Origin of the sequence: Embleya hyalina (assembly GCF_003967355.1) — a bacterium.
Lineage (GTDB): Bacteria > Actinomycetota > Actinomycetes > Streptomycetales > Streptomycetaceae > Embleya > Embleya hyalina.
Genome location: NZ_BIFH01000019.1, coordinates 228,005 through 343,347 on the forward strand (window position 1 = coordinate 228,005; position 115,343 = coordinate 343,347).

General features: G+C 71.3%; 99 protein-coding genes and 5 pseudogenes (1 of these 104 cut by a window edge). 66 read left to right on the forward strand and 38 right to left on the reverse strand.

Annotated elements, in window-relative coordinates:
- From EMA17_RS18300 to EMA17_RS18310, 3 genes are all read left to right on the forward strand, one after another.
- On the forward strand, window positions 1-593 hold the end of the coding sequence (locus EMA17_RS18300) for an ABC transporter ATP-binding protein (RefSeq protein WP_126638124.1). The gene continues 1,228 nt to the left of window position 1, outside the view; only the last 593 of its 1,821 coding nucleotides appear in the window; its start codon lies off the left edge, out of view; it ends in the stop codon at window positions 591-593.
- An 86-nt stretch (window positions 594-679) separates the two neighbouring features.
- Entirely contained in the window at window positions 680-1,228 is a 549-nt protein-coding gene (locus tag EMA17_RS18305) for a S26 family signal peptidase (protein ID WP_246126761.1), read from the forward strand.
- Between the two features lie 550 nt (window positions 1,229-1,778).
- Window positions 1,779-2,309 (forward strand): VOC family protein, encoded by a 531-nt coding sequence (locus EMA17_RS18310; protein WP_126638125.1) that lies wholly within the window; start codon window positions 1,779-1,781, stop codon window positions 2,307-2,309.
- Between the two features lie 234 nt (window positions 2,310-2,543).
- On the opposite strand, the gene EMA17_RS18315 is transcribed toward EMA17_RS18310, so the two are convergent.
- On the reverse strand, window positions 2,544-3,347 hold the full coding sequence (locus tag EMA17_RS18315) for a hypothetical protein (RefSeq protein WP_126638126.1): 804 nt from the start codon (window positions 3,345-3,347) through the stop codon (window positions 2,544-2,546).
- 293 nt (window positions 3,348-3,640) lie between these two features.
- Here EMA17_RS18315 and EMA17_RS18320 point away from each other — a divergent pair, with 293 nt between their 5' ends.
- Window positions 3,641-5,062, forward strand: a complete 1,422-nt coding sequence (locus EMA17_RS18320) for an aminobutyraldehyde dehydrogenase (RefSeq protein WP_126638127.1) — start codon at window positions 3,641-3,643, stop codon at window positions 5,060-5,062.
- A gap of 337 nt (window positions 5,063-5,399) precedes the next feature.
- Here EMA17_RS18320 and EMA17_RS18325 read toward each other — a convergent pair whose 3' ends face one another.
- The gene (locus tag EMA17_RS18325) at window positions 5,400-6,659 is read right to left on the reverse strand and encodes a metal-dependent hydrolase family protein (protein WP_126638128.1); all 1,260 of its coding nucleotides are present in this window, start codon (window positions 6,657-6,659) and stop codon (window positions 5,400-5,402) included.
- 93 nt (window positions 6,660-6,752) lie between these two features.
- Window positions 6,753-7,244, reverse strand: coding sequence for a hypothetical protein (locus EMA17_RS18330; RefSeq protein ID WP_126638129.1), 492 nt, complete (start codon window positions 7,242-7,244; stop codon window positions 6,753-6,755).
- Window positions 7,245-7,441: 197 nt separating this feature from the next.
- Between EMA17_RS18330 and EMA17_RS18335 the strand changes: the two genes are divergently transcribed.
- From EMA17_RS18335 to EMA17_RS18360, 6 genes are all read left to right on the forward strand, one after another.
- The gene (locus EMA17_RS18335) at window positions 7,442-9,526 is read left to right on the forward strand and encodes a S9 family peptidase (RefSeq protein ID WP_126638130.1); all 2,085 of its coding nucleotides are present in this window, start codon (window positions 7,442-7,444) and stop codon (window positions 9,524-9,526) included.
- A 647-nt stretch (window positions 9,527-10,173) separates the two neighbouring features.
- Window positions 10,174-11,694 carry an ABC transporter substrate-binding protein gene (locus EMA17_RS18340; protein WP_160161450.1) on the forward strand — a complete coding sequence of 507 codons (1,521 nt, stop codon included), beginning with the start codon at window positions 10,174-10,176 and terminating at the stop codon, window positions 11,692-11,694.
- Between the two features lie 40 nt (window positions 11,695-11,734).
- On the forward strand, window positions 11,735-12,673 hold the full coding sequence (locus EMA17_RS18345) for an ABC transporter permease (RefSeq protein ID WP_126638132.1): 939 nt from the start codon (window positions 11,735-11,737) through the stop codon (window positions 12,671-12,673).
- A complete protein-coding gene (locus EMA17_RS18350; protein ID WP_126638133.1) occupies window positions 12,670-13,557 on the forward strand; it encodes an ABC transporter permease in 888 nt (295 codons plus the stop codon). Before EMA17_RS18345 ends, EMA17_RS18350 begins: the two co-directional genes overlap by 4 nt.
- Entirely contained in the window at window positions 13,554-14,543 is a 990-nt protein-coding gene (locus tag EMA17_RS18355; protein WP_126638134.1) for an ABC transporter ATP-binding protein, read from the forward strand. The genes EMA17_RS18350 and EMA17_RS18355 overlap by 4 nt, the downstream gene beginning before the upstream one ends.
- The gene (locus tag EMA17_RS18360; RefSeq protein ID WP_126638135.1) at window positions 14,540-15,496 is read left to right on the forward strand and encodes an oligopeptide/dipeptide ABC transporter ATP-binding protein; all 957 of its coding nucleotides are present in this window, start codon (window positions 14,540-14,542) and stop codon (window positions 15,494-15,496) included. Before EMA17_RS18355 ends, EMA17_RS18360 begins: the two co-directional genes overlap by 4 nt.
- Window positions 15,497-15,580: 84 nt before the next feature.
- Here the strand turns inward: EMA17_RS18360 and EMA17_RS18365 are convergent, their stop codons facing one another.
- Window positions 15,581-17,248: a PucR family transcriptional regulator gene (locus EMA17_RS18365; protein ID WP_126638136.1), complete on the reverse strand. Its 1,668-nt coding sequence runs from the start codon at window positions 17,246-17,248 to the stop codon at window positions 15,581-15,583.
- A 268-nt stretch (window positions 17,249-17,516) separates the two neighbouring features.
- On the opposite strand from EMA17_RS18365, the pseudogene EMA17_RS18370 reads away from it, so the two are divergent.
- From EMA17_RS18370 to EMA17_RS18400, 7 genes and pseudogenes are all read left to right on the forward strand, one after another.
- Window positions 17,517-17,636, forward strand: a pseudogene (locus EMA17_RS18370) (agmatinase); the annotation flags it as partial.
- Between the two features lie 68 nt (window positions 17,637-17,704).
- Window positions 17,705-19,366, forward strand: coding sequence for a thiamine pyrophosphate-binding protein (locus EMA17_RS18375; protein WP_126638137.1), 1,662 nt, complete (start codon window positions 17,705-17,707; stop codon window positions 19,364-19,366).
- A gap of 70 nt (window positions 19,367-19,436) precedes the next feature.
- Window positions 19,437-20,876 carry an APC family permease gene (locus EMA17_RS18380; protein WP_126638138.1) on the forward strand — a complete coding sequence of 480 codons (1,440 nt, stop codon included), beginning with the start codon at window positions 19,437-19,439 and terminating at the stop codon, window positions 20,874-20,876.
- The gene (locus tag EMA17_RS18385) at window positions 20,873-21,769 is read left to right on the forward strand and encodes an NAD-dependent epimerase/dehydratase family protein (protein WP_126638139.1); all 897 of its coding nucleotides are present in this window, start codon (window positions 20,873-20,875) and stop codon (window positions 21,767-21,769) included. The genes EMA17_RS18380 and EMA17_RS18385 overlap by 4 nt, the downstream gene beginning before the upstream one ends.
- Entirely contained in the window at window positions 21,766-22,542 is a 777-nt protein-coding gene (locus tag EMA17_RS18390) for a creatininase (RefSeq protein WP_126638140.1), read from the forward strand. Before EMA17_RS18385 ends, EMA17_RS18390 begins: the two co-directional genes overlap by 4 nt.
- Window positions 22,539-23,258, forward strand: coding sequence for an SDR family NAD(P)-dependent oxidoreductase (locus EMA17_RS18395; RefSeq protein WP_126638141.1), 720 nt, complete (start codon window positions 22,539-22,541; stop codon window positions 23,256-23,258). The genes EMA17_RS18390 and EMA17_RS18395 overlap by 4 nt, the downstream gene beginning before the upstream one ends.
- Window positions 23,258-23,839 (forward strand): SDR family oxidoreductase, encoded by a 582-nt coding sequence (locus tag EMA17_RS18400; protein WP_126638142.1) that lies wholly within the window; start codon window positions 23,258-23,260, stop codon window positions 23,837-23,839. The genes EMA17_RS18395 and EMA17_RS18400 overlap by 1 nt, the downstream gene beginning before the upstream one ends.
- A 198-nt stretch (window positions 23,840-24,037) precedes the next feature.
- Here EMA17_RS18400 and EMA17_RS18405 read toward each other — a convergent pair whose 3' ends face one another.
- From EMA17_RS18405 to EMA17_RS18430, 6 genes are all read right to left on the reverse strand, one after another.
- On the reverse strand, window positions 24,038-25,063 hold the full coding sequence (locus tag EMA17_RS18405; RefSeq protein ID WP_126638143.1) for an SIS domain-containing protein: 1,026 nt from the start codon (window positions 25,061-25,063) through the stop codon (window positions 24,038-24,040).
- The gene (locus EMA17_RS18410; RefSeq protein WP_246126747.1) at window positions 25,060-26,373 is read right to left on the reverse strand and encodes a Gfo/Idh/MocA family protein; all 1,314 of its coding nucleotides are present in this window, start codon (window positions 26,371-26,373) and stop codon (window positions 25,060-25,062) included. Before EMA17_RS18410 ends, EMA17_RS18405 begins: the two co-directional genes overlap by 4 nt.
- Before the next feature lie 79 nt (window positions 26,374-26,452).
- Window positions 26,453-27,280, reverse strand: a complete 828-nt coding sequence (locus EMA17_RS18415) for a carbohydrate ABC transporter permease (RefSeq protein ID WP_126638144.1) — start codon at window positions 27,278-27,280, stop codon at window positions 26,453-26,455.
- A gap of 6 nt (window positions 27,281-27,286) precedes the next feature.
- Window positions 27,287-28,174 (reverse strand): carbohydrate ABC transporter permease, encoded by an 888-nt coding sequence (locus EMA17_RS18420; protein ID WP_126638274.1) that lies wholly within the window; start codon window positions 28,172-28,174, stop codon window positions 27,287-27,289.
- A gap of 137 nt (window positions 28,175-28,311) precedes the next feature.
- Window positions 28,312-29,667, reverse strand: coding sequence for an extracellular solute-binding protein (locus EMA17_RS18425; protein WP_126638145.1), 1,356 nt, complete (start codon window positions 29,665-29,667; stop codon window positions 28,312-28,314).
- Window positions 29,668-29,920: 253 nt separating this feature from the next.
- Entirely contained in the window at window positions 29,921-31,135 is a 1,215-nt protein-coding gene (locus tag EMA17_RS18430; protein ID WP_126638146.1) for an ROK family transcriptional regulator, read from the reverse strand.
- 263 nt (window positions 31,136-31,398) lie between these two features.
- Here EMA17_RS18430 and EMA17_RS18435 point away from each other — a divergent pair, with 263 nt between their 5' ends.
- The 4 genes from EMA17_RS18435 to EMA17_RS18450 all read left to right on the forward strand — a co-directional run bounded on the left by EMA17_RS18435 (window position 31,399) and on the right by EMA17_RS18450 (window position 35,069).
- Window positions 31,399-32,517 (forward strand): Gfo/Idh/MocA family protein, encoded by a 1,119-nt coding sequence (locus tag EMA17_RS18435; protein WP_126638147.1) that lies wholly within the window; start codon window positions 31,399-31,401, stop codon window positions 32,515-32,517.
- A gap of 93 nt (window positions 32,518-32,610) precedes the next feature.
- The gene (locus EMA17_RS18440) at window positions 32,611-33,618 is read left to right on the forward strand and encodes a Gfo/Idh/MocA family protein (protein WP_126638148.1); all 1,008 of its coding nucleotides are present in this window, start codon (window positions 32,611-32,613) and stop codon (window positions 33,616-33,618) included.
- A 68-nt stretch (window positions 33,619-33,686) separates the two neighbouring features.
- Window positions 33,687-34,655 (forward strand): N-acetylglucosamine kinase, encoded by a 969-nt coding sequence (locus EMA17_RS18445; protein ID WP_126638149.1) that lies wholly within the window; start codon window positions 33,687-33,689, stop codon window positions 34,653-34,655.
- 126 nt (window positions 34,656-34,781) lie between these two features.
- Complete coding sequence (locus EMA17_RS18450; protein ID WP_126638150.1) at window positions 34,782-35,069, forward strand: hypothetical protein; 288 nt, start codon at window positions 34,782-34,784, stop codon at window positions 35,067-35,069.
- A 166-nt stretch (window positions 35,070-35,235) separates the two neighbouring features.
- On the opposite strand, the gene EMA17_RS18455 is transcribed toward EMA17_RS18450, so the two are convergent.
- Together EMA17_RS18455 and EMA17_RS18460 are read right to left on the reverse strand one after the other, a co-directional pair.
- Window positions 35,236-36,300, reverse strand: a complete 1,065-nt coding sequence (locus EMA17_RS18455; RefSeq protein WP_126638151.1) for a right-handed parallel beta-helix repeat-containing protein — start codon at window positions 36,298-36,300, stop codon at window positions 35,236-35,238.
- A gap of 404 nt (window positions 36,301-36,704) precedes the next feature.
- Entirely contained in the window at window positions 36,705-37,331 is a 627-nt protein-coding gene (locus EMA17_RS18460) for a TetR/AcrR family transcriptional regulator (protein ID WP_126638152.1), read from the reverse strand.
- A gap of 123 nt (window positions 37,332-37,454) precedes the next feature.
- Here EMA17_RS18460 and EMA17_RS18465 point away from each other — a divergent pair, with 123 nt between their 5' ends.
- Window positions 37,455-38,549 (forward strand): Gfo/Idh/MocA family protein, encoded by a 1,095-nt coding sequence (locus tag EMA17_RS18465; protein WP_126638153.1) that lies wholly within the window; start codon window positions 37,455-37,457, stop codon window positions 38,547-38,549.
- 217 nt (window positions 38,550-38,766) lie between these two features.
- On the opposite strand, the gene EMA17_RS18470 is transcribed toward EMA17_RS18465, so the two are convergent.
- Complete coding sequence (locus tag EMA17_RS18470; protein WP_126638154.1) at window positions 38,767-39,447, reverse strand: response regulator; 681 nt, start codon at window positions 39,445-39,447, stop codon at window positions 38,767-38,769.
- A 251-nt stretch (window positions 39,448-39,698) separates the two neighbouring features.
- Between EMA17_RS18470 and EMA17_RS18475 the strand changes: the two genes are divergently transcribed.
- From EMA17_RS18475 to EMA17_RS18490, 4 genes are all read left to right on the forward strand, one after another.
- Window positions 39,699-40,670: an ATP-binding cassette domain-containing protein gene (locus tag EMA17_RS18475; RefSeq protein ID WP_126638155.1), complete on the forward strand. Its 972-nt coding sequence runs from the start codon at window positions 39,699-39,701 to the stop codon at window positions 40,668-40,670.
- The gene (locus EMA17_RS18480; protein ID WP_126638156.1) at window positions 40,667-41,476 is read left to right on the forward strand and encodes an ABC transporter permease; all 810 of its coding nucleotides are present in this window, start codon (window positions 40,667-40,669) and stop codon (window positions 41,474-41,476) included. The genes EMA17_RS18475 and EMA17_RS18480 overlap by 4 nt, the downstream gene beginning before the upstream one ends.
- A gap of 122 nt (window positions 41,477-41,598) precedes the next feature.
- Window positions 41,599-43,272, forward strand: a complete 1,674-nt coding sequence (locus EMA17_RS18485; RefSeq protein WP_174861390.1) for a sensor histidine kinase — start codon at window positions 41,599-41,601, stop codon at window positions 43,270-43,272.
- A gap of 77 nt (window positions 43,273-43,349) precedes the next feature.
- Window positions 43,350-44,015 (forward strand): nitroreductase, encoded by a 666-nt coding sequence (locus EMA17_RS18490; RefSeq protein WP_126638157.1) that lies wholly within the window; start codon window positions 43,350-43,352, stop codon window positions 44,013-44,015.
- Between the two features lie 336 nt (window positions 44,016-44,351).
- On the opposite strand, the gene EMA17_RS18495 is transcribed toward EMA17_RS18490, so the two are convergent.
- The 4 genes from EMA17_RS18495 to EMA17_RS18510 are packed head-to-tail and all read right to left on the reverse strand — an operon-like array spanning window position 44,352 to window position 47,204.
- Window positions 44,352-45,182 (reverse strand): aldo/keto reductase, encoded by an 831-nt coding sequence (locus tag EMA17_RS18495; protein WP_126638158.1) that lies wholly within the window; start codon window positions 45,180-45,182, stop codon window positions 44,352-44,354.
- 11 nt (window positions 45,183-45,193) lie between these two features.
- A complete protein-coding gene (locus EMA17_RS18500; protein WP_126638159.1) occupies window positions 45,194-45,541 on the reverse strand; it encodes a nuclear transport factor 2 family protein in 348 nt (115 codons plus the stop codon).
- Window positions 45,538-45,957, reverse strand: coding sequence for a GlcG/HbpS family heme-binding protein (locus tag EMA17_RS18505; protein WP_126638160.1), 420 nt, complete (start codon window positions 45,955-45,957; stop codon window positions 45,538-45,540). The genes EMA17_RS18500 and EMA17_RS18505 overlap by 4 nt, the downstream gene beginning before the upstream one ends.
- A gap of 47 nt (window positions 45,958-46,004) precedes the next feature.
- Window positions 46,005-47,204, reverse strand: a complete 1,200-nt coding sequence (locus EMA17_RS18510; protein WP_126638161.1) for an MFS transporter — start codon at window positions 47,202-47,204, stop codon at window positions 46,005-46,007.
- A gap of 489 nt (window positions 47,205-47,693) precedes the next feature.
- Between EMA17_RS18510 and EMA17_RS18515 the strand changes: the two genes are divergently transcribed.
- The 5 genes from EMA17_RS18515 (at window position 47,694) to EMA17_RS53345 (ending at window position 53,867) form a co-directional block, all read left to right on the forward strand.
- Window positions 47,694-48,179: a MarR family winged helix-turn-helix transcriptional regulator gene (locus tag EMA17_RS18515; RefSeq protein WP_126638162.1), complete on the forward strand. Its 486-nt coding sequence runs from the start codon at window positions 47,694-47,696 to the stop codon at window positions 48,177-48,179.
- 632 nt (window positions 48,180-48,811) lie between these two features.
- Complete coding sequence (locus EMA17_RS18520) at window positions 48,812-49,801, forward strand: agmatine deiminase family protein (protein ID WP_126638163.1); 990 nt, start codon at window positions 48,812-48,814, stop codon at window positions 49,799-49,801.
- Window positions 49,802-50,020: 219 nt separating this feature from the next.
- Window positions 50,021-51,193, forward strand: a complete 1,173-nt coding sequence (locus EMA17_RS18525; RefSeq protein ID WP_246126748.1) for an agmatine deiminase family protein — start codon at window positions 50,021-50,023, stop codon at window positions 51,191-51,193.
- Window positions 51,190-52,062, forward strand: coding sequence for a DUF4436 family protein (locus EMA17_RS18530; protein WP_126638164.1), 873 nt, complete (start codon window positions 51,190-51,192; stop codon window positions 52,060-52,062). Before EMA17_RS18525 ends, EMA17_RS18530 begins: the two co-directional genes overlap by 4 nt.
- A gap of 71 nt (window positions 52,063-52,133) precedes the next feature.
- Window positions 52,134-53,867, forward strand: a complete 1,734-nt coding sequence (locus EMA17_RS53345) for a serine/threonine-protein kinase (protein WP_246126749.1) — start codon at window positions 52,134-52,136, stop codon at window positions 53,865-53,867.
- A 435-nt stretch (window positions 53,868-54,302) separates the two neighbouring features.
- Here the strand turns inward: EMA17_RS53345 and EMA17_RS18540 are convergent, their stop codons facing one another.
- Both EMA17_RS18540 and EMA17_RS18545 read right to left on the reverse strand, forming a co-directional pair.
- Complete coding sequence (locus tag EMA17_RS18540) at window positions 54,303-54,848, reverse strand: GNAT family N-acetyltransferase (protein WP_126638165.1); 546 nt, start codon at window positions 54,846-54,848, stop codon at window positions 54,303-54,305.
- Window positions 54,845-55,303: a helix-turn-helix domain-containing protein gene (locus EMA17_RS18545; protein WP_126638166.1), complete on the reverse strand. Its 459-nt coding sequence runs from the start codon at window positions 55,301-55,303 to the stop codon at window positions 54,845-54,847. Before EMA17_RS18545 ends, EMA17_RS18540 begins: the two co-directional genes overlap by 4 nt.
- 501 nt (window positions 55,304-55,804) lie before the next feature.
- Here EMA17_RS18545 and EMA17_RS18550 point away from each other — a divergent pair.
- On the forward strand, window positions 55,805-56,710 hold the full coding sequence (locus EMA17_RS18550; RefSeq protein WP_307721547.1) for a hypothetical protein: 906 nt from the start codon (window positions 55,805-55,807) through the stop codon (window positions 56,708-56,710).
- Window positions 56,692-57,686 (forward strand): annotated as a pseudogene (locus tag EMA17_RS18555) (IS5 family transposase). The gene EMA17_RS18550 and the pseudogene EMA17_RS18555 overlap by 19 nt, the downstream one beginning before the upstream one ends.
- Before the next feature lie 19 nt (window positions 57,687-57,705).
- On the opposite strand, the gene EMA17_RS18560 reads toward EMA17_RS18555, so the two are convergent.
- From EMA17_RS18560 to EMA17_RS54120, 7 genes and pseudogenes are all read right to left on the reverse strand, one after another.
- Window positions 57,706-58,554: an inositol monophosphatase family protein gene (locus EMA17_RS18560; protein ID WP_126638167.1), complete on the reverse strand. Its 849-nt coding sequence runs from the start codon at window positions 58,552-58,554 to the stop codon at window positions 57,706-57,708.
- Window positions 58,555-59,761: 1,207 nt separating this feature from the next.
- Window positions 59,762-60,361: a lytic polysaccharide monooxygenase auxiliary activity family 9 protein gene (locus EMA17_RS18565; protein ID WP_126638168.1), complete on the reverse strand. Its 600-nt coding sequence runs from the start codon at window positions 60,359-60,361 to the stop codon at window positions 59,762-59,764.
- A gap of 440 nt (window positions 60,362-60,801) precedes the next feature.
- A complete protein-coding gene (locus EMA17_RS18570) occupies window positions 60,802-61,428 on the reverse strand; it encodes a helix-turn-helix domain-containing protein (RefSeq protein WP_126638169.1) in 627 nt (208 codons plus the stop codon).
- A 70-nt stretch (window positions 61,429-61,498) separates the two neighbouring features.
- Window positions 61,499-61,621: pseudogene (locus tag EMA17_RS55960) on the reverse strand (IS21-like element helper ATPase IstB); the annotation flags it as partial.
- A 161-nt stretch (window positions 61,622-61,782) separates the two neighbouring features.
- Window positions 61,783-62,446: pseudogene (locus EMA17_RS51830) on the reverse strand (IS5 family transposase); the annotation flags it as partial.
- Window positions 62,447-62,567: 121 nt separating this feature from the next.
- Window positions 62,568-63,185: a hypothetical protein gene (locus EMA17_RS18585; protein ID WP_126638171.1), complete on the reverse strand. Its 618-nt coding sequence runs from the start codon at window positions 63,183-63,185 to the stop codon at window positions 62,568-62,570.
- A 158-nt stretch (window positions 63,186-63,343) separates the two neighbouring features.
- Window positions 63,344-63,607, reverse strand: a pseudogene (locus EMA17_RS54120) (ATP-binding protein); the annotation flags it as partial.
- 1,121 nt (window positions 63,608-64,728) lie between these two features.
- Here EMA17_RS54120 and EMA17_RS18595 point away from each other — a divergent pair.
- Window positions 64,729-65,271, forward strand: a complete 543-nt coding sequence (locus EMA17_RS18595) for a hypothetical protein (RefSeq protein ID WP_126638172.1) — start codon at window positions 64,729-64,731, stop codon at window positions 65,269-65,271.
- 353 nt (window positions 65,272-65,624) lie between these two features.
- Here the strand turns inward: EMA17_RS18595 and EMA17_RS18600 are convergent, their stop codons facing one another.
- Both EMA17_RS18600 and EMA17_RS18605 read right to left on the reverse strand, forming a co-directional pair.
- The gene (locus EMA17_RS18600) at window positions 65,625-66,074 is read right to left on the reverse strand and encodes a hypothetical protein (protein WP_246126750.1); all 450 of its coding nucleotides are present in this window, start codon (window positions 66,072-66,074) and stop codon (window positions 65,625-65,627) included.
- Window positions 66,075-66,285: 211 nt separating this feature from the next.
- Window positions 66,286-66,999 (reverse strand): class I SAM-dependent methyltransferase, encoded by a 714-nt coding sequence (locus EMA17_RS18605; RefSeq protein WP_126638173.1) that lies wholly within the window; start codon window positions 66,997-66,999, stop codon window positions 66,286-66,288.
- Between the two features lie 292 nt (window positions 67,000-67,291).
- Between EMA17_RS18605 and EMA17_RS18610 the strand changes: the two genes are divergently transcribed.
- Together EMA17_RS18610 and EMA17_RS18615 are read left to right on the forward strand one after the other, a co-directional pair.
- Window positions 67,292-67,660, forward strand: coding sequence for a M48 family metalloprotease (locus EMA17_RS18610; protein WP_126638174.1), 369 nt, complete (start codon window positions 67,292-67,294; stop codon window positions 67,658-67,660).
- A 38-nt stretch (window positions 67,661-67,698) separates the two neighbouring features.
- The gene (locus tag EMA17_RS18615) at window positions 67,699-69,087 is read left to right on the forward strand and encodes an alpha/beta fold hydrolase (RefSeq protein WP_126638175.1); all 1,389 of its coding nucleotides are present in this window, start codon (window positions 67,699-67,701) and stop codon (window positions 69,085-69,087) included.
- A gap of 691 nt (window positions 69,088-69,778) precedes the next feature.
- Here the strand turns inward: EMA17_RS18615 and EMA17_RS18620 are convergent.
- Window positions 69,779-71,140, reverse strand: coding sequence for a VWA domain-containing protein (locus EMA17_RS18620; RefSeq protein WP_126638176.1), 1,362 nt, complete (start codon window positions 71,138-71,140; stop codon window positions 69,779-69,781).
- A 221-nt stretch (window positions 71,141-71,361) separates the two neighbouring features.
- A complete protein-coding gene (locus EMA17_RS18625; protein ID WP_126638177.1) occupies window positions 71,362-73,035 on the reverse strand; it encodes a carboxylesterase/lipase family protein in 1,674 nt (557 codons plus the stop codon).
- Between the two features lie 126 nt (window positions 73,036-73,161).
- On the opposite strand from EMA17_RS18625, the gene EMA17_RS18630 reads away from it, so the two are divergent.
- Together EMA17_RS18630 and EMA17_RS18635 are read left to right on the forward strand one after the other, a co-directional pair.
- A complete protein-coding gene (locus tag EMA17_RS18630; protein WP_126638178.1) occupies window positions 73,162-73,941 on the forward strand; it encodes a TetR/AcrR family transcriptional regulator in 780 nt (259 codons plus the stop codon).
- Between the two features lie 27 nt (window positions 73,942-73,968).
- Window positions 73,969-74,511, forward strand: a complete 543-nt coding sequence (locus tag EMA17_RS18635; protein WP_126638179.1) for a GNAT family N-acetyltransferase — start codon at window positions 73,969-73,971, stop codon at window positions 74,509-74,511.
- Window positions 74,512-74,586: 75 nt separating this feature from the next.
- Here the strand turns inward: EMA17_RS18635 and EMA17_RS18640 are convergent, their stop codons facing one another.
- Complete coding sequence (locus EMA17_RS18640) at window positions 74,587-74,970, reverse strand: winged helix-turn-helix transcriptional regulator (RefSeq protein WP_126638180.1); 384 nt, start codon at window positions 74,968-74,970, stop codon at window positions 74,587-74,589.
- A 121-nt stretch (window positions 74,971-75,091) separates the two neighbouring features.
- On the opposite strand from EMA17_RS18640, the gene EMA17_RS18645 reads away from it, so the two are divergent.
- The 3 genes from EMA17_RS18645 to EMA17_RS18655 all read left to right on the forward strand — a co-directional run bounded on the left by EMA17_RS18645 (window position 75,092) and on the right by EMA17_RS18655 (window position 78,182).
- Entirely contained in the window at window positions 75,092-75,925 is an 834-nt protein-coding gene (locus tag EMA17_RS18645) for an enoyl-CoA hydratase/isomerase family protein (RefSeq protein ID WP_126638181.1), read from the forward strand.
- A 413-nt stretch (window positions 75,926-76,338) separates the two neighbouring features.
- Window positions 76,339-77,562 (forward strand): MFS transporter, encoded by a 1,224-nt coding sequence (locus EMA17_RS18650; protein WP_126638182.1) that lies wholly within the window; start codon window positions 76,339-76,341, stop codon window positions 77,560-77,562.
- A complete protein-coding gene (locus tag EMA17_RS18655; RefSeq protein WP_126638183.1) occupies window positions 77,559-78,182 on the forward strand; it encodes a TetR/AcrR family transcriptional regulator in 624 nt (207 codons plus the stop codon). Before EMA17_RS18650 ends, EMA17_RS18655 begins: the two co-directional genes overlap by 4 nt.
- A 73-nt stretch (window positions 78,183-78,255) precedes the next feature.
- Here the strand turns inward: EMA17_RS18655 and EMA17_RS18660 are convergent, their stop codons facing one another.
- From EMA17_RS18660 to EMA17_RS18670, 3 genes are read right to left on the reverse strand one after another with little or no spacing between them, the layout of a single operon-like run.
- Complete coding sequence (locus EMA17_RS18660) at window positions 78,256-78,951, reverse strand: cyclase family protein (protein WP_126638184.1); 696 nt, start codon at window positions 78,949-78,951, stop codon at window positions 78,256-78,258.
- On the reverse strand, window positions 78,948-79,733 hold the full coding sequence (locus EMA17_RS18665; protein WP_160161454.1) for an SDR family NAD(P)-dependent oxidoreductase: 786 nt from the start codon (window positions 79,731-79,733) through the stop codon (window positions 78,948-78,950). Before EMA17_RS18665 ends, EMA17_RS18660 begins: the two co-directional genes overlap by 4 nt.
- The gene (locus tag EMA17_RS18670; RefSeq protein ID WP_160161455.1) at window positions 79,730-81,067 is read right to left on the reverse strand and encodes an aspartate aminotransferase family protein; all 1,338 of its coding nucleotides are present in this window, start codon (window positions 81,065-81,067) and stop codon (window positions 79,730-79,732) included. Before EMA17_RS18670 ends, EMA17_RS18665 begins: the two co-directional genes overlap by 4 nt.
- A 313-nt stretch (window positions 81,068-81,380) precedes the next feature.
- On the opposite strand from EMA17_RS18670, the gene EMA17_RS18675 reads away from it, so the two are divergent.
- From EMA17_RS18675 to EMA17_RS18745, 15 genes are all read left to right on the forward strand, one after another.
- On the forward strand, window positions 81,381-82,346 hold the full coding sequence (locus EMA17_RS18675; protein WP_126638187.1) for a nucleoside hydrolase: 966 nt from the start codon (window positions 81,381-81,383) through the stop codon (window positions 82,344-82,346).
- Window positions 82,343-83,434, forward strand: a complete 1,092-nt coding sequence (add, locus tag EMA17_RS18680; protein ID WP_126638188.1) for an adenosine deaminase — start codon at window positions 82,343-82,345, stop codon at window positions 83,432-83,434. The genes EMA17_RS18675 and add overlap by 4 nt, the downstream gene beginning before the upstream one ends.
- Window positions 83,435-83,436: 2 nt before the next feature.
- The gene (locus tag EMA17_RS18685) at window positions 83,437-84,897 is read left to right on the forward strand and encodes an APC family permease (RefSeq protein ID WP_126638189.1); all 1,461 of its coding nucleotides are present in this window, start codon (window positions 83,437-83,439) and stop codon (window positions 84,895-84,897) included.
- Between the two features lie 90 nt (window positions 84,898-84,987).
- Window positions 84,988-85,890, forward strand: coding sequence for a sugar phosphate isomerase/epimerase family protein (locus tag EMA17_RS18690; RefSeq protein WP_126638190.1), 903 nt, complete (start codon window positions 84,988-84,990; stop codon window positions 85,888-85,890).
- Window positions 85,887-86,351: an RpiB/LacA/LacB family sugar-phosphate isomerase gene (locus EMA17_RS18695; protein WP_126638191.1), complete on the forward strand. Its 465-nt coding sequence runs from the start codon at window positions 85,887-85,889 to the stop codon at window positions 86,349-86,351. The genes EMA17_RS18690 and EMA17_RS18695 overlap by 4 nt, the downstream gene beginning before the upstream one ends.
- The gene (locus EMA17_RS18700) at window positions 86,329-87,342 is read left to right on the forward strand and encodes a dihydroxyacetone kinase subunit DhaK (RefSeq protein WP_126638192.1); all 1,014 of its coding nucleotides are present in this window, start codon (window positions 86,329-86,331) and stop codon (window positions 87,340-87,342) included. The genes EMA17_RS18695 and EMA17_RS18700 overlap by 23 nt, the downstream gene beginning before the upstream one ends.
- Window positions 87,339-88,028 carry a DAK2 domain-containing protein gene (locus EMA17_RS18705; RefSeq protein WP_126638193.1) on the forward strand — a complete coding sequence of 230 codons (690 nt, stop codon included), beginning with the start codon at window positions 87,339-87,341 and terminating at the stop codon, window positions 88,026-88,028. Before EMA17_RS18700 ends, EMA17_RS18705 begins: the two co-directional genes overlap by 4 nt.
- Window positions 88,029-88,171: 143 nt before the next feature.
- Entirely contained in the window at window positions 88,172-88,858 is a 687-nt protein-coding gene (locus tag EMA17_RS18710; RefSeq protein ID WP_126638194.1) for a FadR/GntR family transcriptional regulator, read from the forward strand.
- Window positions 88,859-89,576: 718 nt separating this feature from the next.
- On the forward strand, window positions 89,577-91,166 hold the full coding sequence (locus EMA17_RS18715) for an AbeC-like domain-containing protein (RefSeq protein ID WP_246126751.1): 1,590 nt from the start codon (window positions 89,577-89,579) through the stop codon (window positions 91,164-91,166).
- A 113-nt stretch (window positions 91,167-91,279) separates the two neighbouring features.
- The gene (locus tag EMA17_RS18720; protein ID WP_126638196.1) at window positions 91,280-91,747 is read left to right on the forward strand and encodes a hypothetical protein; all 468 of its coding nucleotides are present in this window, start codon (window positions 91,280-91,282) and stop codon (window positions 91,745-91,747) included.
- Between the two features lie 420 nt (window positions 91,748-92,167).
- On the forward strand, window positions 92,168-92,857 hold the full coding sequence (locus EMA17_RS18725; RefSeq protein WP_126638197.1) for an LppU/SCO3897 family protein: 690 nt from the start codon (window positions 92,168-92,170) through the stop codon (window positions 92,855-92,857).
- A 141-nt stretch (window positions 92,858-92,998) separates the two neighbouring features.
- Window positions 92,999-93,457: a DUF6314 family protein gene (locus EMA17_RS18730; RefSeq protein ID WP_126638198.1), complete on the forward strand. Its 459-nt coding sequence runs from the start codon at window positions 92,999-93,001 to the stop codon at window positions 93,455-93,457.
- Between the two features lie 108 nt (window positions 93,458-93,565).
- Window positions 93,566-93,862, forward strand: coding sequence for a hypothetical protein (locus tag EMA17_RS18735; protein ID WP_174861391.1), 297 nt, complete (start codon window positions 93,566-93,568; stop codon window positions 93,860-93,862).
- Window positions 93,859-94,242 carry a fic family toxin-antitoxin system, toxin component gene (locus EMA17_RS18740; RefSeq protein ID WP_126638199.1) on the forward strand — a complete coding sequence of 128 codons (384 nt, stop codon included), beginning with the start codon at window positions 93,859-93,861 and terminating at the stop codon, window positions 94,240-94,242. Before EMA17_RS18735 ends, EMA17_RS18740 begins: the two co-directional genes overlap by 4 nt.
- A 1,134-nt stretch (window positions 94,243-95,376) precedes the next feature.
- Window positions 95,377-97,005, forward strand: coding sequence for an MFS transporter (locus EMA17_RS18745; RefSeq protein ID WP_126638200.1), 1,629 nt, complete (start codon window positions 95,377-95,379; stop codon window positions 97,003-97,005).
- Window positions 97,006-97,250: 245 nt separating this feature from the next.
- On the opposite strand, the gene EMA17_RS18750 is transcribed toward EMA17_RS18745, so the two are convergent.
- Window positions 97,251-97,892, reverse strand: coding sequence for a DUF6461 domain-containing protein (locus EMA17_RS18750; protein WP_126638201.1), 642 nt, complete (start codon window positions 97,890-97,892; stop codon window positions 97,251-97,253).
- Window positions 97,893-98,584: 692 nt separating this feature from the next.
- Here EMA17_RS18750 and EMA17_RS18755 point away from each other — a divergent pair.
- Complete coding sequence (locus EMA17_RS18755; protein ID WP_126638202.1) at window positions 98,585-99,982, forward strand: erythromycin esterase family protein; 1,398 nt, start codon at window positions 98,585-98,587, stop codon at window positions 99,980-99,982.
- 659 nt (window positions 99,983-100,641) lie between these two features.
- Here EMA17_RS18755 and EMA17_RS18760 read toward each other — a convergent pair.
- Window positions 100,642-102,564 carry a serine/threonine-protein kinase gene (locus EMA17_RS18760; protein WP_126638203.1) on the reverse strand — a complete coding sequence of 641 codons (1,923 nt, stop codon included), beginning with the start codon at window positions 102,562-102,564 and terminating at the stop codon, window positions 100,642-100,644.
- A 454-nt stretch (window positions 102,565-103,018) separates the two neighbouring features.
- Here EMA17_RS18760 and EMA17_RS18765 point away from each other — a divergent pair, with 454 nt between their 5' ends.
- Together EMA17_RS18765 and EMA17_RS18770 are read left to right on the forward strand one after the other, a co-directional pair.
- Window positions 103,019-103,486: a hypothetical protein gene (locus EMA17_RS18765; RefSeq protein WP_126638204.1), complete on the forward strand. Its 468-nt coding sequence runs from the start codon at window positions 103,019-103,021 to the stop codon at window positions 103,484-103,486.
- 217 nt (window positions 103,487-103,703) lie between these two features.
- Window positions 103,704-103,994: a YxzC family protein gene (locus EMA17_RS18770; protein WP_126638205.1), complete on the forward strand. Its 291-nt coding sequence runs from the start codon at window positions 103,704-103,706 to the stop codon at window positions 103,992-103,994.
- A gap of 492 nt (window positions 103,995-104,486) precedes the next feature.
- Here EMA17_RS18770 and EMA17_RS18775 read toward each other — a convergent pair whose 3' ends face one another.
- The gene (locus EMA17_RS18775; RefSeq protein ID WP_126638206.1) at window positions 104,487-105,890 is read right to left on the reverse strand and encodes an SAVMC3_10250 family protein; all 1,404 of its coding nucleotides are present in this window, start codon (window positions 105,888-105,890) and stop codon (window positions 104,487-104,489) included.
- Window positions 105,891-106,312: 422 nt separating this feature from the next.
- Here EMA17_RS18775 and EMA17_RS55760 point away from each other — a divergent pair, with 422 nt between their 5' ends.
- From EMA17_RS55760 to EMA17_RS18800, 5 genes are all read left to right on the forward strand, one after another.
- Window positions 106,313-107,938: a serine/threonine-protein kinase gene (locus tag EMA17_RS55760; RefSeq protein ID WP_126638207.1), complete on the forward strand. Its 1,626-nt coding sequence runs from the start codon at window positions 106,313-106,315 to the stop codon at window positions 107,936-107,938.
- Between the two features lie 135 nt (window positions 107,939-108,073).
- Entirely contained in the window at window positions 108,074-109,030 is a 957-nt protein-coding gene (locus EMA17_RS18785) for an ankyrin repeat domain-containing protein (protein ID WP_246126763.1), read from the forward strand.
- Window positions 109,014-109,247, forward strand: a complete 234-nt coding sequence (locus tag EMA17_RS18790) for a hypothetical protein (protein WP_126638209.1) — start codon at window positions 109,014-109,016, stop codon at window positions 109,245-109,247. The genes EMA17_RS18785 and EMA17_RS18790 overlap by 17 nt, the downstream gene beginning before the upstream one ends.
- 405 nt (window positions 109,248-109,652) lie before the next feature.
- A complete protein-coding gene (locus EMA17_RS18795; protein WP_126638210.1) occupies window positions 109,653-110,231 on the forward strand; it encodes a hypothetical protein in 579 nt (192 codons plus the stop codon).
- 406 nt (window positions 110,232-110,637) lie between these two features.
- The gene (locus EMA17_RS18800) at window positions 110,638-111,048 is read left to right on the forward strand and encodes a hypothetical protein (protein WP_126638211.1); all 411 of its coding nucleotides are present in this window, start codon (window positions 110,638-110,640) and stop codon (window positions 111,046-111,048) included.
- A gap of 208 nt (window positions 111,049-111,256) precedes the next feature.
- Here EMA17_RS18800 and EMA17_RS18805 read toward each other — a convergent pair whose 3' ends face one another.
- On the reverse strand, window positions 111,257-112,135 hold the full coding sequence (locus EMA17_RS18805) for an LLM class flavin-dependent oxidoreductase (RefSeq protein WP_160161457.1): 879 nt from the start codon (window positions 112,133-112,135) through the stop codon (window positions 111,257-111,259).
- A 392-nt stretch (window positions 112,136-112,527) separates the two neighbouring features.
- Between EMA17_RS18805 and EMA17_RS18810 the strand changes: the two genes are divergently transcribed.
- Together EMA17_RS18810 and EMA17_RS18815 are read left to right on the forward strand one after the other, a co-directional pair.
- Window positions 112,528-113,406, forward strand: a complete 879-nt coding sequence (locus EMA17_RS18810; protein ID WP_126638213.1) for a LysR family transcriptional regulator — start codon at window positions 112,528-112,530, stop codon at window positions 113,404-113,406.
- A gap of 179 nt (window positions 113,407-113,585) precedes the next feature.
- A complete protein-coding gene (locus EMA17_RS18815; protein WP_126638214.1) occupies window positions 113,586-115,124 on the forward strand; it encodes a multicopper oxidase family protein in 1,539 nt (512 codons plus the stop codon).
- The last annotated feature ends 219 nt before the right edge of the window (window positions 115,125-115,343 follow it).

Genomic DNA, 115,343 nt, shown 5'->3' on the forward strand with positions numbered 1-115,343 from the left:
ACCTGGATCCGGTCGCGCTGCGGACCCGGATCGGCGCGGTGTTCCAGGACTACATGGAGTACGAACTCACGGCCCTCGACAACATCGCCATGGGCGACCTCACCCGGGCGGACCGTACCGATCGGATCGAGGCCGCGGCCCGCAAGTCGGGTGCGCACGACTTCGTCGCCGCGTTGCCTCGCGGCTACGACACGCTCCTGTCCCGCACGTTCGCGGACCCGCGCGGAGTCGGGGAGGCGGGCGTCGGGGTCACCCTGTCCGGCGGACAGTGGCAACGACTCGCGCTGGCCCGGGCGTACCTGCGCGCCGACTGCGACCTGTTGATTCTGGACGAGCCCAGTTCGGGACTGGACGCGGAGGCGGAGGCACGAATCCACGTGGACCTCCGGCGGTACCGGCGTGGCCGGACCAGCCTGCTGATCTCCCATCGGCTGGGCGCGGTGCGGGAGGCCGACGAACTGGTGGTGCTCGACGACGGGCGGATCGCGCAACGCGGCACCCACCATGAACTGATGGCGGCCGGAGGGCTGTACGAGCGGTTGTTCTCGCTTCAGGCGGCGGGCTATCGGGAACCGACGGGGGAGGCGGCGTGAAAGCGATGGGTCGGCGGTGGGCTCGCTCGTCGGGCCGTTCGACGGTGGGAGGCCGGGTCGTTCCCGGGACGCCGGCTTTGCCGGCCGTGCTCGGCGTATCGGGCGTGCTGGGCGTGCTGGGCGTGCTGGGCCTGCTGGGCGTGCTCCTGCTGGTCCGGACGCGAGGGCGGGTGTTGCGGGTGAGGGTGGTCGGGTGGAGTATGCAGCCGGCGATCGAACCGGGGGACGAGGTGCTGGCCCGCCGGGTCCCGCCGGAGAGTCTGGCCGTCGGCGACCTGGTGGTCCTGGCCGGACCGCACCTGGCCCCCGAACTGCGGATCGCGCTCGCCGAGGGCCGCCCCGCCCCGCCCGGGAGCGTGGTGTGGGATCCGCCGAACGGGTCGGCCCGTCGGTCGAGTCCACTGATCGTCAAGCGGATCGCCGCCGTCGGCGGCCCGCGAGCGTCGGGTGCCGACGGCGAACACCCGCCGCCGGCACACCTGTTGCTGCTCGGCGACAACCCCGAGTACAGCGTCGACTCCCGACACTACGGCAGTGTTCCCGCGGATCGCATCCTGGGCCGGGTGGTGCGCCACCTGGGATCGGGTCGGGCCGATCCGGGCGCAGCCGGCGGCGGGCCGGGCTTCGGCGGGTGAGACGCCGCTCCCCCCGATCGGCCGCTGGGGCGGTGTGGCCACCCGGGTGAAGGAACCGTGCGAGCGCCGCGGCCGTCTCGCCGAGATCGACCGACTCGCCCGCGGCTTCCCGACCCTCCCGCGACGACGCCACGACCACCGGCTTCGCGCATGGCTCGGTCGGGTGCCTCCCCCGGAACTCCGGGTGGTGGAAGGGCACGTGAACCGGAAGTACCTGTGAATGCGGGAACGCCCGGACGAGGTGCTGCCGTTGCCGATCACGCGGCGCACGCGCCGGCAGGCGGGGTGATCGATGTCCGGCATCCGGCATCCGGCATCCGGCACGCGGTGCCCGGTGCGCGTGCCGTCGGATCGAGGTGGTGCGGTCGGCGGCGGTGCCGCCCGGGTCGGGTCGGATCGTGGGCACGGGGCGTACAGGAAACTATAGTTGAAGGTTCAACGACTATGTGTCACTCTGAATTCGAGACCGGGCGACCACCTGGTCGTCGGGCCGGCGCTCCAGTCGACGCCGGCGATCTCTGTCCCATCTCGTCACCGGAGATGAATCGCCATGATGCGAACCCTTCCGCTCCGCCTTCACCACCACGCCTGGATCACCGACGACCAGGAAGCCAATCGGGCCTTCTACGAGGACGTCATCGGCCTGCCCCTGGTGGCCACGTGGAGCGAGAGCGACGTGCTGTTCGGGGCCGAGCGCGTCTACAGCCACACCTTCTACGGTCTGGCCGACGGAAGTGCGTTGGCCTTCTTCCAGTTCGCCGACCCGAAGGACCAGGAGGAGTTCAGGACCGACATCCACTTCACCGCCTGGCGCCACATCGCGTTCAAGGTCGACCGGGAAACCCAGGACGCCATCCGCGGCCGCCTGGCCGCGGCCGGCTACGCGGAGGAGGACGCCTATGTGATCGACCACGGATACTGCCTGTCGCTGTACGTCAAGGACCCGAACGGGCTGCAACTCGAATTCACCCTCGATCACCCCGACGCGGAGAAGATCGATGCGGAGCGGCGGACGACGGCACACGCCGATCTCGCCCGCTGGCTCGACGGCGACCACGGCAGCAACAATCGATGGCGCTGACGCCCACCGGGCGGGTGTGTGTGCGAGTGGTGGTGATTGGTCGTCAGCCGTGTCGTCCGACGACGGTATCGCTCGACCGGGGTGGGCCGTCCCGACCCGAAGGCACCGGGGGGCGAATCGCGCCCCCCGGAGGGGAGTCGGGTCGGCCCCATCGCCGACCCCTCCGCCGCGATCCACGGCGGTGGTGCGGGGCCGGTGCCACCGGATGTCGGTCGGAGCGGGGCGCGGGCCTTCTCACGAAGGCGGGTCGGAGTCCTCCCGCTCGTCGGGGATGGGCTCGCTGAATGCCTGGATCACACCGTAGTAGGCGCTCGCCAGGGCACTCCAGCCGCTGTCGTCCGTGCGGTCGGGGATGTCGGGATGGGAGCGCGACCGCAGGAGGTAGCCGACGGACAACGCCTCGACGGCCCAGATGAGGTCTTCCATGGTGCGGTCGGGTCGGAGCCGGCGGCGGGCGTAGCGCAGGAGGACGCTCAGCAGGTGGTCGGTCTCCTCGATGTACCGTTCGTTGGCTCCGGCTTGGGCGTCGCGCACCATGTCGACGGGGGCCAGGGCTCCCAGGCCCAGGGCCAGGAACAGTTCCGGTGACGCGCTCGTCCACCGGAAGTCGGCCTCGCTGATCTGACGGAAGATCTCCTCGGGCGCCTCTCCGTCGGCGACCAACCGGAAGGCGAGGGCTTCGATCTGTCGCGCCCCGGGGGTGGCGATCTTGTCCATCACATGGCGCATCAACTCCAGTTGGAAGGCGGCCTGATCCGGCCAGATCTGGTAGAAGGCCCCGGTCGTCAGTTTCCTGCCGTCGGGGTCGCGCCTGTTCACCTCGACGAGGACGTCGGACATGCGGACGTCCGCCAGGGGGTTGTGCGGACTCGGCGCGTCGGGACGGGTTCGCTCGATGGCGAGGTCCGCCGCCGCGGCCAGCAGCAGGGCACGGGTCTCCTCGCGCGGCCGATGCCGACGCTGAGGCCGTGCGGAGCCGGTCGAGGGTGTGCGCTTCGGCGCGGACTTCGTCACGTCGTTTTCGGGGGTCTCCACCATGCGACGATGATACTCCCTGTTTGGAGATCATAAGTTATTTACGATACGCATGGCGTTCCCCGCGGCGAAGCATGCGACGGCCGAGGCTCCGGGTCGGCCGAGGCTATCGGGGTGGGCGTCGACGCGGTGGGCCGGGATCCGGATTCGGGCTGTGAGCCCTCGCGAGGGCTGGTGCTCCGAGATTCCAGGCTTCATAATATTCTTATGATTATCATGAGACTGCTACGTATCCTCCTGTGGGAAACCGGCCGGCGACCGGCAACCCTCGCCCCCCGCGGCACCGGGATTCCCGCATGACCGGGCATGTCGTCAACTTCGTCAACGGTGCCCGCAGCGACGGCCCCGGGCGGCAGCCCCTGGTCGACCCGCGTACCGGTGAGACCCACGGCACCGCGGTGATTTCCCGGGCCGCCGAGGTGGACGCCGCCTTCGACGCGGCACTCACCGCCTTCGCAACGTGGCGGCGCAGCACCCCCGCCGATCGTCAGGCCGCCCTGTTGGCGATCGCGGCCGAGATGGAGGAGCGGGCGGAGGAGTTCGTCGCCGTCGAATGCGCGGACACCGGTAAGCCGACGGACCTCTTCCGGACCGAGGAACTGCTGCCGATCATCGACCAGCTCCGGTTCTTCGCCGGTGCGGCCCGGATGTTGGAGGGACGGGCCGCCGCGGAATACGTGTCGGGGTACACGTCCATGATCCGCCGCGAACCCGTCGGCGTGATCGCGGCGATCGCGCCGTGGAACTACCCGCTGATGACGGCGGTCTGGAAGTTGGCGCCGGCCGTCGCGGCCGGCAACACGGTCGTCTTCAAGCCGGACGCGGTCACTCCCTCCAGCGCGCTGCTGCTCGCCGAGATCTGCGGACGTCACCTGCCGCCCGGCTGTGTGAACCTCGTCTGCGGGGACCGGAAGACCGGTGAACTGGTCGCCGGCCATCCGAGCGCGAACATGGTGGCGATCACCGGATCTACCCGGGCCGGCATCGAGGTGGTTCGTGCGGGCGCCGACGACGTGCGCCGCACCCACCTCGAACTGGGCGGCAACGCCCCGGTCCTGGTGTTCGACGACGCCGACGTGGCCGCCTGCGCGAAGGTGATCACCGAGGCCGCCTTCTACAACGCCGGCCAGGACTGCACCGCGCCGTCGCGGATCTTGGCGCACGCCGACATCCACGACGACCTCGTACGGCAACTGGTCGGGTACGCCCAGGCGTTCGCCATGGTCGACCCGGCCAACGCCCGGGACGGCCGAAGCCCGCTGATCAGCCGGTCCCAGTTGGAACGGGTACGGGAACTCGTCGAGCGCCGTGGCGACACCGCTCGGGTCGTCGCCGGCGGGAAGGCGGAGGAGGGGCCCGGTTTCTTCTATCCGCCGACCGTCGTCACCGGTGTCGGCCAGCGCGACGAACTCGTCCAGGAGGAGATCTTCGGCCCCGTGCTGACCGTGCAGACCTTCACCGACGAGGAGGGGGCGATCGAGATGGCCAACGACGTCCGCCACGGCCTGGCGGCAGGGGTGTGGACACGTGACGTCGGCCGCGCCATGCGTGTCACCGGTGCGCTCGACTTCGGCATCACCTGGGTCAACACCCACGTCACGACCGCGGCCGAGATGCCGCACGGGGGCTTCAAGCAGACCGGCGAGGGCAAGGACCTGTCCCTCTACGGCCTGGAGGCGTACACGCGGATCAAGCACGTGATGCTCTCGTGGACCTGAGCACCGACAGCCGCGCCGACGGGCGGGCCCGGGGGAGTTGTTCGCGGGGCGACTCTCGCGGACGTCTTCGCCGGTGATCCGTCATCCCAGGCACGCCGGAGGTCGTGCGCGGGGCCGGCGACGCGTCGCCGGCCCCGCGCGTCGTCCCCGCTCGTCCCCGAGCGGCCGGAGTCCTTCGTCGCGGCCGCATCGGGGTTGACGCGCTCCGAGCGGTGACGCGGGACGGGGGCGGGATCGGCTTCGCCCCCGTCGGGCTGTGGGTCGACCGGTTCGCTCCCGGCTCAGTGGACCGGCGTGTGACGCGCATCGCCGACCACGCCGTGGAACACGGCGGGGCTCACTGCGGATCCGCTGCCGCGCCGGACGCCCGCCGATGCGCGACGCGGCCGGCCCGGAGCACGGTGGTGATCCGGTCGGACACCCCGCGCAGGTCGTCCGGTGGCCCGTCGAGGACCACCAGGTCGGCCACGAGTCCCGGCCGTACGGCGCCGATCTCGTGGTCGAGCCGCAACAATTGCGCCGCGCCGGCGGTGGCCGAGCGCAACACCTCGAACGGTGGCATGCCGGCCTTGGCCATGAGGTCGAGTTCCACCAGGTTCTCGCCGTGGACGCCCACCCCGGTGTCGGTGCCCATCGCGATGCGCACCCCGGCGTCGACGGCCCGGCGGAAGGACGCGGCGTGGACCTCGACCAGCTCGTGTGCCTTGGCGACCATCTCCTCGGGCAGCGCGGTGCGATCGGCCTCGGCGCGTGCGACGACCGCGAGCGGGGCCGCCAGCGTGGGTACCAGCCAGGTGCCGTGACGCAGCATCAGATCGATGGCCTCGTCGTCCAGGTAGACGCCGTGCTCCACGGACCGGGCGCCGTGCCGCACCGCCGCCTTGATGCCCTCGGTGGCGTGCGCGTGGGCCATGACATCCAGGCCGGCGGCAGCGGCCTCGGCGACGATCTCGGCGAGTTCGTCGTCGCGGAACTGGCGGTGGTGCAGGTCGTCCTCGGACAGTACGCCCCCGGATGCCGAGACCTTGATCCAGTCCGCGCGGGCCCGGACCAGTTCCCGGACCTTGTGTCGCGCCTGGTCCACGCCGTCGATCAGGCCGGAGGGCGCGCCCGGGTGGGACGGGAAGAACGGCGCCTCGATGCCGGAGAGTTGGTGTCCGTCGCCGTGCCCGCCGGTCTGGCTGAGCATCGAGATCGCGTTGAGCAGGCGCGGCCCCGGGATCAGGCCCGTCTCGACCGCTCGCTTGAGCCCGTAGTCGGCGCCCGCGGCGTCGCGGACGGTGGTGATCCCGGCTTCCAAGGTCAGCCGGAGATTGCGCGCGGCTTCGAAGAACATCAGCGAGAAGGGTGTCTGCTGGATCCGCCGGCCGTCGACGTCGCTGAGCATGACGTGAACGTGGCAGTCGATGAAGCCGGGGAGTACGGTCCGGCCGCTGACGTCGATCACATCGTCGCCGTCCAGGCCGGTGCCGACCCCGGCGATCCGGCCGTCGACGACGACCACGTCGGCCTCCCGGGGCGCGGACCCCGAACCGTCGAACACGGAACCACCGGTGAGCAACAATCGCCGGCCGGGAGAGGAATCAGTCGAGGACATGGCACTCCATCCATTCGCGTAGTGCTTCGTTCCGGGCCCGCCCCATCGGTTGCGGGCGGGAAATGGTCCCCTGCGCGCGGCGGCGGATGCACCTTACGTGCGGGGTTTCGCTTCGCCGAGGGTGGTCGCGGCCTCGCGGAGGGCGTCCCACACGATCCCGGTCGGGGTGAGGTGGCCGGCGGCCGCGGGTGGTCGCAGCCATGTCACCGTGGCGTACGAGTCGTCGGGGGGCACCACGACCCAGGCACCGAGCCCGATCCGACGCGGGCCGCCGCCCGGTTCGTCGTCGGGGTCGGGTTCGTCCGTCCGGGGTGGAACGAGGTAGCCGATACGGCCCCACCGTTCGTCGTGGATCACCGCGCCGAGGGGCACCTCGCGCTCGCGCAGCAGCCGCAGGGCCGCCAGGCCGAGAGGCGCGTCGACCGAGATCACGTCGAAGGTGATGCCGGTGGCGGCCAGGCGCGGACCGTGCGCGAAGACGTCGTCGCGCGGGTCGCCGTGTCGCGGTGGCGTGGTCGTCGCGCTCGTGTCGTCGCCGATGGTGAGCGAGCGATCGGCGGGAGCCTGGGCAGTGGTTGTGCGCATGATCGAAAACCTTTCAACGGCGGTGGGAATCGCTGCCGAATCGGGTCGCGGGGCGAGGCCCGCGCCCGCGAACACTCGGCGGCGCGGTGTGCGCGCCGTGCGCGGCGTTCGAGGTGCGGAGGGTGGCCATGACGTAAGTTTACTTCATCATCTACGTATCTGGTAACTTACTTACGAACTTTCGGGAAGGAGTCCCCATGTCCACGGCTGACACCGGCTGCGGCAGTACGGTCACCGAACGTGTCGACGCGATGGAGTTGATCCACAGCGCCGACCTGAGCCCGGACGGCGCGCGCGTCGCCTGGTCCGTCTCTCGCATCGAGGGAGACGTCGAGCGGCACACCCTGCGCCTGAGCAGTGTCGCCGAGCCTCCCGCGGCCGCCGTCGCCGTGGCGTTCGGCACCGGCGGTCACACTCCGTCCTTCTCCCCGGACGGCAGTCGGTTGGCCTTCTTGTCGGACCACGGTCCGACCGTGCGCATCGTCGTCGTCCGGCTCGAGGATGCCCCGGACTTCGAGTTCGAGGTGCTCGTCGACCCGGGGGCGCCGGAGCGCTCGGTCGCGGGCAAGCCGGCATGGAGTCCCGACGGCCGCCGCATCGCCTACACCGCGACGCTCCCCACGCGGGTGCCCGGGGCGCCCTATCGGATCACCCGGGCGATCGGCTGGGCGGACGGGCTCGACCTCGTCGACGACGTCACGGCCGACATCTTCGTCTACGACCTCGCGAGCGGGACGCACACGCGACTCACCGAGGACGCGTGGGTGAACAGTCTGCCGACGTGGTTGGCGTCCCCGGACCGGCCCGGGGAGGGCGAAGGGGAGTCGAAGCAGGCCGACCCCGGGCGGATCGCCTTCCTCGCCGGACACGGACCTCGGGAATGGCGGCACGGCGCCGCCGCGGTCCGCTCCGTCGTATCCGACGGGTCGGACCCGACGGTCACCGAGCACGTGCGGGGACTGGATCTCTTCTCCCTCGCGGCGTCGGGCGACGGCCGGATCGCGGTGACCACATCCGGTGCCGATCCACACTCGTCGGGTCGCCTGTTCGTCGTGGACCCGGCCGACGACGCCGCGCCGGCGTCCGGGGCGTGGCACCTGACCGACCGTGCCGTCGGCCTGGATCTCGATGTCAACGGCGACGTGCTGGGCGACATCGCCATCGCGTTCACGAACCCCGACCCGACGTTGCTCCTTCACGCGGGCGACGCTCTCGTCCGGGTGCATGTCGAGGACCGCCTGGAGGTCCACCGCATCGCACTCGAGGGCGAGCCTCGTGCGACGACGGTGCTGGCGGGTCCGGGCTGCTTCTACCCGCTGGCCGTGGCCGGGCGGCGCCTGCTGTACGCCACCGGCACGCTGGTCGACCCGCCCGACCTGTGGATCCGCGACCTGGACACGGGTGAGGACCTGCGGATCAGCGACACCGAAGCCGGCAATCGCACCTGCACCGTCCCGTGCACGGTCACCGACTTTCGCGTCGGCGTGGTGGGCGGCCCCCGCGTGCAGGCCAAACTCCTGCGACCCGCCGACGCGGTCGGGCCGCTGCCGACCGTCCTGCTCATCCACGGAGGTCCCAAGGCGGCCTACGGGGAGGTCTTCGTCACCGACGCCCACATCCTGTGCGGGGCGGGCTTCGGGGTGCTCATGGTCAACCCTCGCGGTTCGCGTGGTTACGGCGTCGAGTTCGCCGACGCCATCCTCGGCGCATGGGGCCACGACGACCTCGACGACCTGATGGCGGCGGTGGACTTCGCGATCGACCGGGGCTGGGCCGACCCCGACCGTCTCGGGGTCGCCGGTCTGTCGTACGGCGGGTTCATGTCCGCCTGGATCGTCGGCCACGGCGACCGGTTCAAGGCCGCCGTCGTCGAGAATCCGGTGACCAATTTCTCCAGCATGTACGGCACCAGCGACATCGGGCTCAGTTTCCTGCCCTCGGTGCTGGACGCCCTGCCCGAGACGGACCCCGAGCGATACCGGCAGTTGTCACCGATCACCACGGCCCACACCTGCACCACCCCGACGCTGTTGATCCAGGGCGAACGCGACCACCGCTGCCCACCCGAGCAGAGCAAGCAGTTCTACTCGGTGCTGCGACGTGCCGGGTGTGTGGCCGAGATGCTCATGCTGCCCGACGCCTCCCACGAAGGATCCATCTCGGGTCCGGTTCCGGCACGACGGGCGCAGAACGAGGCATTGGTGGACTGGATGGTGCGCCATGTGAGGCAGGGCGGCTCCCCACGGGAGGTCACGGCCGGCGTTTCCCACGACGTGCTCTGACCGCGTCGGTCCCGTCCGTCGCCCGAGCCCGAAGACAGGGCATCGGGGACGCGGCATCCGGGACACGGCATCCGGACTGAACCCACCATCGGGCGACGAGTCTCCCCGTTTCTCCCCGCAGGGCACGAAGCCCCGGTCGATCACACGACCGGGGCTTCGTCGTCCCCTGTCGGATGGGTCGAGACCGCCGATGGATCGGGTACCCGGCCCTGTTTTCGGTTTCCCACCCCCAGGGCATCAGGAACACGGGATCGGCGACGAGCCTGCCGCGGGCGTCGCGTCGAGGACGAGGGTCGTCGGCCCGGCGAGGCGTGTCCGGGTCCGCCACCCGCCGGCCCCCGGGCCCCGGCGTTCCCGCCGGAAACCGCCGAACGGGATCCATGGGCGAGACCCGCGAGGGTCGGCCGTGGCTCCGCCGACTCATCCGGCCGCCCGGTATATCGCGAGGTCGGTCGGAGTCGACGAGCACCTCCGGTCCAACGCCTGTCGCGCCCGGCGGAGCCGACGACACGAGGGGTCGACGTGGCGCGAAATCGCCCACCGTCGTTCGGTCTGGACGACCGCTGAACGTCGCCGTACAATCTGACAGCGCTCTTTGGTAGAAAAACTACGAAACTGCGAGGGAACTTATGACCCCAGTGAAGGTCATGGCGTACGTCGCATCGTTGACGGCGGCCGCAGGCCTCCTCAGCGGGTGCGCCGGTGGCTCGACCTCGGCCAAACCCGGCTCGTCGGAGCCCCCCAGGCAGGGCGGCTCGGCCACGATGTCCCTCAGCAGCGCGATCGACACATGGAACCCGCAGGAAGCGCTGTCGACGCACAGCTTCAGCGTCTTCCCCCAGGTGTACGCGTCGCTCCTGCGCTCCACCCCGGACGGCAAGGGCCTGCTGCCGGCGCTGGCCTCCTCCTACCAGGCCGACCCGGTGGCCAAGACACTGACGTTCACCCTGGACCCGGCCGCGAAATTCAGCAACGGCAGACAGGTCACGTCCGCGGACGTCAGATTCTCCGAAGGACTGTGGAGCAAGGGCAAGTTGTACGGGGGCTACTTCTCCTCCATCACGTCCGTGCAGACGCCCTCTCCGCAGACCGTGGTCTTCACGCTGTCGCAGCCGGACGAGACCCTGCTCGCGATCCTGTCGACCGCCAACGCCGCGATCTTCCCCGACAACTACGGCGGTGAGTCGGAGGCCGACTTCTGGAAGAAGCCCATCGGGGCGGGGCCGTTCGGCATCGACAACCAGGCCGTGGGACGGTCCATCTCCCTCACCCGCAACCCCTACTACTACCGGGCCGGCCTACCGCACCTGGACAAGGTCGAATACAAGGTCGTCACCGATGGGAGCCAGCGACTCCTGCAGTTCCAAAACGGTTCCCTGGACGTGGTCAACGGCGTCGAACTCGGTGTGGCCGCCCAGTACCCGAAGGGCAAGGTCGTCGGCGTGCCGTCGGCGGGGGTCAGCGTCCTCACCATCAACACGAAGTCGGGGCCCCTGGCCAACGTCGATCTCCGGAAGGCGATGGCAGCGGCCGTCGACTATCGCAAACTCGTGGCGGGCGGATACGCCGGCCAGGCGACCACGGCGACGTCGCTGCTGCCGCAGAACGTTCCCGGCGTCTCCCCGTGCTCCGCGTGCACCTGGTCCTCGACCGATCAGGCGGCCGCGAAGAGCCTGGTCGCCAAGTCGGGCCATACCGGTCAGAACCTCGAGTTGAACGTCCCCAGCGGCGACGCGGAGGAACTCGCGGCCCAGGCCCTCGCGCCGATGCTCGCCCAGGTGGGCATCAAGGTCACCGTCGTCCCGCTCCCGACCGCCACGCTGATCGACAGGCTGGGCAAGGGCGACTTCCAGCTCGCGATGATCACCTACAGCGCGCTCGCGCCCAGCCCGATCGACCCTCTCGGCTTTCTCGAATCGACCGGCCTGGTGTTCTCCCAGTCCGACCCCGGGCCGGCGAACACGGCCCTGACCGCGGTTCACGCGGCGAGCACCCCCTTCGACGTGACCACCGCCGTACAGACCTTCGAGAAGGCCGCCAACGCCAGTGGCGCCGTGATCCCACTGGCCGTGCCCAACGCGCTCTACGCGGTCGCCGGCCGAGTCGAGGGATTCGTCCCGACGCCCTACCTGGCCTACTGCGCCGACGAACTGAGCGTCAAGAGTTGACGGGCGCATCCGGCACCGTCACCGGGAAGGAGGCGGCTTCGTGACCGCGACAAGAATCCTGTTGGCCCGAGTGTTCCAGTTGGTGCTCGTCCTGCTCTCGGTCACGCTGGTGGTGTTCGTGTTGACCCAGATCGCGCCGGGCGACGCGGCCCGCCTCCGATTGGGTCCGCGGGCCTCGGACGAGGCGGTGAGCGAACTGCGCCATCAACTGGGGCTCGATCGCAGTCTGCCGCAGCAGTACCTGGACTATCTGAACCGGGTGCTGCACGGTGACTTCGGCACCTCGATCGACGGTCGGAGCGTCGGCGAGATCATCGGTCAGGGGATCGGGAACACCGTGTGGCTGCTGCTGGGCACCCTGGTGCTCGCGGTTTCGGCGGCACTGGTCCTGGCCTGGACCGCCGCCTGGTTCCGGGACCGATTCATCGACCACGCGATCCGACTGGGCATCCTGCTCGCGCTGTTCCTGCCCGCGTTCTGGGTGGGATTCCTGCTCATCAGGCTGATCGCCATCCCCACGGGCTGGTTCCCGGTCTCGGGGCTGGGGTCGGGGCCGACGGAAATGTTCAGGTCGCTGATTCTGCCCTCCGTCACCGGGGCGATCGTCCTGGCTCCCGTCCTGGTGCGAAGTCTGAGGTCGAGCCTGATCGACGTGCTCGACTCCGAGTACGTCGCGGTCGCCCGCTCGCTCGGGGTGGGAGGAAGCGCCCTGATCGTGCGGCACGTGCTGCGCAACGCGCTCGGCCCGGTCCTGACGCTGCTCGCGCTGAACATCGGCTACCTCTTCTTCGGCGTCGTCATCCTGGAGGCCACCTTCGACATCCCGGGCCTGGGCAGCGCGCTGGTCGAGGCGTCCGCCAAGCGTGACGTCTACGTGGTCCAGGGCATCACGCTGGTGTTCGCCACGGGAGTCGTGGTCGCCAACGTCATCGGCGAGACCGTCGTCTCGCTGCTCGATCCGAGAACGGTGAGCGCATGAGCGACCTGTCCCTCGTCAAGGACCACAAGGACGACAAGGAACACACGCCACGGTCACGCCGGCGCGGGAACGGCAAGATGGCCGCCGGGGCCGTCGTCTTCGGATTGTTCGTCCTGGCCGCGGTCCTCGCGCCGCTCATCACCAAGGGAGACCCGGCCGAGCAGGATCTGCTGAACCGGCTCGCCGATCCCTCGCCCGCCCACCCGCTCGGTACCGACCAACTCGGCCGTGACGAATGGACCCGGCTGGTCTACGCGATCCGCGTCGACCTGCGTGTGGCACTGCTCGCCTCACTCGTCCCGGCGATCCTCGGCAGCCTCATCGGCATCGTCGCGGGTCTCGGCGCCAAGTGGCTGGACACCGCGATCATGCGCGTCTCCGATGTCGTCGTCTCGCTCCCGCTGTTCATCTTCTTCATCGCCCTGGTCGGGCTGCTCGGCCCCGGCGACGGATTCCTGTTCCTGGGCCCCGGCGAGTTGCCGCTCATCATCGGCTTCACCCTCGTCTCCTGGGTCGTGTACGCCAGGCTGATGCGGGCCGAGGTACGCCGGGTCCGCTCGATGGACTACGTACGCGCCGCGCGGTCGGGGGGCCTGCCCCGATGGCGGGTGATCACCGGACACATCGTGCCGAACGCGATCGGTCAGAGCATCGTGTACTTCTTCGTCGACATCGGGCTGGCCGTCGTGGCCATCTCCACGCTGTCCTTCCTGGGCGTCGGCATACCCGTCGGCACCCCGGAGTGGGGCGCGATGATCCAGTCCGCCCGCACCGTGATCCAAACCAACTGGTGGTTGATCGCCGCGCCCGGAGCCGCGATCGCGCTGGCCGGAATGGGCCTGGCCCTGATCGGGGACGGCCTGGACGATCGGATCAAGTCATGACCGCAATCGAACCCGTCATCGAGATCGCGAACCTGACGATCGCCACCGCCGGACCCGGCGGCGTCACCCTCGTGGACGACGTGTCCCTGCACGTCGACGCCGGCGAATGCCTCGGCATCGTCGGCGAGTCCGGATCGGGGAAGAGCCTCACCCTGCGCTCCGTATTGGACCTGCTGCCGTCCTCGCTGGTGCGGACACGGGGAACCATGCGATTCCGCGGCCGACGGGACGAGGAATCCCGGGCCGTCGACCCGCGCGAACTGCGTGGCCACGGCGTCTCGATGATCTTCCAGGAACCCATGAGCTCGTTGAACCCGACGATGCGCATCGGCGACCTGATCGCCGCCGGCCCCCGAGCCCGGGGTGTGTCCCGCCGCGACGCGGCCGACCGGGCGCTGCGCCTGCTGGGCGAGGTCGGTGTGCCACGGCCGGAGCAACGATTGCGGGCATGGCCGCACCAACTCTCGGGGGGCCTGCGGCAACGGGTGATGATCGCGATGGCCCTGTCGGTGGAACCCGTCCTCCTGCTCTGCGACGAACCGACGACCGCGCTGGACGCCACCGTCCAGGACCAGATCCTGACCCTGGTCGAACACCTGCGCGCCGAACGGGACATGGCGATGATCCTCGTCAGCCACGACCTCTCGGTCGTCTCGCGGATCGCCGACCGCACCGCCGTCATGTACGCCGGACGCATCGTCGAGCAGGGACCGACGCGCGCCCTGATCGACGATCCCCGCCACCCCTACACCCGCGGACTCATCGACTCGATGCCGCAACTGCACGGCCCGCCCGTGCGGCTCAAGACCATCGAGGGATCGCCGCCGACCGCCGGCCGACTGCCCCGGGGTTGCCGATTCTCCCCGCGCTGCCCGCTCGTGGTCGACGCCTGCCGGGAAGCGGACCCACCCCTGATGGCCATCGGTCCGTACCGAACCACCGCGTGCCTGCGACACAGCGCCGTGAACGCCGGAGACCAACCATGAGCGCCCTCATCGAACTGGACGACATCCGGGTCCACTACACCGTCCCGACCCGGCGACACTCGCCCCCCGTGACGCTGCGGGCGCTCGACGGTGTCAGCCTCGCCGTCGAGCGCTCCCGATGCCTGGGCGTGGTCGGCGAGTCGGGCTGTGGCAAGTCGACACTCGCCAACGTACTCGTCGGCCTGAGGACACCGACGGCCGGTCGTGTCCGCTACGACGGTCGGGAGGTCGGCGCCCGCCGCTCCAAGGACCTGTGTCGCCGCATCCAGATGGTCTTCCAGGACCCGGTCGGGTCGCTCAACCCCCGCCGACGCGTGCGCTCGGTGCTGGCCGAACTCATCGACCACCACGACCTCGTCCCGGACACGGGCATGAACTCCGCGCTCGACTCGCTCATGGAGATGGTCGACCTGCCCCCGCGCGTCCTGGAAGCACGACCCCACGAACTGTCGGGTGGGCAACGCCAACGAGTCGCCATCGCCCGCGCCCTCGCCGTACAACCCGAAGTCCTGGTCGCCGACGAGGCGGTGGCGGCCCTGGACGTCTCCGCCCAGGCCACCGTGATCAACCTGCTGGCCGACCTGCGGGCCGAACTCGGCCTGACGATCGTGTTCATCTCGCACGACCTGGGCATCGTCAGAACCCTCTGCGACAGCGTCGCGGTGATGTACGCGGGCCGCGTGGTGGAGGAGGGCACGGCGGAAGCCGTCTTCACCGCGGCCCAACACCCCTACACCCGGGCACTGCTGCGGGCCGCGCCGGACCTCCACCGACCGGGTACGGTGCGACGTTCGCCCGCCCTGGAAGGCGAACCCGCGGGTACCCCCGAGACGAACACCGGCTGTGTCTTCCTGCCGAGATGCCCGGAAGCGGAGGCAGCCTGCGCATCGGCCCCACCGCCCTACATCGGGAACGAATCCCACCGCACCGCCTGCATCCACGCGGTTCCTTGACCGACACGACCGGAATCGGCGGCCGGCCCGCGGGTGGGCAGGCCGCCGAACGTGTTCCACGGCGTCGGCCTTGCCGTAGGGGCCCTACTCGGGGGCGGTCTCCGACAGCGGGGTGCTCGGCCGTTCGCCCGGCAACCAGCGCAGGGCGAACCACAGTTCCATCCGAACGTCCGGATCGTGCAGGTCCAGGTCCAGCAGATCGCCGATTTTGGCGATGCGCTGGCGCACGGTGTTGCGGTGCAGGTCGAGCGCGGCCGCGGTGCGGTCCCAACTCCCGTGATGGGCGAGCCAGGTGCGCAGGGTTTCGAGCAGCATCTCGTAACCGGGCGAGGGCGCATCGACCAGCCCCGCGAATCGGGCGCGTGCCAGGGCCCCCGCGTCGGCCGCCGAAACGAGCGAGTGCATGCTCGGCTCCCGGTCCCGATGCCGCCGGTTCGGGATCCCCTCCGCGAGCGCGTGCCGCAACGCGCGCTCCGCCTGATTGGCGGCCACCGCGAGGTCGACCGTGGCGGACGGCGCGCTGAAGCCGAGCGTCCACCCGAGCCGATTCGCCGCCGCGGGATCCGGGGCCGGCGAGCCGGACGCGGTGGGCACGAGCGCGTACACGTCGCGCTCGCGCAGATCCAGGTACGGCGTGGCCAACGCGGTACCCAACGCGGCCAGTTGCACCGGGTAGTCGCCCGAGTCGGCCCCCGGGCCAGGTCGCTGCCGGCCGAGCCGACCACGGACCACCACCCAACCGGCACCCGGTGTCGACGGCATCAGCAGCGATGCCACCTCCTGCGGCGACCCGCCGAGCATCAGCCGCACCAGCGCGGCCGAGCTGCGACTGTCGCCGCCGAGGGCGTGCCGCGGGCTGGTCAGTAGGGACAACAGCACGGCCGCAACCGCCGTCACCGAGTGTTGTACCGCCGTCGGGGCGGTGCCCGAGACCACCCCGATCGCCGGCGGCACCCCGCCGGTGTCCCCGCCCGGCAACACGTGCACGGTCAGATGCAGCCCGCCGACGTGGTCCGCGGCCGTCGAGGGCGCGACCCGATCCCGACCGGCCGCGCCGTGACCCGACGGCGCGATCGTACGTGCCATCAAACCGCGCAGCCGCTCCGCCGCCTCCGGCTCCGGCCGCACGCCCGCGGCCACCAGTTCGTTGCCGGCCGGATCGAGCAGCACGGTCCACGCGTCGAGCTGCACCGAGAGCCGGTCGAGTACGGACCGCAGCGCGTCGGCGCGGACCGCGGCCGTGACCAACGCGCCCTGTGCCCGGCTGACCCGGCGCAGGTCCCGATAGCGCGACTCGGCCATCGCGGCGTGCGCGGCCCGGCTGACCGCGACGAACGGAGTGCCGTCGGGAACCCGCAACAGAGGCAGCTCGTGTCGATCGCAGGCCTCGATCAGCGCCGTCGGCACGTCGTCGTACACCGGCACCAGGCCGAAACCCAAGGCGCCGGCGCCCGCCCGCGCGATCCGACCCGCGTACGCGTCGATGCCCTCGGGCGTCTTGGGCAGTGGTACCCCGGCGGTGAGCAGGAGCTCCCCACCGATCAGATACGGCGTCGGATCCTCCAATTCGGTGACGCCGGTCGAGGAGATCGGCCGGTCCTCGCGCGGGCCGGCGATCTGTCGCAGCCCCAGCGTCGGGTCGGCGAGCAGCACGCTCAGCGGGACACCGGGAACGCTCGGGTCGACGGGGAGGTCGAGCCCGAGTCCGTCCTCGCTCGGCCCGGCCGGACGAGGCGCGTCGACCGACGGCATGGCGACACCTTCCGCTCGGGATGATTCATCTGTTTCGACTGATCATAATGGACAGAAAAGCCACTTCTCCGGTGTCGTCGCCCGGACATAGGTTCATACCCACAAGGCGAGCGGTCGCCGCGCCGCCCCCGGCACGACAACCACCGCCGACCCCGCCGCTTCGGGCCCCGGCCCCGGTTTCGGTTCCGGACGGCGTCCGCGCTTTCCCCGGCGCCCCCACATTCCCCTTCCGCAGGCGATTCCTGCTGTCCTTGCGAGGTCCTCCGCCATGACTTCCACCGCCGCCCGCGGCCCCGTCGACTCCTCCCGCATCCCGCGCCACGCGGGCCCCGACACCTTCGCCCGCCCGCCCCGTACGCACGAAGTCCCGCACACCGACATCGCGGTGCCGGCCGGCGCGCGCACCGCCCACGCACCGACCACCCCGACGGCACGACGGATCGCCGGTGGGCGGGCATGAAGCCGCACCACGAACCCGAGGCGCCCGCGACCCGCAACGGCGGTGACCTGGTCGTCGAATCGCTCGTCAATCTCGGCGCCGACCGGGTCTTCGGCGTGCCCGGTCAACACGCGCTCGGCCTGTTCGACGCGCTGCGTCGCTCGCCGCTGCGCTACACGGGACTGCGCGTGGAGAACAACGCGGGTTTCGCCGCCGACGGCTACGCGCGCAGCGCCGGCACGGTGGCTCCGCTGCTGCTGTCCACCGGCCCCGGCGCGCTCACCGCGCTCCCGGCGCTCCAGGAATCGGCCGCCGCCTCGGTGCCGGTCCTGGCCCTCTCCAGCCAGATCCCCTCGTCGGGCCTCGGCGGACGCCGACGCGGCCACCTGCACGAACTGGTGGACCAGCAGGCCAGCTTCCGCGACGTGGTCAAGTCCGTGCACCTGGTCGGCGCGACCTCGCAGATCCCCTCCGTGCTCGCGGCGGCGTGGGAGTCCGCGCTCACCCCGCCGTACGGCCCGGTGTGGATGGAGATCCCCCAGGACATACTGCTCGCCGGCACCGAGGTGCCCCGGGTGACCGGGCTCCGGGTACGCCCTCGGGTGCCGCTCGCCCGCCCCGAACTGCTCGCCGAGGCGGCGGCGTTGCTGGTCGCCGCCGAACGACCGGTGATCCTGGCCGGCGGCGGTGTGGTCCGCGCCGGCGCGAGCGCGGAACTGCTGCGCCTGGCGCGCGTCCTGGACGCGCCGGTGGCCTGCACGTTCGGCGCCAAGGGCGCCTTTCCCTGGACCCACCCGCTCTCGCTCCAGTCCTGGTTGGAGGACCGGCACACCACCGAACTCATGAACGACGCGGACGTGTTGCTCGTGGTCGGCTCCGGACTGGGCGAACTCTCCACCAACTACCACACGCTCGCCCCACGAGGCCGGATCGTCCAGATCGAAGCCGACCCGCGCAAGCTGGAGTCCGTCCTTCCCGCGTTCGGCATCCACGCCGACGCGCGTGCCGCGCTGGCCGTGCTCGGCGATTCGGTCTCGCCGCGACCGCCCGGCCCGGGCGCGGCGATCGCCCGTACCCTCCGCGAGCGGGTCGCCGCGCGGATCGCGGACCAGGGGCTCGATCTCGAACAGGCCGTGCTCGCCGCGGTACGGGCCGCGCTGCCCGACGACTCGCCGGTCTTCTTCGACATGACCATCCTCGGCTACTGGGCATGGTCGGCCTGGGACGCCCGACGGCCCGGCGCGATGCACTCGGCGCAGGGCGCCGGCGGGCTCGGCTACGGCTACCCGGCCGCGCTCGGCGCGGCGACCGCCGACCCGGCGCGTCCGGTGCTCGCGGTCTCCGGGGACGGCGGCGCGATGTACTCGATCGCCGAACTGGCCACCGCCCGTCAGGAGAACCTGAACGTCACGTGGCTGATCGTCGACGACGGCGGCTACGGGATCCTGCGCGAATACATGACGGGCACCTTCGGCGAGACGACCGGGACCGAACTGGCGCGCCCCGACTTCGTCCGGCTCGCCGAATCCTTCGGCGTCCCGGCCACACTCACCACACCCGCCACGCTGCGGCGCGATCTCGCCGCCGCCCTGGCCGCCCCCGGCCCCCGGGTGGTCGTCCTGCCGGCCCTGCTGCGGATGTTCGAGCCCACCCACGCGGAACGGACCGACGGCGGATGACCACGCCGCCGCGCCCCGACACCCGTACCGCCCACACCGACCCCACCCCGGCCACGCGAGGAGCACGACGATGAGAACCGACGACCGAGTCCCGGCGGGACAGCCGCCCGCACCCGGCCTGAAGGCGAACGCCATCGGGCTCTCCGGCGCCCTCATGCAGTCGGTGACCACGATGTCCCCGGCCATCACGGTCGCCTTCACCGTGCCGTTCCTGGCCGGCACCGCCGGCGTGGCGAGCCCGCTGGTGGTGCTGCTCGCCGCCGTGGTGTCCTACCTGCTCGGCTACTCGCTGGCCCAACTCACCCGGCACATGACCTCCGCGGGCACCTACCACAGCTTCGTCAGCCGGTTGCTCGGTCCGCGCTGGGGATTCCTCGCCGCGTGGGCGTACCTGCTGTTCTATCCGGTCGCCACCGCGATGTTGTGCGGACTGTTCGGCTCGACGACGCACCGGGTGCTGCTGAGCGAATACGGCTGGGACGTGCCGTGGTGGGCGCCGATGATGCTGCTCCTGGTGGCGGTCGCCGCACTGGCCTACCGAGGCGTCGAACTGGCCGTGGGCGTGACCGTGGCGCTGGGCGTCTTCGAGATCGTGGTGATGGTCGCGCTCTCCGTCTGGGGCCTGCTCCAGCCCGGTGCCGGCGGGACCAGCCTGAACTGGCTCACCGGGAGCGGAGCACCCACCGGCAACGGCTTCTTCCTCGGCTTCGTGTTCAGCATCTACACCTACACCGGCTGGGACGCCGCGGCCTCGCTCGGCGAGGAGACCGCGAACCCGCGCCGGAACATCCCCAAGGCCGTGCTCGGCTCGATCGTCATCCTGGGCGTGTTCGTCGTACTGACCACGTGGGGGCAACTGACCGGCTGGGGGATTCGCGACATCCAGGGCTTCGTCGACTCCGAGCAGATCCCGATGTTCGTCCTCGCGCACAAGTACTGGGGCCCGCTGTGGTTCCTGGCCCTGCTGGCGCTGCTCAACTCGATCGTCGGCGGCGCCATCGCGTGCATGAACGCCTCGGCCCGGTTCATGTACGGCATGGCCCGAGCCGGCGCGCTGCCCGAACCGCTCGCCCGGCTGAGCCGGCATCAAACGCCGGCCGCGGCGATCGGGGTACAGACGGTGATCAACGTCGTGGTCGGGCTCGCGATGATCGGCACCGTCGGGCTGTACAACGTCTACTCGTTCACCGGGCTGATGTTCACCTTCGCCCTCGCCGTGGTGTACGTGATGGGCAGTGTCGCGGTGTGGCGGATGTACCGGACCATGGCACGGCACGAGTTCACCTGGCTCAAGCACGCCCTGGTTCCGTTCCTCGGCAGCGCCGCGCTGATCCTGGTGGCGTACGAATCACTGGACCCGCTGCCCGAGAGCCCGTTCGTGTGGGCATTGCCGGTGGTCGTCGTGTGGATGGTCGGCGGTCTGGTCCTGCTGCTCGTCCGCAGGCGCGGGCTCGACGACGACTCGCCCGAGGCCGAGCGTCCGGGCGCGACCGCGGCGCCGGCCCGATGAGCGCCGAGGGCAAGCGGGTCGTGGTCACCGGTGGTTCCGGTCGGGTGGGCCGGTACGTACTGACCGAGCTCGCGGGCGCGCACGACGTGCTGAACGCCGACCTCACTCCCGGGAAGGACGGCCCCGATGTCGCCTTCCGCCGCACGGACATCCTCGAACCCGCGACCTTGGCCTCGGCGTTCGCCGACGCCGACGTGGTGGTCCACCTCGCCGGGATCGACTACGACCGGGCGAGCGATCCGCGGGCCTGCGTCCGGGTGAACACCCTCGGCTGCTGGAACGTGCTCCAGGCGGCCCGCGAACAGGGCGTCACCCGGGTCGTGGTGTGTTCCAGCGTCGCGGCCACCGGACTGCACGAACTGCGCGCCGGATGGACCCCGACCCGGTTGCCGGTGGACGACACACATCCGAGCCGGCCGGTGGACGCGTACGGCATCAGCAAGGCGATGGTCGAGGTGACCGCGCGCGGCTTCGCCGACGCGGGCGGGCTGGAGGTGGTGTGCCTGCGCCCCTGCGCGGTGGTCTTCCCGGAGAACCTGCACACCTTCGTCGACCCGGCGACGGGAGTCGGCCCGCGCACGCTGCACGACTACGTCACGGCGGAGGACGTCGCGCGCGCCTTCCGAGCCGCCGTGGAAACCACCACGCCCACCTTCGGGCCCTACCTGCTCGCCGCGGCGGACTGCGCCCACCCGGACCCGACGCTGGACTGGTACACCCGCGAGGTGGGCGAGGTACCCGCCGACCTCGACCGGGACCGCTTCACCCGCGACCCCCACGCCGGCGCGGTCCGCACCGACGGCGCGCGCGCCGCCCTCGGCTGGGAACCACGCGGGCGGTTCACCGACCTCCTCGCCCGGCACCACCACGACCCTCACCGGAGGACCCCATGACCGACCGGACCCGGCTGCGCGACCTCACCGGCCCCGAGATCGCCGCCCGAGCGGCGAACGAGGTGCTGTTCCTGCCGCTCGGCTCGATCGAACAACACGGCCCGCACCTGCCGGTGGACACCGACACGCACATCGCCGAGCGCTTCGCCGAGGCCGTGTGCGCCCGCGTCGGCGGCCTGGTCGCCCCCGGGTACGCCTACGGGTCGCGATCGCGGCCGATCAGCGGCGGCGGCGAGCGGTTCCCCGGCACCGTCTCGCTGAGCGCCGCCACGCACAGCGCGCTCGTGAGTGACCTGGTGGTCAACTACGCCAGACACGGACACCGGCGGATCGTGCTGGTCAACGGCCACTTCGAGAACACCGCGCCCGCCGTCGAGGGGGTCGACCTGGCGCTCGAACGCGGCGCCGACGCACGGGTGTCGATGGTGAACTGGTGGGAGGTGATCGGCGCCGACACGCTGGACCGGATCTTCGCCGGCGACTTCCCCGGCTGGGAGGCCGAACACGCCGGGATCGTCGAGACGTCGCTGATGATGCACCTGGATCCGGGCCGGGTACACGCCGACGCGATCAGCCCGACGACGGTCGCGATCACCCCGCCGCCCTACACGGTGCTGCCGGAACGGCCGGGCCTGGTCGACCCCTCCGGCGTGCTGCGCACCGCGCACGGCAGCTCGGCCGCGATCGGCGAGGCGATCTTCGAGGGTGCCGTCGAGGCGATCGCCGCCGTGGTACGGGCCGAGTTCGGCGCGGCCGGGGGAGTGGAGCGATGAGCACGGGTACCGGCTGTGACGCCCCGGCCGAAGTGGCCGTGGTCAGCGGCGCGGCGGCCGGGATCGGCCTGGCCTGCGTTCGTGAACTGCGGCGACAGGGTTGGCTGGTGGCCGGATGCGACCTGCGGGCCGGGGGCGAGGCGGACCTCGACGCGGTGGTGGACGTCGGCGATCCGGCGGCCGTCACGCGCTTCGTGGCCCGGGTCACCGCCGAACTGGGGGCGCCCACAGGTGTGTTGAGCGCCGCGGGCTACGTCGAGGAGATCCCGCTCGCCGAGATCTCGCCCGCGGCCTTCCGGCGGATGCTCGGCGTGCATCTCGGCGGCCTGCACAACCTCACCCGCGCCACCCTGCCGACCATGGTGGACCGAGGCGGCGGCGCGATCGTCACGGTGGCCTCCGAACTGGCGATCACCGGTGGCGAGGACGCCGCCCACTACGTGACCGCCAAGGGGGCACTGTTGGGCCTGACCCGAGCGCTGGCCGCCGAACTGGCGTCGACCGGGGTGCGGGTGAACGCGGTCGCCCCCGGCCCCACCGACACCGCGATGCTGGCCGCCGGCACGATCTGGCGCGACCCGGCGTACCTGGCCACTCTGCCCACCGGCGCGCTCGTCCGGCCGGAGGAAATCGCGATCACCGCGGCCTTCCTGCTGTCCGGCCGCGGCGCGCTCACCGGGCAGGTCGTGTCCCCCAACGCGGGAACGGTGATCTGATGCGGTCGCTCTCGAACCACGCCGTACTCGTCGGACTGCCGACCGAGGTCGGTCGGGCCGCGACACGGGTACTGGGCGCGCGCGGCCTACGGGTGACGTGGCCCGCGGTCGACGCGGACGGGCCGGCGCCCGATCTGTTCGTGATCGGGACCACCGAGCCGGGGCCGGCCGCGGACTTCGCGGACACCGACCCGGTGACCTGGTGGGCCGCGGTCGAGCGGCGGCTGTGCACGCTGTTCGCCCTGGCCCAGGGGGCGGGGCGGGACCTCGCCGCCACGGGTGGGGGTCGGATCGTGTTCGTCCTCGACGCGCGCGGTCTGGCGGGGGAGGCGGGCGCCACCGTCGACGCGACGGTCGGTTCGGCGGCGATCGCGCTGACCAAGACCCTGGCCCGCGAACTGGGCCCGGTGGGCGTCGCGGTCAACGCGGTGGCGGTCGCGGCCCCGCCCCGGGACGGGTTCGCCGAACCCACACCGCACGACGTCGCCCAGACCATCGCCTTCCTCGGCGATGCCCGTCTCCCGTCCCTGACCGGCCAGATCCTCCCCTGCACGGGCGGCACCATCCGCACCCGCGCATAACCCGCGAATGCCCCGCCGCCGGCCACGTCCGGGTCGGGCACTTCGACGAGAACCCGGCCACGACGATCGTTCGCGAGACGCGAGTTCGCGACCGCCGCCCACGCGGCCGGGTCGACCGGGGCCGGGCGCGGGCACCTTGTGCTCGTGCCCGGCCCGTTCCACGTCGCGGGGGCGCTCACGCGGACCGGCCGCGTTCGGTCACAGTTCCGCGAGCGCGGCGATCTTGGTGTCCTCGCGGGTGAACGCGATCTCGTCGACCGGGTTGCCCCGGGCCGCCGCGGTGTGGGACACCAGGGCTTGGAGCACGCACACCTCGACGAGGGCACGCTGGGGTCCGGTCAGACCCGTCGGGACGGTCACCGATACCGCCCCCGAGGGGACCACACCGGTGCCGTCGGTGACCGTGAGCACCGCCGTCGGTTTCTCCAGGAGCTGGCGCGCCAACGCGAGTTCGCGGGCGTCGCCGATCACCAGATGGGCGGTGTCGGCGCCGGCCGAGTCCATCGGGCCGTGCAGGTACGACCGGGTCCCGTACGCCGTCGCCGGCACCAACGGGCCCTCCCGGAGCAGCAGCGCCGCCGCCTCCGCCGTGGTCTGCTGCGCCGCCGAGGCGACCACGTCGACCGACCCCGACGCCAACGCGCCGGCCGCGAAGTCGGCGAGCACCGCGTCGTTGGCCGACACCGCCTCCTCGATCAGGTCGGGCAACCGTCGCCAGCCGTCGTCGATCCGACCCGTCGCCGCCTCGTCCGCGAGCATGCCCAGCGCCGCGTACGTGACCACGAAACCCACCGTGGACACCCGGCTGTCGGGGAACCCGCCGAGGGTCAGCGCCGCACCCGCCGCCTCGCGCAGCGGACCGGTGTCGGCGTTGGTCACCGCCAACGTGTCCACGCCCGCCGCACGGAAACGGGTCACCAGATCCGCCGTCTCGCGACTGCGCCCGCTCTGCGACAACGCGACCACCAGTTCCACGTCGCCGATCGCGACGGGGTGGTCCGAACAGTCCGTCCGGGCCACGTCCAGACCGGCCGCGCGCAGCGCGTACAGCGGGGAGGCCAACGCCGCGTGGCTGGCGCCGATGCCCGCGAGCAACACCCGCGGCCGACCCGCCGGCCACAGGTGGGTCCGGCCCGGCATCGCGGCCACCACCTCGCGCAGCGCCGCGACCTCGGCCCGCCGTCCCTCCTCGTACCCGTATCCGTACATCGGGGCCGCGCTCACGCACCCGCCTCCGTTCCCGACGGCGTGCCCGACGTCGACCGGGGGCGCCAGGCGCGCCGCGCCACCGCCGGCACGTAGTCGCCGAGATCCACCGGGAACCGCACCACGGTCTGCGTCTCCGCCGCGTAGTAGGCGGCCATCAGCAACTCGGTCACCTCGACCCCGCTGTCCAGCGATTCGAGCGGTTGCTCGCCGCGGGCGAACATCCCGGAGATGTGGGTGTTCTCCGCCGTGTAGCCGTACGCGGCGGGCTCGTCGGCGATCACCGGCATCAGGCCCTGCTCGGCGTTCTGCTTCTCCACCATGTCCTCGCCGCTCGCCTGTTCCAGGTTCCGCGAGAAGAACACGGTCGCGTCGCCGCTCAACGAGTTCGCGCTCATCGAGTACTCGGGGCCCAACAGCTCGAAGGACAACCGCATGCCCGCGCCCACGTAGCCCCAGGAGGTCATGGCCTCGACGACGACCGGCTCGTCGTCGCCGTTGACGAACGTGTACGTGGCGTTGGCGTAGTCCTCCGACGGCGTGTCGCGATAGTCCTGCACGCCGGGGAACTCCCGCTCCAGGCGCGCCGCGTACCGCTCCCGCCCCCAGCGCAGCGAGGCGATCGTCGCGGTCACCGACACCGGTCGCAACCACTGCGACGGCGCCACGCCCGGCGGGGTGAGCAGGAAACGACCGGCCTCCAGCGAGTGGCACATCAGGTCGTTGAGCACGCCGCCGCCCTGGGCCTCGCCGTCCCAGAACCACGCCGAGTGCGGACCGGAGTGTTCCTCGGTGCAGCGGGCCAGGTACGGCGTGCCCGAGTGTCGCGCGCCGCGGGTCCACATCAGTTCGCGGGCCCGGGTCAGGCGTGGCGCGTACACCTGGTTCTCCAGGTACGCGTGCGGGATTCCCGCCTCGCGCACCAGGTCGGCGACCTGTCGCGCCTCGGCGATGTTGCGGCCCAGCGGCTTCTCGACCGCGATGCCGCGCAGGCGGGCGCGGCCGGAGGCGACCTCGTCGCAGATGGCCCGCACGACCTCGACGCGGGTGTGGTTGGGGGTGAGCACCCAGACCGCGTCGACCCGTTCGTCGCGGACGAGGGCGGCGATGTCGTCGTAGGCGGTGACGTCCACGCCGACCCGCAGGTCCTCGGCGTAGGCGGCGAGTTCGCGGGCCCGGTCCAGGGTGCGGGACTGGGTGGCCACGATGTCGCTGCCGCGGATCGCCTGCCAGGAGCGTACGTGGAAGTGGGCGATGAAGCCGGAACCGATGATGCCGATCCCGAGCGGTCGCGCGTGCGTGCCGTTCACGTCGTGTTTGCCGTTCAAGAGGTGTCCTTGCCTGTTCGGGCGTGCGGGTGTGTCCGGGGGAGTGCGTGCGGGCGTGGGCGTGGGTCGTGCGCGGCCCTCAGCCCTTGACGCCCGTGAGGGTGATGCCCTGCACGAAGGTGCGTTGGGCGAAGAAGAAGACGACGACCACGGGGAGGGTGGCCAGCGTGGTGACCGCCATGATCACGCCCCAGTCCGTGCTGTGGGAGCCGTGGAAGGAGGCGAGGCCGTAGGCGATGGGCCAGTTGTCGGGGTTCTCCGAGGTGTAGAGCAGCGGCCCGTAGTAGTCGTTCCAGCACTGGAAGAACATGAAGATCGAGGCCGCGGCGATGCCGGGTTTGGCCATCGGCACCATGATCCGCAGGAGGATGCCCCACTCGCCGTTGCCGTCCATCCGGGCCGCGTCGATGTACTCCTTGGGGATGGAGAGGAAGAACTGGCGCAGCAGGAAGATGGAGAACGCGCTGCCGAACAGGTGCGGCAGGATCAGCGGCCAGAACGTGCCGACGACCCGGAAGTGTGCCCACACCGCGTACAACGGCACCTGGGTCACCTGCGGCGGCAACAACATCGCGACGATCACCACGAAGAACGCGACGCCGGAGAAGCGGAACCTGACCTTGGCCAGCACGTAGGCCACCGGAACCGAGGAGACGAGCATGAGCAGCGTCGAGGTACCCGCGTACAGCAGGGAGTTGGCGAACCAACGACCCAGCGGCGCGGTGTCGAACGCCTTCGTGTAGTTGGACCATTCGAACGGGTTCGGCCACAACGCGCCGGTGAGGGTCTGGTTCCCGCCCATGAAGGACGTGAGCACCACGAACACCACGGGCACGAGGAAGACGAAGGCCAGGGCCAGCAGCAGCGCGTGCTCGGCCACATAGGAGAGCGCTCTCTTGGTGGGCACGACCGCTCACGCTCCCTTCTGTTGGAACATGCCGGCTCGGCGGAGCAGGACCGCGATGACGGCCGCCGCCACCACGAACAGCACGACCGCCATGGCCGCCGCGTAGCCGAGTTGGAAACTGTTGAAGCCCTGGACGTACATCCACTGGGTGTAGGTGAGCAGGGAGTCGTTGGGGTAGCCGAGGAGACGGTCGGGACCCGCGTCGATGCCGGTCTTGCCGTTGGCGACGCTGGAGGCGACGGCGGCCTCGGTGAAGTACTGGAGCGCGGCGATCACGCCGGTGACGGCGGAGAACAGCAGGACGGGGGAGATGTTCGGCAGGGTGATGAACCGGAACTTCTGCCGGGCGCTCGCGCCGTCCAGTTCCGCCGCCTCGTACTGGTCCTTGGGCACGTCGAGCAGCGCGGCCAGGAAGATGACCATGACGTCGCCCATCATCCAGACGCCGAGCAGGAGCAGCGAGGGTTTGGACAACGACGGGTCGTTGAACCACAACGGTCCGTCGATCCCGAACTTGCGCAGCAGTGTGTTGATCGGCCCGGTTCCGGGGTTGAACAGGAACACGAAACCGACGACGGAGGCCACCGGCGGGACGAGCGCCGGCAGGTAGAAGAGGGTGCGCCAGAATCCGGCGGCCCGCTTGCGTCGGGTCAGCAGCAGCGCGATGCCCAGCGAGGACGCCATCCGTACGGGCACCAGGATCACCACGAACCACAGGGTGTTGCGGGCGGCGCCGCCCACGCGGGGGTCCTGGGTGAACAGGTAGTCGTAGTTGCGCAGGCCGATCCACTTCGGCGAGCCCACCAGGTCGTAGTTGGTGAACGAGTAGTAGAGGTTGGCGCACAGCGGATACAGGAAGAACGCCACCAGGCCGATCAGGGGCAGGATCACCATCGATCCGATGGACAACCGCGAGCGCAGTGTGCGGCGCCGGCCGGCCCGTTTCGGGTGTGCCTCGGGGGTGTTCGGGGTGTGGTGGGCCGCGGCTCGGGCGCGCGGGACGGTGGCGATCGGGTTCGCGTCGGGCATGGTCACTTCGCCCGCCGCAGGCCGAGCGCGTTGTCGATGTCGGTGTCGACCTTCTCCAGTCGGCGTTTGAGGTTTCCGCCGGAGCCCCGTTGGTAGTCGGTCCAGAAGTCGTCCATGGTGGCGGTGAGGGTGGAGCCGATCTCGGTGACCGGGCTGGTGTTGCCGGCCGGGTGGGCGGACGCCTCGATGAAGGTCCGGTACTGCGGTGACGCCTGGAGGGCGGGCGAGGCGACGGCGCTCTTGAGGGTGGGGATGTTCTTGAGGCCGTTGGCGAGCTTGACCGCGGCGTCGGTGTCCGTGGTCATGTACTTCACCAGCGCCCAGGCCGCCTCCTTGTTGCCGGAGCGTTTGGCCACGCCGATGTCCGCGGCGGAGACGAATCCGCCGCCGTACTCCTGTCCGCTGCCGGCGAGGACGGGGAAGGGGGCGGTGCCGTACTCGAGGCGGGGGGCCTGTTCCTCGATGAACGCGACACGCCACTCGCCGTCCAGGGTCATCGCGACGCGCCCGTTCTGGAAGGGGTTGTTCGCCGACCACTCGTCACCGAGGCCGGCGGTGAAGGTCTTGAGCTTGTCGTAGCCGATCTTGCGGACGAAGTCGTGCTGCCAGGCGATGAGTTCGGCCCATTGCGGAGAGTCGGCGACGGCGGAGTCGCCGTCCTTGGTCCAGGTCACCCCGGCGGTGCCGCCGAGGGTCGCGGAGGTGTTCTGTTGGAAGCCGATCAGCGGGTTGAAGCCGAGGGTCCCGATCGACCCGTCGCTCTTGTAGGTGGTGAGTTTCAGCGCCATGTCCTCCAGTTCGCGGAGGGTGCGCGGCGGGGTGGTGTAGCCGGCCTCGGCCAGCAGTCGTGTGTTGTAGTACAGGCCGTAGACGTCGGACGTGGTCGGCAGCGAGCAGCGGCGCCCTTCGAACGCGGTGGCCTGGGCGAAGATGCCCTGGAAGGCGTCGTCGGGGACGCCGTCCCGGCGCATGTAGGGCGCGAGGTCCGACATGGTCTTGCAGGCGGTGCCGAGCGTGGCGTTGACGTTGGTGAGCATCACGTCGACGTCGCCGCCGGAGGAGACCACCTGGGTGATCTTGGTGTCCTGCTGTCCGGCGTGCACCCGGACCCTGACGTCCGGGTGGCGCTGCTCGAAGTCGTCGACGATCGACGCGATGACCTTGGCCTCGCGGCCGTTGTAGTGGTGCCACAGTTGCACGGTGCCGGACAGGTGGGTCGGCGCCGCGGCGGCGACCGGACCGTCCTCGGCGACGGCGCAACCGGAGAGGGCGAGTGTGGCGCCGGCCGCGAGCGCGATGAGCAGCGCGCCGGCGCGGCGCAGGGGTCGCGGGGGTGGGATGGGATTCGCCGATGTCATCGCGAAGCCTTCCTGTGGGAGAGCACGACGTGTCGTGGTGCGGGTCCTCCGTGGGGATGCCGGTCCCGCGGCGCGGCGACGGCGGGATGCCCGAGGCGTCGGCGGGGCGGGGACGGCCGGTGGCGGGTGAGGCGACCGTGGGGTGCGGTCGACGGCGTGGCGTCGGCCGTGATGGTGATGTGCGCGGTCGACGACGTGGGGTCGACCGGTGTCGTGGGGCCGGCCGCACACGGGTGCGGCCGGCGGTGTGGGATCAGCCGAGGTCGCGCAGCCTGGCCGCGATGACGTGCGAGCGGTTCTCGTCCTCGTCCGAGCCGACGGCACGGGCGAGCAACGTCTCGCGGACCCGGTCGTGCAGGGTGTGTCGAGCGCCGCCGAGCACGGCGTCGTCCGAGACCCGGGTGACGTGCACCGTGGGGTCCCACCGGGTGTGATCGCGGATCGCCCGTCGGGTCAGTTCGGCCAGTCGGGATCCGCCGGCCCGGCCGACCGGGCCGCCGAGGATCACCAGGCTGGGGTCGATCACGCCGAGCACCGGGATGACGCTCTGTGCCAGCCGGGGGGCGTAGATCTCCAGCACCCGCTCGGGCAACGGTTCGCCCGCGAGCACTCGTTCGAACGTGTGCCCGCCCGCGCCGGCCTCGCGGCCGACGCGGTCGAGGGCCTGGGCGCCGAGGAGCCCTTCGAGGTCGTCGGCCTCGGTCTCCGGGTCGAACACGCCGCGTGGGACCGGCAGGTTGCCGATCTCGCCCGCTCCGCCGGAGGCGCCGCGCAGGACGGTGCCCGCGACGTCGACCGCGAGGCCGATGCCGTATCCGATCCACAACAACGCGAAGGTGTCCTCGGGCGCGAACCCGGCGGCGCGGCGTTCGGCCACGGCCGCGAGGTTGACGTCGTTGTCGACGTGTACCTCGCAGCCCAGCGCCTGCTCCAGCTGTCGCCGGATGCTTCGGCGCGACCATCCGGGCAACCCCTGTACCGAACTGAGTTCGTCGGAGCGGGGGTCGACGCTGCTGGGAACGCCCACGCAGACGTGGCGGATCGCGGACAGGCCCACGCCCGCGGCCCGGCCGGCCGCCAGTACGGCGCGGGCGACGTCGCGCGCCGCGCCGCGTTCGGCGGGCAGCGCGGCGACCGCCTCGTGGGCGATCGGGTACTCGGTGCCCTCGATGTCGACCAGTACGGACCGTACGGCCTGCTGGTCGACATTGACGGCGATCCCGTAGGCGAGGTCGTTGCGCACGCCGTAGAGCGCGGCGCTGGGGCCTCGGCCGATGGACTCCTCGCCGACGACCTCGATCAGGCCCTTGTCCGCGAGGCGGCCGACCATCTGGGTGGCGGTCGGGCGGGACAGCCCGCTGAGTTCGCCGACGCCGTTGCGGCTCAGCGGCCCGTGGTCGAGCAGGAGCCGCATGGCCGTCGCGGCGTTCTGATCGCCGAGCCACGACGGGGTTCCCTTGACGGCCATGGCTCCTCCTCGACTCCCGGGTGGATCCGGTGTGGCTCCCGGGTTGACCCCGAGTTGATCCCGGGTTGATGACGCCAGGAATGTATCAGGAAGTTTCTTTCAAGAAATAGGTCGAGCGGGCTGTGATCAATTCGTTATCGAACGAGGGTGTAATGCCCTGTTCAGCCGGCTCGTTCGGATCGAAACGGCAACTCTCTGGTGCGGTGACGGATCGAGGGCTAGTATCCCGAAAGAAAGTTTCCGGTTATGGAAGTGAGGCTGGCATGGCCAACGTCCTGCGGGTGGGGATCCTCGGCAGCGGCGGCATCGCCACCGCCCCCTACGGCGTACTGCCCAACACCCATCACTACGCGGGGCGGGTGGAGGTGGTCGCGATCGCCGACCCCGACCTCGACCTGGCCCGCGCCACGGCCACACGCTTCGGCGTCCCCGCCGCCCACGGATCGCTGGAGGCGATGCTCGACGACACCGACCTCGACGCCGTCGTCAACCTCACCCCGATCCCGGTACACGCCGAGACCTCCCGCCTGATCCTCGCCCGGGGCAAACACCTCGCCGTCGAGAAGCCGCTCGCCGCCACGCTCGCCGAGGCCGACGAACTCATCGCCATGGCCCACGCGCGGGACCTGGCCCTCGTGTGCGCCCCGCCCGACATGCTCCACGAGCCCTACGCGCGCGCCGCGACACTCGTGCGCGACGGCGCCATCGGCCGGGTCGCCTTCGCCCGGGTACGCAGCTCACACGCCGGACCCGGCGGCGGCCCACACGGCTGGCCGTCCGATCCGAGCTGGTTCTACCGCGAGGGCTCCGGCCCACTGCTCGACATGGGCGTGTACGGCATCCACCAGATCACCGGCATCCTGGGACCGGCCCTGCGGGTCGCCGCGTTCGCCGGCGTCACCGACGCCGTGCGCACCGTCCGCGGCGGACCCTTCGAGGGCCTGGAGATGCCGGTGACCGCCGCGGACAACTGCCTGTTCATGCTCGACTTCGGCGACTCCGCCTACGCCGTGGTCGACGGCACCTTCAACGTGCACGCCTCCCGCAGCCCCAAGCTGGAGATCTTCGGCCGCCAAGGCGTGCTGAGCGTGCTCCGCCCCGACGGCCCCGACCTGGAGCTGTACCGCGCCGGCATCGCCCCGGGAGTGGACGGCTGGGTGCAACCCACCGAGCCGCTCGCCCGCGACACCCTGCGCCACACCTACGGCCGAGCCCTGCTCGTCGGCCACCTCGCCGACGTCGTACTCGACGGGGCCACGCCCGTCCTGACCGCCGAACACGCCCGCCACGCACTGGAGATCATGACGGCGGTGACGGTGTCGGCGCGCGAACGGCGGTTCGTGGACCTGACCACGACGTTCCGGCCGCCGTACGCCTCCTGACGGCGACGCCCGTCCCGCTCGGCGCCCGCCCGCGCCGACGCCTCGCGACACCCCGAGCCCACGTCCCACCCGAGCCCCGAAGGAAGCACCATCATGACCACGGCCACCCCCGCCCCGCTGCGGATCGGCGTCATCGGTCTCGACCACTGGTACGCGGCCATCCCCTTCGCCCGCCGCGTCGCGGCCGAACCCGGCGTACGACTGCGCGCCCTCGTCGACCGCGATCCCGACCGCGTCGCCCACGTCGCGGGTCTCACCGGCTGCGAACGCACCTCCACCGACCCGGCGTTCATCCTCGACGACGCCGAGATCGACGCGATCGCCTGCTTCACCAGCGTCGACCGCAATCCCGACCTCGTCGTGGCCGCGGCCCGCGCCGGCAAACACATCGTGTCCGTCAAACCCCTCGCCACCAACCTCGCGGACGCCGACCGCGTGGTCGAGGAGGTCGAACGCGCCGGCGTCGTCTTCGTACCCAGCGAATCCCGCCACACCTCCCCCCTGGCCCGACGCCTGTCCGGCCTCGTGGACTCCGGACGGCTCGGCGAACTCCGCGCCGGCACCTTCGCCATGCACAGCACACTCCCCGCAGCCTGGCCCGGGGCCGGCGAACCCGGCTGGTGGGCGGACCCCGCACGCACCGCCGGCGGCGCCTGGATCGACCACGCCGTCTACCAGATCGACCGGATCACCGCGCTGTTCCGCTCACCGGTCGCCGGGATCACCGGCACCACGGCCAACCTCGTCCACCGCGAACTGCCCCTGGAGGACTACGGACACGCCGTCCTCACCCTGGAAAGCGGCGCCGTGGTCACCGTGGAGGACACCTGGATCACCCCCGCCGGCGCGTCGTCGACCCGCGCGCACATCGTCGGCTCGCGCGGCGCCGTGTTCCACTCCACCGCCACCGAAAGCCTGGGCGTGGCCGAGGAGGGCGGCGCGTGGACCGTCGAAACGTTGCCCCCGGACCCCTCCGACACCCTCGACGCGCTGCTCGCCGCCGTCAACGACGGAGTCGCCCCCGGCTCGACCGTCCGCACCGCCCGACAGACGCTCGCGACCTGCCTCGCGTTCTACGACGCGGCCCGCGGCGCCCGCTGACCTCCTCGAAGACCGCGCCGACACCCGGCCGGTCGTCACGACGCATACGCACGGGAGTGCCGGCACACGTGGAAACTCAGTACATCGTCGGCGTCGACGCGGGCGGGACCAAGACCCGGCTGCGCCTCGCCACCCCGCAGGGCGACACGCTCGAAGACGTCACCCACCCGGCGGGCGACTGGACCAATCTCGACAGCCGAGGCAAGGCCGTCGCACTCGGCGCGTCGATCCGCGCGCTCACCCGCAGTCCACCGATCGCGGTCGGGATCGGCGCACACGGCTGCGACTCGGACACCGAGTGCGCCGAACTGCGCACCGCGATGGAGGCCGAACTCGCCGTCCCGGTCCGGGTGGTCAACGACGCCTTCCTGCTCGAGGCGGCGGTGCCGGTCGGCGGCCCGGCCGCCGGGCTCGTCGTCGGCACCGGCTCGATCGCGGTGGCCCGCGACACCTCGGGCGGATCGTTGTACGCGGGCGGCTGGGGCTGGCTGGTCGGCGACCCGGGATCGGCGTGGGGGACGGTACGCGACGCGGTCGGCGCGCTCACCCGGGCCCACGACCGAGCGCACACCGACGACCCGCTGCTGCCGGCACTGCTCGCGCACACGGGCGCCCGCTCGCTGCGCGACGTCGTGGGCACGATGCAGAGCACCCCACCCCGATCCTGGGCCCGCTGGGCCCCCACGGTCTTCGACGCGGCGGAAGCGGGCTCACCCGCCGCCCGCACCGCCGTGCTCACCGGCGCGGACGACCTCACCACCCTCGTCGGGCACCTGGTCACGCGCGGAGCCGACATCACGCGCGTGGTCGCCGGGGGAAGCGTGATCGTCGGCCGCCCCCCGCTGGCCGAAGCCCTCCGGGACCGGCTGCGGGAGCGGTTGGGACTGCCACTGACGGTGTACACGGGGGAGCCGGTGGCGGGAGCGGTACACCTGGCGACACCCCCGGAGCCACCCGGCACCTCGACCCGGACGAACACCCCTCCCGAACACCCGGCCCCCGGCGCCCCCGGTGGCGGCCGACGGACCACGAGATGACGCCTCGGCGGCCGCACGGGGCGTGCGGCGTGCGTGGCGGCGCCGGCCGGACCACCGGCCGCGGCGGGGGTCGCCCAACCGGTCACCCCGCCCGATGAGGCGAACCGGCCGATCGACCAAGGGCTGTTGGCCGCGCCGCACGGACCGCGCGCGGTCGCCGCAGCGGAACTTCCCGAAGCCGCGGCGCCGGTCCCGGTCCCCGGCCGCGCGGCGGCCGCGCTCGCCGCCACGTTCGGCGGCGGGCTCGCCCTCGATCGTCATCTCGACGCGCGCGAGTCCCACGCGTCCCGCGAGGTCGCCGCCGGCTGCGGGCAACGGGTGTACGGCGTCCGGCTCCACACCGTGAAAGCGCTCGTCGACTCCGTCGCCCTCGGTGCCCCGGTCCGTGCGGGGGAGCCCTCCGGTGACCGATGACCGTTCGTTGGCGGGACCACGCGCCGGATAGGCGGGCGTACGCCGACGTCACCGCCCCGGCCACCCCTCGATATGCGCCGCTCGCCCGGTGTGGCGGTGTCCGGCCGGCGCTGCCGGTACGACCGGCGCCGGAGGCGACCCGTCCGTCCCCCGCGCCGTCCGAATGCTAGGGCTCGTAGGTGTTGACGCCTGTAGCCTTGACGGACTTGCACGTGCGGCCGGTGTCCGACCCCGACAGCACGGCCGACCCCTTCTTGTTGTAGTAGTCCACGCTGTAGGTGTTGCCCGAGAACGTGTTACCACCGCTTCCGCAGGTGTCGGCCCTCGGGAACACCCAATAGGTGAACATCCCGTGGTTGCCGTTCCCCCGAACCTTCCCCTCGTAGTCGCGACCCTTCTTGAACACGTTGTTCCGGACCCTGTTGCCGCTACTGCCATCGGCCGCTCGGACGGGGTCGCCGGACACGACCTGGAAGGTGTTTCCCTGCACCAGATTCTCGTTGCTCCCCGGGGTCTTCTGCGCTTGGTTGAAGGCCAGGTAGACACCGTGGGTGTTCCCGCGGCCCTCCTTGTTCTCGAGGTTGACGAATAGGTTCTTGGTGATCTTGGCCTTCGAAACGTAGTTCAGGTGTACACCGGCATAGCCTTTGCCGCCCTCGACCCAGGCATTGCCGATTTCCTTGAAGGTGATCCCGTTGACCACGAGCCCTTTGACCGGACCGTCCTTCTTGGTTCCCGTGGCCTTGATCCCGCCGTCGCCGTAGCGCTGCACGGTGTAGGGCCCCTGGAAGTTCAGCTTGGGCGACGTCGGACCGACCTTCATCCAGTACCCGTCCTTGGCCGCCCGCCCGTCGAAGGTGACGGGCCCCGTCCCCGGTTGAGCCTTGATGGTGACGGTTCCGGAGGCGATACCCGGCGCCCACTCGACCCCGGCATCCGTGTAGGTGCCGCCGCGGAGCATGATCGTCGCGTTCTTCGTGTGCCTGGCCGCGAGTACAACCTGGGCGTCCCGCAGGGACCCGACCGGACTCTGCGCAGAGAGACCGGCATTCCCGGCCGTCCGCTGAAGCGAATTCCCCGAAAGGTCGGCCGACGACGACCCGTCGGAGCCGACGTACACGGTGACATCCTCGCCCACGGCAGGGGCGGCCGACGCCTCCGGCACGCTCGGCACGAGGATCAATACGGCCGCCGCCAGGCCCGGCAGAGCGATGCGCGGATGTTTGCGCATGAGCGTTCCTCCCCGAATCAAGGTCATGTGAGACACGAGGGCGAAGTGCGTCGCTGCCGCTCGTATGCCGAGGACGCTGCCGTGTTCACAACGCGATCCGCAAGCACTTCACCCTGTTCGGGACTGTTCGGGACTGTCCGGGACAGCCTCTCCACCCTGATGCCCCGCCCCGCCGAGGCGCCACGGGCTCTCCCGGGCGGGGGCGAGCATGCGTTCGGTTCGGCTCGGGCGGGGGCGCGTACGGCCGAGGAGTGGCCGGGGCCACAGGCGAGTTCCGGGGGCGGGTGACCGATAGGCGTCGTCGTGGTCGCACTGTTGTGGAAACGACCGCGGTCGCGATGACGAACACGCGGCTCCCGATCATCACGGCCTCATGGCTCCCCGCACCACGGGTGACGGACCACTCACGCCGTGCCGCGGGGCTCGGGGTCGGCCGGTGCGCGCAGTCCGGTCAGGATGATGCGCAGGTTTCGGCGCCATTGGTCGGCGCTCGGTTCGAGGCCGATGGTGTGATCGGTGGGGATGGCCGTGGCGAGTACGAAGGGGACGTCGCGCCAGTCGATGTCGTCGCGGATGACGCGGGTTCGTTGGCCCCGGCGGACCAGGTGACGGACCGCCGCACCGAGGCGGGCGATGTGCGGCTCCAGGTCCAGGCGGTCCTCGCCGCGGCCCGACAACACGTCGTGCAGGCCGCAACTCGACGTGCGCAGTCGTACGTACGTCTCGGCGAACTCGACGAATCCCTGCCACGCGTCGGGGGCGTCGAGCGCACTCCGGGCCCGTTCGGTCATCTCGTCGATGGTGTCGGTGAGGATGGCGACGAGCAGGGCGTCCAGTGACGGGATCCGGCGATACAGCGTGCCCAGGCCCACGCCCGCGCGTTGAGCGATGTCGCGGGTGGTGATGGCGAGTCCCTGCTCGTCCAACACCTGACGGGTCGCGGCGACCAGGCGCTCGACGTTGCGTCGTGCGTCCGCGCGCGGGCGGGTCTCGCCGTCGGCAAGCAGCGCGGCGACTGCGGATTCGTGCACGTCCGCAGCTTAGGCCGTATGCGGTCGGTCCGGTCCGGCGAGACGGGCAAGCGGGTCATCGTGTTCCGGTTCTGCTATCGTCAGACAAACGGAACACGATGACCCGGTTATGGAGGTACGAGCATGCCCGAGCCGATCGGCGTCGGAATCCTCGGCGCGAACCCGGATCGAGGATGGGCCGCCCGCGCGCACATCCCCGCGATCTCCGCGTCGGAGCACTTCACGCTCGCCGCCGTCGCCACCACCCGCAAGGACAGCGCGGAGGCCGCCCGCGTGCGATTCGGCGCGCGCCACGCGTTCACCGACGCGCGCCGGCTCGCCGCGCATCCCGACGTCGACCTCGTGGTGGTCACGGTGAAGGTGCCGGCACACGTCGAACTGGTCACCGCCGCGCTCGACGCCGGCAAACACGTGTACTGCGAATGGCCCCTGGCCACCACGGCCGACGAGGCCGCCGCGCTCGCCGCCGCCGCGCGGCGGGCGGGTGTCCACGCCACCGTCGGCCTGCAGGCCCGGTTCTCGCCGGCCGTACTCCGGGCGCGGGCGACGATCGCCGAGGGCCGGCTCGGCACCGTGCAGTCGGCGACCGTGTACAGCTCCCGCGCCAAGGGCAACACCCGCGACGTCCCCGACTGGACGGCCTACACCTACGACCACCGCAACGGCGCCGGCCTGGTCGAGGTCCTCGGCGGACACGCCCTCGACCTCGTGCGATACCTGCTCGGACCGCTCCGTGACCTGACCGTGCGCACGGCCATCCGCACCGAGGGGCACAACGTCGCCGAAACCGGCGCGCCGATCACCGTCACCGCGCCCGACCAGTTCCTCGCCCACGCCGAAGTCGACGGCGGCGCGGTCGTGTCCGTCCACCTGCGGGACGGCGCCACGGCCACTCCCGGGACGCGGGTCGAGATCGCCGGCACCGCGTCGAACCTCCTTCTGACCTCCGCGCCCGAGCACGACCCGTGGGCCGCGCAGATGCAGATCGGCCGACTCGACCTGTACGAATCCCGTGCCGAACGGCCGGAGTGGACGCCCGTTCCACTCGACCCGGATCCCGCCGAGGCGTTGCCGATCGAGGCGGCCAACGTCGCGCGGATGTACGAGCGGCTCGCCGCCGACCTTCGCGAAGGCACGCACACCACGCCCGACTTTCACGCCGCCCGGGAACTGCACGCGCTCCTCGAGCGGGCACCCCGACCCCGCCTCCGGGCCTGATCCCGGCCGCATCGTCGAGGACCGCCCAGGGCCCGTTTCGAGGGGCGCGCCGTGGACAGTTCGGACATCGTGCGGACTCGCCGGCGCCGACCGTCCGTCGGCCGTCCGTCGCGGACACGTGGACGTCCCGGCGCTCTCTCGCCGACCCACCGTGAGAGGTGGGCGTCGGACCTCCGTCCTCCGTGACCGCCCGGCGCTCGCGCGCCCGGCCCCGGAATCAGCCGCGGCGTGAGGGGACCAAGCCCGCGTCGTAGGCGGCGATGGCCGCCTCGACCCGGTTGCGGGCGCCCAGTTTCGCGAGTACCGCGCTCACGTGTGCCTTCACCGTGCCCTCGACCAGGTGCAGTCGGCTCGCGATCTCTGCGTTGGACAGCCCCGTCCCGAGCCCGGCCAGGACCTCGCGCTCCCGATCCGTGAGCCGCTCCAGCGAGCGGTGGGGATGTGCCGCGCGGTGCGCGCGCATTCCGGCGACGACCCGACCCGCGACCCGAGGGGACAGGTAGGCCCCACCGGCCCCCACCGCACGTACCCCGTTGAGCAGTTCCCTCGGGTCGTCCGCCTTCAGCAGGAAGCCGTCGGCGCCCTCCTCCAAGGCACGGGTGATGTACTCGTCCTGACCGAAGGTCGTCAGCATGACGACACCGGTCGCGGTCCGCTCCCGGTGGAGCAGCGCCGCCGCCGTGAGCCCGTCCAGGCCGGGCATTTGGATGTCCAACAGGACCACATCGGGCCGATGCCGGCGGGCGAGCGCGACGGCCTCGTGCCCGTCACTCGCCTCGGCGACCACCTCGATGTCCGAAGCTCTGGCCAGGATGGCCAGCACCCCCGCCCGGACCATCGCCTCGTCGTCGGCCACCAGGACTCGGACCGGCCGATCGCCGGGTGTGGTAACTGCCATGCGGGGAGCCTACGGTCGGCGTGCCGCGGCGCGGACGGGGAGAGCCCGGATCCGCCCCGAGCCGGGGTCCACCCCCGACGAAGGGCAGGACATCCCTGCCGTTCGACCGATGGGCACCGGCACCGCGGATTCCTTAGCGTCGCTTTCGTACGAGAAACGAAGCGGACTACCGGGGCCCATCGTGCGTCGGTGTGCGCCGCTCGACTTCCGCGAACCCGCCTCCGCGGTCGGCGGCCGACACGAAGGACTCCGTGATCACCGTCCGAGGACTCACCAAACGCTACGGCCACACCCTCGCCGTGGACGACCTGACCTTCGATGTCCGGGCCGGCCGGGTGACCGGCTTCCTCGGCCCCAACGGGGCCGGTAAATCCACCACCATGCGGATGATCCTGGGCCTGGACCACCCCACGCGCGGCGACGCCCTGATCGCCGGCCGGCCGTACGCAAGCCTGCGGCGGCCGCTGTGCGAGGTCGGCGCGATGCTGGATGCCCGGGCCGTGCACCCGGCCCGTTCCGGCCGCGCGCACCTCGTCGCCCAGGCCCGGGCCAACGGAATCCCGCCACGGCGCGTGGACGAGGTTCTGGAACGCGTGGGCCTGACCAAGGCCGCCCGGCGACCCGCCGGCACGTACTCGCTCGGCATGAGCGGGCGACTGGGGGTGGCGGGCGCGCTGCTCGGCGATCCGTCCGTGCTCGTCCTGGACGAGCCGGTCAACGGCCTCGACCCGGACGGCGTCCGGTGGATCCGCCGGCTGGTCCGTGAGCAGGCGGCGCAAGGACGCACCGTGTTCCTCTCCAGCCACCTGATGAGCGAGATGCAGCTGACGGCCGACCACCTCGTCGTCATCGGACGTGGCCGGCTTCTGGGCGACACCTCCATGACGGCGTTCCTCGCCGCCGCGTCTCCGGCGTCGGCGCGCGCGGTGGTGCCCGACCCCGAGGACAGAGCGGCGCTGATCCGTTGCCTGACGAACGTCGACGGGGTGAACGTCGAGACGTCCGCGTCCGGCGAACTCATCGTCGAGGGCCGCACCGCCGCCGAGATCGGCGACCTGGCCCACCACCGCCGAGTCCGGTTGCACCAGCTGAGCGACGTCGAAGTCTCGTTGGAGCAGGCGTACATGGACCTGACCGCACGCAGCGTCGAGTACACCACGAGCGGCAGCGCCGCGGAGACGACCGCCGCGCTCGCGAAGCCGAGTCGCGGGGGACGACCGTGACCGTCCCGGCGACACCCGTCAGGGGCACGGACCCGCCACACACCGTCCCCGGGACTCCCGACCGGGGCGCCCCCGGAGGCTTCGCCGGGGCCGTCGCCGCCGAGTGGACCAAACTGTGGTCCGTCCGAGCACCCTGTCTCGCTCTTGCGGCGGGCCTGGCGATCACCGGTGTCTTCACCTACTACTACGCTTCGATCGCCCGCATCAACGAGCATCCGGTACAGCCCGTCGGGAACGCGGCGGCCTCCTCCGTCGCGCTCGTCCAGTTCACCGTCGTCGTCCTGGCCACGGTCGCGGTCACCTCCGAGTACACGACGGGCAGCGTGCGGGGTTCCCTGCTGTCGGTGCCCGCGCGGCATCGGATCCACGCCGCGAAGGCCCTGGTGGCGGCCGTGGTCGCGTTCGTCGCCGGCACCACGTTCGCCGTCGTGGGTGCGGCGGTGGCCTGGGTGGGGTTCGACGGACGGGCCTCCTTCGCGGCCGGCCCGAGCCTTCGTCAGGTCCTCGCGATCGGTCTCTACGAGGCGTTGGTCGCCGTGCTGAGCACCGGGGTGGCGTTCGCCACGCGTCATCCGGCGGGCGCTCTCGCGATCCTGGCCACACTCCTGTGGGCGCTGCCCGGCATCCTCCTGGGCCTGGGCGGCCGGACGCTCGCGGACCGGTTGCCGCACGGTGCGGGCGACCACTTCACGCGTCTCGAGCCCGAGGCGCCGTACGGGCCGGTACCGGCGGTGCTGATCGTGGCGGCGTGGGCCGCGGCCGCGCACCTGATCGGCCTGTACGTGCTGCGTCGACGGGACGCCTGACCCCGGCGCCGCCGGCGGCCCGAAGAGCTCGCCGGGCCCACTCCCGAGCCGGGCGTCGGGGGACGTCCCACAGAATCGACCCGAACAGTGAAGACACGAGCCGGAAGGACGGTCGACGCAACATGCCGTACATACGAATGCCCTCGGTCGGACTCGTGTGCGGCGACGTGGCCCTGTGGAGCGTGCTCGCCGCCGCCACCGGCTACGGGTTCCGGGACGCGGGCGCGGTGGCCTCGCCGGTCCGGGACCTGGGTCTGCCGCTGGCCGTCCTGGCGGTGGCCGTGCCGCTGTCCCGCCGCCGGCCGGGGACCGCGGTCGTCCTGGTCAACGGACTGTGCGCGCTGGGTATGGCCGACACGGCCACCCCCGCGAACGCCCAAGTCCTCTCGCTGGCCGCCCTGAGCTGTCTGCTGGGGGCCCGGGTCTCCGCCGCATGGCGCCCGCTCCTGGTGCTGGCCGGCTGCCTCGCCGTCGATCTCGCGACGTGCGCGGTGCTGCGGACGCAGGCCGTGTGGTGGCTCTACGCGTCGACCGTGCTGCCCGCCGCTCTCCTGTTGCCCTGGCTGGTCGGACGGCACTGGCGTGGCCGGCGCGAACTGGTCCGGGAAGGCTGGCGGTTGGCCCGCAGTCTGGAGGAGCGCCAGCACCTGGTCGCGGAGCAGGCGCGGTTGACCGAACGCGCGGACATCGCGGCGGACATGCACGATTCCCTCGGGCACGCGCTGAGCCTGGTAGCCCTGCGCGCCGGCGCGCTGGAACTCTCTCCCGACCTCACGGACCGCGACCGCACCGACCTCGCCGAACTGCGCGGGACGATCGCGGACGCCGTGGAGCAACTGCGCCAGACCGTCGCGGTCCTGCACGACCCGGCCGGAAGGGGCCTGCCCGTCACCGACACCGTCGAGGACCTCCTCGCACGGGCGGCCGCCTCCGGTGTGCCGGTGTACTGGGAACGGCACGGGGCGATGCCCGTACTGTCCGCCCTGGTTCAAGGGGGTATCTACCGGGCGGTGCAGGAGGCGCTCACCAACGCGGTGAAGCACGCGCCGGACGGTGAGATCCGGGTGCGGATCTCACACGAGGCCGACCGTACCCGCGTGAGCGTCGTGAACGCCGCTCCGCCGGCCGACCGGCCGGCGTTCGCGGCCGAGGGCCCGATGGCCGGCGCCGGTGGCCGGGGCCTGACGGGGCTCAGGGAGCGGGTGACAGTACTCGGCGGTTCCCTGCGGACCGGCCCGTACCGGGGCGGATTTCGCGTCACCGCCGTCCTCCCGCACCAGGTCGCGGCCTCGCCGAGGGCACGATCGGGGACGGTGCCCGCCCCCCGCGGGCCGCACGCGGGATCCGCCCACCCGAGTACGGACGCCGTCGTACCGGAGTCCGTCGAACGGCTCGCCTCCGTACGACGTGCCGCCCGTTGCCGCTCCGTCGCCGCCTTCGCGGCTCCTGTCGTCGCGGCCGCCTTCTTCGTACCCTCGGCCGTCTACCTGGCGTGGCAGTTGACGACCAGCGTGCTGCCGCCGTCCCGGTTCGACGAGCTGACCATCGGCCGACCCCGCGCCGAACTCGCTTCCCTGCTGCCGGACCACGCCTACCCCTACCCGCCCGACCACGCGCGTTCCGCACCTCGACCACCCGGTGTCCGCTGCGAGTTCTACCGATCCGGTCGTGATCTGTCGACCGAGGTGGACCTCTACCGGCTCTGCTGGTCCGGCGACACGCTGGCGACCAAGGACATCATTCCCGCGAGCCGGCCGACGGATCCGCGACCACCGTCCGTACCGAGGAGGAGCTGAACCGGAACGATCCGGGGCCGGCGAAGATCACCACCGACCGACAGGTCGAGCGACATCGAGTGAGAGGACGAGATCACGTGGACGTGTATGAAGCCGTGGACGGTCGCCGAGCCGTGCGCGCCTTCGGCGACGAGCCGGTACCCCATGAGGTACTCGAACGCGTGCTGACCGCGGCGACGCGGGCTCCGTCGAGCGGGAACCTCCAGCCGTGGCACACCTATGTCGTGGCCGGCGAGCCCCTGGCCGAACTGAAGAGGCGCGCGACGGCCAGGGCACTCGCGGGCGACCCGGGCGACGAGCGGGAGTATCCGATGTACCCGGCCGAACTGGCCCCGCCGTATACGGAACGCTTCGCCGCCGCGGCCGCCCAGCGCTACGAAGCGTTGGGCATCGAGCGCGACGACCCCGAACGGCCCATGAAGATCGCCGCCTTGAACTCGCAGGCATTCGGGGCGCCGGTCGTGCTGTTCTGCTACCTCGACCGGACGATGGGTCCCGGGCAGTGGGCGGACGCGGGGATGTACCTGCAGACGGTCATGCTGTTGCTGAGAGCGGAGGGGCTGCACAGCTGTCCGCAGGTGATGTGGACGATGTATCGCAAGACGGTCGGCGAGATGGTCGGAGCCGACGAGAGGCTCGTGCTGTTCTGCGGTGTCTCCGTGGGATACGAGAAGGAAGGGGCGCCACGCCCGCGCACCGGGCGGGCGGACACGACGGAAACAGTGAGCTTCATCGGAATGTGACCGTCGGACGGTCGGGGCGACGGGCGGCGTCTCGTACACGGGCGAGCCGTTCGACGGACTCGGCGTCGGTCCCGATCCCGGCCTCGGGAGCGGTGGGCTCGGGTGGGGAAGTCGAGCAGGATCTGTCGGCCGGCCCGGGATGTGAGGCTGCCGTACGCGTCGTCGAAGGGCGGTTTCCCGACCTCGGTCGGGACGCCGTGCTTCCGGTCGGTGGCGTTCGGCCTGGTCGCCGGGTAGCCGAGTCGGGTGAACACCTGGCTCAGGGAGACGTCGACGCCCGCTGGGGGCCGGCCGAGAGGGGCCGGCCCGCGGCGGGCTTCGGGTGGGGCGGCTCGGTCAGTTGAACCGGTCCGGGTGGGGGCCGGTGCGCAGGCCGCGGTCGCCGGCGGCGATGGCGGCCATGTCCTCGTCGGTCAGCCGGAAGTCGAAGACGTCGAGGTTCTGGCGGATGCGCGCCGGGGTGACGGACTTCGGGATGACGATGTTGCCGAGCTGGAGGTGCCAGCGCAGGACCACCTGGGCCGGCGACTTGCCGGTGCGGACGGCGATCGAGGTGATCGCCGGGTCGTCCAGGACGGCGCCCTGGGCGAGCGGGCTCCACGCCTCGGTGGCGATGCCGTGCTCGGCGTGGAAGGCGCGCAACTCGGCCTGCTGGAGGCCCGGGTGCAGCTCGACCTGGTTGACGGCGGGCACCAGCGAGCCGTTGTCCAGCAGGCGCCGGAGGTGGGCGGGCTGGAAGTTGGACACGCCTGCCGCGCGGATGCGGCCCTCCTCGGCGAGGCGCTCGATGGCGCGCCAGGAGTCGAGGTAGAGGTCGCCCTCGGGGGCGGGCCAGTGGATCAGGTACAGGTCGACCGTGTCGAGGCCGAGTTTGCCGAGAGCGGTGTCGAAGGCGCGCAGGGTCTTGTCGTAGCCCTGGTCGGCGTTCCACAGCTTGGTGGTGACGAACAGTTCCTCGCGCGACAGCCCGGACGCGGCCAGGGCGCGGCCGACGCCGGTCTCGTTGCCGTAGATCGCGGCGGTGTCGATGCTGCGGTAGCCGGCCTCCAGGGCGGAGGTGACGGCGGTGGTGGTCTCGTTGTCGGGGACCTGGAAGACGCCGAAGCCGAGCTGGGGGATCTCGACGCCATTGTTGAGCTTCACGGTGGGGACGATGGGGTTGTTCATGGTGCGCGCTTTCAAAGGGGGCGGTCGGTGAGGGTGTAGCGGACGGTCTGGGCGCTGATGAGTCCGTCGCGGAAGACGAACGTGTCGGTGCCGTCGGTGACCCGGTGGGTGACGGTGGCGGCGGTCCACCGGAGGAACAGCACACCGCCCGCGAACCGCGGGTCCAGGTGCCAGTCGGCATCCGGGAGATCGGCCAGGAGGCGGCCGATGACCCGCCGGACCCCGTCGTGGCCGCGGAACGCGCCCTCGGGGGTGATGAGGACGGTGTCCTCGGTGTAGTTCCCGGCGATGTGGTCGAGGTCCCCGGTGCCCAGACGCCGACCGTGGTCGGCGAAGACCTCCTGCGGGGTGCGGGTCACCGGGCGAGTTCCGTCAGCGCGGCGGTGGCGAAGGAGTGGTCCTGCTCGGGGGCGCCGCCACCGAGGCCGATGGCGCCGACGAGCCTGCCGTCGCGGTGGATCGGGACGCCGCCGGCGATGAACAGGAGCGGTCGGTCGAGCGCGGTCGGCAGGGTGTGGAACGGTCCGTCCGGCTTGACGAGGTCGACCAGGTCGGCGGTGGGGGCGCCCAACTGGAGGGCGGTGTACGCCTTGCGAGTGCTGGTCTCGCCGGAGATCAGCACGGCGCCGTCGTCGCGGAGGAAGGCGAGCGGGTGGCCGCCGGCGTCCAGGACGGTGACGCTGACCGCGACCCCGGCCGCCCGGGCGGCGCGGCGGGCGGCGGCGACGAGGGTCTCGGCGTCGGCGGTGGTCAGCGGGGTGAGGGTGGTGCTCATGGTGGCTCTTCTCCTGGAAGGAACGGGGACGGGGAACGCGGGGGCGGTCAGTGGTGGACGGCGATCGGGGTGGGAGCGGCGGCGGGGGCGCTCTTCCGTACGGGGGTGCGGCGCTCGAGGGCGGCGGACCAGAGGGCCAGCAGCAGCGCGGCTGCGGCGAGTAGTGCGCCGACCCAGTTCGGCGCGGTGTAGCCGAGTCCGGCGGAGATGACCATGCCGCCGAGCCAGGCGGCGAGGGCGTTGCCGAGGTTGAAGGCGCCGATGTTGACGGCGGAGGCGAGGGTGGGCGCGCCGTGCGCCTGGTCGAGGACCCGCTTCTGCAGCGGCGGGACGGTGGCGAAGCCGAGTGCCCCGACGAGCAGGATGGAGACCGCGGCGAGGATCTTGTTGTGTGCGGTGAAGGTGAACAGGGCCAGCACGACGGCGAGTCCGCCGAGGGAGGTGTAGAGCATCGGCATCAGCCTGCGGTCGGCGAATCGGCCGCCGAGCAGGTTGCCGAGGAACATCCCGACGCCGAACAGGACCAGCAGCCAGGTGACGGCGCCGTCGGAGTACCCGGCCGTGTGGGTCATCATCGGGGCGATGTAGGTGATCGCCGCGAAGACGCCGCCGAAGCCGAGGACGGTCATCGCCATGGCGAGCAGGACCTGGGGGTTGCGGAACGCGGTGAGCTCGCGGCGCAGGTGGGCGCCTTCTGGGCGGGGCATCGGCGGTACCAGTTTCGCGATGCCGAGCATGCCGATCACGCCGAGCGCGGCGACGCCGGCGAAGGTGACGCGCCAGCCGACGGCCTGGCCGATGTAGGTGCCCAGCGGTACGCCGACGATGTTGGCGACGGTGAGGCCGGTGAACATGGTGGCGATGGCCCCGGCCTTCTTGTCGGGGGCCACGAGGTCGGCGGCGACCACCGAGCCGATGCCGAAGAACGCGCCGTGCGCGAGGGAGGCCACGATGCGGCCGGCGAGCATCACGCCCATGTTCGGTGCCACGGCGGAGAGCAGGTTCCCCGCCACGAACAGGCCCATGAGGATCATGAGCATCGTCTTGCGACCCATCCGGGTGCCGAGCACCGTCATCAGCGGGGCGCCGATGACGACGCCGATCGCGTAACCGGTGACCAGGAGCCCTGCGGAGGGGATGGACACCCCGTAGTCGCCGGCGATCTCGGGCAGCAGACCCATGATCACGAACTCGGTGGTGCCGATCCCGAAGGCCCCGATGGCCAGGGCCAGGAGCGCCAGAGGCATGGTGTGCCGCCCTCCATACGATTGCAGTTGCGTCCTACGTGCTCCGACAATAGTTGCATGCGCTGGCTAATGCAAGTGCGGGCATTTGCTTGGCGCCGATGATGGGCGATGGCGGGGGGCATGCGGGCGCGGGTGGAGCCGTCGCCCGCCCGCCGGCGCGGGCGTATCGCGCCCGGACGGTCGGCGGTGCCGCAGGTCGGCGGTGCCTCGGGTTGGCGGTGCCTCGGGTTGCGGTGCCTCGGTCGGCTCGCTCGGCGAGTCGCGAGTCGCGGAATTCGATGGGGTCGATGAGGCGTTGCCGGGGCTGTCGTCGAGCGGGGCGTCCGGGTCCGGTGCCGAGCTCCCGGTGCGGGTCGCCCGGTGAGGTTCATCGGCCGCGCATCCCGGCGGCGTGGAAGGAAAAACTTGTATGAGCGGGATACATGCGCTGGCCGATAATTGCGTGAGGGCTTATCCTGGGGGCCGACGTACCCGGAAGGAGCCTCGCCCATGACCGCCACGGACCCCGCGCTGACCGCCCTCGCCAACGGCTGGGCCGCCCTCTACCTCCTGGCCGGCCGGATCGAGGCGCACATCGAGCGCGCCCTCCAGGCCGAGCACGACCTGAGCGTGCGGGAGTACTCGCTGCTCGACGTGCTCAGCCGCCAGCACGACGGCGAGGGCGGCCACCTGCAAATGAAGCAGGTCGCCGACGCGGTGGTGCTCAGCCAGAGCGCCACCACCCGCCTCGTCACCCGGCTGGAGGACCGCGGCCTGCTCTCGCGCTACCTCTGCGCGACCGACCGCCGCGGCATCTACACCGACGTGACCGGGCCCGGCCTGGAACTCCTGGAAGCGGCCAGGCCGACCAACGAGGCCGCCCTCCGGGAAGCGCTGGACGAGGCCGCCAAGAACCCCGAGCTGGCCCCGCTGGTCGACACCGTCGAGGAGATGAACACGTCGCGACGGCTCCCGGAGCCCGCCGCCACGCGCTGAGCACGCCGAAGCCCCGGGACCTCGCCAAGGCGACCCCGGGGCTTCGTGCCGACCACCGCTGCCCGTCCCCGATCGGGCCCACCCCCGGAGCGGCCCGCCGACGTCGGTGACCAAGAGGGCGGACGCCCCCACGAGGAGGCCCCGCGGTTGCGCCGCGCGCCGGCCGCCGCAGCGCGCACCCGCTGCGCCGCCCGCCCGCTCGCCCAGCGAGCCGAGCCGGACGTGCGGCGGGAAGCGATGGACCACCGCCAACCGAGCACCACCCACCTCGCGGTACTACCGGCCACATGCCGCCGCGAGGCCGTCGACCGGGTCGGCGCGATGCGGTTCGACCGCCACGGCCGGCGCGTGTGGTGCATGGCGCCGGCGTCGCCGCTTCGGCGGACCGCCCGGCGAGGACGGCTTCCGGGGGCGCGCCGGCCGTACTCCTCCGCCCGGAGGGTCGAGCCAGGAATTGACTGAATATTCAGTAAGTGAGACCGTATGGTCACGGTGCTCGGAGTTCGCGATCGCAATCCTCGCGCGTCCGCGCCCGCCGCCTCGGATGCGCCGGGGGCCACGGAGCGGTTCTCCCGCACCCGCTCTGCACGCGCCGCGATCCGTGCGGCAGCACGACCGGTTGGAGGTCTCCCATGTCCGATTCCCGTCCCGCCCGCAGCGGCATCCTGCGTGCCCTGGGATTCGGCGCCGCCGCGGGCAGCACGTCGCCCGCGCCCGGCGACCTCGGCCTGCGGAGACCCGCCGCCGGCGTGCCACACGTGCGGGCCCGGATGTCGTGGCCGGCGAGCCGGTCGATCCGGGGCCGGCGGCCCACCGGCGTGCGGCGGGACATCGCGCTGATCGCCCGGACCGTCGTGGGCCGCGAATCGGTGATCGTGTGCACGATCGACGAGGACGCCGCGGCCGATGCCCGGGCGCACGGCGGCCCGGGCGTCCCGGTCGTCGTGGAGATCCCCACCGACGACCTGCGGATGCGGCGCGGCCGCGCGGTGTTCCGCACCGACGGTGCCGGGCGCACGGCCGCCGTCGGCCTCGACGTCGACGGCTTGGGCCGGGCCGGGTTCGTCGGCGAGGGCGGGGCAGTGGAGACGGACGGCGGCGGCGCGGTCATGGACACCGAGAGCAGCTTGGCCGGCAGGAACCGCGACCGCGCTATGTCCACGATGATCCGGGTGCCCGGCATCAAGGGCCGCGACATCACCGACGACCGCATCGACCGCACATCCCGGTGCGTCCGGCCCCGCGTCGTTACGGCGCGGGTGCCGCCGGGGGGCCGCAGGGACGCCCGGGCCCGCGACGCCCGCGGACGACTCGCCATCCTGGCCACGGCCACGGCCACGGCCACCGATGCCAAGCGACGGCGCCTGCGAGTGGTCACCTCGAAAGGCCCGAAGGACACCCGTTCGACGAATTGCGACCCGGTCGACTCGTGCCTGAACCTCCACCCGGTCGGCGGCGGGGTCGTCACGGCGCGGTTCCGCGACCGGCGCACCGACGCCGCGGCCCGCTCGGCGCTCGCCGGCGCGTTCCCCGGGCGTGTGCTGGTCCGCCTCGACGTGGACCGCCCGACGGGCGTCGGTGGGGGCATGCACTGCTCGACCATGCGGCAGCCCCCCGCGTGACGCGTGCGGGTGCGGCGTCGTCGGGCGCGTCTTCGGGTGGTCCCGACACCTCATCCGTTCGCCGCACGCCACGGCCGTAACCGGCGCGCAAAGTCCGCATTTGCGGCAAATATGCGGCTACGTTGATGCCCTGCCCACCCTGGACCGGCCGCGGCCGAACACCCGCGTCATCGAAGGATGGATCCTTTGCCCGAATTGCCGATGATGCCCCGTCGGGCGATGTTGCGTTCCTTGGCGGGAGCGGGCGCGCTCGCCCTCGGCGTGACCGCATGCTCCGACTCCACGGACTCCCCGGGCTCCTCCGGCACGACCGCGCCCGGGTCGTCCCCGCCCGCGACGTCCGGCGGGACGGGCACGGTGCCCGAACCCGCGGTCTCGGCCCGGCGGTTCGGCGCAGAGTGGGACAGCCATGTGCGTACGTTCATGTCCTGGCCCGCCGCGACCGGCATCTGGGGCGACGACCTGCCCGCCGTGCGTGAGGACATCGCCCGGGTGGCCCGCGCCATCGCCGCGACCGAGCCCGTCGTGCTGCTCGCCCGCCCCGACCAGGCGGACGCCGCGCGGCGAGCGGTCGGCGCGGACGTCGACGTCGTGCCCATGCAGGTCGACGACCTGTGGGCACGGGACACCGTCCCGGTGTTCGTCGAGGAGGCCGGTACCGTCCACGGCGTCGACTTCAACTTCAACGGGTGGGGCGACAAGCAGTCCCACGAACACGATGCGCGGGTCGCCCGCGAGGTGTCGGCCAAGTACGGCATCCCGCTCGACCGGACATGGCTCGTCGCGGAGGGCGGATCGTTCGAAACGGACGGCGTCGGCACGCTCATGGTCACCGAGAGCTCCATCGTCAACGACAACCGCAACCCCGGCAGGACCCGGCAGCAGATCGAGGACGAACTCGAACGGGTGCTCGGCGTCACCAAGGTCATCTGGTTCGAGGGCGTCCGCAACCAGGACATCACCGACGCGCACGTCGACTCGCTCGCCCGGTTCGTCGCACCGGGCGTCGTGCTGCTGGACAAGGCGTTCCCCGGCGAGCCCGCCGACTCGTGGTCGCGCTCGGCCGACCAGGCGAGAACCGTCCTGCGGGACGCCACCGACGCGCGCGGCGAGCCCATCCGGGTCGTCGACCTGCCGCAGCCCGACCCCGAGCGCATGACGGCGCCGCCCGGCGACGACTTCGTGTCCTCGTACGTCAACTTCTTCATCGGCAACAGGGCCGTGTTCCTGCCGCGTTTCGGCGACAAGGCCGCCGACGACCGCGCGCGGGGCATCCTGCGCGACCACTTTCCCACCCGCGACGTCGTCATGGTGCGGATCGACGCGATCGCCGCCGGCGGCGGCGGGATCCACTGCGCGACGCACGACCAGCCGGGCACCCCGCCGGCATGACACGGCCATCCCGTCCGTCCTGGAGCCGAGGCCGCCCCGCGGCCGCGGTGGCCGCCGCGTTGGCACTGGGGGTGGTCCTCGTGGTGGGCGTCTGGCTCCAGGTCGGCGAACGCATGGCCCTGGACACCCGTCATCGCGCGTCGAGTTCGGCGCCCGACAGGGTGGACGTGCGGGCCTCGGTGCAGCGCGTGGACGCGACCGCGCGCGAACTCGTCCTGCGGCTGCTCGTCACACCGCGCGGCAGCCTGGCCGAGGACGACGGTTCCGCCCCTGCGGTGGGTCTGTCGCTACAGACCTCGCCGGAGGTGCGCGGCGACCTGAACTTCCCGGCACACACCCGAATCTCCACCGTGGACCTGCAAGTCGCCCTCGGCGGAGGGTCGGTCTCCGACTACCCGTTCGACGACTACCGGACCGTGCTGGAGTTCGCCGCGCAGGCCGGCGGCAGACCCGTCCCGGTGAACATGACGCTGAGCAACAGCGACGCGCTGTTCGCCCTCGACGTCGACGCGAGCACCGACGACGGCGTGGCGGTCTTCGACCTCGGCATCGAACGTTCGGGAACCGTGCTGCTGTTCGGGGTCTTCATGATGGTCGCGATGTGGGCCCTGGCGATCGCCGTCCTCATCGGTGCCAGGACGTTGGTCGTCGGCCGTCGCGGCCTGGTCTGGCCGGCCCTGGGGTGGATGGCCGCGACGCTGTTCGCCCTGGCGGCGTTCCGCAACACCGCGCCCGGCAGCCCCCCGATCGGCTCGCTGCTCGACTACCTCGCCTTCCTGTGGGCCGAGGCGATCGTCGCCGCGTCCCTCACGGTCACGGTGCTGGTCGGCGCCGCGGTGGAAAACCGTGCCACGGCCGAGAAGAGCTGAACTCCGCGACCTCCTACCGAACGCCGCCCCGCCCCCTGCCCGTTTCCCGCCCGCCCCTACGGAGACCACCCGTGCGCCCTGCCGGCGACCCCCCGATACCGCCGCCCTTCCCGTCCGCCTTCCAGCCGCTCGCGTCCGGCGACCCCCGGGACATCGGCGGGTACCGGCTCGCCGCCCGCCTCGGGGCCGGCGGCATGGGACGCGTCTACCTCGCGCACACGCCGGGAGGACGACCGGTCGCGTTGAAGGTCGTTCGCCCCGAGTACGCCGAGGACCCGCAATTCCGGGCCCGGTTCGCCCAGGAGGTGGCCAGTGCCCGGCGCATCCACGGGCTCTACACGGCGCAGGTGGTCGACGCCGACGCCCACGCCGACGTGCCGTGGCTGGCGACGGCGTACGTGCCGGGTCCCTCGCTGCGTCAAGTCGTCGAGAAATACGGCCCGTTGCCGACCCGAACGGTGTTGTTGCTGGTCTGCGGCATCGCCGAGGCCCTTCGGGAGATCCATCGCGTCGGTGTCGTGCACCGGGACCTCAAGCCCGGCAACGTGATCGTCGCCGCCGACGGGCCGCGCGTCATCGACTTCGGCATCTCCCGCGCCGCCGACGCCGTCGCGCTCACCGGCACGGGCATATGCGTCGGCACACCCGCCTTCATGGCTCCCGAGCAGGCCGTGGGTGGGCACGCCACACCTGCCGCCGACGTGTTCGCCCTCGGCGCGTTGGGCGTGTTCATCGCGGGCGGAGTGCCGCCGTTCGGTGCCCGCGCGGACAGCGCCCAGGTGTATCGGCTCCTGCACGATCGGCCCGACCTGGGCAAGGTCGTGCCCGAGTTGCACGACCTGCTGGGGCGTTGCCTGGCCAAGGATCCCGCCGCGCGGCCGACGCCCGCCGAACTCGTCGACCTGGCGCGCGCCCACCCCGCGGCGGGCGATCCCCTTCGGTTCACCGACGGCTGGCTTCCGCACCACGTCGGCGCCGAGATCGAGCGGCGGTCGAACGCCGCCGGACCGGGTCCCGCCCCGCGGATGCCCGACCAGGCGCCCCCCGGCCACCCGGGGCCGTCCCTCGGCCGTGCCGCCGACGGTCGCCCGCTCGACGGGACCGTCGTGGACCCCGGGCAACCGGATCCGCGGGACACCTCGCCGCCGCCGGGTCTGCCGCCGACCGGGGCCGGGCGTGGACGCGGGGCCGGGCGTGGCCGCGGGCGGACCACTGTCGGGGCCGTAGTGGCCGGCCTCGTCGTCGCGGCCGTCGGCAGCGTCGTCGGGCTGTCGCTGCTCGACGAACTCGACCCGGACCCGGACGACACGGCGGCCGCGTACCAGGCTCCCGCGGTGCCCGCCGTCTCCCCGATGCCCACCACCGCGCCGCCGGGCTCCTCGTCCGCGTCGCCGCCGGTGTCGTCGCCGGCGACACCGGCCGAGTCCGGCTACACGGCGATGTACGCGGAGGCCACGCTGACCGCGCCCGACGAGGGGTACGACTTCGACATCGCCTCGGGCAGCGTGCGCCCTGCGGAGTCCACCAGGTGGGCGATCGGGCACAACAACGGCGAGTTCCTGATTCCCGCGGGCAGCGACGCCGCCGTGATGCGCGCCGAGACGCCGACCCCGACACCGGAGGAGTGCGTGGCCGCCCTCGACAGACGCCCGACCGGGATCGTCGCGTTCCGCGACGTCGCGCCGGGACGATCGTTCTGCGTCCGCTCGCGCACGACGCGCGAGTTGGCCCTCGTGCGCGTCGTCGCCGCGGCGGGCGGCTCGCCGGTCGAGGTCGGCCTGACCGCGTACCGCCCGCGACGCTGACCACCCCCGCGCGCGAACGCCCCGAAGCGTCGTACTCGGAAACGCCGGTCGCCCCGGTTGCCCGGTCGGCGCGTCGGCTCGCAGCCGAGACGCCGACCGGGGCGACCGGTCTCGGTCACGCCGAGCGCAGCGCGTCCGTGATGACCTCTGGCGCCGTCTTGGGATGCGTGTGCGGGATGTACGAATCCTTGATGCCTTGGTGCCGGTGGCGATCGGCTCGACGTCCTCTGCGGCGGAGGTGGCCGAGGAAGTCCCCGCCGCCTCGGCGGCCGACGACGTTTCGAAGGGCCTGGAGATCGCCCGGGCCGCCCACGGACGCAACCGCGTCTGTGGTGGTGCTCGTGGCGATGCCGCTAGGCACCCGATCGATTGCGTGTTCGGGGCCGTGACGCCCTCACGTCACCGGAGATTCGGAGTGTGCTGACGGGCACGGGCTCAAGCGGGCGGCATGGCCGAGGACCACACGCCGAACCACTGCTCCGCGCCCCACTCCTCGAACCGTTCCAGCTCGGTGAACCCCAGCTTCGCCGCGACGCGCATCGAGCCGGCGTTGGCGGTCCGGGTGTCGAGCACCACCGGCGCACCGGGCAGCACGTCGGCGAACCAGTCGAGTGCCGCCGTGCATGCCTCGGTGGCGTACCCGTATCCCCATGCCTCCGGCAGGAACAGGTAGCCGAGCTCGGTCTCCCCGGCCTCCGGACGGCAACCCGGACGCTCCGGGTCGCGCGGGTCGAGCTGGATCGTGCCGATCACAACTCCGTCGAGCTCGACCACGAAGAAGCCGGGGCGCCGCCCCGGGATCTCGGGCACCGTGTGTTCGAGTTCATCACGCGGCCTGGGGCCACCGATGTAGGTGCCCACCTCCGACGAGGCGAACAGTTCGATGACCGCCGCGCGGTCCCGGGCTTCGGACTCGCGGAGTAGAAGCCGCTCGGTCTTGATCGGGGCAGGCGGCCACGGGAGGGCTCTGGGGTCGATCACGTCGGCCAACGTAGCCAACGGGCTCGGAACCGTTCGCGTGTGGTCGGTGAACGGCCGCACGACGAGTTCCGTTCCCGGGGGCGGGGGGACGGCCGTGGACACCCGTCGTACTCCCCGGAGCGCAGCGGAACTTGCCGGGAGGTTGCGCCGGGAGCCCGCGCCCCGCCGCGCGTGACGATCCGGGAACGCTCGGCCCCGGTGATCCGCCGTTGCGGCCGGCCGTCCCCGGGCCGGTCGCCGAAGTCGTCCGGGCCCTGCTCGTTGAACCGGTGCAGCCGCCGTCGCACGGTCTTCGCGTCGCGCCCCGCCGAGCGGCCCAGCTGCGCCACGCGCGGACCTTCCCGGCTCGGTCTGACGATCCTCGCCCGCAGGACGCAATTGCCGGGTGCGTGACGCGCCCCGGCCGACCGTCGGATCCTCTCCTCCTCATCCCCGGTCACGGGCTGACGGGCCATCAGAACCTAACCATGGTCCGGGCGTGGGGTACTCGGGAGCTTTCATCGTGGCGCGGGCCGATCGGCCGTTGCCGGACGACGGCGCGTCGGAACCCGGTACGCCACCGCAACGAGATTTCGTGGGTTGTCGCCACTCGCATCGCCTCCCATGCCGAAGGAAACGGCTTCCTGTCAGGCGGGGCTCGGTGCCTGACCGTGGGGCGCTCGTCCGGCCCGACGGCTCTGGACTCGCGGCACGTTGGGAGGAGACCGGATCTCTCGAATGGCCGGCCCCGCCGAAGTGCGATGATGCGGCCGATTCCCCTCCGGAGGGCCTTTGTTCGTTCTCGTGTGTGCGGGATGCGATGCCGAGTTGACTGTCGCGTTGTCCCGAGTCTGCCTTCCGGTCCACGCCCGCCAGGTGTATGGCAACGGCGCCCGGCTTCCGGTGCTCATGGAATCGGGCACGTGCGCATTGGACCCCCACCCCTGGAGGCGACCACGGCGCACGGAGCGCGAGACTTGTGCGCGCCTGCCGATGCCCTCCCCGGCGAGGAGTGCGCCGACATCGTCATCGCGCCCGGCGCCATCCGCGGAACCCGGCTGATCCCCGACGTGCGCGGCGGTGCCTGCTGTGGTGTCGACGGCGGGGGCGGCCCCAACCTGGCCTGCACGGCGTGCGGCCTTCCCGTGGCCACCAGGATCGACGACTGTTCGCTGTGGCAGGCGGTGTGGCTCGACCCGCACGCCGTGCACCCCGTCCGCGTAGGCGGGATCGACCCCGCGCCGTCGTCCTGGGAGAAGTTGACGGGGAAGGGGGAGGGGACGTGCCCGGTCGTGCCGATCGCCACGTGGAACCCGCAACGGGAAGCGGCGGCCGGCCAAGCTCTCGCCCACCTGCTGGTCGCGTCCGAGGGACGACCGGTCGGGGTCCCGGACGGCCTGACCGCCGACATGTTCCGACACACGCTCGCCGCCGTGTTGCCCGCGGGCCCGCCGGAGCAATGCGCGTTCCTGGCCGGACCGGGCCACCCCATCCCAGACGCGAGCGCGATCGTCCTCGTGCCGGTCCATCCGCAGACCGGCCGCGTCTGGACCGCCACCGGGCCGGCCGCGTCGGCATACCCGGTGCCGCTGCCCCTGGGGGTGTGGCTGTGGCTGACCTCCCCCCGTCCACACCCGCCGATGCCCGCCTCGGGTCGTCTACCTCGGGACGTCCTCCGGGACGACCCACCGCCGCCGCTGCCCAACGGCCCTTTCCGGGCCGACCGGGGAACGTTCGAACACACCCTGCTCGGGCTCCCCGGCGCTCACGCCCGGCAACTGCGCGAAGTCCTCACGCACCGCGCATCCGTCGGTCTCGCCCAGCGCCTGTGCGGAGTTGTGATCACTTGCCGTGGAACACTCGTGTGGCGAGACGTGAACTGAGTGATGCGGACTGGGTGTTGGTGGAGCCGTTGCTTCCGATAGGTGGGTATGGACCGTAGTCGCTCCGGCTGCGGGACCAGTTCGAGGGCGTGATCTGGCGGTTCCGTACCGGGAGTCAGTGGCGGGAGATGCCGGCGGAGTTCGGTGCCTGGTCCACGGTCTACGGCCGGTTTCGGCAGTGGCGCGATGCCGGGATGTTCCAGGCTCTGATGGAGGTGCTGATCGCTTTGGCCGCGCGGCGTGGGCAGCTGGACCTGTCGCTGGTCAGCGTGGACTCCACTACCGCCCGCGCGCATCACGACGCCGCAGGCGCGGGTGAGTGAGGATGTCTTGGCCGCCTTGGAGACGGTCGAGCGGTCAAAGGGGGCCACAGGAAGGGACAAATGACTCAAGAAGGCGCGGAAGAAAGCGACGTAGTCGACCCCGCCCGCACGGAGCGGCGCCGGGTTCGCCGACGGCGCCGCGCGCTGCTGAGGGCCGCCGCCCTGGGGCCTTCGCGGGCGGGCTGACCAGCAAGGTGCACTTGGCGGCCGAACGGCGCTGCCGTCCGCTGTCCTTCATGCTCACCCCCGGGCAGGCTGCCGACAGCCCGCAATTCATCGCCGTCCTTGCGGGCATCAAGGTCCGCGGTCCGGTGGGCCGGCCGCGTACCCGGCCCGACGCCGTCGCGGCCGATATGGCGTACTCCTCCCGCCGCAACCGCGCCCATTTGCGCAGCCGTGGGATCACTGCGGTCATCCCCGAGAAGGCCGATCAGTTCGCCAACCGTAAGAACAAGGGCCGCCGCGGCGGACGGCCCGTGGCCCACGACGCCGGGCTCTACCGCGACCGCAACACCGTCGAACGCCTGATCAACAAACTGAAGGCGCGGCGCGGCATCGCCACCCGTTACGACAAGAGCCCCGAGAGCTACCTCGTAGCACTCCACCTCCGTGGCGCGGTCATCTGGCTCCGCAGCCTCCGCCCCGTCAACTGATCACGCCCCCGCACCGGCCCTATTCCCCATCGGCGAGAGCCTGCCAGTCGCGGCTGCGCGGCAAGTCCTTCACCAACTGCACGAACGCGTCATGCAGCCGGCCGTTGGTGACCAGCACCGACATGTCACCCTCCAGCACGGGCGTCCCTCCCAGATCGGTCACCCGGCCGCCTGCCTCCCCGACGATGACCGGCATCGGAGCCACATCCTCGTAGCCCATCGGCGGACCGGCGATGACGCCGGCATCGGCCCAGCCCGTCACCAGGGCCGCGATCATGCCGCTCGAAGGGACCAGGAAGACCCGACGGTGGAGCGCGGAGAGGAGTTCCTCCGGCCAGCCCGCCGGGTTGTGCATCAGCGTCCTCGCCCCGCCCAGGCCGGTCCGCTCCGAGACTTGAGCGCGGCGGCCCGACCGAAGGTCCAGGTCGGTACCGGACAGTACTCGGCAGCCGAGGCCGCGGCCCGCCACCACCATCTGCCGGCTCAGCGGCATGTTGATCACGCCGATGGCCGGACCGTACTCGTCCTCGTAGGCAAGATCGTTCGTGAACAGAGGGACCCGGTGAGTGAAGTACGTGGTGCCGTTGATGGGGTCGATGACCCAACGCCGTCCCGATGTCCCACCGGTCGAGCCTCCCTCCTCACCGAAGACCCCGTCGTCCGGCACCCGGCGGGTCAACTCGGCCCTGATGAACTCCTCGACCGCCACGTCGATTTCGGTGACCTCGCTGCCGTCCTCCTTGCGCCGGCTGTGCCAGTCGCCGCCGAAGAATCCCCGCGCGGACATCCGTCCGGCACGAGCGACCAGGCGAACGGCGAAGTCCAGAAGCTCTCGGTCAACGGGTGGGGCGTCGAACACGTAGTCCATCCGCCGAGCCTTTCACGACCTCCACGACCGCGTGGAGCCAGATCAACTACTTACGCCGCGGAGCCAACGTGATCACGACTCCGCACAGGCCCTAGCGCCGCCGTGCAACCGTCGCGGGAGATGGCTCGCCCGACTGGCCCGAGCGGCCCGACCGGCCTGCGCGGGCACGGCGGCACCCGGTGATCCGCCGATCGGTGATCTCCGACTCTCGGCATCCGCGAGCCGGACCCCGACCGGCGCCCGCCGATCGAACTCCGCCACGAACCCTCCAGGTTCCCCAACCGGAACCGCGACCCACCCGACGCACCAGAACCGTGTGTCACTCCAGGTCGCGGACCTCGCTGCGGCGACCGCCGGGCCCGTGCGAGGCCGGCTTCATCGTGACGGTGTGGGTGGTCCTGCGGCCGGTCCCATATCCGGGTGGCGAGCCGTGCGGAAGGACGGCGCACGGCGGAGCGAAGTTCGGGTCCGAATCCCGCTTCTGCCCGTGCCGTGAGGGCTCCCCGCACATCGTGCGCGAGCACGGTGCGCCGGCCGTGGTCGACGCCCGCCGCGAGAACGGGACGTTCAGCGCCGTGTTCGCCGTCGATCCCGCGGTGCGCAAGGCCGCCGGGACCCGGGGCCGGAGTCGTCGGATGCCGACTGGCCACTGCCCGCACCGAGGAACCGACGTGACCGAATCCGCCATCGCCATCGCCACCGCCCGCGACACCTATCGGTCCGCAGGTTCCGCAGCGGACCGCGCGGCGGTGCGGGACGTGCTGTGCCACATCCACGTGGGCTGTCTCGCGGGCGACCGCGAGCGCATCGACGGCCATATCCACATCCGCAGCCACCCCGGTGCGACGATCCGGAACTCGGCCTCCCTGTTCCGCTGTTCGGCCGCGCCGACCCGGACCGGGTCCGCGCCGAACGATCCACCGGCGAGGACACCCCGCGGGTCGCCGCGATCCACGCGTCCAAGGTGGTCGTCGACGTGTGGGGGACGTCGCGTCGGCTCGCTACGAGACGCGCGCCGAGTTCGCCCCGGCGGCCGGCGGCGGCGTCGCGGCGCCCGAGTCGATCCGCGACACGGCGGTCGCCCGGCGCTTGGACGGCGGGGGGGCTCGTGGTGCACGACCACGTGGACCTGGCGGCCCGATCGGACCGCACGGGTCCGGCGGCGTGGCCCCTGGGCCGCGCCGCCGGACCCGTACTCACGCCGGCGTCAGAACTTGACGTCCGAGCACGAGTAGAACGCGTTGTTGGTGTCCGCCACGTCCCAGACGGCGAAGACCACCGCGCGGCCGGTGCGCCCGGCCGGCAGCGTGCCGGTGTGCGAGGTGAGCGCGGCCGGCTGCGCGCCCTGGTAGGGCACGGTCAGGAACGGCGTGCTCTCCAGCTGGGCGCGGGTGATCGGCGTGGTGGGGTCCCAACTTGACTTGGTGACGTAGTACCGGAACGTGCTGGTCGAGTGGCGCGCCGTGATTTTCCAGTTGAAGGTCGTGGAAGCACCCGAAGTCACAGCTGTGGCGGGCCAGTTGCCACCGCGCGGGTCGTCGAGCGGAGACCAGCGGGCGTCGGCGCCGGCGCACAGCTTGCCGTCGGCCGGGCCACGCGACGGGTAGCCCTTGGGGCCCTCGACGCTCATGGGCTCCCACTGGATCTGGCCGCAGTTCCGGACCGTGCCGTTTCCGCACAGCGCGGAGCGGCTGGCCGGGCCGGTGACGAACCCGTGGGACGCGGCGGGGCTCGCCAATATCAGTGGGGCGGCGACAGCGGACGCCGCCAGTGTCGAGACGGTCGACACGATGGTCCTCTTGCGCATGGAACTCTCCTCGTGGGCGAAGACATGCGGAGACAGTCGAACCGCTCGGACACCGGCGGCAGCGGTGACGGGGACGTCGCACGGTGTCCGAGCGTGATTTGCCGGGGACGTGCGTCCTCAAGGTAGAAGGACCGGATCCCAATAGGCAATGGTCTGGACCATTCTCGTTTGGGAGAGTCGGCGGTGAAACGGTCCATGCGATGTCCGAAAAACGATGTTTGCAGGACGGCAATTGCTCGGCCCTGCTGAGGCCGTATCCTGGATGGAGCGTCATATGCGGAACGTGCGCCCTGGAACTCCCAAGGCCTCGCACGGCATTCTCGCCGAGTGACACGGCTCCCCGTGGCGGGAAGGCGGGAAGGCGTGATCCAGTGCCGCGTCAAGTAACGTTCACCCTGCGTGCGCGCCGTTCGGTCGGGCGTCGTGACGCCGCCCGCCGGCTACCGCGTACTGCCGTCGTCGATTCCGGCGATGACCTTGACGTCCGCTTCGGACATGCCCAGAACGCGGGAGATCTCCTGGGCAAGGATCGGTTCCGGGTTGTGCGTTCCGCGGCGAAGCATGTGGATGGTGGACATCGATCGTGCGGTCTCTCGTGCCATCACCTTGACCGGAATCCCGCGCAGCTCCATCAATCCGGTGAGCACCCTTGCGAAGGGATGCGGCTCCGGCTGCCCGGCAGGAGCAAGGGCGGGGCCGAGGATCACGTCGCCGATCTTGGCTTGAAATCGGATCAGTTGGTCACCCGCAAACCCAACCTTGGCGACGAAGGGCAAGCTCGCACCACCGCCGGAACCGACCATGCCCGGCACCGACACCTCGGTGAATCCCGACGGGTGACCGCGGTGGGAACTCTCGATTTCCAGGGGAAGACCCGGCTCGACGTGGCTGACCTTCCAGTCGCGGTTCCACCAGGGGAGTTCCTGCAACACCTCGTTGAAGAAGGGAAGTAGCACGGTGAGATCCACCGGGTCGGGAGGGTTCTTCCGACCTCCCCAGATGACGTCAGGCCAGTAGTTCAGTGCCGCGATCACGTCCGCCGTCAGCGTGCGGTTGGCAATCTCCATGGCCGCACTCTCCCACCGGTCGACACGATCGCGCCGTGCACTGTGGTTGTCGCGAAGGCTCGCCGTTGCCTCGTGCCTTGGAGCGGGCGAGGCGGTAGGACTCGCGGCCAGTCTCGATGAGGGTGACGTCGAAGGTGAGCCTGTCCACGATCGCCGCGCGGGGCCGCGGGCCGGTAAAGGTTGGGCTCCGACCTGTGAAGGCCTTCATCATGGCTGCTGCGGCGGCGCTGAAGCCGACGCGGTAGCCGATTATCGCGGCGGTGGCGCCTACGCCGTTTCCTTTGGATCATCCTGCGGCCCAGATGTGGATGGCAGCCATGACGAGTCTTGCGCGGTAGATGGTGGCGTTCTTGTCCTATTCCGGTTGGCCTTTTGGTCGTCGGGCTCGGGGATCACCGCTCGGGCCCGCGCCTTCGCAGGTGCCCGCGGATCGCTCGCGACGAATACGCTTTGTCCGCAAGGACCGTGGTGGGCCGGGTGCGTGGCCTGCCGACCCGCCGCCGGACACGGATCGCGGCCATGACGGCCTCGAAGGAGGTGCTGTCGCCGGCCTGGCCCGAGGTGAGCAGGAACGCGAGCGGTCGGCAGTTGCCGTCGGCCGCGAGGTGGATCTTGGTGGTCAGCCCGCCGCGGGACCGTCCGAGGGCACGGTCGGCGGGCTCGCCTGGAGGCGACCCCTTTGGCGGGCGCCCGCAGCGTGCTGGTGGGCACGGACGATCGTGGAGTCGACCGCGACGGCCCAGTCCGGACTCTCGTCCGCGTCCGCCTGCGCGGGCAGCGCGGTGAACACCCGGTCCCAGGTGCCGTCCGCGGCCCACCTGCGCAGCCGGTTGTGCGCGCCCTTCCACGAGCCGAACTCCGACGGCAGGTCCATCCACGGCGTCCCGGCCCGGAACTTGAACGCAATCGCGTCGATCACCTCTCGGTGATCACGCCATCGGCTGCCCCGACGCGGCAACCGGTCCGGCAACAACGGCTCGATTCGCGCCCACTGCACATCACTCGACCCCATGACCATCCAACGATCAGACGATCCGAAAAAGAGTGGCCCGGGTCAGGCTCCACCTCGCCGCCGTCTTCATTCGGTCGGCACCATGCTCCGGAAGGGGCGCCCGGTGATACGCGGTCGCAGCGTCTGCTCAGTCGTCGAACCACACGACCAAGCGCACGTTGTCGTCACCGTACGGTGTGGCAAGCGTCTCCATGGCCTTCCACACGGGTTGCCACTCCCCGGTTTCGGTGATGGCGTCCTTGCGGCGGAGGGTGACCGATCTGTAGAGCGTGTCCCCGACGAGCCACTCACTTCCCTCGGGCCACTCCCGGTCTTCGCCTCGCCGGAGACCGACAGCCTCGGCGAATGCACGACTCCACGACGACTTGCCCGTCAGCCTGAGCCCGTTCGCGGTCCGGCGGTACTCGTGAAGCCGCCTGTCGGGCCCCACCGCACGCTCGTCCCAGTCGACCGCCTTCACCTCGGCCCACGTGATCCACGTGGTGCCGTGAACGCCGTCCTCGCCGTACCACCCGGTCAGCTGCCCGAACCGCGCACTCACTGCGGCCGAGGCATCGGTGGGCAGACCCCGGCCTGCGGCCAAGGGTCGGAAGTTCGCATAGTTGCGGACTCCGAAGAGACAGCCGAACGCGTCGTAGTCACGGTTCCCGTTGAGGGAGTCGAGGTCGTGCGCGGTGTACCAGATCGGCTCCTGATCGTCCTGCGACGCCCGGTACTCCAAGAAACCGCTGATGTCGGTACCCATGCCAGGCATAATGCCGACTCCGTCAACCGATTTCGCCCGCACAGGCTCCACGACCTGAGCAAACCTGAGCCGTCCGGCCAGGAGGGACCGGAGGCGACGGCATGTGATCCGAAGGAAACGAACGGCCTAGCCCGATGAGCAGGTAGGACGTGCCCGGTGCCCGGAGTTCCGGTCAGGCAGAGCGGGTAGCCCTTGGCGATCCATTCGCAGGTCGCCAGGTTGTGGATGGTGACGGGGTCCACGTGCGGGTTGGCGTTGTGGTCGATCTCGCGCAGCGACCCGCCGCAGGGGAAGTGGGCGGCGCGGATCGGGTGTTCGGCGCGGGCGATCATGTCGGCGGCTTGGGCACGTGTGGTCGGCAGCCGGAGCACTCGGCAGCCGGTGTCGATCGCGGCATCGGACGCCTGCGCGGTGAACGGCATCCGCGACACCGCCCCTGCCGGAACGGAGGTGGTCGATCTGCGGCCGCGAGTTACGCAGGACCCGGTCCGGGGCGCCCGGGCGGCGCGAGCCCCCGGCACGACGGGGCGGCACTGACCGACGTTTCCCGAGCCGCATCGTGCGTGTACCCCACCGGCCGCTTCAAGGTGACCGGCCACGATCCGGCGGGGCTGGCCGAGTCCGAATGGCGGCGCCTGCTCACGGCGGCGGGCGAGGCGACCCGGCCCGAGTGTCGCGCGCCTGCAAGCCGAGGTGCCCGGGGTTCTCGTGGTTCTCGTGGTGGACGATCCACCGTGGGCGGGCGAGGAGTTGGTCTGGGCGCCCTGGCGGTGTTGGACGCGTGAGTGCCGTTGGCCCTGGGTCGGTGAGTGGCCGTTCCGGGCCCGCGTCGGCGGTGTCGAAGGTGTCGGCGTGATCCTGAATGCCTCGCGACAGCGCGAGACCGTCACCGTCGACTACGACCACGTTGTCACCTACTACGCCAATACCGTGGCGCCTGGCTCCGACGCACGCCACTTGCCCTCCTTTCGCTCCGACGCCGCCGCACGTCGGGCGCGGGTCGAGGCGGGTAACCGTGCGTGTCCGCAGCCCGGTCGATGTCATCGCGTCCGTCGAACGCGCGGGCGATGCGCCGAACGCAACCGACACGCCGGGCCCGGTCGTCCGCGCCGGCGGGCTTTTCCATACTGCGGTTCGACAATGGCGAACGTATTGTCACGTGTCACCACGATCGACTTCGTTGCGCGATGTTCGGTGGAATAGCGGGTGTTCGCCGACTTGATCCGTGATCGATGGAGTTGCTTCAGATTTTGTATTGACTTCGTTTATCGTCGCGGTTTTACTCGTCGTTGTCGACGTCCGGGGACGAATGGAGTCTTCGTGAACTCCGGCCGTCCGCAGGGTTGTTCGGTGGGGGTCGACCGATGCGCGCGAGCCGAAACAGGAGCCCGCTGGTGTCGGTGTTTCGACCGTTCGTACGTACCGTTGCGCGTGCCCCTTTCAGGCATCGCGCGTATTGCGGCAGGAATTCCGGAATCCGCGCGGTGAGGGTGCGCGTGCGCGGATCCGGTTTCGGCCCACGGATATTCGAAGGGATCGATTAATGTCTCGTCGCACGTTCACCGCCGGGGCGACAGTCGGTGTCGCGGGGGCGTTCGCCGCCGTTATGGCCCTGTCCGGAACCGCCCAGGCGCTGCCGCCGGAAACCCGCGCCATCTCCATGAACTGTCTCGATCTCGTTTCCGGCACGTTCGGCTTGTGGGGCACCAGTGCCACGCTGGTCACGGGGGACCCCGCCGGTGCCCCGTACCCGCAGCGAATGAAGGTCGCCACCTCCACCTCTGGGGCGCCCTTCCCCCCGAACACCATCACCACGACCGTGCGCACCGTACAGACCGGGGTCGGGGGCGGCGCCGTGTGGGACTTCACCGGCACGGTCAACCCTCCGGGCGCGCCCCAGGTGTTCGGACCACTGTCCTCGGTCACCAGAATCCCGCCGGGCACCTCCGTACGGTTGCAGCCCACCACCGGCACGCCCAGTGCCACGAACTGGTCGCTCAGGATGTTCGCCACCATCAACGGCTACTCACTCGACGTTGCCTGTACCGGTTACCAGACATCGCCTTCGACCGACTTGACCTTCTGACCCGCCCGGCCCCGCCTCATGACCGCTCACCCCAACAGCACGGAGCGGCAAGGCAGTTCATGGAGAATCACGAACGCCGTCGAGCCACAGCGGCGATCCCTCGAGTCGTGACGCCCGTCCCGGGAGATGGTGGCCGTGGCCAACCTCCTTCGAACCGGTCACGAAACGGATGCCGACGTGCGTGTCGCCCGACGAGGTGGCCCTGAACAGGGCACACCCCGAAGACGGAGACCGCACCGGTCAGCGTCACCTGCTCACGTCGGCCGAAGCCGAACGTGCGGAACACGAACCCGGGCATCGGCTGCCGCCGCTGTTTGGGCGCGTGTACATCGGGATCGGCCACGGGGACACGCTCACCTCTCGGTGAAGTAGGCGTACGGGGCGACCGATACGCCCTCGACGATCTCGCGTCCGTCGTCCTCGTCCGCGTCGGGGTCGAGCTCGGAGGCATGGCGGGAACCCATCGACCAGATCGCGAATCCGGCCCGGAACGCGTAGCCGATGTCGGTCTCGGTGCCGGTGTGGCCGAGGGCGGTCAGCTCGGCCACCACGTCGTCCAGGAACCGCCAGGTCAACCGGACGTCGTCGAGGTACACCTCGGTGCCGATGCCGGCCGAGTGACCGAGTTCGACCAACTCGACCGTGTCGTCCGGCAGGTAGCTGACGACCAGGGCCGGATCGGTGCGGTACACGGCCTTCGACCGACCCGGTCCGTGGACCGGTTCGCCGGTCCCGGCCTCGACGTCGGGCCGCGCGTCACCGATTTCGACCAGCGCCACGCCGCGCCCGGGGATGATGTTCATGCGCGCCATCGTGCCGGCCCGGCCTTCGCGCCGCGGCGGCGGTTGTTGCGGACGCGACTTGTCGGCGTCCGTCGCCACGGCGAATGTCGGCGGAGATGCGGCGTCGACACCGCTCCGGGCTCACCGCTCGGGTCGGCGGGTCGGGGTTCCGGCCGACCGGTCGTTCGTGCACAGCTCGGTCCGTGTCACCGGACCCGTGCGCAGACGTCGTTCAGCGGACGTCGGCGGTCTGGCGTCGTGCCGTTCCGGTGACCATGGGCGCGGTCGGGTCGGCCTTGAACGCGGGTGGTAGCCGGTGCACGTCGGCGACGGCGAACCCGGCGTCCTTCAGGGTCCGCACGGTGTCGCGCGTGAGATGGCAGCTCGCGAACAGCCGGCTCCATGCGCGGTCCCAGCGGTCCTGGCGTTCGCGGCGGCGTCCGGTGGCGGCGACGTGCTCGAGGACGACCAGGCGGCCGTCGGGGCGCAGGACGCGCCGGATCTCGGAAGCGGCGCGGGCGGGGTCCGCGACCGAGCAGAACGCCAGGGTCGCGACCACGACGTCGAAGGATTCGTCGGCGAAGGGCAGTTCCTCCGCGACCGCGGGTACGACCTCCGCCGGCACCGCGCACCGGTCCGGGCGCGCCGCGAGGTGACGGCGCATCGCGGCGTCCGGCTCGGTGAGGACCACCCGCTGGGGGTGGCGGTAGTGCGGCAGGTTCGCCCCGGTACCCGCGCCCGCCCCCAGGACCTCGCCGACGACGTCCGCGAGCAGGTCCGCGCGGACCGCGGCCGGCGTGCCCGACCAGGCCGCGCTCGCCGTGTGCGGCGTGCTGCGCGACTTCGGCGATGCGGCTGTGGCCCACTTCGTCGACCAGGCCGCCCGCGACCCCGAGACCCTCGCCCGGCTGGAACGCCTCCTCGCCGACCGCGCGCCGCGCGACATCGGGCCCGGCGATGCGTGGGTCAATCGGCAGGCGAGACGCCCTCGCCGTCGCGATCGGGGGCGCATACGCGGTCGCGGCCACCGCCCCCTCGCGCGGATGGCTGCTCGCGGTCGTCGCGCCGACCGTCACCGTTCCCGTTGCCCTCGCCTGCGCCGGTGCCTTCCGCCGCGTGCCGCGTGCCGCGTGCTGCGTGCTGCGTCTGGTGCGTGACACCCGCCGTGCGGTCGGGCGGGTCCGCCTTGGTGCGGCGACCGCGCCCGAAGTACTGGAGCGGGCCGCGCCCGTGGTGTGGTGCTGTACTTCGCGGACCCGGCGCCGATCGCCCTGACCCTGGGGTGGCTGCGTCCCCGTGTCGCGGTGAGCACCGCACTGGTCGAGGTGCCGACCCCGGACATGTTGGAGGCCGTGCTGCGGCATGGCGGTCGGCTCCTCCGGCGGGTCCGGCCACTGCGCTTGGGCGCGGGCCTCGAACGCGTCGAGCGCCGGGCCGGGCATGGTGGTTACCGGGTGCAGGAGGTCGGCGGCACGGACGTCGACGGCCGGTACCGCGTCCGGATCCGGCACGGCGTCCGCGTCGCGGGGCCGTCCGGGTCTCGACGGGTCGCTCCTCGGCGAGTCCGACCGGCGTGGGCGCCGCCGCGGCCCAGGCTGATTCCGTGACCGTGTCGGCGCGGCGCGGCGCGAGCGGAAGGACGAACATGACGAGCACGTGCGGCCGCATCGTCGCCCTGCTGGGCGCCGTCGCGGTGATCGTCGGCACCACCCCGGCCACGCCCTCGGCCGGCGTCGCGGTCGACCCCGCCCGCGTCGGCGCGATCACCCGTCGGGCACCGTGCCCGGACGCCCCCGAGTTCACCTGCGGAACCCTGACCGTCCCGTTCGACCACAGCGGTGCCACTCCCGGCACCCTCGGTCTCGATGTCGCCGTCACCGGCAACACCACGGCGCCCAGGGGCGACCTGCTGTTCCTCACCGGCGGCCCCGGTCAGCCCGGCGTCTCGGCGATGAGGCGGACGGCGAGCCGGCTGGAGCCCGTCCTGAAGGCATACCGGCTGGTGATGTACGACCAGCGCGGCACCGGCCGGGGCGCGCTCCGGTGCCCGGGCCTCCAGGAGGACATGGGCTCCTCCGACCTCGCCGTACCGCGAGGGCAGTCGATTGCCGAGTGCGCCGCCGCTCTCGGCCCGAACGCCCGTCACTACAGCACGGCGGACACCGTCGCCGACATCGACCTGCTGCGCCGTGCCCTCGGCGACCGGCGCCTCACCCTGGACGGTGTCTCGTACGGCAGCTTCGTCGCCGAACGGTACGCGCTCGCCCACCCGTCGCACGTGAGCCGACTGGTGCTCGACTCGGTGGTGCCGCAACAGGGGTACGACCCGCTGGACCTGGCCGCGCTGCCCGCGAGCGCCCGGGTCCTGCGGGCCGCCTGCCTGGCCACCGACTGCACCACCGACCCGGCCGCCGACCTCGCCGCCACCGTTCGGCGCTACGGCAACGGGGCGCAGATCCTGAGTGCGCTCACCGGCTACGAGTTCGTCGACCCGGACTACGGCGGGATTCCGGAGATCCTGCACGAGGCCGCCGCCGGGCGGCCCGCGAAGCTCCTGGACCTCTTCGAGTTCGTCCGCCGGCAGGTCGACGCCGCACCGGCCGAGGAACTCAGCCAGGGGCTGCATTCGGCCGCCCTGTGCGCCGACTCGCACTTCCCGTGGGGCACCACCGACACCCCTGTCGCGGGCCGCGCGGCGGCGCTGGAGCGCACCCGGCAGCGGCTGACGGCCGAGCAGACCTGGCCCTACGACCCGGCGACCGCCACCGGGCTCGGCAGCCTCCTGGTCTGCCTCGGCTGGCCGCGCGAACGGGTGCCTCCGACGCCGCCGGGCCACCGCAGGCTGCCGAACGTGCCGGTGCTGCTGCTCGGCGGCGACCGGGACCTGTCCACGCCGTACGAACTGCTCCACCAGCAGGCCCGGTCGGTGCACGATCCGCGGATCGTGATCGTGCCCGGGGCGGCGCACTCGGTGCAGAACCGGGCGGCGAACCCGGCCGGACGGCAGGCGGTGTACGACTTCCTGCTGGAGTAGCGCAAGCCGTCGCCGGGCGGCTCCGCACGGGGGACGAACAACCCGGCGCCGCGCCGACAACCGGAACCGGAACCCGAACCCGAACCCGAACCGATCGGCCCGGCCCACGGCACCCGGCGAAGCGGCGGGCCCCGTCGAAGGAACCGCCCCGGAACGTCGACCGGCTCGCCTCGCCGAGCCCGACTCCCACCCGGACCGGGACGAGGCGAGCCCGCCGGGCCGGTGTCCGGCTCGCTGTGCACTTCCAACCCCCCGGCGACCCGGTCGAGCACGACCCGGCGCACGACCGGGTGCGTGCGGTGCCCGCCGTCGGCGACACGGGCCCGGTGCCGTCCGAGACGGGCGCGGGTGCTCGTCGAACACCCGGTCCACGAGGAGAAGGGACATGACTCGAACCGCCGGCGGACTGCACGGCACAGACGCAGGGGCGGGGGAGCCGGACACGAAGTCCCCGACCGCAGAGACGTCGACATTCGACCGTCCGGGCAGGGAAAGCCCGGAGTCGGCGCCGAGTTGCCGACCGGCCGCAGCATGGCCCGCCGGCGCCCCTCGTCGATCCGCCATCCCGGCCTCGACCACCGATACGACGCCGCCGAACGCGGCGTCGACGTCGGCCGCCGGTGTCGTGATCGGCCGACGCTGCTCGCGTACAGGCGGGTTCGACAAGCTTGTCGGGTCCGCGGCTTCGTGCTCAGAGCACTTTCTTGCGCCGCGCCGCGGTGATCCACTTCGGGAACTCGGAGAGCAGCCGGTCGTACAGCTCCTGGTCGGGGACCTCGCCGATGTCGTCGACGGCGAAGAAACCGACGTTGTCCACGCGGCGGCCACGCATCGTGTCGAGGCGCCTCAGGATGCCGTAGTCCGCGTCGCCGAGGCCCACGAACTGCCAGAACGCCGGTTCCTTCGACGCGTCCTTGAGTTCGCGCTTGATCTCGTCGTTGAACCAGACGCCGCCGTCGGAGAAGAACAGCACCAACGTGGGGGCCGCGGACGGATTCTCCCGGACGTACGAGCGCACTTCGGCGATCACCTTGTGCTCCTCGTTGCCGAAGCCGACCGCCTCCATGTCGACCTGGCCGGGCAGCAGCCCCTGCTCCGGCTTGTCCCCCGCCGGACGGACGTGCAGCCGCAGCCATTCCGGGAGTTCGCCCACACGCATGTCCGGCAGGCGCGCCGGGTTCGAGGCGAACGTCCAGGCCTGCATCACACCGTCGTCCTCCAACCGCGCGGCCACGGCCGCCATTCGCTCCACCACGTCGGCGACGACACCTTGGAGGTAGAGCCGATCCATGGAGGCGGACGCGTCCATCACCAGGATCACCCGTGCGGTGGTCCCCTCCGCGCCCTGCTTGCGGAGGCTCACCGCGACCTGCTCCTTGCGCAGCGAAAGGCGCTCGCGCATCTCCGCGGGCAGCGCCTCTTCGCCGGTCCCGGCCGGCGCGACGTCGGACGCCGCCGGTTGCGGCGGGGAGTCGACCGGCCGGGTCGGAACCGACTGCGCGGCGGGGTCCCCCGCCGGCTCATCGTGCACCGCGATGCCGAAATCCGCGGCCAGACCGGCGAGTCCGGAGGCGTACCCCTGTCCGACCGCGCGGAACTTCCACTGCCCCTGACGCCGGTACAGCTCGCCGCCGACGAAGGCCGTCTCGATTCCGGCGGTCATGTCGAAGCGTGCGATCTCGGCCGCCGTCGCGGCGTCCAGCAGCCGCAGGCTCAGGTCCGGCACCTCGCCGAACGTACCGCCGTCCGCCGACGCGCAGAGCAGGATCCGGTGTATCGCCTCCTCCACGAGGTCGAGGTCCACGGCGAGCGTGTCGGTGACGCCGTCGCCGGTCTTGTCCCGGCCCAGATGCGCCACCGCGCCGGACGGGTGGCCCGCGTGGTTGTAGAACACGAAGTCGGCGTCCCCGCGCACGGTTCCGGCTTCGGTGAGCAGCAGCGCCGACGCGTCGACGTCGGGCACGCCGTTCCGTGTGGACCACGACAGCTCCACACGAACCCGCGTGAAGTCGACGCGCAGGTTGGCGCCTTGGCTCAAGGATGGCAATGTCATGGCGCAATCTTGCCGAACCCGGCGTTGCGCGGAGATCCGGGTCGGCCCGCCGACCCGTGGGCCCTCGGACCCTTGGCCAACTCCCGTTTCAGGGACTCCACTTGCGATGGAGTCGGGTGGGGGAGCGACGGCCGCCACCGAAATGACGACGGCCGCCGTCACCGTCCACCATGGGCGCTTCGCGGCACCCTCTGATCAATCGACGGCGGGGGCTCGTCGGGTCACGAACCGATGGTCTTCCAGAAGGCGCACTGGTGTTCCGTGTTGCGATCGGTCGGGCCGGTCGTGGTGGTCGCGAGTGATTGCACCCAACCGTCGTCGCCCCGGAAGGGCATCCAGCGCGGTTGTCCGCTGCTGTTGGGGTTTCCGGTGGCGGCGAAATCGGTCCAGTAGTTGATCATGGTCGTGGAGAGTTGTCGCTGGGCGGGCGTCTGCGGGCCGGGGAGTTGCTCGTCGTCGAACAGGTACTGCAGTTCGGCTCCGTGGAACGCGCCGGTGGGGAAGTTGGGTTTGGGCAGGGTGCTGAACCACGGCGCCGTCTCGTCCGCGAACTCGTAGGCGTAGACCGCGGTGTGCGCGGCGAGGGCGCGGTCCCGGTCCGGCGCGGTGCATCCCCAGGCCCAGTCGGTCACGACCGCGGACAGTGCCTCGCCCGCGGAGTGGAACTCGGAGACCGGATACCGGGCCAGAACTCGCTGCAGGTCGGCCGGGCCGAACAAGGCGGCGAGTTGCTCGCGATAGCTGTCCGGAGTCGTGACCTCTTTGGTCGCGGCCTCGATCGCCGCGGTGAACAGGCGGTGTTCGTCCCGAGTGGTCCCCTGCATGACGGGGACCCGATTGAAGCGACCGGTCGCGAAGGCCCGCTCCGGGCTCAGTGGCAGGAAACCCTCCCCGACGGTGGGACCCGACCCGACACCGACGTCGGACCACTTGGCCAGTTCGCCGGGGGACTTGTCGCGCAGGCAGGTCGCCGCGGTCACCGGGTCGGTGCAGCCGACGTTGGCCGCCACCTCGAGACCGTTCTTTTGACGCTCGGCGCGGGGCAGCGGGAACCAGGTCGGAGGCCCCGGCGACCACTTGTCACCGGTGCACTGCGCGCTCTGCACGATCGCCCGATGGAACAGCCCCGCCGATGTCGGCGCGGCGAGTTGGGCGCAGACGCTGGTCCCGCCCGCGGACTCGCCGAAGATCGTGACGTTGCCGGGGTCACCGCCGAATGCCGCGGCGTTGCGCTGCACCCAGCGCAGTGCGGCCTGCTGGTCTTCGAGACCGAAGTTCCCGGACAGGTTGCGGGCCTTGCCGTGGTCGAGCGCCGGGTGGGCCAGGAATCCGAAGACTCCGAGCCGGTAGTTAGGGCTGACCACGATCACGTCGCCGTCCGAGGCCAGCCGCTGCGCGCCGTACAAACCGGCGGCGCCGTTGAGGAACCCGTTGCCGTGGATCCACACCATCACCGGCAGTTTGCGTTTCCCGGTGGCGCGCGGCGTGGTGACGTTGAGGAACAGGCAGTCCTCATCCGTGCTGGGCTCATCGATCACCCCGCCGCCCTGGGCGCAGCGGTTGCCGGGCTTGGTGGCGTCCCGCACTCCCTGCCACGGCTCGGCCCGTTCCGGCGAGGCCCAGCGCAGTTCGCCCTCCGGTGGCGCGGCGTACGGAATCCCCTGGAACACCCTGGCGGTCGAATCGATCCTGCCGCGGACGGCGCCGGCATCGGTCCGAACCACGGTGGAGGTGGCAACGCTGTTGTCGCCGCGATCCGGTGACAGCGCGTGGGCGGCTGCTCCGCCGCCGATCGAGCTCGAGAGCAACGCTCCCGTCAGCACCACCACACTGCCGACGCTGCCGAGCCGTCGGGTGCGCCGGCCCGGCGCGCGGTGTCGATGCAGCAGTTTCATGTCGTGCTCCCCCTGTGACGACCCTTATTTGTGTGTGGGTCGCACTAATTTAGGTGTGGGGCATACACGAAGTCAAGGTAGAGTCGGCCCAACAGGGATCCCCGGTCGAGCAGAGGAGGCCACCCGATGCCGATCACGGAGGACCCCGAGCCGCCGCCGGGACTGGCCTTGGCGTGGGGCCTGCCCGTCAAGACGACCAGGCTCGGGCGCAAGCCGTCGCAGAGCGTCGAGCAGATCGTCGGCGCGGCCGTCGAACTGGCCGACGCGGACGGATTCGGTGCCCTGTCGATGCCCAGGATCGCCCAGCGGCTCGGGCTGACCGCCAACGCGATCTACCGGTATGTGAAGTCCCGGGACGAGTTGCTGGTTCTGGTCGCCGAGGCCGCCTGGGGCACCGCGCCGGACCTGGCGTCCGGGGCGGGGGACTGGCGCGATGCGGCAGAGGTGTGGACGCGGGCGATGATCGACCGGTGCGACGTCCACCCCTGGCTGTGCGATCTTCCCGTCCGCGGGGCCCCGGTGACGCCGAACCTGCTGGACTGGACGGAGGCGATCCTGAAGGTGCTGACCGGCGCCGGGCTGACCCCCACCGAGGCCCTGAGGTGCGCGTTCGTGCTGGACGGCTATGCGCGGCAGATCGGCGGCATGCGTCGCGACCTGCGGTACAGCACCGCGACTCCGGCGCAGTCGGACACCATGACCAGGTTCCTCCTGCCCCGGCTGCGCGAACGCGGTCACTCGGTCCTGGCGTCCATGATGGACGGCAACGAGTACACCGACGACGTCGTCGACGACGACGTGACCTTCGGGCTCGACCGGATCCTGGACGGGATCGGCGTACTGGTCGCGGCAAAACGTGCCGCGACACGCGCCGACTCGGGCGGTCCGAATATTCGTTTGTCGTAGGCGAGCCGAGTCGGATAGGAAGCCCGCATGCTAAAGGGCGGCAAGATCGGGCTGAGGGCTCGGCACGAGGACGACATCCCCACCCTGCGGACCGAGCTGTACGACGACGTGGTCAACTCCGCGCGGGCCGAGGCCGGGCCGTGGCGGCCGATCTCGCCCGGTTCGAAGGACCCGCGGCTCGTGGTGGACGACGGGGAGCCGGGCAGCGTCGCGTTCTCCGTGGTGGAACTGGAAGAAGGTGCGCTGGCCGGCACCGCGGCGCTGTGGGGCATCGACAACCACCACCGATCCGCCCACATCGGACTCGGGCTGCTGCCGGCGGAACGCGGCAAGGGCTACGGCACGGACGTGGTCGCGACGCTCTGCTACTACGGTTTCGCGGTCCGCGGCCTGCAGCGGCTGCAGATCGAGACACTGGCGGACAACCACGCCATGCTGCGCTCCGCCGAACGCAACGGCTTCATCCGCGAGGGCGTACTGCGCTCCTCGGCCTGGGTGTTGGGCGAGTTCCTGGACGAGGTGATCCTCGGGCTCCTCGCCCAGGACTGGAAACCGAATTCGCGGGGCTGAAGCCCAAGGTCCGCACGAGCCTTCCGGCCCCGGAGCGAGTCGGCTCGGGGCGATGGGGTTCTCGGGCGCGCCTGCTCAGCTTTGAACGCGTTGGTCGTAGGCGGTTTGGTGCGCCCGAATCTCGTCCGTGTTGTCGACCGTCCAGGCGTACAACCGGCCGAACGGCTCCTGGAGGGATTCGCCGAGCGGGGTGAGGGAGTACTCGACCCCCACCGGCGAGGTGGGCAGCACGCGGCGCGTGATCATCCCGTTGCGCTCCAGGCGGCGCAGGGTCTGGGTCAAGACCCGCTGGGTCACGCCTTCGAGGCGGCGCTTGATCTCGTTGAACCGGGTGGGCTTGTCGAGGACTGCCATCACCATCATCGACCACTTGTCGGCGATCTGGTCGAGGATCGGGCGGCTGGGGCAGGCGGCCCGGTAGACGACACCGGCGTCGGCGCCGGTTTCGGAAGTGGTCATGTCGGTATCCTTCGCGATCCTTGCGATGCCGAAAGTGCGTTATTGACGCCGGTCGCTCGCCATCGGACCGTAAGTATGCATCAGGAACCAGGTGCATTTCAGGTACCGATCGGAGAGCTCCATGAACCACGACGCCTACCCGACCCTTCGGGTGAGTCGCGAGGACGGCATCGCCCACGTCACCCTCGACAACCCGCCCGTCAACGTCCTGAACGTCGCCCTGATGGCCGACCTCCGGCACCTGTTGACCGCACTGAAGGACGACGACTCGCTCCGGGTGATCGTCTTCGACAGCGCCGATCCGGAGTTCTTCATAGCCCACGTCGACATGTCCCTCGTCGACACCCCGGACGCCTTCGACAAGCTCGCGGCCGACCTTCCGGCCGGCGTCAACGTCTTCCAGGCGCTGGGGGAGTTGCTTCGGCGCCAGCCCCAGGTGACCATCGTCAAACTTGCCGGAGTGGCGCGCGGCGGAGGGGCGGAGTTCGTCGCGGCCGCGGACATGACGTTCGCGGCGATCGGTCGTGCCGGAATCGGCCAGATCGAAGCTCTCATGGGCATCGTCCCCGGCGGAGGAGGCACGCAATATCTCGCCGGCCGGGTGGGCCGCAATCGTGCCCTGGAGGCGGTGCTCGGTGCCGATCTGTACGACGCCGAAACCGCGGAGCGCTACGGCTGGGTCAACCGGGCCGTCCCCGCCGACGAGCTCGACGACGTCGTCGACCGCCTCGCCCGCAACATCGCCGCCCTGCCCGAGGGGGTGATCGCAGCGGTCAAGCGCGCCATCGTCCCCGAGGACCTGGCCGAGGGTCTTCTGCGGGAACACGACGCGTGGGCGGACCAGTTCGCTCGCCCCGCGGCCGAGCGTCTGATCCGCGGCGGATTGGCCCACGGTGCCCAGACCCGCGACGGCGAGCGCGATCTGGAGGGCCTGCTCCGGGGACTGCCCGGATAGGACCCGGACGAGGACCCGGTGTACTCGTCGGTGTCCCGCGACCGTGACGGCGTGCGGCTCCCCACCCGCGACCGCGGGCCCCGAACCGGCATGGGCCGCAGAGATCCGCACCGCGTCCGGCCGAAGCCGGACAGCCGGATCAAGACCGTTTCCCGGCGTTCGATCCTGCCGAGATCCGCGCCGAACCCCGAAGAGGCGTCGACTTCGGGACGTGCCCACTCGTCGCCCTCGCGCCGCGCCCGCCCTACGTCGTGATGCCGCGTGCGGTCGACGGAGCCACCTCCTCCGGCCGTCCACGGGCGGTCGGAGGTCCCCGGCGGGAGGGGGCCGCCGGGGTCGCGGAACCTCAAGAATGAGACAAGTCTGTCTCCAAAGAGGAGACAGACTTGTCTCATTGTCGTACGTTGGGCGGCATGGTTACGACACAGGTCGGGACAGGCGAAACGGCAGTCGGGAACCGGGGGACGACGGCGCGGATCGTGCTCCTGGCGTCCGTCCCCGCGATGTTCCTCGCAACGTCCAGCGCTCCCACTCCGCTGTACAGCGTGTACGCCCGGTCGTGGGGCGTGTCGGCGGCGGCGACGTCCGTGGTGTTCGGCGCGTACGCCCTCGCGCTGCTGTCGGCGCTGCTGGTCCTCGGCCGCATCTCCGACCACCTCGGGCGCCGGGCGGTCATCTGCTCCACGCTCGTCGTCCAGGTGGCGGCCATGCTCGTGTTCGCCGCCGCCGAAGGGCTCGGCGCCCTGCTCGTGGCCCGTGTGCTGCAGGGACTGTCCACGGGCACCGGACTCGCGGCGGTCGGCGCGGCGTTGCTGGACATCGATGCCCGCCGCGGACGGATCGCGAACTCCGCCGCCCCCGGGATCGGTACGGGGATCGGCGCACTGGGCTCGGCCGTCCTGATCGCCGCAGGCGCTCCTCGGCCGACCCGCCTGGTGTACCTGGTGTGCGCCGTCGTACTGCTCGTGCAGATCGCCGCAGTCTCGCGATGGTCGGATTCCACGCCGCGCCGGCCGGGCGCGATCTCCTCGCTGCGGCCGGGTCTGCACGCCCCGCGCCGGATACGGGCGCTGATCGGCGCGGCTGTACCCGTCCTGTTCGCCGTGTGGGCGGTGTCGGGGCTGTTCGGGGCCTTCGGGCCGCGCCTGGCCACCCAGCTCACCGGCTCGTCGTCGCCCGTGCTGGGCGCCCTGCCCATCGCCCTGGTCGGCGCGGTGGCCCCGGTGGTCACCTTCTCCACCGGCCGGCTCGGCGCCCGCAGGTCGCTGGTGTACGGCATCCTGGGCTTGCTCGCCGCGGTGGGACTCACCGCCCAGGCCCTGTGGCTGGGCCACATGTGGCTTCTCCTGGCGGGTGCGGCGGTGGCGGGCGCGGGTTTCGGTTTCGGTTTGAGGGGCGGTATGGACCTGGTGCTGCCCGCCGTGGACGAGTCCGAACGCGCCGGCACAATGGCGCTGCTCTACACCGCCTCCTACGTAGGGTTCGGTGTACCGGCGATCGCGGCCGGCGTCGTGCAGCAGGCCACGGGGAACCTGACCGCGACGGCGCTCGGCTACCTCGCGGTGCTCGCGGCGCTCGCCGTAACGGCGGCCGGCGTGCTCCGCCGGACCCGAGCCCCCGAAGGGACGACCACATGACCGCTCACGTCAGCGACGAGGCGCCGAGGCGCTCCGCCCGAGACCGGCTGCTCGCCTCCGCCGACGAACTGTTCTACGACGAGGGCGTGCACACCGTCGGCATCGACCGGGTGATCGAGCACGCCGGGGTGGCCAAGGCCTCGCTGTACCGGCTGTTCGGCAGCAAGGAGGACCTGGTCGCCGCCTATCTGGCCGCACGGCACGAGCGGAACCTGGCCGAACTGCGCGCCGCCGCCGGGCGATTCGAGAACCCCCGCGAGGGCGTCCTCGCCGTGTTCGACACCCAGGCGAAATGGCTGCGCCGGCGCGCGTACCGCGGCTGTGCCTTCGCCCGGGCCAGCGCCGAACCCTCGGCCGGCGCGCAGGTCCAGGCGGCCACCGACGCCTACCGGGCCGCGATCCAGGCGCTGTTCACCGAACTGACCGTCCGCGCAGGGGTGCCGGACCCGCAGGGACTCGCCGTGCAACTGCACGCCCTCTACCACGGGGCCGACATCGTCGTGGCAAGCAGCCGGCGCAGCAAACTGATCGCCGCCGTCCGGAGCGCCGCCGAAACACTGCTCGCCGCGGCCTGGCGTGACGAGCCGGAGACGGTCCACTTCCACGGCCCGCACGGCTGACGGCGCCACGCGCCGCATGGTCGAGGAAGCCGACAGCTCCGGCCCGACCATCGGGGTCACCCGACCGACCCGATCACGAGTCGTCTTCGTGTCGGACCCCCGGGGGAGGGGTGAGTCCCGGTCGGACGCGGGCGACGGCTCGGACCGGCGCGCCGTCGAGGCCGACGAGGGGGAGGGGGAGGCAGATGATCTCGAAGGTGTCGGGGAGATCGTCGACCGCGACCAGGCATTCGACCAGGGCGGTCTCGTCGGCGAAGAGTCGCCGGTGGATCGCCGGGTTGGTTCGGTCGTCGCCGGGGGACGGGGTATCCAGGCCGACGAACCGCGGGGCATACGAGGCGAGGTAGGCCACCGCGTCCTCGGTGAACACGGGCCAGTCCCGGAAGTAGCCGGGGTCGCCGGCGCGGCGGGACCAACCCGTGGAGAACACCACCCGGTCGGCGACCGCCAGCACGTCGGCGTGCCGGCGCAGCGTGTCGGTGTCGATGACGGTGCCCGGGGCGAGGGCGCCCAATCGCACGAGATGGGCGGGGCCGATGCAGCGGGTGAGGTCGAGCCGGTCGACGGTGCGGGTGCCGGCGGTGAAGTGCGCGGGCGCGTCGATGTGCGTACCGAGTTGGCTGAACAGGTGCACGGTCGTCATGGCGACGTCGTCGGTCTCCACGCGGGAGAACGTCTCGAACACGGCGGTGGGTTCGCCCGGGTAGGCGGGCATGTGGTGGGAGATGGGCATGGTCAGATCGACGACGGTGCCCGAGGGATCGGTCACGCGAGCCCTCCGGTGAGGGCGAACTCGGCGTTGGTGGCGGTGAGTCCGCCGTCCGCGACGACCAGGCTCCCGGTCATCGCGCGGGTCTCCCCGGCGGCGAGGAGGCCGACGATGGCGGCGATGTCCTCGGGCTCGGCGATGCGCCGCGAGGGATAGAGGCGTTCCATCTGCGCCCGGGCCGCCTCGGGGTCGTCGGCCAGGTCCCAGACGCGGGTGGTCAGCGGGGTACGGACGGCGCCGGGGCAGACCGCGTTGACGCGGATGCCGCGCCCGGCGAAGGCGAGTGCGGCGGTGCGGGTGAGTTGCACGACCGCGCCCTTGCTGACGCAGTAGGCGCCCAGGACGGGGTCGGCGGTGAAGCCGAGAACGCTGGCCATGTTGACGATGGCACCGTCGTGGGCGAGGAGGCGGTCGGCCATCTTGATGCCGCGGAACATGCCGGTCACGTTCGTGTCCAGAACCGCGGTGAACTCCTCGACGCTGGATTCGAGCAGCGGCCGTTCGGGCTGTCGGGCGGCGTTGTTGACGAGGGCTCGCAGGGTGTGGCCGCAGGACGCGAGGTGTTCCTCCACCCGGGTCCAGGTCTGTTCCTCGGTGACGCTGCCGACGATGCCGGTGTGGTCGGCGGCAAGGGCGTCGGGCAGGGCGGGGGCGTCGATGTCGACACCGATCACGTGCCAGCCGCGGTGCGCGAACCAGTGCGCGCAGGCGGCGCCGATGCCGGTCCGGGCGCCGGTGACGACGACGGCGGGACGGTCGGATGCGGGGGCGGGGAGGGTCACGGGGTGGGCTCCGGATTCTTCGTCGCGTCGCCGACGGCGAGGTGGAGGGCGGTGAGGAAGTCGTCGAGGTCGGTGTCGGTCATGGGCGTCGACAGGCAACCGGTACCGCGGGCGTTGATGTGGACACCCCTGGCGAGCAGCCCCGTTCGGACCCTATTCCAGGTCCGGGCGTCGGCGGCGCGCCACGTGCGGTAGTCGCGTACCGGGCCTTCGACCAGGCTGATGTTGAACATCGACCCGGTGCCGTTGACGGTGACCGGCAGGCCGTACCCGGCGAAGACCTTCGCGATGCCGTCGCGGACCCGGGCGCCCGCGCGGTCCAGCGCCCGGACCTCCTCGGCCCCGAAGTGGCGCATGGTGGCCAGTCCCGCCGCGAGTCCGACGTTGAAGGCGGTGAACGTTCCGGTCTGGGCGATGGCCGGGGCGAAGCCGTCGAAGGCGCGCATGATCTCCTCGCGGCCGCCGAACGCGGCCAGCGGCATGCCCCCACCCATGATCTTGCCCAGGGCCACGAGGTCGGGCACGACGCCGTGCAGGCGCTGGGCGCCGCCGGTGTCCAGCCGCATGCTCTGGATCTCGTCGACGATCAGCAACGCGCCGTGTCGGTGCGCCTGTTCGGCGAGGAACGCCAGAAAGCCCGGCTCGGCGGTGATCAGTCCGGCGTTGCCGAGGAAGGGCTCGACCACGACCGCGGCGATCTCGGACCCGTGCTCGGCGAACGCGCGCCGCACGCCGGCGCGGTCGTTGTACCCCGCCACCAGGGTCGGCACGGGCAACAGGCCGGCACTGTTGGGCACGCCGAGACCGAACGTGCCCGGGGACAGCGGCTCCGCGCCGATCGACTGCTGCACCTCGTCACTGCTGCCGTGGAAACCCCCTTCGAACTTCAACAGGCGTCGCCGCCCGGTGAAGGCGCGCGCGGCCCGGGCCGCGAACGCGACCGCCTCGGTGCCCGAGAGCGCGAACCGCAGCCGCTCCATGACGGGGAACCGCTCGGTGAGCAGGTCCGCGAACTCGCGCTCGCTCGCACACGGTGCGCCCAGCGCCCCGCCGCGCCGCAGTTCCGCGATCGTCGCCTCGACGGTCGGGCCGTGCGCGTGCCCGTGGATCAGGCTCGTGTAGTTGTTGACCAGGTCGAGGTAGCGGTTGCCGTCGACGTCCCACAGGTACTGGCCCGCGCCGCGCTCGGCGAACACCGGGTAGGGCGGGTAGGCCAGCGTCTGGCGCGAGACGCCCGCCGGGATGCGTCCGGTCGCCCGGGCGTAGGAGCCCTCCGAGCGTGGGGTGCGCTTGTTGAGGGCTCGCGTGGCGGCGTCCGGCGGGCTCTTCGTCATGGCAACTCCGTTGCGGATGGGAACGCGGATGGGAACGGGTGGGCGGGATACGGCGCGCCACCTCGGTCCGGCCGGGGGAGAACGACCCCGGGCCGAACGGGTCGCCCCATGTGTAGCAGCGCGAAACCACAACAGGCAAGACCGGTAATACCACTTGAGAATGATCATCAAGGCTCGAAGCCCAGCTTTTGCCTGGTCAGGGCGCTCGAGGAGAACCGGGGGCGGCTCCTGATGCGCGAACCCACCCTTGACAGCTGGTAATACCTGACCTACCAATTCTCCATCGGCATTCGCGACATCCAGCGGAGGAACCATGGCCAAACGACCCGTCCTCATCGACACCGACACCGGCGTGGACGACGGCATGGGCGTGATCTACGCCCTGAACCGTCCCGAACTCGACGTCGTGGGCGTGACGACCGTGTTCGGCAACGTGTCGGTCGAGCAGGTGACGCGCAACTCGCTGCTCATCCAGGAGCGGCTCGACCGGCGCGACGTGCCGGTGGCGCAGGGCGCCGCCAAGGGCCTCCTCGGCAGTCCCGAATTCCACGCCGGCATCCACGGCAGGGACGGAATCGGCGAATCCGGGCTCGTGCCCGCCGACGGCACCCCCGACCCCCGCTCGGCAGTCCGACTGATCCTCGACCTGTCGCACCGATACGCCGGGGAACTCGAGGTGATCGCGCTCGGCCCGCTCACCAACGTGGCGATCGCCCTGCTCGTCGATCCCGCCCTGGCCCGGCGGCTGCGCCGGGTCGTGTGGATGGGCGGGGCGGTGGCCTCGCCCGGCAACGTGAGCGCCGTCGCGGAGGCGGACGCGGCGCACGATCCCGAGGGCGCACAGGTGGTCCTCGAATCGGGCGTCCCGGTCACGCTGGTGCCGCTGGACGTGACCGACGCGACGCTCCTGCGCGAGGCCGACCTGGAGCGAATCAAGGCCGGCGGTACCGCCGCCGGGGCGCTGGTGGCGGCCTTCGCCCCCTTCTACATGGAGTTCTACAGCCATCGGCTGGGGGAGTTCGCCTGCGCGATGCACTCCCCGCTGACCGTCGGCATCGTCGCGCGCCCCGACCTGATCGTCCGCTCCGGGAACCACCCCACCGCCATCGAACTCGCCCCCGGCCTGTCCCGGGGCGCCACCGTGGTGGACCGCCGGGTCCGGCCCCCGGAGCAGCTGCTGCGGGCCCTCCCGGCGCGGATCATCGAGGAGGTCGACCACGCCGGCTTCATCGAGGACTTCGTCACCACGATCACCTCCACGTCCCCGGCCGCGCCGTGACCACCCCCCACCCCACCCCGCGACTCCCGCTGGCCGTCCTGCACGACCACCTTGACGGCGGGGCGCGACCCGAGACACTCCTCGAACTGGCGGCGGACATCGAGCACCCGATGCCCGCCGAGACCCCGCACGCGCTCGCCGCCTGGTTCGTCGCCGCCGCGAACACCGACCTGGACACCTTCCTGGCCACGTTCGAGCACATCACCCCCATGCTCCAGACCCGGGACGCGCTGCGCCGGATCGCCTACGAGAGCGTGCTGGATCTGGCCGCGGACTCGGTGGTGTACGCCGAACAGCGATTCGCCCCCGAGGAGCACCTGACCGCGGGACTCTCGCTCGACGCGGTCGTCGAAGCCGTCCAGGACGGATTCGCCGCCGGCATGCGCGACGCCCGTACCCCCGACGGGCACCCGGTCGTCGTCAACACCATCCTGTGCGCCCTGCGTACCGAACCCCACTCCCGGGACATCGCCTCCCTGGCGGTACGCAGACGCGGCGACGACCCCCGCCTGGTCGGGTTCGACCTCGCGGGTGCCGAACGCGGCGCCCCCGCCGCCGACCACGCCCAGGCCCTGCGCATCGCCCACGAGGGCGGCGTGTCGGTCACCGTGCACGCGGGAGAGGAGACCGGTCCCGACTACGTCGCCGACGCGCTGACCCACGGCGCCCGGCGCATCGGACACGGCGTGTCCCTGATCGAGGAGCTCACCGCCGACGGCACCCCCGGCCCCGTCGGCGCGGAGGCACTGCGCCGGGGCGTATGCCTGGAGCTCGCGCCGACCTCCAACGTCCAGACCGGGGCCGCGCGATCGTTGGCGGACCACCCCCTGGCCCGGCTCCTGCGCGCCGGCCTCCCGGTCACCGTCAACCCGGACAACCGGCTGCTGTCCGGCATCACGGTGAGCTCGGAGTTCCACGCCGTCGCCGCGGCGCAGGGCCTCACGCCCCAAGAGCAACACCACATCTGCCGCACCGCCGTCCTCGCCGGATTCGGCGACCCGGAGGAACGCCACCGCATCCTGCACACCGTCATCGACCCCGCCTGGACCGCGCACCTCGCATCGGCCCCCCGCACCTCAGGACGGTAGCCATGAGTTCAGTCAGCAAGGACGGCCTCGGAACCGGAACGCTCGGGACGGGCGGCCTGGTCCTGTTCGTCCTCGCCTGCGTGGCCCCGATGGGCGCGGTCGTGTCGATCGTGCCGCTGGGCATCTTCCTCGGCGACGGGGCCGGGTTCCCCGGCGCGGTCATCGTGGCCGGCCTCGTCCTGCTCTGCTTCGCCGTCGGATTCGTGGCGATGAGCCGGCACGTCGTCAACGCCGGCGCCTTCTACGCCTACGTCGCCCGCGGCCTGGGCAAACCCGCGGGCGTGGCCGCCTCGTTCCTGGCGACACTCGCCTACAACGCGTCGTTTTGGAGCCTGGGCGGAGCCGTGGGCTACTTCGCCCACAACCTCTTCGCCGACGCGGGCCTGGACCTGCCCTGGCCGGCGTGGACCGCCGTCGCCCTCGCGATCGTCACGGTGCTGGGCCGGCGCAACATCGACCTCAGCGTCAAGGTCGTCGGCTGCGCGCTCCTGCTCGAGGTCACCGCGATCCTCGTCCTGGCGGTCGCCATCGTCGCCGACCGCGGCACCGCCGCCTTCCCGTTCGACTCCTTCGAACCGTCCGCCCTGACCTCCGGCTCGCCGGGCATCGCCCTGATGTTCGCCTGCAACATGTTCATCGGCTTCGAGGCCACCGTCCTCTTCGGCCGGGAGTGCCGCGACCGGACACGCACCATCCCCCGCGCCACCTACCTCTCGATCGCACTGATCGCCGTCTTCTACGCACTGGCCTCGCTGATCCTGGTCGGCAGCGTGGGCAAGGACCACGTGGTCGACGCCATGAACGGCGACCCCGGCACGTTCGTGTCCCGCCTTTCCGAGCGGTTCGTGGGCCACACCTGGGGCACCGTGATGCAAACCCTCGTGGTCACCAGCCTGTTCGCCTCCCTCCTGGGCATCCACAACGCGGCGTCGCGCTACCTCTACGCGATGGGCAGGGAGCGCCTGTTGCCCGGCCGGCTCGGCCGGGTCCACCCCCGCTGGAATTCCCCGACATCGGCCGGTGGCGTGCAGATCGCCGTCGCCGTCGTCGTCATCGGCGCCTTCGCACTGGCCGGCGCCGACCCCCTGCTCACCCTCGGCACCAGCACCGTCGGACTCGCGACCCTGGCACTGCTGCTCCTGCAGACCGCCGTCGCCGTCTCGGTCATCGTCTTCTTCCACAAACGCGGCCACCGCTCGCCCGCCCTCCACCTCCTCTCCGCCCTCGGCGCCGCGGGCCTGGCAACCGTCACCGGCCTCGCCACGACGAACTACTCGACCCTCACCGGCAGCGACTCCACCACCGTCAACTCCCTGCCCTGGGCCCTGCCCGCCGTGATCGTCCTCGGCATCGCCTACGCACTCGTCCTGCGTCGCCGCAAGCCCGCGATCTACGCGGCCATGGCCGCCTCCGACACCAAGCCCCCCGCGCCCGCGCCCGAAGTACCCGAAGTCGCCGTCTGACCGGCCACGACGGCCCGCGCCCGGCGCCACACCCGGCCCGTTCCCGCCGGACCCCGGCCCACCGGACACCACCCCGCCCAGGAGTCCTCGTTGAGCACCCCCTTCGCACCGACCATCGCCGGTAGCACCCTGCCCCTGCCCCCGCGCCCCGCCACCGACTCGGCCCTCGGCGACCTGCGCGCCGACCTGCGCCGATTCCGCGCCGCAGGATTTCGCCACATGGACCTGGTCGACACCTGGATCGCACCCGCCGACCTGACCCCCCGACAACTGCGCACCCTCGCCGACGAACTCGCCGACCACGGCATCACCCTCGTCGGCCTGTCCGTGATCAGGCGCAGCATCGTCGACCCCGTACACGCGGCGGACAACCACGCCTACACCCGCCGATCCATCGAGGCCGCCGCCGCACTGGGCGCACCGATCCTGTCGATCGGCTTCCACCGCCCGCTCACCGACGCCCAACGCGACTGGGGCACCTTCTGGTCGGTACCCGGCCCCACCGACGGCGAACAGGAGTTCATCCGCGCCGTGCCCGCGCTCACCGAACTGTGCGCCCTGGCCGCCGACCTCGGCGTCGAACTCTCCCTCGAACTGTACGAGGACACCCTCGTCGGCACCGGCGCCCGGACCATGCGCCTGATCGAGGCCACCGGCGCGGCCAACCTGGGCGTCAACGCCGACCTCGCCAACCTCCACCGCGCCCCCCGCCCCCTCGAAGAGACCTGGGACCAGACCCTCGACCTGGTCCTGGACCGGATGAACTACTGGCACGTCAAGAACTACCGCCGCGTGGAGAACCACCCCCACGGCCCCTACCTCGCCTGGCCCACCCCCCTCGCCGACGGCGACATCGACTACCGCGCCGCCCTGCACCGCGCCCGCGCGGCGGGATACGCCGGCCCCCTGTGCGTCGAGCACTACGGAGGCGACGCCCTGACCGCGCAGACGGCCGGACTGCGCTACCTCACCGACCTGCTGGAGACCATGTGAGCCCCCGCATCGCACTCGGCGGCGACGACGCCGGAGCCCCGCTGCGCCGCGCCATCGCCGCGCACCTGACCGAACGCGCCATCGCCTTCGACGACTTCGGCGTCGACACCGACGACGTTCCCTACCCCGAGATCGCCGAACGGGTGGCCCGACGCGTCGCGGACGGCACGTACGACCGCGCCGTCCTGTGCTGCGGCACCGGCATCGGGGTCTCCGTCGTGGCCAACAAGATCCCCGGCGTCTACGCCGCCCTGGCCCACGACGTCTACTCCGCGCGCCGCGCCCGACTGAGCAACAACGCCCAGGTCCTGGCCATGGGCGCACGCGTCATCGGCGTCCAGGCCGCGCTCGAAGTCGTCGACGCCTGGCTCGGCGAGGACTTCCGGGGCGGACCCAGCGCCGACAAAATCGCCCTCATCGCAGATCTGGAGAGCCGTCTTGGCACGTCACCTGGTCAATGACCCCTTCGACGCCGTCGACGACATGATGCGCGGCGTCGTCGCCGCGCACGGCGACCGGGTCGCGCGCACCGCCTCGGGCCGCGGCCTGTACACCCGCGAAAACGATCCGCGCCGACGGGTGTCCGTCGTGGTCGGTGGTGGATCCGGACACGAACCGGCCTTCCTCGGCTGGGTGGGCCCCGGCTTCGCCGACGCCGTCGCCGTCGGCAACGTCTTCGCCGCCCCCGCGGCCGACCCGGTCGTCGAGGTCGTGCAGACCCTCGCCCCATCCGACGGCGCGCTGTTCCTGTTCGGCAACTACGAGGGCGACGTGATGAACTTCCGACTCGCCGGCGAGTTCCTCTCCGACATCGGCATCGCGTCCCGAACCGTCCTGATCACCGACGACGTGGCGAGCGCACCCGCACACAGCCCCCATCGACGGCGCGGCGTGGCCGGCGGTGTGGTCGTGGCCAAGGCCGCCGGAGCGCTCGCGGACCAGGGCGCGGGTCTGGACGACGTGGCCGCGCTCGCCGGGCGCGTCAACGACGCCACCCGCTCGATCGGCGTCGCGCTGTCCTCCTGTCACCTGCCCACCGCGGCCCGCCCCACCTTCGAACTACCGGACGGGAAAACGGACTTCGGGATCGGGGTACACGGCGAGACCGGCCTGTCGCGACGGACCCGCGGTACCGCCGCCGAAACCGCGGCCCAGATGGTCGACGCGCTCCTGGACGACCAACCCGCCCTGGCCGACTCCCGGGCCCTGGTACTGGTCAACACCTTCGGCGCGACCCCCCTCATGGAGGCGTACATCGTCCTCGGCGAGGTGCTCGAACTCCTCCGCAAGGCGGGCACCACACCCGTGTTCGCCCACGCCGGCGCCTATCTCACCAGCCTCCAGATGGCCGGGGTGAGCCTGACCACCACCCTCCTGACCCCCGAGACCGAAGCCCTGATCGGCGCCCCGGGCTCCCCCCTGACCCTGCCGCCGCTCGGAGGATCACGATGACCGCCGCCACACCCCCCACCACCCGCGACATCGAGAACTGGCTGCGCGCGCTCGCCCGCGCCCTCGGCGAGGAGCAGCACCTGCTCGACGAACTCGACGCCGGCGCCGGCGACGGGGACCACGGCGCCACCATGGTGATCGGATTCCGCCGCGTCGTCGCCGAACTCGACCGCACCTCCTTCGCCGACCGGCTTCCCGAGGAACTGCTGCGCGCGGCCGCCCGCGCGTTCGCCGGCGTCGGCGGCAGCATCGGTCCCCTGTGGGCGGCCGCACTCCTGCGCGCCGCCCGGACACTCGACGGCCGCGCCCTCGACGGCGCCGCCCTCGCCCAGGCCCTGCGCGCCGCGGCCGAGGGCATGGCCCACATCGGCTCGGCACGCCGCGACGACCGCACCCTCCTGGACGCGATGTACCCCGCGGCCGACGCCTTCGCCGCGAGTTGGAACAGCCACGGCGACCTTGCCCGTGCCGCGGCGGCCGGACTCCGCGGTGCCCTCGACGGCGCCGCCGCCACCAGGACGATGATCGCCCGCCGGGGCCGCGCCTCCCGCAACGCCGCCCTCGCCGGCGGCCGGGTCGACGCCGGAGCGGCATCGGTGGCACTCGCCTGGACCACGGCCGTCCTCGGAACGGACCGCGAGCCGTGGAGGCACACGGTCGCCACCTCCGCGGCATCGAACGCGTGAGGCCCCGCCCCGAGCACCGGACCCCGGCCACCCTTCCCGGCCGGACGACCCCGTGCACGGCAGGCGGCCGGGGAGGCCCATAATAGGTCTGACAGGCATGACCACTGGTTCCCAGCCCCCGCGCAGTTACGGAGCGTCGACAAGTGACCGTGAACGGAGCCGGCCCGGAGACACCCAAGCGGGAGTCACACGCGAACCGCATCGCCCGCCTCCTGATCGACGACATCCGACGGGGCACCTACCCCGTCGGCACCCGGATCCCCAGCGAGCGCCGATTGGCGCAGGACTTCGGCGTGTCGCGTCCCGTCATCCGCGAAGCGGTCTCCACCGTCATCGGCCGCGGCATTCTCGAGGTGCAAATGGGCCGCGGCATGTTCGTCACCGCCCAACCCGCCGACGGCACCCCCGCCGAACGGCTCAACCTCCAGGACGTGGTCAACGTCCGCGAAGTGCTGGAAACCGGCGCGCTCCGCCTGTCGGCACTCCGCGAGGAGGACCGCGACACCACGAAGATCGCCGACATCCTCGACCGGCTCGGCGACGCGGTGGCCGCGCGGGCGAGTACCGCCGAACTCGACAGCGCCCTGCACACCGCCATCGTCGAGGCCGGCGGCAGCCCCCTGCTCCTGTCCCTGTGGCAGGGCTTGCAACAGCAGATCGACGCGACCATTCGCATCTCGCCGCACGGCCACACCATGAGCCCCGACATTCTCGCCCTGCACCGCACCCTCGCCGACGGCGTCCTCAAGGGCCACGTCGACGAGGCCACCACCGCCTGTCGACAACTCCACGAACAAAACCGCGATTTCCTGCGCGAACTGCTCGGCTGAACCCCCACCGGACGCCACACCCGATCGCCCCCACCGCACCCCGAGCCCAACGGCGCAACCTCCGGTGGTCGGGTTCGGGAGCCGTCGTGACGGACAGCGCCTGGGGGCCCGTCCCCGGGCCGGAGCCCACGTGGCAACCGAGCCCTTCGACGCCTTTCCGAGCCCACGCTTGCACGGGCTCGCACGACCGCAGTCGCGGGCTGCCGTGTACGACCCCACCGCCGCCGGGGGCGGTAGGCGTGCGGAAAACCGGGTGAGCAGGCCGAGGCGGGAGTTCGAAGTCGGCCCGTGACCGCCCTACCAACGCCTCGCGCCACACCCGGGGTTCGGCGCGTGGTGCTCGAATCGCCCCCGGATGATCCGGGGCCGATCCCTTGCGAGGACCCGCGTCCGATCGGTGGGATTCGACTCTCCGGGCTTCGACACGCGCGGATGTTCCGCTGCACCAGCCGGACGAGCCCGACGGCATCGTTCGCCGAGGTCGTCATCTCCTTCGACGATCGGGCCGAGGCGATCCGTGGCAATTCGGCGATCCGGTGGATGGACCATGCCGCAGTGCCTCAGGATGGTTTGGCGGAGCGCGACCGGACGACGTCATCCCGTTGCCGTCGATCGGCGTGTTCGACCATCGACCATGACGTCGGCCACCGAACGATCTCTCCGACGTTCCGTGAACCCCCTTGTCCGATCCGGCGATCGGGAGGAAATGACAGGACCCGTGTCCCGACGTTCGCACAGTGAGGCCACTCGGCTCCTGTGCGCCGGCGCCTACCTCGACAACGACTTTCGCGGTGCCGTGATCGACCACCTGGTGCGGCACGAGGAAAGACCGGTCGCCCCGTCGCTGGGCGTCGACGTCGTACCGGTCCTGGCGTACGCGCTGCGTGCGCGTCGCCGGGAGGCGCAGACCGGCGTCACCCTGCTGTTCTTCTGGGTGGCGTTCATCGTCTTCGACTACATCAGCGGGGATTCCCTGCAGAGCGTGCCGATGGCAGGGGCGTTCGGGTACGCCGTGTTGTGTTTCCTGCTGTGGAGCACGCGGCGGAGCGTCGGGCGCGGCGTGTACGCCGTGGACCGGACCGCGCTGCGCAAGGCCGTGCCGGGGCAGCGGGGCCGGGTCATGACGCTGATCCCGTTCGGCGTTCGGCTGCTGGCGGTGGCCTACTGGGTTCTCGCCCTGTTGGGTCTCGTCCTCGCGGCGGATGTCCACTGGCCCGCGGTGGTCTTCCCGTTGCTGCTGACGCTGCCGATCTGGGAATACCGTGCGCATGTCACGGGCGTCATGCGCCGCGAGTTGGCGCGCGGCGTCTTCGGCGACCTGCCGCGTGTCGCGCTGCCTTCGAACGCCCACTATCGGCGGATCGGCGAGTCCCTGGACCGTGAGCAGTACGCGGCGCTCACCATCTACGACCCGCTGCGGCCCTTCATCGGAGTGGGACTTCCGTACGAGCCCTGGTCGTTCGCGCTGGACCTGAAGCGCCGTGCCTCGGCCGAGCCGGGCCTGGGTCCGCTCACCGGTGCCAGGGTCATCGAGCTGATCAGGCCCCGGCTCGAAGCGTTGCGGGATTCGGCGGCGGCCACCAGTCGCGACCGGCTCAAGGATCTGGAGATCGAGGAGTTCGTCTATCTGCCGGTGGGGGCGCCGCGTGCCGAGATTCCCTACGACCGGCAGACCGTCGAACAACATCTTCACGACGCGGTGGACGAGGGCGGGGAGGCGCGACGACACTTCCTGCGAATCCGGGTCGGCGGGCGGGACGAGCAGATCGGGGTGACCGTGCTGGTACGGGTCCACACCCAGGGCGGGATGCTCGTCCTGGAGGTCGTGCCGCATGTACTCACCCCGGTGAAACCGGAATACCGGGCGGCCGACGTGGTCGCCGGGCGCACTCATGACGGCGCGGCCCGAGACGCGGTTCGGGCCGTTCTGACCGCCCCCTCCGCCGGATTCGCCGCCGGTGTCTGCCTGGTGAGGACCGTGGTCGCGGTGTTCGGGACCTGGCTGGCGGACCCGGAGCGGGCATTGCCCGACGCTCCCGAGACCTCGGTGCGGGAGTTGGGCAGCACCGGGGAGGTCTCGCTCTTCCAGGAGATGGACATCAGCCGGTACGTGAAGACCATTCAGGACCGGATCACCGGCGGTGTGCGCGACGCGCTCGCCGACCAGGGCTTCGAGTCGGACCAATTCGAGAAGCAGGTCGTGCAGGTGAGCGAGGGGAGCGTGTTCATCGGTTCCATGAGCGGTGGAGCGTTGGCAGTCGGCAGCGGGGCCAAGGCCCGGCACGTGGTGGGGAGTGACGCGAAATGACGACCGACCCGAACGATCGAGAGCGTGCGCGGGGCGAGGAACCGATGACTCCCGAGGTTGCCGAGGAGGGGGCACCGTCCGCCGACACCGGAGGCGGCGTTTCCATCGGACGGATGACCGGCGGGGCCGTCGCCGGCGGCTACCGGGCCACGGCCGAGGACCGGTCCGAACGGGTGGGCTCCTGGGAGGTGCCGGCGGGCACGGACGTTCCGCCCCCGTTCGCATCGCCGCCGTCGTCCGGGGTCGGCATCGGGACGATGGCGGGTGGCGCGGTGGCGGCCGGGCGCGAGGCGAAGGCCGTGGACGCTTCACGCCGGATGCTCTCGGCGTCGCCGGAACTCGTCGGGTCGCTGGAGGTGTTGCGCTCACAACTGCCGCTGCTCGTTCGTACACAGGACGACGGAATCGACGAGGTCGTCGGGCAACTGGCGGCCATCGAGGGACAGATCGCGAACGGCGGGCAAACCGAACGCCACCGCCTGGAGCGCTTGCGCACGCTGTTGACCGGCGGAGGCACGGTGGCCGGCGGGCTGGCGTCGGCGCTCGCCGTCGTGCAATCGATCACCCAGATGTTGGGATGAGAGGTGGGTGGCGTGAGTCGGTGGGACGCGGAGCGGCAGGAGTGGGTGGAGGAGAGCCCGCGCCCCGAACGACCCCCGCCGCCGGAGCGGGAACCACCGTTCCCGTCGACAACGCCAAACCCGCCGACGGTACCGGATGCGGCCGACACGCCATGGACGACATCGACCCCGGCCCCGGTGCCGGACGTTCCACACCGGCGATCATCCGCCGCACAGGGCGCCACCCGGTGGGACGCCGACCGGCAGGAATGGGTACAAGGCATGCCCCCCGAGCGGCAGCTCGCGGGTTCGGACCAGGAACCACCGTTCCCGCCGGCACCATCGGACGCGACCGGGACGACCCGAACGACATCGGCGTCGGCCCCCATGCCGTTACGGAGGCCGCCACGTGGCTGGTCACACGGGGCGATCCTCGCCGCCGTGATCGCCGCCGCCCTCATCGTGGGCGGGCTGGGCGTCACGGGTTGGGTGGTGCTGGCCGACCCCGACTTGGACCTGTGGGGGCACGACCCGAGCGACGCATCCGAGGAATCCCCGTTCGACAGCTCTCCTCCCTACGGCGTCCCGTCGGCGCCGCCCGTGGGCGGTTCCTACACCGGCCCGCCCTTCTCGCCGTCGCCGTCTCGTACTCCCGACCCGCTCGACAAGGCGTTCGCCGCCGTGGGCACCGGAGACTGCGTCAACGTTTTCATCAGGGGCGGCGAGTGGAATCGAAAGGCACCGGACGTCGTCGCATGCCGCGCGGCCGACGCATACATGTCCGTGGCCTCCACACGGGACGACGCGACGTGCGAGGCAGGTGGCGGGCGTACCTTCTGGAGGCACACCAACGATGACGGTTCTCGCGTGAAGTTGTGTCTGGAACGGCAGTTTCGCGCGGGCCAGTGCTTCCCGGGGACGCGGTCGGAGGACGACACGATGCGGGCGCAGCTGAGCACGCTGTGGGATTGCGACGCCACCACGGTGCCGCAGGGTTCCACCCACGTCATGAAGATCACCGGCCTGTTGTCGGCCGGCAGCGCCGTCGGCTCCTGCCCGGGCGATCCCGGCAAGAGACAGCGCGGATGGACCGCCTACAACGGCCTTCTGGTCTGTGCCGAGAGCATGTAGTGAACCGACCGCAGAGCATCCGCCTGCACACCCCCGTCGTCGACGCCTTCGACGCGGCCCCGAGCATGCCTGTCTCCACCGTCACGAAGCATCCCGGCATCCCGGCATCCGGGGAGCGGACGGATGACGGATCATGGACGCATGTACCCCGTCCGCGACGCCGCCGCCTATCTCGCAGGCCACTGGATCATCCACCGCACCGTGATCGACGAACTCTCCGGCACCGAGGGCTCCTTCGCCGGCACCGCGGAGTTCCGGCCCGCCGACGACGAGCTTCTCGAACTGGAATCCGGCGAGTTCGAGTGGGGCGGTGTGACCAACCGGGCGAGTCGCAGCCATCGGCTGGTACCGCGAGCCGACGGAACCGCGGACGTACTGTTCGCCGACGGCAGACCGTTCCACGACCTCGACCTGCGCACGGGCCACTGGAGTACACGCCATCCCTGCGCCGCCGACCTCTACGACGGGGAGTTCACCGTCGTGGCCCGGAACGAATGGCACCTGAGGTGGCGGGTCTCGGGCCCGGCCAAGACGCAACTGCTGACGTCCGTCTACCGCCGGATCCCCTCGACCGGCCGACCGCCGAACCCGGCCGCTTGACTCGCCTGCCGGGACGCGTGGCCCATGACGAGCGCGATGCCGGCGACGTCACCGCGAGGATCGGCATGTTCGTGGAATGTCGATGGCCCCACTGGTACCGTGGGGGCCATGACTGATCCGAAGGCCATCAATCTCCGGTTCCCCGACCCGGGGCAGCGGGCCGCGATCGCGGCCGCGGCCAAGGCCGAGGGTGTGAGCATGCAGGAGTACATCCTGGGCGCGGCGTACGCGCGCGCGACCGCCCTCGAGAACCGTTTCCTCGACGCGTTCCGCGCGTCCATGGCCCGCAGCGGCGACGCGTTCGCGGCCGAGGCCGGCGAGGTCGACCCCACGCCCGAGCAGCGCGCCGCCGAACACGAGGCCGCACGCGAGGACGCCGCGCCCGGGCGGGGCCACGCCGCGTGAACGATCCGCTTCCCCCGCACGTGGACGTGGCGTTCCTGCTCCACGCCGCCGAACTGCTGCCCGGTGATCCCCAGGTCGACGACCTCGGCCCGCTCTACGCCGCCCTGTCCCGTGTGCAGGCCCGTGCGATGGACCGGGACGTGTACGGTTCGGACCACCTCAAGGCGGCGGCGCTCCTGCACACGCTGGTCCGGTTGCCGTGTCTGGAGCATTCCAACGAGGCATTCGCCTGGCACGCCACCGAGGCGTTCCTGGCCCTGTACGGGCATCGTCTCGACTACCCGCCGAAGGAGGCCGTCGTCCTCGTCCGCGAAGCCGCCCGGGGCGTCGTCGGCGTCCGGCGCGTCGCACGCCGACTTCGCGAATGGACCACGGACTGACCGCACCGCACCCGGGCGAACACCCGTCGCCGTGACCGTGGTCGGTCGCCGGCGGATCACCAGGTACAGGCGGTCCTGATCCGGCTATCGCGACCCGGCGGTCACCGTTGCGGTCCTCGATCGCTCGCCACGGCCGGGACGCCCGGGACGGGCACGGGTGGCACGGTGACAACGGTCGGGACCACCCGCCGCCGGGGCGCGTGATCCCTCGGCGAGGTCGACTCGGGCGGCGCGGCGGAGCCTCCGGGCTGCGCTCGTCGGTCGGTCGGCTCTCGGCGGTACCGAATCATCGGGGAACGTCCTTCTTGTGTCCCGAACTCGTCGCCCAGTGTGGGGCGTTGCCTTTTCGGAGTCTCCGGTCCGGGTTCGAGGGGCGGCTCCGGCGGCATGGCGTCGCGCGCCCGGGCGGCCTCGGGCGCGCACGCCCCGGCATGGCGGCCCATCGCCACTCGGGTGTAGCGGCGGACCTCGTACCGGTCCGGACCGCACTCGTCCTTCGCGGCCTGGAAACACTCCTCGATGGCCCGGCGGGTCCCGGCGATCCGCACCAATTGCCGCATGGTTGCGGCTGGTTGGGCGGATGTGAGGCGACAGGCGATCTCGTCGGGTCGAGGCCCACCGTCGGCGGACCCGGTTCTCGTCCCGACAGTCGTACTCCGCGACGGCGGGGAGTCGGATGGCCGCCCGGTCGTAGACGCGTGGCCCCTTGGCGTCATCCCCGCACGACATCCTCACCCATGCCTCGGCGGGGGTTTGGGCGAACGGCAACTCGACGCGTGGACGGCCCGCGCCGAATCGGGACCCGGGCACCGCCGGGGCGTAGCCGACGTCGGATGCGCGGGGGAGGGTGACCCGATGGTCCGGGGCCGGCCACGGTGGCCGTTCTCGATGCGACTCGGTGAGGGCCGGCCGAGGTTGGCGCGGCCGGTCGGTTCCTCCGGGGACCGGCCTCGGGCGACTCGCAGGGCCGGATGCGTTTGCGTACGAGGCTGTCCGGATCCCTGTCATCTTGCGTTATAGGCAACCTTGTATGCCCGGAGTGCAATGCGCGGTTAGCGTCGAGCGCAGTCGGCGGCCGAATCGGGGCGAGGGCCCACACCCGCCCATTCGGCATGCCCTTTCCGGGAGGAACCCATGACCACGAACCCGGCCGCACGGACCGTCGAAGCCGGTGACGGCAATGGCAGCGGCGACGATGCTGTGCCCGACGCACGCCGGTTGCGCGGCATCCTGATCGCCGTCTCCATCGCGCTGATGGCCGTCATCGCGTCGGTCTCCGGGCTCAACGTCGCCCAGACGCACATGGCCGTCGAGTTCGGCGCCTCACAGGGCACGATCCTGTGGATCATCAACATCTACACCCTGGCCCTGGCCGCGCTCCTGCTGCCGCTCGGTGCGATCGGCGACCGCCTGGGTCGCAAGCCGATGCTGATCGCCGGGCTGGGCGTCTTCGGCGCCGCGAGTGTGGTGGCGGGCCTGGCCGGGACGGCCGAGGTCATGCTTGCCGCACGGGTGGCCGCCGGGGTCGGCGCGGCGATGATCATGCCGATCACCCTGGCCGTCATCACCGCCACGTTCCCCGAGGAGCGGCGCGGCAAGGCGATCGGGGTGTGGACGGGTGTCGCCGGAGGCGGGGGCATCCTGGGTATGTTCCTCTCCGCGCTCCTCGTCGATGTCGCGGACTGGCGGTGGCTGTTCGTGCTGCCCGTCGTGCTGACCGTCGTCGCCCTGGCCATGACGCTGAAGTCGATACCCAATTCCCGCGAGACGTCGACCCATCGCTTCGACACCGTCGGCGCGTTGGTCTCGGCCGTCGCCGTGATCGGCCTCATCTTCGTCCTGCAGGAGGGCCCGGAGCACGGCTGGACGGCTCCCGCGACACTGGCCGCCCTCGTCGTCGGCCTGATCGCCGTCACCGGCTTCGTGGCCTGGGAGATGCGCCTTCGCGACGCCGCGCTCCTCGACGTCCGGCTCTTCCGCGAGCGTGGTCTCGCGGGCGGTTCCGTGACGTTGCTGGTGGTCTTCGGTGTGCAGGCCGGCATCGCCGTGGTGCTCTTCCCGTTCTTCCAGGCCGTGCTCGGCTGGTCGGGCCTGCTGTCCACCGTGGCGCTGATGCCCATGGCCGTCATGATGATGGCGGCCTCCGGTCTGGCCCCCGGACTCGCCACCCGGATCGGCTCCCGCTCGACCATGGCCGTCGGCATCGCACTGGCCGGCATCGGGTTGACCCTGATGGCCCTGTTCGTCTCCGTCGACGCCGGATATCCGAGCATCCTGCCCGGCATGCTCGCCATGGGCGTCGGCATGGGCCTGTCGATGACACCCTCCACCGAGGCCATCACCGCCTCCCTGCCACGCGAGAAGCAGGGTGTCGCCTCCGCGCTCAACGACGTCACCCGCGAGTTCGGCACCGCCCTCGGCGTCGCCCTGCTCGGCGCGCTCCTGTCCGCCGGATACCGCGGCGCCATCGACGACCGCCTGCACGGCGTCGGCATCCCCCAGGGCCCCGCCGACACGGCCCGGGAGGGCATCGCCAACGCCGTCGAGGTGGCGGACAGCGCCGGCCCCCACGCGCCGGCCCTGGTGCACGCCGCCCGAGAATCCTTCGTCGACGGCTGGCAGCAGGCCATGTGGGCGGGCGTCGTCGTGATGGCCGCCCTCTTCCTCTACATCACCTTCCGCGGCCCCGAGAACAGGTCCCCCGCCGTCGCCCCCGAGCAGGAGGCACCGACATCGGCGAGGAGTCGAACCGGCATGGAGTGACCGCAGGACCCGGGCCGACACGTCCGTCGCCGCCGAAGCGCCGGCCCGGCCGCCCGGCGAGCGGCCGCGCACCACGCCCGGATCGGCCACCACCCGGTGGCCGCCTCGCTTGCGCAACGGCTGGTCCCCTCCATCGCGCCGAACGCGGAGGCCACGGGGGACCGGCCACGGCCGGCGTGGTCGGGGGCTGCGGCGACGGGGACGGGGGTGGGCGTCTTCCTCCACACGGCCCGGGTGCGCCGCCGTCACCGGCGGCCGTTCCGGTTCCGTGCCGGGGTTCGGTACATCGCGGCGAGGAGTTCGCCGTTCTCGACGTCGTCGCGGGGCAGTGTCGTGCCGAACTCGGTGTACATCATGCGATGGACGCGCCGTTGGTGTTCGTCGATGTCGTGGTCGGGTTGGTCTCCGTCGGGGAGCAGCAGGCCGGCTCGGGTCAGGTGGGGTACGAGCAGGTCGGGGTCGCTGCCGTCGCGACGCCGTGCCGATTCGAACGTGCAGGTGACCGTGCCGGACCGTGCGTGGAGGAACCGGGTGAGCGCGTTGACGTTGCGGAAGGTGCTCACGGCCACGGTGTCGGTGGACACGGCGGCCATCACGTCGTGGTCGACGCCGCGGATTCCGGCGTCCTCGACGGCGAAGGCCCAGCCGTCGGCCTCGCCGGCTCGGATCACGCCCTCCTTGTCGGCGACCGCGGCGTGGCCGAACTCCTCGGCCACGTCCTCGATCCAGCGGTTGGCGTCGATCACGTTCCTGCGGGCGGTATTCGCCACGTCGCAGCCCATGCGCCGCAGCAGCTCCACCGCCGACACCCCGCGCGCGAACGTCACGCAGTAGCCGAACTCCGCGAAGACGGAATCCTCCAGCCACTCGAGCCCGTCGGAACCCATGGCCTCGCTCCTTCGATGGTCGTCGCAGAGTCCGAGACGTTATCCGAGCGGCCGGACACCGCCCCGATCACCGAGTCGAACGCCGCGAGGTCGCGGGCAGAGCGGCAGGAATCCGCCGGGTTCCCGGATCGGTGTCGCGGAGGAACCGGGTGAGCGTGCGTGGGGAAGGAATGGTGCATCGGCCGGAACGGGTCGTGCGTGGGCGGCAGGGTCAGGCCCTCGTTGCGGCGGGGTTTCTCCGGTCGCGTGGTGGGCCTCGGGGCGTGGTGTCGATCGTGGACACGCCCACACCGCGGTGCATGCGCGGCAGTGCGTCGGTGGCGCCTCGGGCATGTTCGAGGCAGCGGTGCGGTTCCGTCTGGCCGGCCGCCTGGTCGAGCGCGTGTCGGAGGGCGTCGATGGCCTCGTCGCGCTCTTCGGTCGGCCGAGGGGCGGCGACGGGGCCGGTACGGCGTCGAGGACCACGACGCGAGGGGTGGGTTCCTTCGGGGGAGGGGCGCCGATGGGTCGGCGGGTGGTGCGGAGTCGGCGAACCTCGCGCGCGCGGAGGATGGTGTGGGTACTGGGGGCGTCGCATCGGGTGGTACTGGAGTCCTCGGCCTCGCGAACGAGGCGTCGAGCGTGGTGGATTGCCTAGCGTTCGAGTCATGGGATCACACCTTTCGCACCCGTCCGGAAATACCGACATCCCGATGGCCACTCGCCGTTGCGGGCCGAGGTCGAGGCGGCTGAGCCGAATCCTCCTTCCCGTCCTGCCGTTGCTGTGCCTGGCGGCAACCGTCTCGGGGACGCCCGCTCAGGCCGCGCCGGCCCCTTCGGCGGTGTCCGGCAACTCCTCCTCGTCGCAGGAAGATCCCGCGCGCGCCTTGGCGCGTACCGCGCACCCGCTGGGCAGTACCGTCCCGGGCGGCTCCGACGCGGATCTGCGGGCGTTCGACAAGATGATCCGCGGCGCGGACGTGGTCGGTGTGGGCGAGGCCACGCACGGGTCGAGCGAGTTCTACACCGTCAAAAACCGCCTCTTCCGGCACCTGGTGGAGCGCCAAGGCTTCCGGGGCTTCGTCCTGGAGATCCAGTGGAGCGCCGGGGTGCGCCTGGACGAGTGGGTTCGCCACGGCCGGGGCGACCTGGACACGATCATGGACGAGGAGTTCCAGGCCGGCGGCGGCCTGTGGAACACCACCGAGACCCGGGACCTGTTCCGGTGGATACGAGCCTGGAACCTGCGCCACCCCCAGAGCCCCGTCCGTGTCGCCGGGGACGGCCCCGAGTTCGCCGGGCCCGCCCTGTTCGACACCGTCACGTCCTACGTCGCCCGCACCCGTCCCGACCTGCTGCCCGAGGTCCGACGGCTGTACCGCGAGTCCCGACCCACGGCCCCCATGGAGGCAACCTTCAACGCGCGCCTGGCCCTGCCTCTCGCCGACCGCGTACGCATGCGCGAGGACACCCGGCGCGTCCTGTCCCTCCTGGAGCAGCGTCCCGCGGGCATCTCCGCCGAGGAACACGACCTCATGCTCCAACACGCCCGGGCCATCGCCCAGAACGCCACCCTCTTCGGGTTCGACATCGCCAACGACACCGCCGCCGCGTTGACCTACCGCGACCGGGTCATGGCCGACAACACCGCCTGGTGGCAGCGGTACACCGGTACCAAGGTGTTCCTCTCCGCCCACAATTCCCACGTCGCCGACGAGAGCGCGGCACCCGAGAGCCAGCCGAAGACGCAGGGGCGGTTCCTGCGCGAACGGCTCGGAACACGCTACGTCAACGCCGGGTTCACCTTCGGCCGAGGATCCTTCAACGCCATCGACCCCACCGCTTCCGGATCGACCTGGCGCCGCGTCGACGTCGGCCCCACCGGCGAGGGCAGCGGGGAGAACACCCTGGAGAAGGTGTCCGGACATGATTGGTACCTCGACACGCGCACCGCGGCCCCCGGTACCGCCCGCAACTGGCTCGCCACCTCACACCCCGTCCGGAACATCGGCGCATCCTGGCCCGTCGACGCGTACGAGAACACCCGGCTGCGCTTCACCTACGACATCGTGATCCATCTCCACAACATCAGCGCCTCGCACCGGCGCTGATCCACACCGCCGGATGCCGCGACCCGTCGTCGCCCCGTTCACCCTGCGGCCCGATGCGGTCGCTCATGCCGAACAGCCCCGGACCGGGGACCGTGCCCTTCGCGCCGCCGGCCTTCGTCGGTGAGCCCGTCGAGGCCGCAGACACAACGGGTGTGCATCCCGACAGGTTCCGCTGTCGGCTCCGACGCGTCGTCGTCGTGATCGGCGGCACCGACGTCGACGACGGTGAGACGTGTTGCGCCGCCGTACCGCGTCTGCGCCCGGTGTCCTCGACCCGAGGACACCGGGCCGGGCGGACGGACGGTGACGCGTCGGGAACCGCGAACCTCCCCGCGGACGACGCGTAGGCGGCACGACACAACCGAACGAAAATGCTGTGACCCGCCGGCAGGACCCCAGGTAGGTGATCCAGTGTCGGCCCCGCACGAGCGGGGACGCTTCCCCCGGCGCCGCAGCAAGCCCGCCGCCCACGAAGAGCCGGGCAATTCCCCACCGAAGTCGCTGCTACACGAGCGGCCGTCCACGCAACACATGGGTCACGGGCGACCCGCACCGCTACACGGACCGCGCTCGGCCGAGGTTCGCACGCACCCCTCGCACAGCGGATGGCCAGGGCCGAGCACCGGCTGTGGAACCGTCCGCGGAAACCTCGTCCGCGATTATTTCCAGGTTCTGGCGTAGTACTTCGGGCCGCAGGCCTCCAGGGCTTTCCGCGCCGCGTTCAAGGTGTGGACGTCGCTCTTCGCGGTGGTATCGAGGTACAACGCCTCCGCCTCGAGCACGTAGCGACCCGTCCACGTGTATTGGCGGTGCCCGGAGAGTTTGGCGTAGTCGTCGCAGGCACCGGCACTGGAGACCGGGCATCTGATCCCGAACGACCAGGAACCGCCGCGTAGTTCCTTGACCGCCTCGACCACGGCCTCGGCGTCGTTCGCGGAGCCGAGAGGAAAGATCTGGACGTGGACCACCATCTCGCCGCCTGTGCGGGATCGCCCGCTGTAGGTCCCTGCCACCTCCGAGGTACAACCCCTGGCAGCGAGCGCGTTCCGCACATCCGCGGTCATCTTCGGCGTGTCACAGGAGTATTTTCCACTCTCCCACACCCTGTACGGGACTCCGTCGTCGTCGGAGAACGACGGAGCCAGCAGTGCGCCTGCGGTGAATGGAGTCCTGTCGGTGCCGGCGTTGTCCAAGGAGTTCTCGTCGAAGGCGGTCGCGGTGGGGGTCGAGGAAGCCGCACCGTACGAACTCGCGCCGTTGCTGCCGGTATCGCCGTCCCGGAGATCGGGCAATTCCATGACACCCACAGCGAGAAGCGCAAGCGCGAGGGCCCAAAGGAGTTTGCCCCTGTGCCGGTTCGCCGGGGACTTGGGCCGGGGAGGGGGGTTTACCACGGTCGGAGGCGACCGCATGGCCGTGTCTTCGGGGGCGAATGCCGGGCGGGCGTGGTCGGTGATGGGTTCGCGGCCGGTGCGGGTGTTGTCGAAGGTGCCGTCGCGGGAGGTCCGGCTCCCGGTGCGCGGTGGGGGAGTGTTCTTCGGGGTGGCCTCGTCGTCCTCGGGTTCCACAGGGGCCGGGTCCGGGGTGGTTCCCGTCTCCTGGGGTGGAGGGGCGGCGGTGTGTGTGGGTCGTGCCTGTCGGGGTGGTGTGTCGGTTGTGGTGTCGTCGTGGTGGGGGGCGGATGGGCCGGGGGTGTTCAGTGCGGTGGTGGCGGCGCGCAGGATGGCGTGGGTGACGGCGGGGGGCAGCCATCCGGTGTCCGGGCCGATGCGCGTGGGCTGTTCGGGCAGGAGTGCGCGGGCGGCCTCGGCGGTGGGTCGGGTCGCGGGGTCCTTCGCGAGGGCGGCCTCGACCAGGGGGGCGAGTGCGGCGGGTAGGCCGTCGAGGTCGGGGGCGCGGGTGGTCAGGTTGGCGAACAGCACCGGCAGGGTGTCCCCGGGGAAGGGTGGGCGGCCGGTGGCGGCGTGGGCGAGGACCGCGCCGGCGGAGAACACGTCGCTCTCCGGGCCGACGTCGGAGCGTTCGAACTGCTCCGGCGACATGAAGCCCATCGTGCCGACCGTCTGCCCGGTCCGGGTCAGGCCGGTGGCGTCGGCGGGCAGCGCGATCCCGAAGTCGACGACCCTGGGGCCGTCGACGCCCAGGACGATGTTGGACGGTTTGACGTCGCGGTGCACCAGGGCGACCGCGTGGATCCGTGCCAGCGCGGCGAACAGGCCCGCGGCCAGGACGAGCAGCGACGCCTCGGGTAGCGGCCCGAACCGCCGCACCGCCTCGCCCAGGGGGATTCCGGGCACGAACTCGGTGGCCAACCACGGGACATCCGCGTGCGGGTCCGCGTCCACCAGTGCCGCGGTGAACGCCGAGCCCACCCTCCGCGCGGACTCCACCTCCCGGACGAACCGGCGCCGGAACTCGACCCCGCCGTCACCGAGCAGATGCGGATGCACCACCTTCACCGCCACCGCCGCCCCGTCCGGCGCCCGCCCGAGGAACACCCGCCCCATCCCACCCGACCCCAACACCCCCACCAACCGAAACCGCCCCACCCGCAACGGATCCCCACCACCCAACGCCTCCATCACACCCCCGTCCCGAGCACGACTCCCGACCGCCCGAGGGCCGGTGCCGCCCGACGTCACAGGACACCGCACGCCCGGCGCCTCCGCAACCCATTCCCCCTAGCGAGGGCGAAGACGCCCTCGAATAGTGGGTGTTCGAGACGGAAACGACGTGTGCGTCGACATCGGCAGGTCCCGCAACGCAACGGCGATCTCCGAGATTCAGACGACCCGCTCGGGCAACTGCCGCACCATCGGGGCAGGGAGCGGGTGAGGGGGTGAACGGGGATTCGGTTCTTCGACGTTCTCGGCGTTCACACAACGCGACGCGTCCCCCGGGTGCTTGCCGACGTCCGCGTGAGCCTCGGCCGGGTCGGGCACCGACATGCCTCCCGGCCGACCCGAAAGGGTGACCCGTGCAACCTCGCAACGGCCTCGACGGTCCAACACAGGACATCCACACCCTGGGGGCACAGTGCAGCGCACCGCTCGACTCGCAACGACCGCCGCCCTGGCGGCAACAGTCCTCCTCGCCACCGGCTGCGGCGGCGACGGGGACGACGACAAGGGCACCAAGCCCGCGGCGGCACCCGCTTCCGCGGGCAGCGGACCAGTCGCCGGGCAAACGGCGGCGGCACCGGACACGGCCGCCCTGGAGACCGCCGTCCGGGCCTACACCGAGCACCTGTTCAAAGGAAACGGCGCCGGCGCCTACCCGATCCTGTCGACCAGGTGCCAGGACAAGATCGGCAGGCCCGGGTACGACGCCCTCGCCGCCGAAGCCAAGAAGACGTACGGTGCGCTGACCATCAAGTCGATCAAGGTCGACCAGATGTCCGGCGACATGGCCCGCGCCTCCTACGACGTCGGCGTGCCCGCTCTCGAACGCAAGGGGCAACCCTGGACGCGCGAGGGCGGTACCTGGCGTTGGGACGCCTGCTGACCCACCCGGCACAACCCCGAGGCCCCGCCGCCGCGCGGGGCCTCGCCCATGCGAGGAGGTGACCATGTGCCGCCCCCGCACCAACGACACCGTGCGCGCCGCCACCCTTGCCGACATCCAGGTCGGGAAGCTCCCGGCAGGGGTGTATGTCCCCATGCCCGAACCCGAAGGGAATTGTGCCCGTGCGTCTGTTCGGCTCGGTGGATATGGTCGGCGTGTGGACAGTGATCGCAGGCCGGGCCGGGACGACGTCGAGGCGTGCCTCGTGGCGCTGCTCGAGGGCCGGATGAGCCGTGACGCGGCCGACCGGTGGGCCGCGCGGTGGATCGAGCGGGACTCCCACGACGACGGAAGCCGACTCGAATGGGACGAGCCGACCCGGCGGGCGCTGGGCCTGTTGCACGGCGTCGACCTCAGACACGGGCCCGACGAGGACTACCTCCACGACGACGACCAGGTGCGGGAATGGCTGAACGAACTGCGCGGCCACGCCCGCCGACCGGCCTGACCCACGCCCGTGTGCATCGGTACCGCCGGCCGCGAGACTGGGAGAAGCTTCCACCACCCCCACAGAGGCGAGGGCGAAGTGGCCTTCGACCCCACGCGAAGGAACGTCGGCCCCACGTCGTCGGGTGAACCGCGACGGGAACCACGACGATTGGCCCTGCCCGGGACAAGAGGCAGTGGCAGGTCGGGAACTCCCTAGCCGCCCCGACCGTGCATCGGCCGGTACCGATCCATCGCCACGCGGCAGATGCTCATGGGCCTTCGGGTGAACTACCTTGCGGCCGGCGGAGATTCACCTCGCCGCCGACGACGTGTGGCCGACATGATGCAACCGAACGAAGACGCTGTTACCGGCTGCCGGCATCCAGTGTCACCCCGCGCGAGCGGGGAGTGCTCGGAGTTCGGGCGCTTCCGCCACCGCCCGGGGTGTCGGCCATCCGCGCGGAATTGCATCCGATGCAACTCGAGCCGGACCCGGATCATCGAGCACGCTTCACTCGGGCACGGAGAAGGTCACGTACAGCGGTGTCGCAAGTACGGTGCGCGCGCCGTCCGGCGTGGTGTCCACGTGCAGGCATCGGGCGAGCGCGGTCATCGGATGCCAACCGGACTTGAGCCTGCGCAACAACCACTCGTACTCGGAGCTCAGGATACGTGATCTGCCGTCGTCCGCCGTCAGGAACTCGACATGTGCCTTGGGCTCCACGGTTCCCCGCCGTTCGAGATCCACGATCTTTCGCAACATGGCCAGCGTCCCCGGCAGACCGGAAGCCGCCATGCGCCCGTAGTCGACGACGAGGGGTCGTGTCGGTCGATCGAGGAGGTATTCGGCGGAGCCGCCGAGCGCGAATCGAATGCCGGATGTCTCACCGACGAAGAGAACGCCTTCGATATTCGACTCCGGGAGGCAGAAGACCATGGGAACGCCGCGAAGCCGGAACCAATGGCCGACCCCCAGTGCGTCGTCGTCGATGTCCTTCACGCCGTACCCTCGACCCAGCGCGTTCTCGACGTCGGGTACGAGCCCGATCACATCCTCCGCTCGGCCACCACCGCCGGCCGCGGTTTTCCACCAGGGAGGCTCGTCCGCATCGGCGATGCTTCCCGTCCGGGCCCCGACATCCAAACCCAGGACCCGCGCGATACGACCGACCTTGCGTGCGGACACGTAGACGTAGTCGCGGACTTCCGCATCGATCCCTGCGGGGGCCGGGGTTCCCGCGGCGGCCACGATGTTCGTCTTCAGCACGCGATAGGCGAGGTGGTCGGCGGAGTCCGGTCGGATGATCGAGAAGTGGTCGCCGGGCAGGACGCCGGTGTCCGGGAACACGCCGCGGGCGGACGCCGGGGTGACCACGTTGTCCTGGTCGCCCGCGTAGGCGTACACCCTCACCGGACACCGGTCGGAGGCGACCGCGTCGGCGTGGACCACCCGGTTGAGCACCACGCGTTGGGCCTCGTGGACGGCGTCGTCCAGCGGACGCAGTGCCCGCTCCTGCGGGTGCGCCAGGAATCCCCGTGCGGCGGCTCGTCGCAGGGTCTGGAAGAGCTGGGAACCGGAGTTGGGGCACGCGAACATCACCACGCAGGCGATCCGCGCGAGTTCGCGACCCCGCGCGTGCATGACCGTCCGGGCGAGGTGTCGTTGGACGATCAGGCCGCCCTGACTGTGCGACACGAGGACTACGCGGGAATGAGGAAGCGTGCCCAGGAAGGTGCCCAGGCCGTCCGCCAGCGTGTCGAAGTCGGGAATCCGTTTCAGCGGGCTGAGACGAAGCTTCGGCGACGGGTACTCGAAGTGGAACGGGTTGATCCCGGCGAGGTCCGAATCGGCCTCGATCAGGCCCCGGAACGCGCTCCACGTACGGGCCGACGAGAACAACCCGTGAACGAACACAACCGCGACCCGCTCCACACACACCGCCCGAGTCCCTCGGCAACGGACACCGACACTACCCGCTCCCTGTCGCCCGTTCGGGTGAAACGAAGGCGACGACGTACGGTGCACCGGCACACCCCGCGACATCGATCATCGACTGCGCCCTCCGACTCTGCCGTGCGCGGCGACGAGTACCGCCGACTCCGAATACATGCCTGTTGTCAGCTGTTCGAGCCGATCCGGATCCGGCGGACGTCGAGCCGTGGGCCGCACAGTCACCGGCGATCCGACGTCGCGGCCCTTTGCCCTGTGCGACCCCGTGGACCACGTAATCGCTATCCACCGCCGGGTATCCCGGAATCGCTTGTGGGACACCGTACGGCGGCCCATGCTTTCGGCATGGACGGCGCGGGCGGACGGTCGAAACGGGGCGGTTCCGGATGAATTCCAGGTTCGCTCCGCTCTCTCCGGACGATCCGCACACGGCGGGCGGGTACGTTCTGCGTGCGCGTCTGGGCGCGGGCGGCATGGGTCGCGTGTATTTGTCCTTCACCCCCGGCGGCCGTGCTCTGGCGATCAAGGTGGTGCGGCCCGACTTCGCGGACGACGCCACGTTTCGGCGCCGGTTCCGGCAGGAGGTGGCCGCGGCGCAGCGTGTCCAGGGGCTCTACACGGTGCCCGTCGTCGACTCCGACACCGATGCGGCGGTGCCGTGGATGGCCACCGCGTACGTTCCGGGTCCGTCGCTCTCGCAGGCCGTCGAGGACCATGGTCCGCTGCCTCCGGTGACGGTGTTCCGTCTCCTGGCGGGGGTGGCGGAGGGGTTGGACGCCGTACACGCCTGCAATGTGATCCACCGTGATCTGAAACCGGCGAACGTGCTCCTGGCGCAGGACGGGCCGCGGGTGATCGACTTCGGTATCGCCCGGGCCGCCGACGCCTCCTCCGTCACCGGGACCGGCGCAAGCGTGGGCACGCCCGCGTTCATGGCCCCGGAGCAGATTCGGGGCCGTTCGGCGACGCCCGCCCTGGACGTCTTCGCCCTGGGGAACCTGGTCGTGTACGCGGCGACGGGGCACACGGCGTTCGGGGAGGGACACCGGGACGCCCTGTTCCACCGGATCCTCATGGAGCCCGCGGATCTGGACGGCTGCCCCGTCGAGCTGCGCGACATGGTCACGCGGTGTCTGACGAAGGACCCCGCGGGGCGGCCCACGCTGGCCGAGGTCCTGGGGTTCGCCAGGAAGCTGACGGAACGCGAGACGATCCCCCTTCCCGGGTCCTGGCTCCCGGCGGAGATCGTCGCGTCCTTCACCGCGCACGACACGGCCCGCTTCACGGCCACGCGCGACGACCCACCCCCGGACGCCGGGCGCCGCGTCGCCGCGCGATCGGCGGTGGCCCCGGCCGCAGTCGAGGCCGGCCCCGCCGCCGGTACCGCGCCCCGCCCCGGACAGACCGCCGACAAGGTCACGCCCGTGCCCGGCGGCGGCGAGAGCGGCGTCGGCGGCAAAGGCGTCCTCGCCGTGGTCGCCGTCGTCGCCGCGGTCGCGTTCCTCGCCATCGGCCCGGAAAAGGTCCTCGACACCCTCCGGTCGTCGGCGTCACCGACGACCGAGGCGGCACCCCGGGCCACCGTCCCGGTGGCACCCCACACCACCGAAGTCACACCCCAGGCCCCGTCCTCCACGCCCCCCGTGTGGACACCGACGGCCAAGGCGACCCCGACAGGACCGAAAGCCGGCTGTGAACAGGCACATCAGGCCATCAAGACTCAGAACGGGCGGACGCAGGACGTCAAGGACGCGAAAAAGGTGAACACCCAACAGCACGCCTTCGCCGACGATTTGGATAAAGCCGCCCTCGAGGCAACGGACCCGGAACTCCGAAGAGTGCTCCACGATTTCGCGGCCGACGCAAGGGCCATGGGCACCAACTACGAGGCTTCGGATGCCGCCGCCAAGGCCGGCAACGCGCAGAGCCTGTCCGACCACCAAGCCGCCTTCTCCACTGCTTCCGACAAGATGTCCTCGGACCTGGCGAGATACCAATCCCTGTGCCGATGACCTCGGTCGTTCATGAGTCCTCGCCCCGGGATGTCGACGCAGAGGAAGAGCCGACCCGCCGGCATCCTGGTTTCGGCCCCGAGCATGCGGCGGGTCGGGGGCGGGGCTTGTCGAAGCGGAGGGCAATCCTTGGGCGTGGAGCCACTGATAGCCGCAGTGCGCGGTGGGGATGCCCGGTTGACGGGCGCGTTGTTGGACGCGGGCGCCGACCCCGACGCGGTCGACGAGGATGGCACTCCGGCTTTGTGTCTGGCGGTGGACGCCTTCGATGTTCCCGTGGTCGACGTGCTGCTCGGGCAGGCTTGCCTGGACCTCGCCGCGCCGGACGGCCGCACGCCGTTGTTGCGCGCGATCGACCGGGGCGCCTGCGAGATCACGGAGAGTCTCGTCGGGTATGGGGCGAAGCTGTGGATCGCGGATGCCGAGGGGCGTGACGCCTTGGCGCTTGCCCGGTACTGGCACGAGACGGGCGTCGAGACGGAGTTGCGCCGCAGAAGCGGGTCACCGCAGGTCGCGCGCAGAACCGTTCGGCGGTCGTACTCCCGAACATCCTGTGAGGAAATGTCGTCGGGGGGCCTGACGATCAGGGACGGACACACCGCCGTCCTCACCTCGTTGGAACTGCTGTACGGCATCCGTCCGTCCTTCGACGAGTTGCTCTCGCGTGCCCTGGCGGAACCCGACGTCGACCACGAGGTGTGGTGGGCGACGGTGTCCACGCTCGTGAAGCGTCACGACCCGACCGTGTGGGACGCGGCGATCGGTCTGTGCGACCGGTCGGACCCGTTGGAGCGGTGCTTCGGCGCGGACGTGCTCCGCTGCACCAACCTGTTCGACGAGGACGAGGACACCCCGTACGACCGGCCGCTCGTCGACCTGTTCCTGCCCTGGTCGGCACGCGAGCCGGATCCCCGCGTGGCCCGGATCCTCACCGCCGGCCTGGTCGACACCCAGGACCCACGCACCGACGAGGTACTTCGCGTACTCTCCCGCCACGTCGACGCCGAAGTCCGGTGGTGGGCGACGAACGGACTGGGCACCAATCGAGAGAAGGAGCACTTCAGCGCTGCCCGCGGTGGTGGAGCGGCTTGAGGACACGGACGCGACGGTCCGCCAACTGGCCTGCCGTGCCATCGCCTTCGCCCCACCGGACACCCCCGACATCACGGATCTGCTCGCGGCACGCCTGCCCCTGCGCGACGACCCCCGCGGCGACGACATCCTCCAATGCCTGGATCCCGCCGACGAGGACTCCCCCCACCACTGGCTGCTCTACGACGTGTACCGACACCGCGCCGGATACCGCTGACCGCGAAGGTCGACTGCCGCTTCGCGGCGATCGACGCGCCGCCCGCCGAACGCAGGAGACGACGGCGCCGGACGCGCGTCGTGGCCGCGCCGGTGGGTTTGATGGTCACGGACTCGTATCGCGCCGCACCGGGGGTTCGGGTCGATGCGAGGATCCGACGGAGGGAAGATCCGTCCACTTCACGGGGGAACGAAAGTGCGCCGATGGCGAGTTCGACTATTATGTGCCGGAATTGCCGCTTCGATCCTGGTCACGACAGCCGCGTGCAGTTCCGGGGGATCGGACGACACCGCCGCGCCGACCTTCACGCCCACTCGCGCTCCGGCGACTCGATCCGCGACCGCGCGCCCCATCCCGCCTTCACCGTCGCCCCCGCCCTCACGCTCTCCGCTGCCGCGTGACCTTGTGGTGCCGACCCAGGCTCAGCTCCATACCGCGTTGGTGACGGATGCGGAACTGCCCGCCCGCACGCGTACGCGTTCCCCGATGCCGGTCCCGCCCTCGCCCCGGGCGGACGAACCGGCTTGCCGCCCTGGGACGAACCTGCTTGCCATCGACACCCACGCCGTTCGTCCGCCGGTCGCCTCCGCCGAACAGAGCGTCACTCGAACCGTGTCCGGCAAGCCCTCCGTCGACATCACCATCCTGCTCACCTCATTCAAGGTCGGCGAGGCCGAACGGGTCATGTCCGAGGCAGCGGCATCCCTGGAGGTATGCCACACGTTCCCCGGAACCAAAAACGGTATCCCGGTCACGTTCACACTGCAGTCGAGCACCACCTCGCCGAGCATGGGTGACCAGTCGGTCCACGTCCGGGTCGTCAGCGTCAGCGCCGCCGAGAACCTGGTCACCACGTACCTGTTCGTACGGGCCGGCAATACGATCGTCCGGTTCATGTCTGCCGGCCCCACCCTGGACGGGATCCCCTCGGTTGTCGATTTCCCGGCGAGGGAACAGGTGGAGAAGCTCATGGACATCCGCTGACAGCGACGTCGCAGACCTCGGTCGGCCTCGCGCGAGCGGGACGAAGTCGGGCTTGACCGCGGTGATCCTCGGTCGACTGCCACGAACCCCGGGACTGCCACGCGCCCTCGAGCGACAGGTTGCGATCCCCTGCACGGTCCGCGTGTCGCGCGTGTCAGCGTGAATAGGTCGGCCTGACCGTCGCCGCCTGGAGCGCCGTCGAGGTGCGGCCCCTGGTAGGCGATGCGCGCGGCCGGCGACAACGCGAGGTTGTCACCGGCCGCGCGCATCGGCGTCGGCCGGCATCGCGGGTGGGGAACGCCGGCCGGCGCAGGTGCTACTTCGTGACGCTCGTGATGGTGGAGACGTGGTCGGTCACCGGGTGACGGTGACTCATGGCCCGGCGCGCCATCCGCAGGAGGGAACAGTGCACAGCCGGAACAACCCCCTCCCGCAGTACGGCCGCAGGGGCTCACGGGTGGCCGGGCAGTCCCTCGATCCGGGTGACGTGGTGCGCGCTCATGACCACCACGGACGGATTCGGGAACCGGGTGTCCCGACGCCGGACGGCGCATACGAACCGACGCCGCCGCACGTGGTCGACCCGGCCGACGAGGACCAGGCGTTGCCGCGCGAGGCCCGCGACTTCCTCGCGGCCGTGCTCCCCAACCCCGCCCGCCACCCGGACCCGAGGGAGGTGTCGGGCGAGATGGAGTGGGACGTCCGCCGGGGACGCTCCGATGCGCGCCGGAGCCGGTCGACGCGCTCGCGCCCACGCCGGCAGGCCTTCGCACGCGCGTCGCCCGCCGCCGAGGCCCCATTGCCGACGGCACCGTGACCGGCCGCCGGGTCGTGCTCACCGGAGCCGGAGCGTGAACCGACATCCGCGACCGGGGGAGTAGTTCGAATCCTCGCTCGGATCCTCGAACCGACCCGATTCGTGCGGCGACTGTGTGCGGCCGAGTCCCGACGGTCTCGGGCGCGTCGGACGCGTCCTGTCGGCGGCCGGCCCGCGTGCCCTGCCGGAGACGCACGCACGTGCCGCGCTACCGGCCTGTGGGATGGGCGAGTTCGGTGTCCAGAATTTCGGCGAGGCGGTCGATCTGATCCAGGTCGCCGGTGCATGGGAACAGGACCAGGTCGTCGCATCCGGTGTCGGCCAGTCGGGCGATTTCCTTCGACAGGGTGTCCGGCGTGGTGGGGGTGTCCGCGCGGACGTGGGGGAAGTAGTCGGTGCCGTAGTAGTGGTGAAGGTAGGCGTCGGCGGCGTCGTCGGCACCGGGACCGAGGCAGAAGTATCGTTCCACCGTGACGCGGGGGCTCCCTTCTCGCCCCGCCGTGTCCCATGCCTCGCGTACTGCGGCCATGCCGGACGTGAGGGTCTCGAACCCGAACGAGGGCGCCACCCACCCCTCGGCGAAGGCCGCCACACGACGGTACGCCGCGGGCACCAGACCGCCGAGCAGCAGTGTCGGACGCCCCGCCGGCAACGCGGGTGCCGGCCCGGCGGCCCCCGTCACTCGTCCGTCCCAGAACTCCCGCATCGCGGTGAGCGCCGCGTCGAAGGCGGCCCCACGCCCGGTGGGCGGCGTACCGGACGCGGCGTGGTCCGCCGGCCATCCGCCCAGGGCGAGGCCCGCGGTGAGCCGTCCGCCCGCGATCAGGTCCAGCGACGCCAGTTGTTTGGCGGTCACCAGCGGGTTCGGGCGGTAACCGACGTTGAGGACCGTGGTGTACAGCCCGATTCGACGGGTGCACGCGGCGGCCGCGGCGAGCGCCACCACGGGGTCGAGGCTGTCGTACACCAATCGGTCGATGACGCCGAGCGCATGGAAGCCCGCCTGCTCGCCGCGCGCGGCCCACCGGCCGATGTCGGTCGCCGACGCTCCCGGTACCGCCGCAGGCAACCCGATTCCGATCCTCATCGTCGTCATCCTCGTGTGTCGCTCGAGCCGCCGTGCCCGGGTTCGCGGGCGGCGCCCTCGACGGCGCCGGCTCGGCCACCATGCTCGAGCCCGCGCGGGGTCGCGGTCTTGAACGTTTCGGACGCGCCGTGACCCCACGGCGCGGCACCGCGGATGCCGGCCGCCACGTGCACGGCGACGCGTTACGCCGAACGGGCGCACGGCGGTGCGCCGCGCGTCGACTCCGGTGCAGGCGTGGTGGATGGCCGCGCCGGTGGCCCGTCCCATTCATGGGAGTTGCGGAAACCACTGCGACTCGTCTCCACGAGGATGTGCTCGTGGGCTTCGATAACGTCCCTGTGATCGGCCCACTCGTGGGTCGCCCCATCGTGCGCGAAGCGAGGAAGACGGCCATGGATCTGCTTCAGCTGCGGTACTTCCAGGCGGTGGCTCGCCGGGAGCACATCGGCAGGGCGGCCGAGGACCTGCGGGTCGCGCAGCCCTCGGTGAGTCGGACGATCGCCCGGCTGGAAAAGGGCCTGGGGGTACCGCTCTTCGACCGTCGAGGTCGCCGGGTACGGCTCAACGCGGCCGGCGCGGCCTTTTTGCGCCGTGTCGATCGGGCACTCGGTGAACTGGACGACGGACGCCGTGAGTTGGCGGACATCGCGGGCTTGGGGCACGGTCACGTCACGGTGGCGGCGGAGACGCTCTTGTCGGTCACCGAAGTCCTCGCGCGCTTTCGCGCCGAGCGTCCGGGTGTCGACGTGCGGCTGCTCCAGGCGAACGCGGACGCGATGGTGCGTCACCTCGGGGAGCGGGAGGTCGACGTGTGCTTCGCCTCGCAGCCGCTTGTCGGGCCGGCGCTGGTCTCGGTCGAGCTCGTGCGCGAGGAGGTGCTGCTCGCGGTTCCGGCGACTCATCCCCTGGCGAGACGAGAGCGGGTGGCCGTCGCCGAGTTGGCGGGAGAGCCGTTGGTGACCTCGCGGCCCGGCTATTGGCCGCGCACCCTGTTGGATCGTCTGTTCGCCGGCACGGGCCTGCGGCCGGTGATCGCGTGCGAGACCGACGAACCGGGGGTGATGGGGGAACTGATCGGTGCGGGGCTCGGCGTCGGGCTCGTGCCGGCGATGTCCCGACGGGCGGTGACGTCGGCGCCGATCGTCCGGCTGCACGTCGATGCTCCGGGGTGCGAACGCGTCCTGAGCGCGGTGTGGCGTGCGGATACCTACATGTCGGCGGCGGCCGGGAGGCTGCGCGATCTTTCGCGCACCGTGTTGAGCCCGTCGTGACGCGGTCGCGAATGTCGCCGGTAGTCGCCGACGTTCATAGCCCTGCGGTCATCAGCACATGGCACAACTGGTCTTGGACGGCATGAGACGCCGTTCATACCGTCGAGTGCATGAAATTCGCACCGACACCGCGGCCGTGGCCCCGCTCCGAGTCCGGAATGGAAGCCAACGCACCGGCCGTGAGCGCTCCGACGCGCCGGACCGTCCTGCGCGGCGTGGCGGCGCTGCCCGTGGCGGCGGCCGCGGGTTGTTCGACCACGGAATCGCACCACCGACCGAGGTTCGCGTCGGCGCCCCCATCGGGAAAGCGACCGCTGCCGATCCCGCCGCCTGCGAAGTCGACCGTCACCGACGACGGCACCCGCCGTTTCGACCTCGACATCCGCGCCGGCGCCACCGAAATCGTCGCCGGTGTCAAGACTCCGACCTGGGGCTACTCGGGCGCCATCCTGGGCCCGACGCTACGGGCCCGGCACGGCGAAACCGTGGCCGTACGCGTACGCAACTCGCTCGGGGAGGTGACATCCGTGCACTGGCACGGCATGCACCTGCCGGCGATCTTCGACGGCGGTCCGCATCAGCCGATCATGCCCGGCGGTACCTGGACCCCCACCTGGACGGTGAAGCAACCCGCGGCGACGCTTTGGTACCACCCGCACGCACACGGTACGACTCAACGCCACGCGTTCCGAGGTCTGGCGGGACTGTTCATCATCGACGACGACAATCCGGTCTCCCGCGAACTGCCGCACGACTACGGAGTCGACGACGTGCCGCTGATCGTCCAGGACAAGAAGTTCACCCCGAACGGAAATCTGGACGAGCGCGACGATCCCAGCGCCGGGCTGCTCGGCTCCACCGTCACCACCAACGGCATCGCCGACACCTACCTGGACGTGACCACCGAACGTGTCAGGCTCCGCGTGCTCAACGGCTCGACGGTCCGCTTCTACAACCTGGGGTTCGACGACGATTCCGAGTTCGAGATGATCGCCGGCGACGGCGGCCTGCTCGAGGAGCCGACCCGACTGCGACGGCTTCGCCTCACACCCGGCGAACGGGCCGAGATCATCGTGACCATGCGCCCCGGTCTGACCCGGATCCTGCGCGCCTACCCCTTCGAGGACAACAACGGCATCCGACCCTCTCAGCCGGCGGCGAACTTCGGGCTGGCGGACACCTTCGACATCGTGCTGCTACGGGCCGCGAACACCCTGAAGCCGCGGCCCGCGCCGCCCGCCGCACTCGCCCACATACCGCCGATCGACACGAACGGGGCCGCGACGCGGACCTTCCTCTTCGGCCAGGTGTCCATCAACGGGGCGACCATGGACATGCAGCGCATCGATGTGCGGACGGTCGTCGACACTCCCGAAATCTGGGCCGTCACCAACGGCGTCAACGGGGTGCACAACTTCCACGTGCACGACACCCGGTTCCGTGTGATCGACATCGACGGCCAGGCCCCACCGCCGGAACTCGCGGGATGGAAGGACACCGTCAATGTACGACCGTTCAGCACCGTTCGGCTGGCTGTGCGCTTCAGCGACTACACCGATGCCAGGTGGCCGTACATGTATCACTGTCACCTGATGTATCACGAGGACTACGGCATGATGGGGCAGTTCCTCGTCCTGCGACCCGGGGAGAAACCCGACTCGGTCATCGGACAGGGCGGTGGAAGCCCCCACCACGAGCACGGCGCACCGCCACGGTGAAGGCGTCGCGGACGAACGAGTCCGAGGTACGCGGGCGGCGTCGGCGAGGGCGCGCCCACGCGAAGGGCCCGTCCCGGGACTCCTCGGGGCGGCCCTTCGCGTGTCGACAGGGCGCGCGGGGTGTCGGCGGGGTCGGCGGGGCGGTCATGGTCGTGGAGCGGGCACCGAGGAGGCGAGAGGGTTTCGGCTCCAACCACCGGCTGCCGAGGGATCGTTCAT

What these genes read in the sequence shown, in the direction of transcription:
- EMA17_RS18310 (WP_126638125.1), top strand. Translation starts at nt 1,779, where the DNA reads ATGATGCGAACCCTTCCGCTCCGCCTTCACCACCACGCCTGGATCACC.
- EMA17_RS18315 (WP_126638126.1), bottom strand. Translation starts at nt 3,347, where the DNA reads ATGGTGGAGACCCCCGAAAACGACGTGACGAAGTCCGCGCCGAAGCGC.
- EMA17_RS18320 (WP_126638127.1), top strand. Translation starts at nt 3,641, where the DNA reads ATGACCGGGCATGTCGTCAACTTCGTCAACGGTGCCCGCAGCGACGGC.
- EMA17_RS18325 (WP_126638128.1), bottom strand. Translation starts at nt 6,659, where the DNA reads ATGTCCTCGACTGATTCCTCTCCCGGCCGGCGATTGTTGCTCACCGGT.
- EMA17_RS18330 (WP_126638129.1), bottom strand. Translation starts at nt 7,244, where the DNA reads ATGCGCACAACCACTGCCCAGGCTCCCGCCGATCGCTCGCTCACCATC.
- EMA17_RS18335 (WP_126638130.1), top strand. Translation starts at nt 7,442, where the DNA reads ATGTCCACGGCTGACACCGGCTGCGGCAGTACGGTCACCGAACGTGTC.
- EMA17_RS18340 (WP_160161450.1), top strand. Translation starts at nt 10,174, where the DNA reads ATGGCGTACGTCGCATCGTTGACGGCGGCCGCAGGCCTCCTCAGCGGG.
- EMA17_RS18350 (WP_126638133.1), top strand. Translation starts at nt 12,670, where the DNA reads ATGAGCGACCTGTCCCTCGTCAAGGACCACAAGGACGACAAGGAACAC.
- EMA17_RS18355 (WP_126638134.1), top strand. Translation starts at nt 13,554, where the DNA reads ATGACCGCAATCGAACCCGTCATCGAGATCGCGAACCTGACGATCGCC.
- EMA17_RS18360 (WP_126638135.1), top strand. Translation starts at nt 14,540, where the DNA reads ATGAGCGCCCTCATCGAACTGGACGACATCCGGGTCCACTACACCGTC.
- EMA17_RS18365 (WP_126638136.1), bottom strand. Translation starts at nt 17,248, where the DNA reads ATGCCGTCGGTCGACGCGCCTCGTCCGGCCGGGCCGAGCGAGGACGGA.
- EMA17_RS18375 (WP_126638137.1), top strand. Translation starts at nt 17,705, where the DNA reads ATGAAGCCGCACCACGAACCCGAGGCGCCCGCGACCCGCAACGGCGGT.
- EMA17_RS18380 (WP_126638138.1), top strand. Translation starts at nt 19,437, where the DNA reads ATGAGAACCGACGACCGAGTCCCGGCGGGACAGCCGCCCGCACCCGGC.
- EMA17_RS18385 (WP_126638139.1), top strand. Translation starts at nt 20,873, where the DNA reads ATGAGCGCCGAGGGCAAGCGGGTCGTGGTCACCGGTGGTTCCGGTCGG.
- EMA17_RS18390 (WP_126638140.1), top strand. Translation starts at nt 21,766, where the DNA reads ATGACCGACCGGACCCGGCTGCGCGACCTCACCGGCCCCGAGATCGCC.
- EMA17_RS18395 (WP_126638141.1), top strand. Translation starts at nt 22,539, where the DNA reads ATGAGCACGGGTACCGGCTGTGACGCCCCGGCCGAAGTGGCCGTGGTC.
- EMA17_RS18400 (WP_126638142.1), top strand. Translation starts at nt 23,258, where the DNA reads ATGCGGTCGCTCTCGAACCACGCCGTACTCGTCGGACTGCCGACCGAG.
- EMA17_RS18420 (WP_126638274.1), bottom strand. Translation starts at nt 28,174, where the DNA reads ATGGTGATCCTGCCCCTGATCGGCCTGGTGGCGTTCTTCCTGTATCCG.
- EMA17_RS18425 (WP_126638145.1), bottom strand. Translation starts at nt 29,667, where the DNA reads ATGACATCGGCGAATCCCATCCCACCCCCGCGACCCCTGCGCCGCGCC.
- EMA17_RS18430 (WP_126638146.1), bottom strand. Translation starts at nt 31,135, where the DNA reads ATGGCCGTCAAGGGAACCCCGTCGTGGCTCGGCGATCAGAACGCCGCG.
- EMA17_RS18435 (WP_126638147.1), top strand. Translation starts at nt 31,399, where the DNA reads ATGGCCAACGTCCTGCGGGTGGGGATCCTCGGCAGCGGCGGCATCGCC.
- EMA17_RS18440 (WP_126638148.1), top strand. Translation starts at nt 32,611, where the DNA reads ATGACCACGGCCACCCCCGCCCCGCTGCGGATCGGCGTCATCGGTCTC.
- EMA17_RS18455 (WP_126638151.1), bottom strand. Translation starts at nt 36,300, where the DNA reads ATGCGCAAACATCCGCGCATCGCTCTGCCGGGCCTGGCGGCGGCCGTA.
- EMA17_RS18465 (WP_126638153.1), top strand. Translation starts at nt 37,455, where the DNA reads ATGCCCGAGCCGATCGGCGTCGGAATCCTCGGCGCGAACCCGGATCGA.
- EMA17_RS18470 (WP_126638154.1), bottom strand. Translation starts at nt 39,447, where the DNA reads ATGGCAGTTACCACACCCGGCGATCGGCCGGTCCGAGTCCTGGTGGCC.
- EMA17_RS18485 (WP_174861390.1), top strand. Translation starts at nt 41,599, where the DNA reads ATGCCGTACATACGAATGCCCTCGGTCGGACTCGTGTGCGGCGACGTG.
- EMA17_RS18495 (WP_126638158.1), bottom strand. Translation starts at nt 45,182, where the DNA reads ATGAACAACCCCATCGTCCCCACCGTGAAGCTCAACAATGGCGTCGAG.
- EMA17_RS18505 (WP_126638160.1), bottom strand. Translation starts at nt 45,957, where the DNA reads ATGAGCACCACCCTCACCCCGCTGACCACCGCCGACGCCGAGACCCTC.
- EMA17_RS18510 (WP_126638161.1), bottom strand. Translation starts at nt 47,204, where the DNA reads ATGCCTCTGGCGCTCCTGGCCCTGGCCATCGGGGCCTTCGGGATCGGC.
- EMA17_RS18515 (WP_126638162.1), top strand. Translation starts at nt 47,694, where the DNA reads ATGACCGCCACGGACCCCGCGCTGACCGCCCTCGCCAACGGCTGGGCC.
- EMA17_RS18520 (WP_126638163.1), top strand. Translation starts at nt 48,812, where the DNA reads ATGTCCGATTCCCGTCCCGCCCGCAGCGGCATCCTGCGTGCCCTGGGA.
- EMA17_RS18525 (WP_246126748.1), top strand. Translation starts at nt 50,021, where the DNA reads ATGTTGCGTTCCTTGGCGGGAGCGGGCGCGCTCGCCCTCGGCGTGACC.
- EMA17_RS18530 (WP_126638164.1), top strand. Translation starts at nt 51,190, where the DNA reads ATGACACGGCCATCCCGTCCGTCCTGGAGCCGAGGCCGCCCCGCGGCC.
- EMA17_RS18545 (WP_126638166.1), bottom strand. Translation starts at nt 55,303, where the DNA reads ATGGCCCGTCAGCCCGTGACCGGGGATGAGGAGGAGAGGATCCGACGG.
- EMA17_RS18560 (WP_126638167.1), bottom strand. Translation starts at nt 58,554, where the DNA reads ATGGACTACGTGTTCGACGCCCCACCCGTTGACCGAGAGCTTCTGGAC.
- EMA17_RS18565 (WP_126638168.1), bottom strand. Translation starts at nt 60,361, where the DNA reads ATGCGCAAGAGGACCATCGTGTCGACCGTCTCGACACTGGCGGCGTCC.
- EMA17_RS18570 (WP_126638169.1), bottom strand. Translation starts at nt 61,428, where the DNA reads ATGGAGATTGCCAACCGCACGCTGACGGCGGACGTGATCGCGGCACTG.
- EMA17_RS18585 (WP_126638171.1), bottom strand. Translation starts at nt 63,185, where the DNA reads ATGGGTACCGACATCAGCGGTTTCTTGGAGTACCGGGCGTCGCAGGAC.
- EMA17_RS18595 (WP_126638172.1), top strand. Translation starts at nt 64,729, where the DNA reads ATGTCTCGTCGCACGTTCACCGCCGGGGCGACAGTCGGTGTCGCGGGG.
- EMA17_RS18600 (WP_246126750.1), bottom strand. Translation starts at nt 66,074, where the DNA reads ATGAACATCATCCCCGGGCGCGGCGTGGCGCTGGTCGAAATCGGTGAC.
- EMA17_RS18605 (WP_126638173.1), bottom strand. Translation starts at nt 66,999, where the DNA reads ATGTCGCGCGGCGCGCGGTCGGCGAGGAGGCGTTCCAGCCGGGCGAGG.
- EMA17_RS18615 (WP_126638175.1), top strand. Translation starts at nt 67,699, where the DNA reads ATGACGAGCACGTGCGGCCGCATCGTCGCCCTGCTGGGCGCCGTCGCG.
- EMA17_RS18620 (WP_126638176.1), bottom strand. Translation starts at nt 71,140, where the DNA reads ATGACATTGCCATCCTTGAGCCAAGGCGCCAACCTGCGCGTCGACTTC.
- EMA17_RS18625 (WP_126638177.1), bottom strand. Translation starts at nt 73,035, where the DNA reads ATGAAACTGCTGCATCGACACCGCGCGCCGGGCCGGCGCACCCGACGG.
- EMA17_RS18630 (WP_126638178.1), top strand. Translation starts at nt 73,162, where the DNA reads ATGCCGATCACGGAGGACCCCGAGCCGCCGCCGGGACTGGCCTTGGCG.
- EMA17_RS18635 (WP_126638179.1), top strand. Translation starts at nt 73,969, where the DNA reads ATGCTAAAGGGCGGCAAGATCGGGCTGAGGGCTCGGCACGAGGACGAC.
- EMA17_RS18640 (WP_126638180.1), bottom strand. Translation starts at nt 74,970, where the DNA reads ATGACCACTTCCGAAACCGGCGCCGACGCCGGTGTCGTCTACCGGGCC.
- EMA17_RS18645 (WP_126638181.1), top strand. Translation starts at nt 75,092, where the DNA reads ATGAACCACGACGCCTACCCGACCCTTCGGGTGAGTCGCGAGGACGGC.
- EMA17_RS18650 (WP_126638182.1), top strand. Translation starts at nt 76,339, where the DNA reads ATGGTTACGACACAGGTCGGGACAGGCGAAACGGCAGTCGGGAACCGG.
- EMA17_RS18655 (WP_126638183.1), top strand. Translation starts at nt 77,559, where the DNA reads ATGACCGCTCACGTCAGCGACGAGGCGCCGAGGCGCTCCGCCCGAGAC.
- EMA17_RS18670 (WP_160161455.1), bottom strand. Translation starts at nt 81,067, where the DNA reads ATGACGAAGAGCCCGCCGGACGCCGCCACGCGAGCCCTCAACAAGCGC.
- EMA17_RS18675 (WP_126638187.1), top strand. Translation starts at nt 81,381, where the DNA reads ATGGCCAAACGACCCGTCCTCATCGACACCGACACCGGCGTGGACGAC.
- EMA17_RS18685 (WP_126638189.1), top strand. Translation starts at nt 83,437, where the DNA reads ATGAGTTCAGTCAGCAAGGACGGCCTCGGAACCGGAACGCTCGGGACG.
- EMA17_RS18705 (WP_126638193.1), top strand. Translation starts at nt 87,339, where the DNA reads ATGACCGCCGCCACACCCCCCACCACCCGCGACATCGAGAACTGGCTG.
- EMA17_RS18720 (WP_126638196.1), top strand. Translation starts at nt 91,280, where the DNA reads ATGACCGGCGGGGCCGTCGCCGGCGGCTACCGGGCCACGGCCGAGGAC.
- EMA17_RS18730 (WP_126638198.1), top strand. Translation starts at nt 92,999, where the DNA reads ATGTACCCCGTCCGCGACGCCGCCGCCTATCTCGCAGGCCACTGGATC.
- EMA17_RS18735 (WP_174861391.1), top strand. Translation starts at nt 93,566, where the DNA reads ATGACTGATCCGAAGGCCATCAATCTCCGGTTCCCCGACCCGGGGCAG.
- EMA17_RS18745 (WP_126638200.1), top strand. Translation starts at nt 95,377, where the DNA reads ATGACCACGAACCCGGCCGCACGGACCGTCGAAGCCGGTGACGGCAAT.
- EMA17_RS18750 (WP_126638201.1), bottom strand. Translation starts at nt 97,892, where the DNA reads ATGGGTTCCGACGGGCTCGAGTGGCTGGAGGATTCCGTCTTCGCGGAG.
- EMA17_RS18755 (WP_126638202.1), top strand. Translation starts at nt 98,585, where the DNA reads ATGGCCACTCGCCGTTGCGGGCCGAGGTCGAGGCGGCTGAGCCGAATC.
- EMA17_RS18760 (WP_126638203.1), bottom strand. Translation starts at nt 102,564, where the DNA reads ATGGAGGCGTTGGGTGGTGGGGATCCGTTGCGGGTGGGGCGGTTTCGG.
- EMA17_RS55760 (WP_126638207.1), top strand. Translation starts at nt 106,313, where the DNA reads ATGAATTCCAGGTTCGCTCCGCTCTCTCCGGACGATCCGCACACGGCG.
- EMA17_RS18805 (WP_160161457.1), bottom strand. Translation starts at nt 112,135, where the DNA reads ATGAGGATCGGAATCGGGTTGCCTGCGGCGGTACCGGGAGCGTCGGCG.
- EMA17_RS18810 (WP_126638213.1), top strand. Translation starts at nt 112,528, where the DNA reads ATGGATCTGCTTCAGCTGCGGTACTTCCAGGCGGTGGCTCGCCGGGAG.